General features: G+C 50.6%; 88 protein-coding genes, 1 tRNA gene and 2 pseudogenes (1 of these 91 running past the window's edge). 45 read left to right on the top strand and 46 right to left on the bottom strand.

Going from position 1 to position 115,343, the window contains the following annotated elements; genetic code table 11:
• Window positions 1-1,697, top strand: the 3' portion of a protein-coding gene (gene gcvP, locus C4F37_RS14795; RefSeq protein WP_000195072.1) for an aminomethyl-transferring glycine dehydrogenase. Its footprint begins 1,177 nt before the window's first position; the window shows 1,697 of its 2,874 coding nt (coding positions 1,178-2,874); its start codon lies off the left edge, out of view; it ends in the stop codon at window positions 1,695-1,697.
• A gap of 165 nt (window positions 1,698-1,862) precedes the next feature.
• Here the strand turns inward: gcvP and bglA are convergent, their stop codons facing one another.
• Window positions 1,863-3,296: a 6-phospho-beta-glucosidase BglA gene (bglA, locus tag C4F37_RS14790; protein ID WP_001339296.1), complete on the bottom strand. Its 1,434-nt coding sequence runs from the start codon at window positions 3,294-3,296 to the stop codon at window positions 1,863-1,865.
• Window positions 3,297-3,340: 44 nt separating this feature from the next.
• Between bglA and yqfB the strand changes: the two genes are divergently transcribed.
• Entirely contained in the window at window positions 3,341-3,652 is a 312-nt protein-coding gene (gene yqfB, locus C4F37_RS14785; protein WP_001182959.1) for a N(4)-acetylcytidine aminohydrolase, read from the top strand.
• 163 nt (window positions 3,653-3,815) lie between these two features.
• The gene (trhA, locus tag C4F37_RS14780) at window positions 3,816-4,475 is read left to right on the top strand and encodes a PAQR family membrane homeostasis protein TrhA (protein WP_000250274.1); all 660 of its coding nucleotides are present in this window, start codon (window positions 3,816-3,818) and stop codon (window positions 4,473-4,475) included.
• A 76-nt stretch (window positions 4,476-4,551) separates the two neighbouring features.
• On the opposite strand, the gene ygfZ is transcribed toward trhA, so the two are convergent.
• Window positions 4,552-5,532 (bottom strand): tRNA-modifying protein YgfZ, encoded by a 981-nt coding sequence (gene ygfZ, locus C4F37_RS14775; RefSeq protein WP_000886078.1) that lies wholly within the window; start codon window positions 5,530-5,532, stop codon window positions 4,552-4,554.
• A gap of 242 nt (window positions 5,533-5,774) precedes the next feature.
• On the opposite strand from ygfZ, the gene sdhE reads away from it, so the two are divergent.
• Together sdhE and C4F37_RS14765 are read left to right on the top strand one after the other, a co-directional pair.
• The gene (gene sdhE / locus C4F37_RS14770; RefSeq protein WP_000354046.1) at window positions 5,775-6,041 is read left to right on the top strand and encodes an FAD assembly factor SdhE; all 267 of its coding nucleotides are present in this window, start codon (window positions 5,775-5,777) and stop codon (window positions 6,039-6,041) included.
• Entirely contained in the window at window positions 6,022-6,429 is a 408-nt protein-coding gene (locus C4F37_RS14765) for a protein YgfX (RefSeq protein ID WP_000244781.1), read from the top strand. Before sdhE ends, C4F37_RS14765 begins: the two co-directional genes overlap by 20 nt.
• A 39-nt stretch (window positions 6,430-6,468) precedes the next feature.
• Here C4F37_RS14765 and fldB read toward each other — a convergent pair whose 3' ends face one another.
• Window positions 6,469-6,990: a flavodoxin FldB gene (gene fldB / locus C4F37_RS14760; protein ID WP_001055874.1), complete on the bottom strand. Its 522-nt coding sequence runs from the start codon at window positions 6,988-6,990 to the stop codon at window positions 6,469-6,471.
• A 111-nt stretch (window positions 6,991-7,101) separates the two neighbouring features.
• Between fldB and xerD the strand changes: the two genes are divergently transcribed.
• From xerD to lysS, 5 genes are all read left to right on the top strand, one after another.
• Window positions 7,102-7,998: a site-specific tyrosine recombinase XerD gene (gene xerD / locus C4F37_RS14755; RefSeq protein WP_000806638.1), complete on the top strand. Its 897-nt coding sequence runs from the start codon at window positions 7,102-7,104 to the stop codon at window positions 7,996-7,998.
• A gap of 24 nt (window positions 7,999-8,022) precedes the next feature.
• Window positions 8,023-8,733, top strand: coding sequence for a bifunctional protein-disulfide isomerase/oxidoreductase DsbC (dsbC, locus tag C4F37_RS14750; protein ID WP_000715230.1), 711 nt, complete (start codon window positions 8,023-8,025; stop codon window positions 8,731-8,733).
• A 5-nt stretch (window positions 8,734-8,738) separates the two neighbouring features.
• A complete protein-coding gene (recJ, locus tag C4F37_RS14745) occupies window positions 8,739-10,472 on the top strand; it encodes a single-stranded-DNA-specific exonuclease RecJ (RefSeq protein WP_000813189.1) in 1,734 nt (577 codons plus the stop codon).
• A gap of 90 nt (window positions 10,473-10,562) precedes the next feature.
• A protein-coding gene (prfB, locus tag C4F37_RS14740) for a peptide chain release factor 2 (RefSeq protein WP_001701073.1) occupies window positions 10,563-11,661 on the top strand; the annotation gives its coding sequence in 2 pieces (ribosomal slippage) (window positions 10,563-10,637 and window positions 10,639-11,661; 1,098 coding nt in all).
• 9 nt (window positions 11,662-11,670) lie between these two features.
• Entirely contained in the window at window positions 11,671-13,188 is a 1,518-nt protein-coding gene (lysS, locus tag C4F37_RS14735) for a lysine--tRNA ligase (RefSeq protein WP_000003071.1), read from the top strand.
• A 42-nt stretch (window positions 13,189-13,230) separates the two neighbouring features.
• On the opposite strand, the gene idi is transcribed toward lysS, so the two are convergent.
• Window positions 13,231-13,779 (bottom strand): isopentenyl-diphosphate Delta-isomerase, encoded by a 549-nt coding sequence (gene idi / locus C4F37_RS14730; RefSeq protein WP_001774038.1) that lies wholly within the window; start codon window positions 13,777-13,779, stop codon window positions 13,231-13,233.
• A gap of 54 nt (window positions 13,780-13,833) precedes the next feature.
• On the opposite strand from idi, the gene C4F37_RS27355 reads away from it, so the two are divergent.
• Window positions 13,834-13,905, top strand: coding sequence for a protein YqfH (locus C4F37_RS27355; RefSeq protein WP_120795390.1), 72 nt, complete (start codon window positions 13,834-13,836; stop codon window positions 13,903-13,905).
• Here C4F37_RS27355 and yqfG read toward each other — a convergent pair.
• Together yqfG and uacT are read right to left on the bottom strand one after the other, a co-directional pair.
• Window positions 13,902-14,027 carry a protein YqfG gene (gene yqfG / locus C4F37_RS14725; RefSeq protein WP_001539548.1) on the bottom strand — a complete coding sequence of 42 codons (126 nt, stop codon included), beginning with the start codon at window positions 14,025-14,027 and terminating at the stop codon, window positions 13,902-13,904. The genes C4F37_RS27355 and yqfG overlap by 4 nt on opposite strands.
• Window position 14,028: 1 nt before the next feature.
• Window positions 14,029-15,477, bottom strand: a complete 1,449-nt coding sequence (uacT, locus tag C4F37_RS14720; protein WP_001539546.1) for a urate/proton symporter UacT — start codon at window positions 15,475-15,477, stop codon at window positions 14,029-14,031.
• 435 nt (window positions 15,478-15,912) lie between these two features.
• On the opposite strand from uacT, the gene ygfT reads away from it, so the two are divergent.
• Together ygfT and C4F37_RS14705 are read left to right on the top strand one after the other, a co-directional pair.
• Window positions 15,913-17,832, top strand: a complete 1,920-nt coding sequence (gene ygfT, locus C4F37_RS14710) for a formate-dependent uric acid utilization protein YgfT (RefSeq protein WP_001363023.1) — start codon at window positions 15,913-15,915, stop codon at window positions 17,830-17,832.
• Window positions 17,832-18,093 (top strand): annotated as a pseudogene (locus tag C4F37_RS14705) (4Fe-4S ferredoxin). The gene ygfT and the pseudogene C4F37_RS14705 overlap by 1 nt, the downstream one beginning before the upstream one ends.
• Window positions 18,094-18,128: 35 nt before the next feature.
• Here C4F37_RS14705 and ghxQ read toward each other — a convergent pair.
• From ghxQ to mocA, 8 genes are all read right to left on the bottom strand, one after another.
• Window positions 18,129-19,496: a guanine/hypoxanthine transporter GhxQ gene (gene ghxQ, locus C4F37_RS14700; protein WP_094255751.1), complete on the bottom strand. Its 1,368-nt coding sequence runs from the start codon at window positions 19,494-19,496 to the stop codon at window positions 18,129-18,131.
• Between the two features lie 35 nt (window positions 19,497-19,531).
• A complete protein-coding gene (guaD, locus tag C4F37_RS14695) occupies window positions 19,532-20,848 on the bottom strand; it encodes a guanine deaminase (RefSeq protein WP_001539542.1) in 1,317 nt (438 codons plus the stop codon).
• 17 nt (window positions 20,849-20,865) lie between these two features.
• Entirely contained in the window at window positions 20,866-22,266 is a 1,401-nt protein-coding gene (gene xanQ, locus C4F37_RS14690) for a xanthine/proton symporter XanQ (protein ID WP_001280192.1), read from the bottom strand.
• A gap of 164 nt (window positions 22,267-22,430) precedes the next feature.
• Window positions 22,431-25,301 (bottom strand): molybdopterin-dependent oxidoreductase Mo/Fe-S-binding subunit, encoded by a 2,871-nt coding sequence (locus C4F37_RS14685; RefSeq protein WP_000583653.1) that lies wholly within the window; start codon window positions 25,299-25,301, stop codon window positions 22,431-22,433.
• Window positions 25,298-26,077 (bottom strand): molybdopterin-dependent oxidoreductase FAD-binding subunit, encoded by a 780-nt coding sequence (gene ygfM, locus C4F37_RS14680; RefSeq protein WP_001539540.1) that lies wholly within the window; start codon window positions 26,075-26,077, stop codon window positions 25,298-25,300. Before ygfM ends, C4F37_RS14685 begins: the two co-directional genes overlap by 4 nt.
• A 50-nt stretch (window positions 26,078-26,127) precedes the next feature.
• On the bottom strand, window positions 26,128-27,456 hold the full coding sequence (ssnA, locus tag C4F37_RS14675) for a putative aminohydrolase SsnA (RefSeq protein ID WP_000906282.1): 1,329 nt from the start codon (window positions 27,454-27,456) through the stop codon (window positions 26,128-26,130).
• A 2-nt stretch (window positions 27,457-27,458) separates the two neighbouring features.
• Window positions 27,459-30,557 (bottom strand): putative selenate reductase subunit YgfK, encoded by a 3,099-nt coding sequence (ygfK, locus tag C4F37_RS14670; protein WP_001539537.1) that lies wholly within the window; start codon window positions 30,555-30,557, stop codon window positions 27,459-27,461.
• A 321-nt stretch (window positions 30,558-30,878) separates the two neighbouring features.
• On the bottom strand, window positions 30,879-31,457 hold the full coding sequence (gene mocA / locus C4F37_RS14665) for a molybdenum cofactor cytidylyltransferase (protein WP_001272860.1): 579 nt from the start codon (window positions 31,455-31,457) through the stop codon (window positions 30,879-30,881).
• A 103-nt stretch (window positions 31,458-31,560) separates the two neighbouring features.
• Between mocA and yqeC the strand changes: the two genes are divergently transcribed.
• Window positions 31,561-32,331: a selenium cofactor biosynthesis protein YqeC gene (yqeC, locus tag C4F37_RS14660; protein ID WP_001539534.1), complete on the top strand. Its 771-nt coding sequence runs from the start codon at window positions 31,561-31,563 to the stop codon at window positions 32,329-32,331.
• 47 nt (window positions 32,332-32,378) lie between these two features.
• A complete protein-coding gene (yqeB, locus tag C4F37_RS14655) occupies window positions 32,379-34,004 on the top strand; it encodes a selenium-dependent molybdenum cofactor biosynthesis protein YqeB (RefSeq protein ID WP_001020384.1) in 1,626 nt (541 codons plus the stop codon).
• Window positions 34,005-34,044: 40 nt separating this feature from the next.
• Here the strand turns inward: yqeB and arcC are convergent, their stop codons facing one another.
• The 5 genes from arcC to ygeW are packed head-to-tail and all read right to left on the bottom strand — an operon-like array spanning window position 34,045 to window position 40,173.
• Window positions 34,045-34,977: a carbamate kinase gene (arcC, locus tag C4F37_RS14650; RefSeq protein WP_000037976.1), complete on the bottom strand. Its 933-nt coding sequence runs from the start codon at window positions 34,975-34,977 to the stop codon at window positions 34,045-34,047.
• A 47-nt stretch (window positions 34,978-35,024) separates the two neighbouring features.
• Window positions 35,025-36,410 (bottom strand): D-phenylhydantoinase, encoded by a 1,386-nt coding sequence (hyuA, locus tag C4F37_RS14645; RefSeq protein ID WP_001264434.1) that lies wholly within the window; start codon window positions 36,408-36,410, stop codon window positions 35,025-35,027.
• Between the two features lie 52 nt (window positions 36,411-36,462).
• Window positions 36,463-37,674 carry a YgeY family selenium metabolism-linked hydrolase gene (locus C4F37_RS14640; protein WP_001107125.1) on the bottom strand — a complete coding sequence of 404 codons (1,212 nt, stop codon included), beginning with the start codon at window positions 37,672-37,674 and terminating at the stop codon, window positions 36,463-36,465.
• A 57-nt stretch (window positions 37,675-37,731) separates the two neighbouring features.
• Complete coding sequence (dpaL, locus tag C4F37_RS14635; protein WP_000110478.1) at window positions 37,732-38,928, bottom strand: diaminopropionate ammonia-lyase; 1,197 nt, start codon at window positions 38,926-38,928, stop codon at window positions 37,732-37,734.
• 57 nt (window positions 38,929-38,985) lie between these two features.
• The gene (gene ygeW / locus C4F37_RS14630) at window positions 38,986-40,173 is read right to left on the bottom strand and encodes a knotted carbamoyltransferase YgeW (protein ID WP_000859787.1); all 1,188 of its coding nucleotides are present in this window, start codon (window positions 40,171-40,173) and stop codon (window positions 38,986-38,988) included.
• A 478-nt stretch (window positions 40,174-40,651) separates the two neighbouring features.
• Here ygeW and C4F37_RS14625 point away from each other — a divergent pair, with 478 nt between their 5' ends.
• A complete protein-coding gene (locus C4F37_RS14625; protein ID WP_000417784.1) occupies window positions 40,652-42,430 on the top strand; it encodes a sigma-54 interaction domain-containing protein in 1,779 nt (592 codons plus the stop codon).
• Between the two features lie 39 nt (window positions 42,431-42,469).
• Here C4F37_RS14625 and xdhC read toward each other — a convergent pair whose 3' ends face one another.
• From xdhC to xdhA, 3 genes are read right to left on the bottom strand one after another with little or no spacing between them, the layout of a single operon-like run.
• Entirely contained in the window at window positions 42,470-42,949 is a 480-nt protein-coding gene (gene xdhC / locus C4F37_RS14620) for a xanthine dehydrogenase iron sulfur-binding subunit XdhC (RefSeq protein WP_001016615.1), read from the bottom strand.
• Window positions 42,946-43,824 carry a xanthine dehydrogenase FAD-binding subunit XdhB gene (xdhB, locus tag C4F37_RS14615; RefSeq protein WP_001539532.1) on the bottom strand — a complete coding sequence of 293 codons (879 nt, stop codon included), beginning with the start codon at window positions 43,822-43,824 and terminating at the stop codon, window positions 42,946-42,948. The genes xdhC and xdhB overlap by 4 nt, the downstream gene beginning before the upstream one ends.
• 10 nt (window positions 43,825-43,834) lie before the next feature.
• Complete coding sequence (gene xdhA / locus C4F37_RS14610; RefSeq protein WP_001774036.1) at window positions 43,835-46,132, bottom strand: xanthine dehydrogenase molybdenum-binding subunit XdhA; 2,298 nt, start codon at window positions 46,130-46,132, stop codon at window positions 43,835-43,837.
• A 413-nt stretch (window positions 46,133-46,545) separates the two neighbouring features.
• On the opposite strand from xdhA, the gene actS reads away from it, so the two are divergent.
• Together actS and C4F37_RS14595 are read left to right on the top strand one after the other, a co-directional pair.
• Window positions 46,546-47,301, top strand: a complete 756-nt coding sequence (gene actS / locus C4F37_RS14600; protein ID WP_001272558.1) for an amidase activator ActS — start codon at window positions 46,546-46,548, stop codon at window positions 47,299-47,301.
• A 78-nt stretch (window positions 47,302-47,379) separates the two neighbouring features.
• Window positions 47,380-47,453: transfer RNA gene (locus tag C4F37_RS14595), tRNA-Gly, on the top strand.
• 315 nt (window positions 47,454-47,768) lie between these two features.
• On the opposite strand, the gene C4F37_RS14590 is transcribed toward C4F37_RS14595, so the two are convergent.
• A complete protein-coding gene (locus C4F37_RS14590; RefSeq protein ID WP_000065950.1) occupies window positions 47,769-48,998 on the bottom strand; it encodes an amino acid permease in 1,230 nt (409 codons plus the stop codon).
• 254 nt (window positions 48,999-49,252) lie between these two features.
• On the opposite strand from C4F37_RS14590, the gene C4F37_RS14585 reads away from it, so the two are divergent.
• The 5 genes from C4F37_RS14585 to ygeA all read left to right on the top strand — a co-directional run bounded on the left by C4F37_RS14585 (window position 49,253) and on the right by ygeA (window position 54,902).
• Window positions 49,253-50,434: an acetyl-CoA C-acetyltransferase gene (locus C4F37_RS14585; RefSeq protein WP_000656011.1), complete on the top strand. Its 1,182-nt coding sequence runs from the start codon at window positions 49,253-49,255 to the stop codon at window positions 50,432-50,434.
• Between the two features lie 286 nt (window positions 50,435-50,720).
• Window positions 50,721-51,557 (top strand): 5-dehydro-4-deoxy-D-glucuronate isomerase, encoded by an 837-nt coding sequence (gene kduI, locus C4F37_RS14580; protein WP_001774035.1) that lies wholly within the window; start codon window positions 50,721-50,723, stop codon window positions 51,555-51,557.
• 29 nt (window positions 51,558-51,586) lie between these two features.
• A complete protein-coding gene (gene kduD / locus C4F37_RS14575; RefSeq protein ID WP_000603518.1) occupies window positions 51,587-52,348 on the top strand; it encodes a 2-dehydro-3-deoxy-D-gluconate 5-dehydrogenase KduD in 762 nt (253 codons plus the stop codon).
• A gap of 314 nt (window positions 52,349-52,662) precedes the next feature.
• Entirely contained in the window at window positions 52,663-54,081 is a 1,419-nt protein-coding gene (gene araE, locus C4F37_RS14570) for an arabinose-proton symporter AraE (RefSeq protein WP_001539529.1), read from the top strand.
• A gap of 128 nt (window positions 54,082-54,209) precedes the next feature.
• Entirely contained in the window at window positions 54,210-54,902 is a 693-nt protein-coding gene (ygeA, locus tag C4F37_RS14565) for an amino acid racemase (protein ID WP_001539527.1), read from the top strand.
• Here ygeA and lysR read toward each other — a convergent pair.
• On the bottom strand, window positions 54,889-55,824 hold the full coding sequence (lysR, locus tag C4F37_RS14560; protein WP_000741810.1) for a DNA-binding transcriptional regulator LysR: 936 nt from the start codon (window positions 55,822-55,824) through the stop codon (window positions 54,889-54,891). The two genes, ygeA and lysR, sit on opposite strands and share 14 nt — an antisense overlap.
• A 121-nt stretch (window positions 55,825-55,945) precedes the next feature.
• On the opposite strand from lysR, the gene lysA reads away from it, so the two are divergent.
• Window positions 55,946-57,208, top strand: a complete 1,263-nt coding sequence (lysA, locus tag C4F37_RS14555) for a diaminopimelate decarboxylase (protein WP_001120720.1) — start codon at window positions 55,946-55,948, stop codon at window positions 57,206-57,208.
• A gap of 6 nt (window positions 57,209-57,214) precedes the next feature.
• Here the strand turns inward: lysA and galR are convergent, their stop codons facing one another.
• Window positions 57,215-58,246, bottom strand: a complete 1,032-nt coding sequence (gene galR, locus C4F37_RS14550; RefSeq protein ID WP_000201041.1) for an HTH-type transcriptional regulator GalR — start codon at window positions 58,244-58,246, stop codon at window positions 57,215-57,217.
• 585 nt (window positions 58,247-58,831) lie between these two features.
• Here galR and aas point away from each other — a divergent pair.
• Entirely contained in the window at window positions 58,832-60,991 is a 2,160-nt protein-coding gene (gene aas / locus C4F37_RS14545) for a bifunctional acyl-ACP--phospholipid O-acyltransferase/long-chain-fatty-acid--ACP ligase (protein WP_001774034.1), read from the top strand.
• The gene (gene lplT, locus C4F37_RS14540) at window positions 60,984-62,177 is read left to right on the top strand and encodes a lysophospholipid transporter LplT (RefSeq protein ID WP_000004599.1); all 1,194 of its coding nucleotides are present in this window, start codon (window positions 60,984-60,986) and stop codon (window positions 62,175-62,177) included. The genes aas and lplT overlap by 8 nt, the downstream gene beginning before the upstream one ends.
• 31 nt (window positions 62,178-62,208) lie before the next feature.
• Here the strand turns inward: lplT and C4F37_RS14535 are convergent, their stop codons facing one another.
• The 4 genes from C4F37_RS14535 to mutH all read right to left on the bottom strand — a co-directional run bounded on the left by C4F37_RS14535 (window position 62,209) and on the right by mutH (window position 65,184).
• On the bottom strand, window positions 62,209-63,249 hold the full coding sequence (locus C4F37_RS14535) for an NADP(H)-dependent aldo-keto reductase (RefSeq protein ID WP_001199299.1): 1,041 nt from the start codon (window positions 63,247-63,249) through the stop codon (window positions 62,209-62,211).
• A 107-nt stretch (window positions 63,250-63,356) separates the two neighbouring features.
• Entirely contained in the window at window positions 63,357-63,575 is a 219-nt protein-coding gene (gene ygdR, locus C4F37_RS14530) for a lipoprotein YgdR (protein WP_000758655.1), read from the bottom strand.
• Window positions 63,576-63,712: 137 nt separating this feature from the next.
• Window positions 63,713-64,426, bottom strand: coding sequence for a TerC family protein (locus tag C4F37_RS14525; RefSeq protein WP_001539524.1), 714 nt, complete (start codon window positions 64,424-64,426; stop codon window positions 63,713-63,715).
• Window positions 64,427-64,494: 68 nt separating this feature from the next.
• On the bottom strand, window positions 64,495-65,184 hold the full coding sequence (mutH, locus tag C4F37_RS14520) for a DNA mismatch repair endonuclease MutH (RefSeq protein ID WP_000082183.1): 690 nt from the start codon (window positions 65,182-65,184) through the stop codon (window positions 64,495-64,497).
• Between the two features lie 185 nt (window positions 65,185-65,369).
• Here mutH and ygdT point away from each other — a divergent pair, with 185 nt between their 5' ends.
• From ygdT to recD, 13 genes are all read left to right on the top strand, one after another.
• Window positions 65,370-65,516 (top strand): protein YgdT, encoded by a 147-nt coding sequence (ygdT, locus tag C4F37_RS28265; RefSeq protein WP_000953278.1) that lies wholly within the window; start codon window positions 65,370-65,372, stop codon window positions 65,514-65,516.
• 352 nt (window positions 65,517-65,868) lie between these two features.
• Window positions 65,869-66,399: an RNA pyrophosphohydrolase gene (rppH, locus tag C4F37_RS14515; RefSeq protein ID WP_000564489.1), complete on the top strand. Its 531-nt coding sequence runs from the start codon at window positions 65,869-65,871 to the stop codon at window positions 66,397-66,399.
• Between the two features lie 12 nt (window positions 66,400-66,411).
• A complete protein-coding gene (gene ptsP, locus C4F37_RS14510; protein ID WP_000957911.1) occupies window positions 66,412-68,658 on the top strand; it encodes a phosphoenolpyruvate--protein phosphotransferase in 2,247 nt (748 codons plus the stop codon).
• A gap of 150 nt (window positions 68,659-68,808) precedes the next feature.
• Complete coding sequence (gene lgt / locus C4F37_RS14505) at window positions 68,809-69,684, top strand: prolipoprotein diacylglyceryl transferase (RefSeq protein WP_000204658.1); 876 nt, start codon at window positions 68,809-68,811, stop codon at window positions 69,682-69,684.
• Between the two features lie 6 nt (window positions 69,685-69,690).
• Window positions 69,691-70,485 carry a thymidylate synthase gene (gene thyA / locus C4F37_RS14500; RefSeq protein WP_000816232.1) on the top strand — a complete coding sequence of 265 codons (795 nt, stop codon included), beginning with the start codon at window positions 69,691-69,693 and terminating at the stop codon, window positions 70,483-70,485.
• Window positions 70,486-70,669: 184 nt separating this feature from the next.
• The gene (locus C4F37_RS14490) at window positions 70,670-71,140 is read left to right on the top strand and encodes a prepilin peptidase-dependent protein (protein WP_000857041.1); all 471 of its coding nucleotides are present in this window, start codon (window positions 70,670-70,672) and stop codon (window positions 71,138-71,140) included.
• Entirely contained in the window at window positions 71,131-71,694 is a 564-nt protein-coding gene (locus C4F37_RS14485) for a prepilin peptidase-dependent protein (RefSeq protein WP_001539522.1), read from the top strand. The genes C4F37_RS14490 and C4F37_RS14485 overlap by 10 nt, the downstream gene beginning before the upstream one ends.
• The gene (locus C4F37_RS14480; RefSeq protein ID WP_001078368.1) at window positions 71,691-72,098 is read left to right on the top strand and encodes a DUF2509 family protein; all 408 of its coding nucleotides are present in this window, start codon (window positions 71,691-71,693) and stop codon (window positions 72,096-72,098) included. The genes C4F37_RS14485 and C4F37_RS14480 overlap by 4 nt, the downstream gene beginning before the upstream one ends.
• Window positions 72,083-72,406, top strand: a complete 324-nt coding sequence (locus C4F37_RS14475; RefSeq protein ID WP_001276487.1) for a prepilin-type N-terminal cleavage/methylation domain-containing protein — start codon at window positions 72,083-72,085, stop codon at window positions 72,404-72,406. Before C4F37_RS14480 ends, C4F37_RS14475 begins: the two co-directional genes overlap by 16 nt.
• A 12-nt stretch (window positions 72,407-72,418) precedes the next feature.
• A complete protein-coding gene (recC, locus tag C4F37_RS14470; protein ID WP_001556806.1) occupies window positions 72,419-75,787 on the top strand; it encodes an exodeoxyribonuclease V subunit gamma in 3,369 nt (1,122 codons plus the stop codon).
• 175 nt (window positions 75,788-75,962) lie between these two features.
• Entirely contained in the window at window positions 75,963-78,851 is a 2,889-nt protein-coding gene (gene ptrA, locus C4F37_RS14465; protein WP_001138105.1) for a pitrilysin, read from the top strand.
• A complete protein-coding gene (gene recB, locus C4F37_RS14460; protein ID WP_001539517.1) occupies window positions 78,844-82,386 on the top strand; it encodes an exodeoxyribonuclease V subunit beta in 3,543 nt (1,180 codons plus the stop codon). The genes ptrA and recB overlap by 8 nt, the downstream gene beginning before the upstream one ends.
• On the top strand, window positions 82,386-84,212 hold the full coding sequence (recD, locus tag C4F37_RS14455) for an exodeoxyribonuclease V subunit alpha (protein WP_001539515.1): 1,827 nt from the start codon (window positions 82,386-82,388) through the stop codon (window positions 84,210-84,212). Before recB ends, recD begins: the two co-directional genes overlap by 1 nt.
• Before the next feature lie 61 nt (window positions 84,213-84,273).
• Here the strand turns inward: recD and argA are convergent, their stop codons facing one another.
• Complete coding sequence (gene argA, locus C4F37_RS14450) at window positions 84,274-85,605, bottom strand: amino-acid N-acetyltransferase (protein WP_000237947.1); 1,332 nt, start codon at window positions 85,603-85,605, stop codon at window positions 84,274-84,276.
• A 231-nt stretch (window positions 85,606-85,836) separates the two neighbouring features.
• On the opposite strand from argA, the gene amiC reads away from it, so the two are divergent.
• The 6 genes from amiC (at window position 85,837) to C4F37_RS14420 (ending at window position 92,577) form a co-directional block, all read left to right on the top strand.
• On the top strand, window positions 85,837-87,090 hold the full coding sequence (gene amiC, locus C4F37_RS14445; RefSeq protein WP_000016907.1) for an N-acetylmuramoyl-L-alanine amidase AmiC: 1,254 nt from the start codon (window positions 85,837-85,839) through the stop codon (window positions 87,088-87,090).
• Between the two features lie 257 nt (window positions 87,091-87,347).
• Window positions 87,348-88,172, top strand: a complete 825-nt coding sequence (locus C4F37_RS14440; RefSeq protein ID WP_000582830.1) for a PRD domain-containing protein — start codon at window positions 87,348-87,350, stop codon at window positions 88,170-88,172.
• 31 nt (window positions 88,173-88,203) lie between these two features.
• Window positions 88,204-89,784, top strand: coding sequence for a PTS transporter subunit EIIC (locus C4F37_RS14435; protein WP_000810554.1), 1,581 nt, complete (start codon window positions 88,204-88,206; stop codon window positions 89,782-89,784).
• The gene (locus C4F37_RS14430) at window positions 89,784-90,959 is read left to right on the top strand and encodes a MalY/PatB family protein (protein WP_000382417.1); all 1,176 of its coding nucleotides are present in this window, start codon (window positions 89,784-89,786) and stop codon (window positions 90,957-90,959) included. The genes C4F37_RS14435 and C4F37_RS14430 overlap by 1 nt, the downstream gene beginning before the upstream one ends.
• Window positions 90,960-90,961: 2 nt before the next feature.
• A complete protein-coding gene (locus C4F37_RS14425; RefSeq protein ID WP_001066226.1) occupies window positions 90,962-91,558 on the top strand; it encodes a KpsF/GutQ family sugar-phosphate isomerase in 597 nt (198 codons plus the stop codon).
• A gap of 71 nt (window positions 91,559-91,629) precedes the next feature.
• A complete protein-coding gene (locus C4F37_RS14420; RefSeq protein WP_001350145.1) occupies window positions 91,630-92,577 on the top strand; it encodes a phosphoglycerate dehydrogenase in 948 nt (315 codons plus the stop codon).
• Between the two features lie 299 nt (window positions 92,578-92,876).
• On the opposite strand, the gene C4F37_RS14415 is transcribed toward C4F37_RS14420, so the two are convergent.
• The 16 genes and pseudogenes from C4F37_RS14415 to C4F37_RS14335 all read right to left on the bottom strand — a co-directional run.
• Window positions 92,877-94,253, bottom strand: a complete 1,377-nt coding sequence (locus C4F37_RS14415) for a VasL domain-containing protein (RefSeq protein WP_000157817.1) — start codon at window positions 94,251-94,253, stop codon at window positions 92,877-92,879.
• On the bottom strand, window positions 94,253-94,681 hold the full coding sequence (gene tssE / locus C4F37_RS14410) for a type VI secretion system baseplate subunit TssE (RefSeq protein WP_000106967.1): 429 nt from the start codon (window positions 94,679-94,681) through the stop codon (window positions 94,253-94,255). Before tssE ends, C4F37_RS14415 begins: the two co-directional genes overlap by 1 nt.
• A 3-nt stretch (window positions 94,682-94,684) precedes the next feature.
• Complete coding sequence (tssJ, locus tag C4F37_RS14405) at window positions 94,685-95,221, bottom strand: type VI secretion system lipoprotein TssJ (RefSeq protein ID WP_000484008.1); 537 nt, start codon at window positions 95,219-95,221, stop codon at window positions 94,685-94,687.
• Window positions 95,202-96,281, bottom strand: coding sequence for a type VI secretion system baseplate subunit TssG (tssG, locus tag C4F37_RS14400; RefSeq protein WP_001539510.1), 1,080 nt, complete (start codon window positions 96,279-96,281; stop codon window positions 95,202-95,204). The genes tssJ and tssG overlap by 20 nt, the downstream gene beginning before the upstream one ends.
• Window positions 96,245-98,005, bottom strand: a complete 1,761-nt coding sequence (gene tssF, locus C4F37_RS14395) for a type VI secretion system baseplate subunit TssF (RefSeq protein WP_001539508.1) — start codon at window positions 98,003-98,005, stop codon at window positions 96,245-96,247. The genes tssG and tssF overlap by 37 nt, the downstream gene beginning before the upstream one ends.
• Before the next feature lie 558 nt (window positions 98,006-98,563).
• Entirely contained in the window at window positions 98,564-98,986 is a 423-nt protein-coding gene (locus tag C4F37_RS14385; RefSeq protein WP_001774033.1) for a hypothetical protein, read from the bottom strand.
• Entirely contained in the window at window positions 98,979-100,397 is a 1,419-nt protein-coding gene (locus C4F37_RS14380) for a PAAR domain-containing protein (protein ID WP_001539505.1), read from the bottom strand. The genes C4F37_RS14385 and C4F37_RS14380 overlap by 8 nt, the downstream gene beginning before the upstream one ends.
• A 5-nt stretch (window positions 100,398-100,402) precedes the next feature.
• Window positions 100,403-102,013: a type VI secretion system protein TssA gene (tssA, locus tag C4F37_RS14375; protein ID WP_032141762.1), complete on the bottom strand. Its 1,611-nt coding sequence runs from the start codon at window positions 102,011-102,013 to the stop codon at window positions 100,403-100,405.
• Window positions 102,006-105,334, bottom strand: a pseudogene (locus tag C4F37_RS14370) (ImcF-related family protein). The gene tssA and the pseudogene C4F37_RS14370 overlap by 8 nt, the downstream one beginning before the upstream one ends.
• A gap of 56 nt (window positions 105,335-105,390) precedes the next feature.
• Complete coding sequence (locus C4F37_RS14365) at window positions 105,391-106,605, bottom strand: hypothetical protein (protein ID WP_001539500.1); 1,215 nt, start codon at window positions 106,603-106,605, stop codon at window positions 105,391-105,393.
• A 256-nt stretch (window positions 106,606-106,861) separates the two neighbouring features.
• Window positions 106,862-107,788, bottom strand: a complete 927-nt coding sequence (locus tag C4F37_RS14360) for a hypothetical protein (protein ID WP_001556809.1) — start codon at window positions 107,786-107,788, stop codon at window positions 106,862-106,864.
• A gap of 84 nt (window positions 107,789-107,872) precedes the next feature.
• Window positions 107,873-108,661, bottom strand: a complete 789-nt coding sequence (locus tag C4F37_RS14355) for a hypothetical protein (RefSeq protein WP_001556810.1) — start codon at window positions 108,659-108,661, stop codon at window positions 107,873-107,875.
• Complete coding sequence (locus C4F37_RS14350) at window positions 108,654-111,170, bottom strand: type VI secretion system Vgr family protein (RefSeq protein ID WP_016238851.1); 2,517 nt, start codon at window positions 111,168-111,170, stop codon at window positions 108,654-108,656. The genes C4F37_RS14355 and C4F37_RS14350 overlap by 8 nt, the downstream gene beginning before the upstream one ends.
• A gap of 256 nt (window positions 111,171-111,426) precedes the next feature.
• Entirely contained in the window at window positions 111,427-112,110 is a 684-nt protein-coding gene (locus C4F37_RS14345) for a hypothetical protein (protein ID WP_224155533.1), read from the bottom strand.
• Window positions 112,111-112,276: 166 nt separating this feature from the next.
• Entirely contained in the window at window positions 112,277-113,017 is a 741-nt protein-coding gene (locus C4F37_RS14340) for a hypothetical protein (RefSeq protein ID WP_001539493.1), read from the bottom strand.
• A partial coding sequence (locus tag C4F37_RS14335; protein WP_106106712.1) for a DUF2345 domain-containing protein occupies window positions 113,010-115,343 on the bottom strand: 2,334 nt, incomplete at its 5' end. The genes C4F37_RS14340 and C4F37_RS14335, both read right to left, overlap by 8 nt.

The following is a 115,343-nucleotide window of genomic DNA, read 5'->3' as shown; positions in this document are numbered from 1 at the left end:
TGGAAGTGGTCGACAAAGCGGGCGTGCTGGCGCGTGCCGAAGCAGCTGAAATCAACCTGCGTAGCGATATTCTGAACGCGGTTGGGATCACCCTTGATGAAACAACCACGCGCGAAAACGTGATGCAGCTTTTCAGCGTGCTGTTGGGCGATAACCACGGGCTGGACATCGACACACTGGACAAAGACGTGGCTCACGACAGTCGCTCTATTCAGGCTGCGATGCTGCGCGACGACGAAATCCTCACCCATCCGGTGTTTAATCGCTACCACAGCGAAACCGAAATGATGCGCTATATGCACTCGCTGGAGCGTAAAGATCTGGCGCTGAATCAGGCGATGATCCCGCTGGGTTCCTGCACCATGAAACTGAACGCCGCCGCCGAGATGATCCCGATCACCTGGCCGGAATTTGCCGAACTGCACCCGTTCTGCCCGCCGGAACAGGCTGAAGGTTATCAGCAGATGATCGCGCAGCTGGCTGACTGGCTGGTGAAACTGACCGGTTACGACGCCGTTTGTATGCAGCCGAACTCTGGCGCACAGGGCGAATACGCGGGCCTGCTGGCGATTCGTCATTATCATGAAAGCCGCAACGAAGGGCATCGCGATATCTGCCTGATCCCGGCTTCTGCGCACGGCACTAACCCGGCTTCCGCGCATATGGCAGGAATGCAGGTGGTGGTTGTGGCGTGTGATAAAAACGGCAACATCGATCTGACTGATCTGCGCGCGAAAGCGGAACAGGCGGGCGATAACCTCTCCTGTATCATGGTGACCTATCCTTCTACCCACGGCGTGTATGAAGAAACGATCCGTGAAGTGTGTGAAGTCGTGCATCAGTTCGGCGGTCAGGTTTACCTTGATGGCGCGAACATGAACGCTCAGGTTGGCATCACCTCGCCGGGCTTTATTGGTGCGGACGTTTCCCACCTTAACCTGCATAAAACTTTCTGCATTCCGCATGGCGGTGGTGGTCCGGGTATGGGACCGATCGGTGTGAAAGCGCATCTGGCTCCGTTTGTACCGGGTCATAGCGTGGTGCAAATCGAAGGCATGTTAACCCGTCAGGGCGCGGTTTCTGCGGCACCGTTCGGTAGTGCCTCTATCCTGCCAATCAGCTGGATGTACATCCGCATGATGGGCGCAGAAGGGCTGAAAAAAGCAAGCCAGGTGGCAATTCTTAACGCCAACTATATTGCCAGCCGTCTGCAGGATGCCTTCCCGGTGCTGTATACCGGTCGCGACGGTCGCGTGGCGCACGAATGTATTCTCGATATTCGCCCGCTGAAAGAAGAAACCGGCATCAGCGAGCTGGATATTGCCAAGCGCCTGATCGACTACGGTTTCCACGCGCCGACCATGTCGTTCCCGGTGGCGGGTACGCTGATGGTTGAACCGACTGAATCTGAAAGCAAAGTGGAACTGGATCGCTTTATCGATGCGATGCTGGCTATCCGCGCAGAAATTGATCAGGTGAAAGCCGGTGTCTGGCCGCTGGAAGATAACCCGCTGGTGAACGCGCCGCACATTCAGAGCGAACTGGTCGCCGAGTGGGCGCATCCGTACAGCCGTGAAGTTGCAGTATTCCCGGCAGGTGTGGCAGACAAATACTGGCCGACCGTGAAACGTCTGGATGATGTTTACGGCGACCGTAACCTGTTCTGCTCCTGCGTACCGATTAGCGAATACCAGTAATTTACTGATTCGACTATCTTATAAAGGCGCTTCGGCGCCTTTTTCGCTTGTTAATAAAGTGCGCTTTGTGTGTTTCGGCTGAGGCGTAATATAAAATATTGCGAGCTCAATATATTAAAAGAGTGCCAGGCCTGATGAGCGGAGCACATCAGGCACATCGGCTAATTACAGATTCTCGCCGTTGCTGGCAATCACCTCTTTGTACCAGTCAAAGCTCTTCTTACGTGAACGCGACATATCGCCAGTACCGTCGTCATGTTTATTCACATAGATAAAGCCGTAGCGTTTGCTGTACTGCCCGGTGGTGAACGACACACAGTCGATGCAGCCCCACGGCGTGTAGCCCATCAGGTCCACGCCATCGTAAGTCACCGCTTTTTTCATCTCTTCAATATGGGCGCGCAGGTAGTCAATGCGGTAATCGTCATTGATGCTGCCATCATCTTCCACTTTGTCGTAAGCGCCAAAACCGTTTTCGACAATAAACAGCGGCTTCTGGTAACGCTCATACAGCTCGCAAAGCGCGTAACGCAGACCAACCGGATCAATCTGCCAGCCCCAGTCAGACGCTTTAACATACGGGTTCGGTACGCTGCCTTCAAAACCAGAGATCGCATCGCCGGTGCCGCCTTCGGCCTTCACCGCGTTGGTCATGTAATAGCTGAAGCCGAGATAATCGCAGGTGCCTTCGCGCAGTACATCCAGATCGCCGTCTTCCATTTTGATGTTAAATCCGCGGCGTTCCCACTCGTTCAACACATAGGACGGGTAATAGCCACGCAACTGCACATCGGTAAAGACGTAACGTTCGCGCATCGACTCCTGGGCAAACATCACATCGTCCGGGTTACAGGAGTAAGGATAGAGCGGCACCATCGCCAGCATACAACCGACTTTCATCTCCGGGTTGATGCGATGCGCGGCTTTCACCGCCAGGGCGCTGGCGACAAACTGGTGATGCAGCACCTGATACATCGTCTCTTCCGGGTTTTCATGCTCGGTATACACCACGCCGGAGCAGCAGTAACCGAACAGCGGTGCACGCCAGTTACGCTGGTTGTTAATTTCGTTGAAGGTCATCCAGTATTTGACTTTATGCTTATAGCGTTCAAATACCACTTCCGCGAAACGGACAAAGAAATCAACCACTTTACGGTTGGTCCAGCTACCATATTGCTGCACCAGATGCAGCGGCATTTCAAAGTGGGAGAGGGTGATCACCGGTTCGATGTTGTATTTCAGCAGTTCATCGATCATATCATCGTAGAACTTCAGCCCTTCTTCGTTTGGCTGAGCTTCATCGCCTTTTGGAAAAATGCGCGTCCAGGCGATGGAAGTACGAAAACATTTGAAGCCCATTTCGGCAAATAGCTTGATGTCCTCCTTGTAGTGACCATAAAAATCAACGGCTTCATGGTTTGGATAGTATTTGCCAGGCACAACTTCTTTGGTGATTTCGCGCGGCACGCCGTGTGCGCCACCGGTCAAAACGTCACAAATGCTCGGCCCTTTGCCGCCTTTGTTCCAGCCGCCTTCGACCTGATGAGCGGCAACTGCGCCGCCCCATAAGAAATCTTTCGGTAAGGTGAGTTTTTTCACTATCATAGGCTCCAGATGAGTCAATTCTTACAGGAAATATTACCATGCAGCCAAACGACATCACTTTTTTTCAACGTTTCCAGGATGACATTCTGGCTGGGCGTAAAACCATCACCATCCGCGACGAGTCTGAATCGCACTTCAAAACGGGTGATGTGCTTCGTGTCGGACGGTTTGAAGATGACGGTTATTTTTGCACGATTGAAGTCACCGCAACCTCAACCGTAACGCTGGATACGCTGACGGAAAAACATGCAAAGCAGGAAAATATGACCCTGACTGAACTGAAAAAGGTCATTGCCGACATCTATCCCGACCAGACACAGTTTTATGTGATTGAATTTAAATGCCTTTAAATTGAACTCACGCCTGTTAGTTGAAATTTCGCATTTAATTTCATGATTTTTCGGAGATTAATCTCAAATCAGAATTTATTTTAGCTAACAGGTGTTCACTGGAACTATTCTCAGTTACGCTGGAGAGGTATACATGTGCGTGTACGTTTTTCCGGAGTAAGTTATGGTTCAGAAGCCCCTCATTAAGCAGGGATATTCGCTGGCAGAGGAAATTGCCAACAGCGTCAGTCACGGCATTGGGCTGGTGTTTGGTATCGTTGGGTTGGTGTTGCTACTGGTTCAGGCGGTGGATCTCAATGCCAGCGCCACGGCGATAACCAGTTACAGCCTCTATGGCGGCAGTATGATCCTGCTGTTCCTCGCTTCGACGCTCTATCACGCCATTCCCCATCAACGGGCAAAAATGTGGCTGAAGAAATTTGACCACTGTGCCATTTATCTGTTGATTGCCGGAACCTACACGCCGTTTTTGCTGGTGGGGCTGGATTCTCCGTTAGCGCGCGGGTTGATGATTGTTATCTGGAGCCTGGCATTGCTGGGTATTCTGTTTAAACTGACCATCGCGCACCGATTCAAAATTTTATCTCTGGTGACCTATCTGGCGATGGGCTGGCTGTCGCTGGTGGTAATTTATGAAATGGCAGTTAAGCTCGCGGCGGGCAGCGTTACCTTACTGGCGGTAGGCGGTGTGGTTTATTCGCTCGGGGTGATTTTCTACGTCTGCAAGCGCATTCCATACAATCATGCCATCTGGCACGGCTTTGTGCTCGGCGGTAGTGTGTGCCACTTTCTGGCGATCTATTTGTATATTGGGCAGGCGTAATTGGCGTGCCTTTGTAGGCCTGAAAAGACACACCAGTGTCGCATCAGGCGATAAATGCCTGATGCGATACAGAGATTTACTCTTCCAGCGAATATGGCAGTGGCTCGATACGCAATGTATTCGCATCGTCACGCACGCGGAAGATGCTGTCCGGTTCCATATCGTTATTCATGACAACCTGCACCACAACCTGACCATCTTCCAGTTTGACCGCAGCCAGCACCGTACCGGTACGACGCCAGTTCTCGCCCATTTTCAGCTCTAAGTCTTCACCAGCTTCCGGCAGTCGGCTGGCGCTACCCTTCAGCAACCAGAGCGCGCGTTTGTTGGCACCACGGAATTTTGCTCGCGCCACCATCTCTTGTCCGGTATAGCAGCCTTTCTTAAAGCTGATACCGCCCAGCGCCTGGAGGTTGGTCGCCTGGGGGATAAACTGCCCGCTGTTGGCGGCATCAATCACCGGAAAACCCGCTTCAATGTTTAATGCCAGCCACTGTTGGCTATTGTTCAGTTCCGCTTCACCGCGCAGTTTATCGGTCAGCATATTGGCAGTAGCTTCATCGGTTACGATCAGGAAACGTTCTGCCGGGTGTTCAAACCATAGCAACGTGGTCGCGCCTTCTTTGACTACCTGTTTTTCTCTCGAAGGTAGTTCACTAAAGAGATTTGCCAACGCGGCGCGCGCCTGAAAACCGGCAACACCAAGCAGCACACGCTCGTCGTCTGGCGCGATGGTCACTTTAGAGAACACCGCATATTTTTTCAGTTCAGTCAGCTGCGGTTCACGCACGCTGCGCCGTTCAATCCATGCAAAGCCATCGCCGTCGCGGAACAGACGTAAATTGCTCCACATTTTACCTTTGGCGTCGCAATGGGCGGCGAGCAGGTGCTGATCTTCAGTCATCTGGCTGACATCTGCTGTCACCTGGCCTTGCATATATTTTTCGCTGTCCGCGCCAGTAATAGTGGCAAGCGCCCAGTCATCAAGCGTCATCAGCGTCAGTGGCAAACGGGCAGAAGCCGTAGGCTGACGGGGAGGAAAAGGTGTAAAAGCCATAATAGAGTCCTGAGTTGCTTAACGGCGTATTAATAACTAATGGTAAAAGAGCTATGAGGCAATGCAAGTGCTTTCACTACGCGATCTGTGCCTTCTGCGAGGCGACTTCCAAAAAAATGAAGCCCTTGAATTGTTGTGAATTAATTTCGCGATCGCGATTGTGTTTACTGATATTCCCGTAAAAGAAGTCGAAAAACACGTTACAATAGCCGGGTACTGGATTTTCGTGAGACAGGAAGAAGATGGACATTAACAACAAAGCCCGCATTCATTGGGCATGCCGCCGTGGTATGCGCGAACTCGATATTTCAATCATGCCGTTTTTCGAACATGAGTACGACAGCTTAAGCGATGACGAAAAACGCATCTTTATTCGTCTGCTGGAATGTGACGATCCGGACCTGTTTAACTGGCTGATGAATCACGGTAAACCGGCCGATGCAGAACTGGAAATGATGGTCCGACTCATTCAGACACGGAACCGGGAACGTGGTCCTGTGGCAATCTGATTTGCGCGTCTCCTGGCGCGCACAGTGGCTTTCCTTGCTGATTCATGGGCTGGTTGCCGCTGTTATTTTACTCATGCCCTGGCCGCTCAGTTACACCCCGTTATGGATGGTGTTACTTTCGCTGGTGGTGTTTGATTGCGTTCGCAGCCAGCGGCGCATTAATGCTCGCCAGGGGGAAATTCGCTTGTTGATGGACGGGCGTTTGCGTTGGCAAGGGCAGGAGTGGAGCATCGTCAAAGCGCCGTGGATGATTAAGAGCGGCATGATGCTGCGTTTACGTTCTGACAGCGGAAAACGGCAACATTTATGGCTGGCAGCTGACAGCATGGACGAAGCCGAATGGCGGGATTTACGGCGGATATTGTTACAACAAGAGACGCAAAGATAAAGATGACGGCAAAGCATATGTGCTAAGCCGTCAGTGACATCAGGCGTAATGCTCTGCCATTTCGTTGAGGATTTGCTCGCACCAGCTCTGAATACGCTCGTCGCTAAGGTCATACTGGTTAGTTTCATCCAGCGCCAGACCCACGAACAGTTGCCCGTCAGCAATCACCGGTTTCGGGCTGGTAAATTCATATCCTTCCGTTGGCCAGTAGCCGACGAACTTCACGCCTTTGGTCGAGAGTTTGTCATGCAGCATACCGAGCGCATCGAGGAACCACTCGCCGTATCCCAGTTGATCGCCAAGCCCATACAGCGCAACAATTTTACCTTCGAGGTTCAGGTCGTCGAGCTGATCCCAGACGGCTTCCCAGTCTTCCTGGATTTCGCCAAAATCCCAGGTCGGGATACCCAGAATGAGCACATCGTACTGCTCCATTAATTTCGGGGAGTCGTCCTTGAGGTTATGTAAGGTCACCAGTTCTGGGCCGATAATATCGCGGATTTTTTCTGCCGCCATTTCGGTGTAACAGGTGCTGGAACCGTAAAAAAGACCCATATTCATAACGTAAGCTTCTCGATTCTGCTGTGGCTTTTGCGGCTAGTGTATCAGAATCGCTTTAGTCACGGCACAATAAGGCATAATGGATCAAATGAGTGACCATAAGGGGCGCAAGTGAAACAGGATCTGGCACGCATCGAGCAGTTTCTTGATGCTCTGTGGCTGGAAAAAAATCTGGCTGAAAATACGTTGAACGCTTACCGTCGCGATCTGTCAATGATGGTGGAGTGGTTGCATCACCGCGGGTTGACGCTGGCGACGGCGCAAAGTGACGATTTGCAGGCATTACTGGCAGAACGGCTGGAGGGCGGGTATAAAGCCACCAGCTCAGCGCGTTTGCTGAGTGCAGTGCGCCGATTGTTCCAGTATCTTTATCGCGAAAAGTTTCGTGAAGATGATCCCAGTGCGCATCTCGCTTCACCGAAATTGCCCCAGCGTTTGCCAAAAGATTTAAGCGAAGCGCAGGTCGAACGTTTATTACAGGCACCATTAATTGATCAGCCACTGGAGCTACGCGATAAAGCCATGCTTGAAGTGTTGTATGCTACCGGACTGCGTGTCTCTGAACTGGTCGGGCTGACAATGAGTGATATCAGCCTGCGTCAGGGCGTGGTGCGGGTCATTGGTAAAGGCAACAAAGAGCGCCTGGTGCCGTTAGGTGAAGAGGCGGTTTACTGGCTGGAAACCTATCTGGAACATGGGCGTCCGTGGCTGTTGAATGGTGTGTCAATTGACGTGTTGTTTCCCAGCCAGCGTGCGCAGCAGATGACGCGACAGACCTTCTGGCACCGCATTAAACATTATGCCGTGCTGGCGGGTATCGACAGCGAAAAGCTGTCACCGCATGTGTTGCGTCACGCTTTTGCCACTCACTTATTAAATCATGGTGCGGATTTACGCGTGGTGCAGATGCTACTGGGCCACAGCGATCTCTCCACCACGCAAATTTATACGCATGTCGCTACCGAGCGTCTGCGACAACTTCATCAACAGCATCACCCGCGGGCGTGATGTCTGAAAAGAACAGGAAAATTTATGAAGAAAGGTTTTATGTTATTTACCTTGTTGGCAGCGTTTTCAGGCTTTGTTCAGGCTGATGACGCGGCAATTCAACAAACGTTAGCCAAAATGGGCATCAAAAGCAGCGATATTCAGCCCGCGCCCGTAGCTGGCATGAAGACAGTTCTGACTAACAGCGGTGTGTTGTACATCACCGATGATGGTAAACATATCATTCAGGGGCCAATGTATGACGTTAGTGGCACGGCTCCGGTCAATGTCACCAATAAGATGCTGTTAAAGCAGTTGAATGCGCTTGAAAAAGAGATGATCGTTTATAAAGCGCCGCAGGAAAAACACGTCATCACCGTGTTTACTGATATTACCTGTGGTTACTGCCACAAACTGCATGAGCAAATGGCAGACTATAACGCGCTGGGGATCACCGTGCGTTATCTTGCTTTCCCGCGCCAGGGGCTGGACAGCGATGCAGAGAAAGAAATGAAAGCTATCTGGTGTGCGAAAGATAAAAACAAAGCGTTTGATGATGTGATGGCAGGTAAAAGCGTCGCACCAGCCAGCTGCGACGTGGATATTGCCGACCATTACGCACTTGGCGTCCAGCTTGGCGTTAGCGGTACTCCGGCAGTTGTGCTGAGCAATGGCACACTTGTTCCGGGTTACCAGCCGCCGAAAGACATGAAAGAATTCCTCGACGAACACCAAAAAATGACCAGCGGTAAATAATTCGCGTGAAACAACAGATACAACTTCGTCGCCGAGAAGTCGATGAAACGGCCGACTTGCCCGCTGAATTGCCTCCCTTGCTGCGCCGTTTATATGCCAGCCGGGGTGTGCGTAGCGCGCAGGAACTGGAACGCAGTGTTAAAGGCATGCTGCCCTGGCAGCAACTGAGCGGCGTCGAAAAGGCCGTTGAGATCCTTTACAACGCTTTTCGCGAAGGAACGCGGATTATTGTGGTCGGTGATTTCGACGCCGACGGTGCGACCAGCACGGCTCTAAGCGTGCTGGCGATGCGCTCGCTTGGTTGCAGCAATATCGACTACCTGGTTCCAAACCGTTTCGAAGACGGTTACGGCTTAAGTCCGGAAGTAGTCGATCAGGCTCATGCCCGTGGCGCGCAGTTAATTGTCACGGTGGATAACGGTATTTCCTCCCATGCGGGGGTTGAACACGCTCGTTCGTTGGGCATTCCGGTTATTGTTACCGATCACCATTTGCCAGGCGACACATTACCCGCAGCGGAAGCGATCATTAACCCTAACTTGCGCGACTGTAATTTCCCGTCGAAATCACTGGCGGGCGTTGGCGTGGCGTTTTATCTGATGCTGGCGTTACGCACTTTTTTGCGCGATCAGGGCTGGTTTGATGAACGCGGCATCGCAATTCCTAATCTGGCAGAACTGCTGGATCTGGTAGCGTTGGGGACAGTGGCGGACGTCGTGCCGCTGGACGCTAATAATCGCATTCTGACCTGGCAGGGGATGAGTCGCATCCGTGCCGGAAAGTGCCGTCCGGGGATTAAAGCGCTGCTGGAAGTGGCCAATCGCGATCCACAAAAACTCGCCGCCAGCGATTTAGGTTTTGCGCTGGGGCCACGTCTCAATGCTGCCGGGCGACTGGACGATATGTCCGTTGGCGTGGCGCTGTTGCTGTGCGACAACATCGGCGAAGCGCGCGTGCTGGCAAATGAACTCGATGCGCTAAACCAGACGCGAAAAGAGATCGAACAGGGAATGCAAGTTGAAGCCCTGACCTTGTGCGAGAAACTGGAGCGCAGCCGCGACACGCTACCCGGCGGGCTGGCAATGTATCACCCCGAATGGCATCAGGGCGTTGTTGGCATTCTGGCATCGCGTATCAAAGAGCGTTTTCACCGTCCGGTTATCGCCTTTGCGCCAGCTGGTGATGGTACGCTGAAAGGTTCCGGTCGCTCCATTCAGGGGCTGCATATGCGTGATGCGCTGGAGCGGCTAGACACGCTTTACCCCGGCATGATGCTCAAGTTTGGCGGCCATGCGATGGCGGCAGGATTGTCGCTGGAAGAGGATAAATTCGAACTCTTTCAGCAACGCTTTGGCGAACTGGTTACCGAGTGGTTAGATCCTTCTTTATTGCAAGGGGAAGTGGTATCAGACGGCCCATTAAGTGCGGCAGAGATGACCATGGAAGTGGCGCAGCTGTTGCGTGATGCTGGCCCGTGGGGGCAGATGTTCCCGGAACCGTTGTTTGACGGTCATTTCCGTCTGTTGCAACAGCGGCTGGTGGGCGAGCGTCATTTGAAGGTGATGGTCGAACCGGTCGGCGGCGGTCCACTGCTGGACGGGATTGCTTTTAATGTCGATACCGCCCTCTGGCCGGATAACGGTGTGCGCGAAGTGCAACTGGCTTACAAGCTCGATATCAACGAGTTTCGCGGCAACCGCAGCCTGCAAATTATCATCGACAATATCTGGCCAATTTAGCGTCATCTTCTCTATAAAAAAGAGCGTGGATTGGGTACAATCCCGCTCTTATCACCGCATTTTGACTAGCTCAATAAAAGAAATCAGACCATGTTTGAAATTAATCCGGTAAATAATCGCATTCAGGACCTCACGGAACGCTCCGACGTTCTTAGGGGGTATCTTTGACTACGACGCCAAGAAAGAGCGTCTGGAAGAAGTAAACGCCGAGCTGGAACAGCCGGATGTCTGGAACGAACCCGAACGCGCACAGGCGCTGGGTAAAGAGCGTTCCTCCCTCGAAGCCGTTGTCGACACCCTCGACCAAATGAAACAGGGGCTGGAAGATGTTTCTGGTCTGCTGGAACTGGCTGTAGAAGCTGACGACGAAGAAACCTTTAACGAAGCCGTTGCTGAACTCGACGCCCTGGAAGAAAAACTGGCGCAGCTTGAGTTCCGCCGTATGTTCTCTGGCGAATATGACAGCGCCGACTGCTACCTCGATATTCAGGCGGGGTCTGGCGGTACGGAAGCACAGGACTGGGCGAGCATGCTTGAGCGTATGTATCTGCGCTGGGCTGAATCGCGTGGTTTCAAAACTGAAATCATCGAAGAGTCGGAAGGTGAAGTGGCGGGTATTAAATCCGTGACGATCAAAATCTCCGGCGATTACGCTTATGGCTGGCTGCGTACAGAAACCGGCGTTCACCGCCTGGTGCGTAAGAGCCCGTTTGACTCCGGCGGTCGTCGCCACACGTCGTTCAGCTCCGCGTTTGTTTACCCGGAAGTTGATGATGATATCGATATCGAAATCAATCCGGCGGATCTGCGCATCGACGTTTATCGCGCATCCGGCGCGGGCGGTCAGCACGTTAACCGTACCGAATCTGCGGTGCGTATTACTCACATCCCGACCGGGATCGTGACTCAGTGCCAGAACGACCGTTCCCAGCACAAGAACAAAGACCAGGCCATGAAGCAGATGAAAGCGAAGCTTTATGAACTGGAGATGCAGAAGAAAAATGCCGAGAAACAGGCGATGGAAGATAACAAATCCGACATCGGCTGGGGCAGCCAGATTCGTTCTTATGTCCTTGATGACTCCCGCATTAAAGATCTGCGTACCGGGGTAGAAACCCGCAACACGCAGGCCGTGCTGGACGGCAGCCTGGATCAATTTATCGAAGCAAGTTTGAAAGCAGGGTTATGAGGAACCAACATGTCTGAACAACACGCACAGGGCGCTGACGCGGTAGTCGATCTTAACAATGAACTGAAAACGCGTCGTGAGAAGCTGGCGAACCTGCGTGAGCAGGGGATTGCCTTCCCGAACGATTTCCGTCGCGATCATACCTCTGACCAATTGCACGCAGAATTCGACGGTAAAGAGAACGAAGAACTGGAAGCGCTGAACATCGAAGTCGCCGTTGCTGGCCGCATGATGACCCGTCGTATTATGGGTAAAGCGTCTTTCGTTACCCTGCAGGACGTTGGCGGTCGCATTCAGTTGTACGTTGCCCGTGACGATCTGCCGGAAGGCGTTTACAACGAGCAGTTCAAAAAATGGGACCTCGGCGATATCCTCGGCGCGAAAGGTAAACTGTTCAAAACCAAAACCGGTGAACTGTCTATCCACTGTACCGAGCTGCGTCTGCTGACCAAAGCACTGCGTCCGCTGCCGGATAAATTCCACGGCTTGCAGGATCAGGAAGCGCGCTATCGTCAGCGTTATCTGGATCTCATCTCTAACGATGAATCCCGCAACACCTTTAAAGTGCGCTCGCAGATCCTCTCTGGTATTCGCCAGTTCATGGTGAATCGCGGCTTTATGGAAGTTGAAACGCCGATGATGCAGGTGATCCCTGGCGGTGCCGCTGCGCGTCCGTTTATCACTCACCATAACGCGCTGGATCTCGACATGTACCTGCGTATCGCGCCGGAACTGTACCTCAAGCGTCTGGTGGTCGGTGGCTTCGAGCGTGTATTCGAAATCAACCGTAACTTCCGTAACGAAGGTATTTCCGTACGTCATAACCCAGAGTTCACCATGATGGAACTCTATATGGCTTACGCAGATTACAAAGATCTTATCGAGCTGACCGAATCGCTGTTCCGTACTCTGGCACAGGATATTCTCGGTAAGACGGAAGTGACCTACGGCGACGTAACGCTGGACTTCGGTAAACCGTTCGAAAAACTGACCATGCGTGAAGCGATCAAGAAATATCGCCCGGAAACTGACATGGCGGATCTGGACAACTTCGACTCTGCGAAAGCGATTGCTGAATCTATCGGCATCCACGTTGAGAAGAGCTGGGGTCTGGGCCGTATCGTTACCGAGATCTTCGAAGAAGTGGCAGAAGCACATCTGATTCAGCCGACCTTCATTACTGAATATCCGGCAGAAGTTTCTCCGCTGGCGCGTCGTAACGACGTTAACCCGGAAATCACAGACCGCTTTGAGTTCTTCATTGGTGGTCGTGAAATCGGTAACGGCTTTAGCGAACTGAATGACGCGGAAGATCAGGCGCAGCGCTTCCTGGATCAGGTTGCCGCGAAAGATGCAGGTGACGACGAAGCGATGTTCTACGATGAAGATTACGTCACCGCACTGGAACATGGCTTACCGCCGACAGCAGGTCTGGGAATTGGTATCGACCGTATGGTAATGCTGTTCACCAACAGCCATACCATCCGCGACGTTATTCTGTTCCCGGCGATGCGTCCGGTGAAATAAGCATTACGTTATGCTCACAACCCCGGCAAATGTCGGGGTTTTTTAATTGTGATGCGCGAAAGCAGACAACAATTTTCTTGCTTCACTATTGGCTGCCTGCATCACCATCCACGGACTGAACGCCCACGGCGTGGCATCAATACCGTGTAATACATCTGCTAAATCACACCATTGATAATCCATCACTTCATCATCGTTGATCTGTAACGCACTGGTGGTGCGTGCGGCAAATACCGGACACACTTCATTTTCCACAATGCCATTCGGATCGGTGGCGCGATAGTAGAAGTCAGGATAGATAGATTCAGGAGGCGTAATTTCCACGCCAAGCTCATAACGGCAACGGCGGATCACCGCGTCTTCGTTGCTTTCTCCCAGTTGTGGGTGCCCACAAACCGAGTTAGTCCACACGCCAGGCCACGCTTTTTTGCTAAGGGCGCGGCGGGTAACTAATAATTGCCCTTTGGCATTAAACAGCCAACTGGAGAACGCGAGATGTAAGAGAGTGTCTGCCGTGTGTGCGGCATACTTTTCCAGCGTACCCGTGGGAACTCCCTGTGCATTCAATAAAATGACGTGTTCCGTTTGCATAATTTCTCACATGTAATTCTAATCACTCATCATTATAGATAATTGAAGAGTGAAATGATTAACCAAGTGAGCGTTTATCGACAACCGCCCGTTTTGAGCGGATGTCGACAGGTAAAAACCATTTAAAAAAGCAGCATCATATATTTGAAGCGACTTTCAATGGCCATTACAACACAGTCAGAAATGACAGGAATAGAGAGAGTAAAAAGCAACAGCAGACTGAATATAGCGCGCATTAAAAGATTCATATTATTCTCCATGCTCATTTTTCTTCAGCTTGCGCATCAGAAGCCACATACGTACTGTCCTGACTTTTAAATCTTTATCAGAGACGGATTCCTTCACCAGATCAGCATGATGCTGATAGCCATTAAAGAAGACGTTCAGCACAACGGCGCTAAGGGTTGCGAGCATAATGCCGCTATGCAGCAACGGTTGCAGTACGGCCGGTAACTTAGAAAAGAAATCGTGAGAGAGCGTTGGCGTCATGCCAACACCGAGACTGATCGCCACAATATAGAGGTTGTAACGGTTAGTGGTGTAGTTACAGCGCGACAGAATTCGAATCCCTGTCGCCAGTACCATGCCGAACATCACCAGCCCCGCGCCGCCCAGCACAAATTGCGGAATCGAGGCCACCAGCACCGCCATTTTGGGCACCATGCCGAACAGGATCAAAATGATACCGGAAGCAATGCACACCCAGCGGCTATGAACGCGCGTCACGCTAACCAGGCCAACGTTTTGAGAAAATGACGTGTGGGGGAAGCTGTTAAACGTTCCGCCTATCATTGTCCCTACACCATCGACACGCAGCCCGCGAATAATATCGTGTGAAGAGAGTTTACGACCGACTATTTCACCCAGTGCCAGGAACATCCCCATCGACTCGATAAACACGATGATTAACACGGCAGTCATGGTCAGAATGGAAACGGGATCGAAAATCGGCATACCAAATGACATCGGCGTGACAATCGCAAACCATGAAGCATCATGTAGCCCGGATAAATTGACTTCATTCATCATCCACGAAAGTAAAAAGCCAAATACAATCCCCAGTAATACGGCGACGTTGGACATAAATCCTTTCGCATAGCGAGTAATGAGCAAGATAAAAATTAAGACGGCAAAGGAGATACCTAAATAAACGGGATTACCATATTGCGGATTCCCTTTACCTCCGGCGGCCCAGTCAATACCCACCTGAATGATGCTAAGCCCGATAGAAGTAATCACCACACCGGTAACCAGTGGCGGGAATAAAGGCATCAAGCGACCGATAAGTGGCGCTAATAATGTGGTGATAAAACCCGCGGCGATAGTGGCACCGAATATCCCCAGCAGGCCGATATCCGGGTTCATACCAATGGCTATCATTGGTGTTACAGCGGCGAAGGTCACCGACATAATCACCGGCAGGCGGATCCCCATAAAGCGGCCGATACCGATACATTGCAATAATGTGACGATCCCGCAGCAAAAGAGATCCGAGCTAATGAGCATCGCAATAGCTTCTTTTGAGAGGCCCAGTCGGTCACCAATCATAAGAGGAACAGCGACTGCACCTGCGTACATGACAAGGACGTGTTGCAGACCGAGTATGATCAGCTTTCCTAGTGATAATATGCGGTCAACCTCATCAGTTGGGCGGTCTTGCCCAGAAGATGAGGGAAGTTGGGAATCTATGGCGCTCATCAGTGTTTCTCCTTTCGCCCGCCAGAGTAAAAAGCAACCGTTTACGTTCATGAAACTGTCTAAACACATGCTCGTGGAGTGCCAGTTTTTGCGAGGAAGGGGAGTTAGAGATAGGAATTGCGGAGGCAATCACATAATCGTGGTTAAACCACGAAAATGAGAAGAGAACCTGACAATGGAATTATCTGTAATTTTCTCATATTGATATTTCATTAATCATTCTGGCATGTCGCACTCTCGCATTTAATCGTTTTTATCTGGATAGCATTCTTTTGATCGGCAATGTTGAAATAATGAAAGCGGCATAGATTGAGGGGCAATAATTTGAACTCAGTTGCAAAATTATAATTAAAACGGTCATGCTACCTAATATATGCCCGTTTATTGCATCGCGAAATTTGAGAAGACATAACTCATTAAATGAAAGGGATGCAAATGAATAAGTTTATCGCTGCTGAAGCTGCGGAATGTATAGGCTGCCATGCCTGTGAAATTGCCTGTGCGGTAGCACACAATCAAGAAAACTGGCCGCTGAGTCACAGTGACTTTCGACCGCGTATCCACGTTGTAGGGAAAGGCCAGGCTGCGAATCCGGTGGCCTGCCATCACTGCAACAATGCCCCTTGCGTTACGGCTTGTCCGGTTAATGCTCTGACTTTCCAGTCCGATAGCGTACAACTGGACGAGCAAAAATGTATTGGTTGTAAAAGATGCGCAATCGCTTGCCCCTTTGGCGTCGTTGAGATGGTCGATACGATTGCACAGAAATGCGACCTTTGTAACCAGCGCAGTTCCGGCACGCAAGCCTGTATTGACGTCTGCCCAACACAGGCGTTACGGCTGATGGACGATAAAGGGTTGCAGCAGATAAAGGTGGCCCGCCAGCGCAAAACGGCAGCAGGAAAAGCGTCATCAGACGCTCAGCCATCTCGCAGTGCAGCGTTGCTCCCCGTTAACTCGCGTAAAGGCGCAGATAAAATTTCAGCGAGTGAACGGAAAACCCACTTTGGCGAAATCTATTGCGGGCTGGATCCACAACAAGCGACTTATGAGAGTGACCGCTGTGTTTATTGTGCCGAAAAAGCTAACTGCAACTGGCATTGTCCGCTGCATAACGCTATTCCGGATTACATCCGTCTGGTACAGGAAGGAAAGATTATTGAAGCGGCAGAACTTTGCCACCAGACCAGTTCCTTACCCGAAATCTGCGGCAGGGTATGTCCACAGGACCGTCTTTGTGAAGGTGCATGTACTTTGAAAGATCACTCTGGCGCAGTCTCTATCGGTAATCTGGAACGCTACATCACCGATACTGCGCTGGCGATGGGCTGGCGTCCCGATGTCAGCAAAGTTGTTCCCCGTAGCGAAAAAGTGGCGGTGATTGGCGCTGGACCTGCAGGATTAGGGTGTGCTGATATTCTGGCGCGCGCGGGAGTTCAGGTTGATGTCTTTGATCGCCATCCAGAAATTGGCGGTATGCTGACTTTTGGCATTCCTCCTTTCAAACTCGATAAAACGGTATTAAGCCAGCGGCGAGAGATATTCACCGCAATGGGAATCGACTTTCATCTTAACTGTGAAATTGGCCGCGATATCTCTTTCAACGAATTAACGGCGGAATATGATGCTGTTTTCCTCGGCGTGGGGACTTACGGGATGATGCGAGCAGATCTGCCGCATGAAGATGCGCCTGGTGTCATTCAGGCGTTACCGTTCCTGACCGCCCATACCCGCCAGCTCATGGGATTGCCGGAGTCTGCAGAGTATCCGCTGACGGATGTGGAAGGTAAGCGAGTTGTGGTATTGGGCGGTGGCGATACGACAATGGATTGTTTGCGGACTTCCATCCGCCTTAATGCCGCCAGCGTGACCTGTGCGTATCGTCGTGATGAAGTCAGTATGCCGGGCTCGCGCAAAGAGGTGGTCAATGCCCGCGAGGAAGGTGTTGAGTTTCAGTTCAATGTTCAGCCGCAATATATCGCTTGTGATGAAGATGGACGCTTAACGGCGGTGGGCCTGATTCGTACCGCTATGGGTGAGCCGGGGCCGGATGGTCGCCGTCGTCCTCGTCCGGTTGCGGGTTCAGAGTTTGAATTGCCCGCCGATGTTCTCATTATGGCCTTTGGTTTCCAGGCACATACCATGCCGTGGTTGCAGGGCAGCGGAATTAAACTCGATAAATGGGGCCTGATTCAAACCGGCGACGTCGGGTATTTACCTACCCAGACGCATCTGAAAAAAGTCTTTGCTGGTGGTGATGCAGTTCATGGCGCGGATCTGGTTGTCACTGCAATGGCCGCAGGAAGGCAGGCGGCGCGCGATATGTTAACTCTGTTTGATACGAAGGCATCGTGATGAAATCGTTAATTATCGTTAATCCGGCTGACTGTATTGGCTGCCGTACTTGTGAAGTGGCCTGTGTGGTCGCTCACCCTTCAGTCATTGCCGGGTGATACCCGGCAACAAATCGTGAAATGCGATCTCTGTGAACAGCGGGAAGAGGGGCCAGCCTGCGTTGAATCTTGCCCGACACAGGCGTTGCAGTTGCTGACTGAAAGAGAACTCAGGCGTATCCGCCAGCAGCGTATTGCTGCCAGCGGCGCGAATCCTCTTTGATAAAAAACTCCGCGTTGAAAGGCGCGGAGAATCTATTAGATAGCCCAACCACCCGCGTAAAACGCGACCAGTGCGGCAGTAATGATCACCGTACCAATATTCAGCTTTTGCCATTCGCGCGCAAAGACGCGACCCACCACCAGTGTTACAAAGCCCAGCATAATACCGGTAACGATATTACAAGTCAGAACGATGAACACGGCACACACCAGGCCAGCCATTGCGTCAATAAAATCGTTGAAATCCAGCTTCGAGACGTTGCTTAACATCAGCAAACCTACGTACATCAGTGCGGGAGCTGTGGCATAACCGGGGATCAGAAACGATAACGGTGATAAAAACAGAATCATCAGGAACAACACACCAACCACGGTTGCGGTTAAACCGGTTTTCCCCCCGGCGGCGGTTCCTGCCGCTGATTCGATATAAACCGCCGCGGGCGCTGCGCCCACCAGGCCGGAGAATATTGAACTTACTGAGTCACTGGTCAGGGCTTTGCCGCCGTTGATGATCTGGTTGTCTTTATCCAACAAATTCGCCTGACCGGCGACGGCACGGATGGTGCCAGTGGCGTCGAACACTGCGGTCATCACCAATGCCAGTACACTCGGAAGTACAGTTGGCTGGAGTGCGCCCATAATATCGAGGCTGAAAATCAGAGAATTACCATCTTCGCCAGTCAGGCTTGGCATTGCCACCAGACCGTGGTACTTCACCGCTGGGTCAAAGATTAAGCCGATGATCGAAATTGCAATAATCACCAACAAGATCCCGCCGGGTACGCGGCACTTTTCCAGACCGAAGATGACCGCCAGCCCCAGTAAGCTCATCATCACCGGGAAGGAGGTAAAGGCACCGAGCGCCACTGGCAAGCCTTCAATCGGGTTTTTGATAACCATTCCCACACCGTTAGCAGCAATCAGCAGCAGAAACAGGCCGATACCGATACCTGTACCGTGAGCGATCCCCATCGGCAAATTACGTAAGATCCAGGTACGCACACCGGTTACGGAAATAGCGGTGAAGATGACGCCCATCAGAAAGACTGCGCCCAGTGCGACAGGAACGCTAATTTGTTGCCCGAGTACCAGACTGAATGCGGTAAACGCCGTCAAGGAAATAGCGCAACCAATCGCCATTGGCAAATTGGCCCATAACCCCATCAGCAACGAGCCGAAGCCCGCGACCAGACAGGTGGCAACAAACACAGCTGCGGGAGGAAAACCTGCTTTGCCCAGCATTCCCGGAACGACGATAACGGAATAAACCATGGCCAGAAAGGTCGTTAAGCCAGCCAGTACTTCCTGACGAACGGTACTGCCACGAGCGGTAATTTTAAAATAATTATCCAGCGCGCCCTGTGGCTTTGGTGCGTCCGGTGTTTGTAGGATGTCTCCAGACATAATGATGTCCTCACGAGGATGTTAAAGTTTTATTATTAGTTGCGTTCGTACACCAGACGACCATCAACGTAGGTGCGGTAGATCGAACGGTCATCGCCCAACGTCATCATCACGAACAATTTGTCGACTAAAGAAACAGAGTTGTCATAGCGCAGCTGCTGTAGCGGAGTGGCAGTGGGTTCCATCACCACGAAATCAGCCTCTTTGCCAGGTAAAAAGTTGCCAATCAAATCGTCAAGGCCCAGAGATTTCGCTCCGCCGAGCGTGGCCAGGTAAAACGCTTCATATGCCGAGAGGCGATAGCCTTGTAATTGCAATACCTTGTAGGCTTCGTTCAGCGTTTGCAGCATGTTAAAAGTTGTTCCGGCACCGATATCCGTTCCCATGCCCACTTTGACTTTCTTCTGCCATGCTTTTTTCAAGTTGAATAAGCCGCTGCCGAGGTAAAGGTTGGAGGTCGGACAGAAAGCAATGCTGGATTTGGTTTCGCTGAGACGATCCCACTCTTTTTCTTCGAGATGGACGCAGTGAGCAAAGACACAATTTTTACCGGTCAGGCCGTACTGATGGTAAACATCAAGATAACCATCATGGTCAGGATAAAGCGATTTCACCCAGGCAATTTCATCTTTGTTTTCACAGAGATGGGTATGTACCCATGTATCCGGATATTCTTCTTTCAGGCGTTGCGCCATCGCCATCTGTTCAGGAGATGAGGTAGGGGCGAAGCGTGGCGTAATCGCATACAACAGACGACCATTTTTGTGCCAGCGTTCAATCAGTTCTTTGCTTTGGTGATAGCTGCTTTCGGCAGTGTCGAGCAGATAATCCGGTGCGTTTCGGTCCATCATAACTTTACCGGCAATCATACGCATATTGATATGACTGGCGGCTTCAAACAGCGCATCAACGGATTGTGGATGAACAGTGCCAAACACCAGCGCCGTGGTGGTTCCGTTACGTAAAAGCTGCTTGATGAAGAACGCCGACATTTCGCGGGCGTACTCTAAATCCTCATAACGACGTTCAGTAGGGAAGGTGTGTTTATTCAACCACTCCAGCAATTGTTCACCATAGGCCCCCACCATTTCACTTTGCGGATAATGGATATGTGTATCGACAAAGCCCGGTACTATCAGTTTGCCGCGATAGTCGCGCACGCGAATGGTGTCAGGAATTTGATGCTTTCCGTCTTCCCATTCGCCAAACCATTCCACTTTTCCCTGTTTAATGAGTAATAAACCATCCTCAATAAACCGCAGCGCAGAGGCAATTTCTTCCGGGTTATAGACCGTACGGGTGACATCAATAAAACTGCCTCGTACCGCTTTTAACGTGTGTTCTCCTGACATCATTGACTCCTTTACTGTTAATCCATCTCTTCCGCTGAGGTAATACCAGGCAGAACGTTTTCCTGTCGGTAGCCACCAGGGAGGATAATATTTAATAAAATCGCAGTTAACCCGCCAGCACAAATAGGGTTTTCAACTAATACATAAATAGAGGCTGGCAATATTTTAAAAATTTCGGGATCGTAGGAGACACCAAGCCCTAAACCTAAAGACGTGGCGACAATAAGCGTTTCACGGCGCTTTAAACCGTTGGTGATGATGATGCGAATCCCTGCGATGGCAATCATGGAAAACATCAACGTCATTGCGCCTCCCAGAACTGCTGAGGGAATGGTCGTGAAGAAGCCGCCAATCATCGGAAATAAGCCGAGGATAACCAGCATTACCGCGATGGTTCGCCCGACATAACGTGAAGCGACGCCAGTCATCTGAATAACCCCATTATTTTGCGCAAACGTGGTTAATGGTAATGAACCGACAGCGGAGGCGATAACAGAAACCAGACCATCTGCCAGCACGCCGCCTTTCAGTCGGGACTGATACTCTTCCCCCTGAATGGGGCGGCGGGAAACCATTGCTGTGGCGGTGATATCGCCGACAGCTTCCAGCACGCTAAGCAGATAAATCGTGCCAACCACCAGGAACTGATGGAAGCTAAAACTAAAGCCGTATTTGAACGGATGCGGGATGGTGATTAACGGCAAATTGCGCATACTGCTGAAATCCACCATGCCCAGGCATAACGATGCGATATAGCCGACACATAGCCCAATGGCGATCCCACCCATGCGTAGCAACGGACTGCGGCAGCAGTTAAAGCCGATCACCACAATCAAAACCAATAAGCCAACGCCGAGATGCTCGTAATTGCCGAACGTACCGCTGCTTTTAGCTGCAAAACCACCGCCAAAATCAATAATGCCAACTTTAATCAGACTTAAGCCGATCATCAGCACCACAATGCCGCTGACGGTAGGCGTAATAACCCGACGTAAATAGGGCAGGATAAAAGAAGAGCCGACAACCAGAAATGCGCCAACGAAGGAGACGCCGAGTAGCGACGACATGATTAACTCTTCGTGAAAACCGTCGCTTTTCATGCTGCTACCCAGCGCAATCATGACCGTAACAAATGAAAAATTGACTGACTGAATTGAAAGTAAACCAGAACCGACGATGCCGTAGCGGTTTACTTGTAACCAGGTACCAATACCAGAGGCGATCATCGCCATAGAAACAAGATAGGCAGTTGTTTCAGCGGAAAGCTGTAAGGCCGCACCCACGATTAACGCGGGGGTTACCATCGGAACGAAAATTGCCAACAGATGGGTAATGGCACCTACGAGAGCCTGATGAAAGGGAGGGCGATCCTCCAGTTCAAATATAAGGTCAGAACCTGCATGGTTTATATCAGACATCCCTTCACTCCTTTTAAAGTAAATTTGATCATCTGAATTAGTAAAATAAATTCCCACGAATTTGGGGCGCAGGACGCCTTGAGAACGGCTTATCTCATTTTCGCAGTCACTATTTAGTCATCGTTCAAACAGAGAAACAGGCCGCCGAAGCGGCCATTTATTACTTATATTTTTTCCAGCGCGGTGAGTATTTTCTCCGGTGTGAAATGCCATTCGCGTAACCAGATGCCGCAGGCATCGTGAATTGCGGTAGCAATCGCCGGAGCTGCGCCATTTACACCGATTTCCGAGATCGATTTCGCCCCGAATGGGCCGACTTTATCGTCGCTCGGCACCAGCACAGCGCGGAAATCACGCGGAATGTCACCAATTTTCGGTGCGCCGTAACTGCGTAAATCACGCGTTAACGGGTGACCTTCGGCGTCATAAATGATCTCTTCGCTCATACTGTGGCCGATAGCTCGCAGAGTGGCACCGTAGATTTGTCCCAACGCTAACTCTGGATTGACCGGTGTACCGCAGTCCAGCAAGGCGTAGAATTTATCCAGGCGGATTTCACCCGTACGCGTGTTGACGGCAACTTCAGCGAAGTTTGCGCCATACGGGAAGGCGAAATCAGGTGTGATATAACTGCCAGTTCCCACCAGTGAACCAAAGCCGGTGCCGGTTTCGCCTTTATGGGCTATCTCTCCGAAACTAACTTCGCCTTTCTTGCCGCGAACGACGCCCGGCGTTGCTAGTTGAACATCTGCCACTGGCTCACCCAATATTTGCGCGCCGTGGAACAGGATTTTCTCCCGCAGATTTTCCGCTGCCAAACGCGCAGCGTTACCCGAGAAGCAAGTACCGGACGAGGCATATGCGCCTTTATCAAACAGTGCATGATCGGTATCACCAGAGATAACATGCACGTCCTGCGGGGGGCAGTGCAGCACTTCTGCTGCCAGTTTGGTCACCACAGTATCCAGACCAGTACCAATATCCGCACCACCGGAATGAACGATAAAGGTGCCATCCGATTCCAGTTTGATCATGCAGTTAGCCTGATCGATATCCGGGATACCCGATTTCTGCATGATAATGGCGACGCCGCGACCGATGTGCCAGTCACCATTTTGCGGTTTTGGTGAAGACCATTGGATCATCTCGCGACCCTGACGCAGGATCTCTTCCAGTGCGCAGCTGGCGGCGGAAGGAACGGAGGTCGGCGCTTTACCTTCACCGATTGCACCGAGAATTTTCAGCTCTTGCCCTTCGTGTACCCGGTTACGTTCGATAATTTCCAGTTGGTCGATCTGTAACTGTTCAGCCAGTTCCGCTAATGCCATGGTGATAGCGAAGTTACCTTTCGGTGCGCCATAACCCTGATAAGCACCATTTGGGCAAATGTTGCTGTAGTAGGTGGTGACCTGAAAATCGACGTTATCGCATGGATATAACGGCAGCGACAGCGCCGGTCCGTTACACGGTACGGTGAGTGAGTGGTTACCGTAAGGACCCGTGTTGGCGCGGAAATCCATCTTCACTGCCGTCAGGCGACCATCTTTTTTCGCGCCCAGTTTGACGGTGACTTTCGCGACGTGACGAGAGGTGTTAGCAATAAACTCTTCTTCACGGGTGTAGCGGAAAAGTACCGGACGCCCGGTCACGCAAGTTGCCCAGGCGCACACTTCTTCCAGCAGGATGTCCTGTTTAGAGCCAAAACCGCCGCCTACACGTTCTTTAATGACATGAACTTTATGTTGTTTCATGCCCACGAGGCGCGCGACCTGGCGGCGTAAGTGCCATGGTACCTGGGTGGAGGCGTGGATCACCAGACGATCGCCGTCCATACGGGTAAAGCAGATATGTGTTTCAGTCGGGCACTGCTGCGCCTGCGTTGAGTTATAGGTTCGCTCAATGATCACATCGGCATCGGCAAAGCCTTTGTCCATATCGCCAATATGACCATGAATACTGGCAGCGATATTTTTGCGTGGGCGAGAACCGATCGGGAAGTTGATGATCATATGCTCGCCGCGCTGGGCCGCATGGCTGTTATCATCTTCCAGAGTATCTGGTGCACCAGCAACATACACCACCGGTTCATCGTGCACGACAGGCGCATCTTCCGCCATTGCCTCGTCAATCGACATTACCGGCTTAAGCACTTCATATTCAACGTCGATGAGCTTCAGTGCTTCGAGCGCAATGTCTTCACTTTCGGCTACTACCGCAGCAACGCGATCGCCGACGTGACGCATTTTCTTGCCGAACATTCGGCGGTCAAGCGGTGACGGTTCCGGTGCGCTCTGACCACCCGGGGTATAGTAAATATCCGGGCAATTCAGGTGAGTAATAACGTGAACGACGCCCGGTAAGGCTTCAGCTTTGCTGACATCCAGATGAGTAATCAGTGCGTGAGCGTGTGGGCTACGTAACATTTTTATGACGCAGGCGTCAGCCGTTACGCGATCTTCAACATAGCAGGGTTTCGCCTGCACCATTTTCGCGGCATCAGTTTTAGGATAATGCTTGCCAATGACTTCAAGGTCGTCACGGAAAGTCGGAGCGATATCAATGGTGGCCTGCGGATTATTTTTACGTGCAACCGCCAGTTCAATGACCTGATAGTATTGCTGCCAGCCAGCATCGCGGCTAAACAGACCTGAGAGTGCGTCGTCGATCTCTTCGCGGGTAGGTGCGTCGATGCGATCGAGAAGATCGGTGATAATCAGAGCCGCAGCTGGATCGTTATAACCAGACTGCACCACGCCAACATCAACCATGGCCTGTTGAACCAGACTTAACTCATTCCATTTGCCCAGAGATTCTGCGGTACGAATATCTGCCTTCTCTAACTGTGCGGCGATAAGCAAGGACGCGTTAACGATATTACCGTTAAAGATAATTGCGTCAGAACCGGCAAACCCAAAACCATCATCACTGTTGCGTACAGAGTGCATTCCCATGTTAAACAACAGCTTTTGCACGTTTTCGCCTGGATTAACGGTTAGCTCCTGAGGCGCGCCATTTAAAGTAAAGTGGATGATCATACGGCTTCCTCCCCAGCCTGTTGGCAGTCGGCATACAGGTCGGCTACCAGAACTCCCGTGATATAGCGTTTATAGGCCACGCTGCCCCGCAAATCTTCCTGCGGGAAAATGGCGTTGGCGACAGCCTGTTCAAGTGCATTGCCTTCCAGATTTTGAGTTTCAACATCGTGCAGACGCAGTGCTTTACTGGCGACGCCATCCAGCGCAATTCGCATACCGTCGTGGTCTGTCATTGCAACGGCTGCCGTCACGACGGTTAAACCTGCCTGAGAACGGCTAATTTTGCGAGTCGCACAGGTGCGATACGGATCTTTAATGATAATTTCGGTTAACAGGCGATCGCATGGGCAGGCCAGGTAGTCCTCGATTGACAGCGTTTCGCCGTTGCCAAAAACCAGTTCAGCATCCAGTGCCAGCAGGACGGGAAGCAGCACCGACTCTTCCTGCCGGGCGGCGATTTCACCACCAATGGTCGACTGATTACGAACATGGCGTGAGTAAACAAAACCGAGAGCTTCACGCAGTGCTGCAGGAATAAATCGTGCATCACGCAGTGACTGCAAGCGAGACATTGCGCCAATTCGTAGTGCACCGTTATCCCAGTCAATCCAGTCCAGCTCCAGATTCTGCAAGGAAATGGCAATCTTTTTATCGGTACGGGTTGGTGTAGCGTTGAGTTTGCTGCCCCCGGCGAACCAGACGGCTTCATCCTGGTAGCGGCGCTTCAGTTCCAGCGCTTGTTCGACAGAGTCGGGTCTGAAAAATTGTTCAATCATCGTCTTTCCTTAATTTCCCCTCTTCTCTGAAAGAAGAGGGGAGCTGTTATTTATGCCAGCGCATCCATCCGACGCCACATACTGGCAGCGGCTTTTCTGGCTTGCGCATAAATGGAATCGCAATCGAAGTTAAACTGACGGTCTTCATAGACCATCACACCATTGACCATCACGCTGTGAACGCTGCCTGAGCCCATACCGAAAGCGATATGCCCGGCGATATTGTCTGCCAGCAGCGGCGTTGGCGAGTTGTAATCGCAAATGGTTAAATCGGCTTTGTAACCGGCTTCCAGAAGCCCAAATTTCGCGCCAAAGTTGCGGCTCATCAGTTCGTTGCCGTTAGCCAGTGCTTTGGCAAAACTGTCAGGCCACAGCGGGCCACCCGCATCGCGATGTTTAAAGAAGGCAAATTTCATCTCTTCAAACATGTCCGAACCAATGCCGTCCGTTCCCAACGCCAGATTGCGGATGTCGCTAAGGTGATGGTTGTAGCCGACATGGTTGTTCATGTTTGAACGGGCGTTATGCACCAGGAACGCATCGCGCTGATTGAGTAGGGCGATGTCATCTTTCGACAAGTACAGCCCATGAGCGACCAGCGTTTTGCTGTCGATGAGATCGAATTGCGCCAGTCGTGCCAGCAGGTCTTTGCCGTACCAATGGTGACTGTAGGAAACGTCGTAAAGGTCTTCCGCAGCGTGAATATGCAAACCACGACCTGTGCTTTTCACGGCTTCACGCAGCATCTCCAGACCGGCATCCGGTACGGTAAACGGCGCGTGAGCGCCGATATGTGCTTCCACCAGATACGGCTCGGTTGCTGCTTTCTTCGCCTCATCAATCTGACGGGCGAAGCGGATGTTTTCTTCTACACCTTCCTGCAACTCTTTGATGCCGCTGTTACGGTCAGTAGTTTCAAAACAGGTCATCGCGCGCAGGCCAACTTTTAAAAATGCGTCGCGCAATGTGGAGAGCGACCCGCCGATATAGGCTGGAGAGGCATGGTGATCGATAACCGATGTACATCCGCTCTTAATCGCTTCCAGGGAACAAATCAGTCCGCTGTAATAGAGCGACTCTTCATCAAGGGCGCGATCGAGCCGCCACCAGAGATTTTTCAGCGTTGAGATGAAATCCGGGCAGGGGGCGATGTTTGCCATAATTCCGCGGGAAAGCCCCGAGTAAAAATGGTTATGCGAGCAGACAATTCCCGGCATCACAATCCGACCATGCATCTCTTTGTAGCTGGCATCGGGGTAGCGTTGCGTCAGGGCATCGCCGATAGCGACAATCACATCATTTTCGATGGCGATATCAACGCCTTCCTGCACTTTCGCCGGGTGTAACTGCACTGCGGTGACATTCTTCAGAATCAACATGATTACACCTCCACGCGGCCCAGCAGATAATGATGATGCTGGTGGACATGGCTGATGATACGGCACATATCGTTCAGCTCCGGTGGTACGTTGTTGAACTGACCTTCGCTGTCGATGTTTAACACCCAGCTTTGGTTATTCAGACGTACGCGTACCCGGCAATCTTCCACAAGGAAGCCTGGGTTGCTGCTGTTATCAAAGTCTTGCGACAGGCTGAAGACGGTGATTTTGTCTTTGTACGGTTTACCGTTCCACGGGCAGAATTGGGCGCAGTTGCCACATTCGTTACAGTAAGCGTCGAGGTGCAGCGTCTGGAAACGGTTCTGGAAGCCTGGGACCGTAATGGATACGTTGGCGCGGTTCGGGCAGACATCCACACACTTGCTGCAAACGTAGTTACATTCAAGGCAGCGAGCGGCTTCCTGCGCGACAAACGCATCACGATCGTCACTGTTCACCAGAGTGACAGAGATATCGCCTTTACGTTGATAGATTTCCGCCGGATTGACGTTATTCCAGTATTTATCGTTCTGGTGGGAACGGATATTTTCCCGACTCAGGATGGCATCGGTCGCCCGACGCGCGGTTCCGACAGCAGCGACAATGGAGGATGGTCCGCGCTGTACGTCGCCGATCATAAAGACGTCACTCAGACGCGTTTCGCCATTATGGTCGACGTCTGGCCAGCCGTTTTTGTCCAGCGGCACGCCCATCGCATTCAGGGCTTCAGTATCCTGCTGTTCACCAATGGCGGTGATCAGGCTGTCTACATGCAGTGTTACTGTTTCGTTGGTTTCAACCGGACGGCGACGACCTTTCTCATCAGGTTCGCCAAGCGACATAACGCGCAAGGTTAAGGTGCCATCAGCATCGAAACGTTCCGGATTATTCAGGAAACGGAACTCCACGCCGTCGTGCAACGCTTCTTCATACTCTTCGCGCCATGCTGGCATCTCTTGCAGTGAACGACGGTAAACGACCGTTGCTTTTTCTACGCCTGGAACGCGTAACGCCGCACGAGCGCAGTCCATTGCGGTGTTACCCGCCCCGACAACGACCACATGTTTGCCCAGCTTGAGCGTGGTGCCCTTGTTGTATTCACGCAGGAAGGGGAGTGATTTCCAGACATTTTGGTTGTCGCCCGCCAGTTTCACACCGCTATTTTTATCGGTACCGGTGGCAATCAGAACATAGTGGAAGCCCTGATTTTTTAACTGTTCAACGGTCAAATCGGGTGAGCAACCGTACTCAAATTTCACGCCGTGATCGGCAACAAAATCGATATCGTGCTGAATTAACTCTGCAGGAATACGGAACTGAGGAATGATATTTTTCACCACGCCGCCCGCATTGGCTTCGCGTTCAAACAGCGTAACCGGATGGCCCGCTCTGGCAAGGAAGTAACCTGCGGCCAGACCCGCCGGACCTGCACCAATCACGGCAACCGGATGGCGTGAACCAGAACCGGCTGGTTTGTGCCAGCGTTGCTTATATTCCTCCCAACCTTTTTCCAGCGCGACTTTTTTCAGTTCGCGGATATTCAGCGCACTGTCGTAATCCAGGCGGGTACAGTTGTATTGGCACTGGTGATCGCAAATATGACCGGTAATGGCGGGCAGGGCGTTGCGTTGATAGATGAGTTCCAGCGCGTCGGCATAGCGGTGTTCGCCAAGCAGACGGATGTATTCCGGAATATCTTGCTTGATAGCGCAGGCAGTAACACAGGGGGCAACGTAGCAATCGGTCAGCGGCAGGTCTTCAGCCACTTCAATACGCTCTTCTGGCTTCCAGTGTTTCTGGGTGTATTCCATGGTTAACGCGTCTGCTGCCAGTCTGTTCAGTCGTTCGACGTCAACATGGTCAAGTCCCCAGGCGTCGGAGCCTTCCAGCTCGCGCATGCAGGCACTTAAGCGCAGATAGCCGCCAGGTTTCAGCAGGTCGGTTGCCATAGTAATAGGGCGAATACCAGTATCAAAAATATCGCGGATAGTCAGCTGACTGGCACCACCGGAATAAGAAATGGGCAGTTTGCCGTCAAAGGCGCGAGAGAGAACTGCTGCAACGTTGATGGAGAGCGGGAACAGCGCACGGCCTGACATATACATCTCTTCACCGGGCAATGCGCCTTTATTGTTGATGGTGCCGAGAGTGTTAGTCAGTTTTACGCCAAAGCCGAGTGATTTTTCTTTTGCCAGTGCCATCAGGCGTTCCAGCATTTCCAGTGCTTGCGTCAGCTTGAGGTCGTGATCAAATGACTCTTCTTTTAAGCCGATGTAACCGAAACCGCAGACATCGAGGATCTCACGAACACGCGCGTACCCCAGTAAGGTCGGGTTGAGTTTCACAAAGGTGTTGAGCCCTTTTTCTTCCAGCATGTAGCGGCAAATGGCTTCGATTTCATGCGGAGGACAGCCGTGCATGGTGGAGAGGGTAACCCCTTGTACCATGCTGGTGGGGATGCGAGCGGGTAAGGCTTGCAAGCTTTCGCGTTTTTCCTGCAATCCGTGGCGGGCTAAAAATGCCTCATCCTGGAGTAGCTTATTAAGTGCATCGCGGTATTGAGCGAATTTCGGATGGTCAGATGCGTCCATCATATTGTCGATGAACTGCTGCATCGGCGGTTGCTTAATACCTTCGAGGTTGTAACCGACGCTCATATTAAAGATGAACGATTTACCGGAATCAGAAGGCTGGAACATCGCTTCGAGAAGGTGCAGGGCAAACCAGGCTTTGAGGTATTCATCCCAGGCTTTAAGCAGGGTAAATTCGGTAGACCATTCGGTGTTAAAGCACTCGTCTTCGGCATCGATACAGGGCTTTTCCAGCTCCAGGCGGTCAAGAATTTGGACGGTTTTTAGTTCGATGAAGCGTCCGCCAGTCAGCCAGGAGGTGACGATGTTTTGCGCAAGTTGCGTGTGCGGGCCAGCGGCAGGGCCGACGGGAGTGGCACAGGTTTCACCGAAGACGCTAACAGTTTTACCTTTTACGGGTGAGTAAAACTGTTGCTCGGGAATACCAAAGATTGAGCGTTGTTGTTGGTATTCATCAAATATGCGCGTCAAAAGTTCCTCAAACGGAATGGGACGCATAATATCCCCCATAACCCTCTCCTTAGCTTATACAGATATCATTGAGTGACCGGTGTTGAGAAATCCGGTGGTTTAGGGGGATAGAGCAACAATCACACCACTCTTGCCAGGTTTGGCGGGAAATATAAAAAAATGTGAGGCGGCTCGAAACTTAATGGCTTTTTGTGAATGAACTCACAGGTGCCAAATGAGAATTAAAATCACTCCTGAAAATTATTATTGCCAGCCCATTTATCACTTTTTCTCTTTTCTCAAAATCAGTGATTCCTTATCATTATGATAAAGAGTGCTGGAGGGATTAGATATTTGAACGCAATCGTTTAACTACGTTTTCTAAATTTCAGTATACCTTTTCTTCGCTGTAATAAAGTCGTCCGGAGTATCAATATCTAAAATTATTTCTGCATTTTCTATTTCGACGGAATAATGTTCTCCCATAAGGAGTGCCTGACGCATATTGGTGACATTGGGTCGCTGGATTGCCTGCATCAGGCATGGTTTTGACACTAAAATCGGATGGCCGGGGATGCCATTATGGAGTGGCAGTATTGCGCCATCATTTCGTAACGACCAGATTTTTCTAAAAATATCGATGGTGAGGGTTGGCATATCTCCGTGGGTGAGAAAACAATGTTCTGTTTGCACCGCGGGTACTGCGGCCTTTACTGATGTCAGTAAACCCTGCGCATAATCTGGGTTGTGGATAATAGTGATATTGCTCTGGTTCGCATAACGTTCGTGCAGTTCATTACCACGATAGCCGGTGACTAAAATAATTCGGCTACAAAACTGCAACGCATTTTTGATACTTGTATCAAGAATTGTTCCCTGTTGCCAGGGTAACATCATTTTCCATTGCCCCATTCTTGATGATAATCCTGCGGCGGTAATTATACAGTCGATGGCTGACATAGTGATTCCATTATTTACAGGAGCTAATAACGCCTGATAATTGCGTTACTTCCTGATGGATTACGTTGAGGGTAATTTATCCCAGAGAGGTCCATAAAGACGCGTGAAAAGTATAATTGACCCATCGGCATTATTCATTGATTTAGGCGCGCAGAAACGTCCCACTGTGATTTCTATTGTTGGTGCTGGGGGGAAAACCAGCTTGCTTTTTTGGCTGGCAGAACTGTTCCAGGCGAGTGGCAGGCGTGTATTAATCACTACGACGACACATATGTTTATGCCAACATCTCACTGGCCCGTGGTTTTCTGTCGTGATCCCGCCATGCTTCCTCATGCGTCTTTTATATCCCCCATTTCATTTTGTTTTCACAGCTGGAAAGCGAACCAGGGAAAAGTGCAGGGATTTACGCCAGAAGTGATTGATGCACTGGTACAACGACCAGAGTGTGACGTAATTCTCATTGAGGCAGATGGCTCGCGTGGAATGCCGTTAAAAGCGCCTGATGAGCACGAACCTTGCATACCTAAAAGCAGTTGCTGCGTGATTGCTGTGATGGGAGGACATATTTTGGGTGCGAAAGTGAGCACAGAAAATGTCCATCGCTGGTCGCAGTTTGCTGATATTACTGGGTTAACACCTGATGCACCCTTGCAACTGAGCGATCTCGTTGCGCTGGTTCGCCACCCTCAGGGGGCGTTTAAAAACGTACCGCAAGGTTGTCGGCGAGTCTGGTTCATTAACCGTTTTTCTCAATGTGAGAATGCGATTGCGCAAAGCGAGCTCCTTCAACCGCTGCAACAACACAACGTAGAGGCAATCTGGCTGGGCGATATACAAGAACATCCTGCAATCGCGCGCAGATTTGTGAATTAGCGGCCCGGGTATTCCGGGTTACTGAAAGGATATCCATTGAGGTTGGTATGAATATTTTCACAGAGGCTGCAAAACTCGAAGAGCAAAATTGTCCGTTTGCGATGGCGCAAATTGTTGATAGCCGAGGCTCAACCCCCCGCCATTCTGCACAAATGTTAGTGCGCGCCGATGGTTCTATCGTCGGTACAATTGGTGGCGGAATGGTTGAACGGAAGGTGATTGAAGAGTCGCTTCAGGCATTGCAGGAACGTAAGCCGCGATTATTCCATGGACGTATGGCTCGTAACGGTGCGGATGCTGTCGGGTCAGATTGTGGAGGTGCAATGTCAGTATTTATCAGCGTCCATGGTATGCGTCCACGTCTGGTGTTGATTGGTGCGGGGCATGTCAACCGGGCGATAGCCCAGAGTGCGGCGCTATTAGGATTTGATATCGCCGTTGCTGATATTTATCGCGAAAGCCTCAATCCTGAACTATTCCCACCATCAACCACGCTTCTCCATGCTGAGTCGTTTGGTGCGGCAGTGGAAGCACTGGATATTCGCCCTGATAATTTTGTCCTGATTGCCACGAATAATCAGGATCGTGAAGCCCTCGACAAACTCATTGAACAACCCATTGCATGGCTGGGGTTGCTGGCAAGTCGCCGCAAGGTTCAGCTTTTCCTGCGCCAATTGCGTGAGAAAGGCGTGGCTGAAGAACATATTGCCCGTTTACATGCGCCCGTTGGTTACAACATAGGTGCGGAAACGCCGCAGGAGATCGCCATCAGCGTGCTGGCAGAAATATTACAGGTGAAAAATAACGCGCCGGGTGGGCTGATGATGAAGCCTTCTCATCCTTCCGGACACCAGCTGGTGGTGATTCGCGGTGCGGGGGATATCGCCAGTGGTGTAGCGCTACGTCTGTATCATGCGGGTTTTAAAGTGATCATGTTGGAAGTGGAAAAACCGACAGTGATTCGTTGTACCGTGGCGTTTGCCCAGGCCGTGTTCGATGGCGAAATGACGGTCGAAGGCGTCACCGCCCGCCTGGCAACCAGCTCTGCGGAAGCGATGAAACTTACCGAACGCGGATTTATCCCTGTGATGGTAGATCCCACCTGTTCATTGCTTGATGAACTGAAACCGCTTTGCGTGGTGGACGCTATTCTGGCGAAACAGAATTTGGGAACGCGGGCAGATATGGCACCAGTAACAATCGCGCTTGGGCCGGGCTTTACTGCAGGGAAGGATTGTCATGCGGTAATTGAAACAAATCGCGGGCACTGGCTCGGTCAGGTGATTTACTCTGGTTGTGCGCAGGAGAATACCGGTGTTCCCGGCAATATTATGGGGCATACCACCCGACGGGTGATCCGTGCTCCTGCTGCAGGCATTATGCGATCCAACGTGAAATTAGGCGATCTGGTGAAAGAGGGCGATGTCATTGCCTGGATTGGTGAGCATGAAATTAAAGCACCGTTGACGGGGATGGTGCGTGGCTTGTTGAACGACGGACTGGCCGTGGTCGGTGGTTTTAAAATTGGTGATATCGATCCTCGTGGTGAAACGGCTGATTTCACCAGCGTTTCTGATAAAGCCCGGGCGATTGGCGGCGGCGTACTTGAGGCGTTAATGATGTTGATGCATCAGGGCGTTAAAGCGACAAAAGAAGTGCTGGAAGTGGCTTAAATGAAAATGGCCGGATGGTATTACCCATCCGGCCTTTAAATTACTGACAAATCACCGTTCCGGTTTTGCCTTCAATCCCTTCTTTCGCTTTGCTCAATACGGTAATCAGTGCTTCACGACCTGCGCGAGAGCGAGCAAACGAGGCGGCAGCTTCCACTTTAGGCAGCATAGAACCTTTCGCAAAATGACCTTCTTCGATAAAGCGTTCAGCATCACTTAACGACAGGCGATCGAGCCACTGTTCATTCTCTTTTCCGAAGTTAATGGCCACTTTTTCTACCGCAGTCAGAATGATCAGCATATCGGCATCAATCATTTCTGCTAAACGGGCGCTGGCCCAGTCTTTATCGATAACCGCGCTGGCACCACGCAGATGGTTACCTTCACGAATAACAGGGATACCACCACCGCCAACGGTGATCACCACCTGTCCGGCATCTACCAGAGCTTTAACCGTTTCTTTTTCAATGATATCAACCGGTTTTGGCGAAGCAACGACACGGCGATAGCCGCGACCCGCATCTTCTTTCAGAGTGTAACCCTGTTTTGTCAGTAGCTCTGCTTCTTGCTCGGTAAAGAACGAACCGATCGGCTTGGTCGGGTTGAGGAATGCCGGATCGTTAGCATCGACTTCGACCTGGGTAACCAGCGTTGCTACAGGTTTATTAATGCCACGAGAAAGCAGTTCTTCTCTTAAGGCGTTTTGTAGATCGTAACCAATATAACCCTGGCTTAAGGCAACACAGACAGACATCGGCAGCATTGGCGAGTGCGCTTCAGTTTTTGCTGCAGCTTCAAAGGCATGGTTAATCATGCCCACCTGTGGCCCGTTGCCATGAGTGACGATGACCTCATGTCCCTGGGCAATTAAATCAACAATTGCCTGAGAAGTAATTTTTACCGCTTTCATTTGCCCAGCCAGGTCATCGCCCAGCGCATTCCCGCCCAGGGCGAGAACAATTTTCTTACTCATTTTTCCTCACTCATCATTCTTGATTGTGTATAGATCCCTGGCAGTGGTTAGAGCACGGGAGGGACAAACGGTTTGCGTCGCAGGAAACGACCTCGCCCGGCTTTGCCTGTAAAGGTGCCGTCGCAGAAAATCGTTTCACCACGGGATAAGGTTCTGACAATCGCGCCCTGACAGGTAAACCCCTCCCATGGCGAGTAGTCAGCGTTGTCGTGGAGATGGCGATGCTGAATTTGTTGGCTCTGACGTGGGTCTATAATCACCACGTCGCCATCGGAACCGGGCGCTAATAATCCTTTTTGTGGCCACAGGCCAAACAGCCTGGCGGGCATTGCACTGGTTAACTCAACAAAACGCTCCGGTGAGATACGTCCCGTCATCACGCCACTGGAGAACAGCAGTTGCATGCGGTTCTCCACACCGGGTAAGCCATTTGGGCAGCGGCTGAAATCGCCTTTAGAAATTTGCAGGCGTTGAGCCATCGAGAAGGTGCAGTGATCGGTTGCCACCACGTCAATCGCACCATCGCTGATGCCACACCACAGTTTGTCCTGCTCGCGTACGTTACGCAGCGGTGGGCTAAGAATGAACTTCATGCCATCTTCTGTATCGTAACTGCGTTCGTCCAACAGGAGATATTGTGGGCAGGTTTCAACCCAGACTGGCTGGTGATTCGCACGGGCAAGACGCAGATAATCCAGACCTAAGCCGTTAGACAGGTGCACGATATAGAGCGGGGCGTTACCGGCAATTTGTGCCAGGTTAATCATGCGGGCGATGGCTTCCGCTTCGCATTCCAGAGGTCGACTCAAGGCATGATAACGCGGCGCGGTTAACCCTGCGGCGATAAACTCCGCCCGCTTGCTGGCGATAGCTGCGTCATTTTCCGGGTGTACGGTGGTCAGCGCGCCGGACTCATGCAAGCGGCGTAATGCCTGCAACACTTCATCATCGTTGAGTTTATATTGATAGGTTAAATAGAGTTTAAAACTGCTCAGTCCTTCCTCAACCATCATCGGAATTTCGTCGAGGATAGCGTGATTAATATGTTGAATGACACCGTGAAAGCTGTAGTCGATGACTGCTTTGTGGGCGGCATAACCGCGATAAACTTCCAGTTGATGGCGTAACCGGCAGCCATTTGGGCCAAATCCCATATGGTCAATAATGGTTGTTGTACCGCCACACGCAGCAGCGCGGGTACCGGTAAAAAAATCATCACAACTGCGCGCGATGCCGACATCAATATTGAAATGCGTATGGACATCCACGCCGCCAGGGAAAACGTAACAGCCAGAGGCATCAATTTCTTCGCAAGGGAGTTGCGGCGAAATATCGGTACCCAACTGGCGAACAATCCCGCTTTCAATCAGCAAATCCTGCTTCGCCTGTCCATCTGCATTAACAACAATGCCGTTTTTTATCAATACGCGCATAGCAAACTCCAAAAACCCTCCGGCGAACCGGAGGGGAATAAGTGAAGAGTAATTATTCGGTTGCCAGCCAGCTTAATGGGATTGCAGCGTACATAGCGGCACAGGTTACCAGGTGAGATTTCCAGGTTTTTTCGTTTGGCGCGTGCGCTTCCGGTTCTTTACCAGGGCCAAAACCGATGACCGGAATGCCGTGGCGACCCATGATGGATACGCCATTAGTCGAGAAGGTCCACTTATCAACGACAGGCGCTTTACCAAACAGCCCTTCATAAGCATTCACCAGTGCTTTAACGGTGAAGTGATCTTCTTCCACTTTCCAGGTCGGGAAGTAGCATTCGGTTGGGTAAACCAGGCCAGTCCAGGACGGGCGGTCGTAGTTGTACATAGAAACAACCGCGTTAGCTTTCTGTACTGCAGGTAGAGCGCGGATCTCGTCCAGCGCGCCTTCCCAGGTTTCGCCCCAGGTCAGACGACGGTCGATTGAAACTGCGCAGCTGTCTGCTACAGCGCAACGACTTGGGGAGGTGAAGAAGATTTCAGAAACAGTCAGCGTACCTTTGCCGAGGAATTCGTCATAGCCCAGACGTTGAGACAGTTCCTGTAATTCGCCAAGAATTGGACCCATTTTGAAAATGGCGTTATCACCACGTTCTGGTGCCGAACCGTGGCAGCTAACACCCTGAACATCAATGCGAATTTCCATACGACCGCGTTGACCACGGTATACCTGGCAGTCGGTTGGTTCGGTACTGACCACAAATTCCGGGCGAATGCCGGATTGTTCAATAATGTATTGCCAGCACAGACCGTCGCAGTCTTCTTCCTGCACAGTACCGGTGACCAGCAGGGTATATTCATCTTCCAGACCGAGATCTTTAATGATTTTTCCGGCATATACCATAGACGCCATGCCGCCTTCCTGGTCGGAAGTACCACGACCACCGATCAGCTCGTCGGTTTCCATGCCTTCATACGGATCGAAGTCCCAGTTTTTGATGTTGCCAATGCCGACTGTATCGATATGAGCGTCCATTGCCACCAGACGCGGGCCGTGGCCGATATAACCGAGAACGTTGCCCATTGGGTCGATTTCAACTTTATCGAAGCCGACTTTTTCCATCTCTTCTTTAATACGATGTACTACGCGTTTCTCGTCGCAGCTTTCACTGGGAATAGCAACCATATCGCGTAGGAAGCGAGTCATGTCTGCCTGGTAATCTTTTGCTTTTTCAAGAATCAGTTTGAATGGAATATTCTTAGCCATTATTTTTCTCCAGATTTTTTACTCCCCGTTTTGCAGGGAGCAGTTCCAATAGGGTGATTAAGGTGCTACAGCGTGTTTGCCTTCCCAGACAACTTCGCGGTAGTGCTTCACGTCGGTGTCGCCTTCAGTGCTGATAACCAGCACCACGGCATCTTTGTTCAGCGCCAGTTTTTCCATCAGGCTTTGACGTTGCGGGTGATAATGAACCGCTGCGAGAACGCCCAAACCGACAGCGCCGGATTCACCGGAGATGATGCGCGGGTCGTTGCCATACGGATTACCCAGCACGCGCATACCTAATGCGGCAACGCTGTCCTGGCAGGAGATGAATTGGGTGGCGCAGTTACGTAGGATTTCCCAGCCCAGTGGGTTAGGTTCGCCGCAGGCCAGGCCCGCCATGATGGTGGCCATATCACCGCCAACGTTGACGATGTCGCCTTTGACGCCGGAGCGATAAATACAGTCAGCTTTGTCAGGTTCAACAATAATGCTGTGCAGATTTTGCGGGCTATAGACGTCGACCAGATAACCCAGCACACCACCGGCCATTGCACCGACACCGGCTTGCAGCAGAACGTGTGTCGGGGTGACGCCCATTTCACGCATTTGCTCGACGGCTTCATCCGCCAGTGTTGCGTAGCCTTGCATGATCCAGGTTGGGATTTTGGTGTAACCTTCCCATGCCGTGTCTTGTACCACTTCCCAGCCGTGCTGCTGCGCGTGTTGCATGGTCAGGCGAACGGTATCGTCATAGTTCATATCCGTGACGATGCACTCGGCACCGAGGTTTAGAATGGCGTCAACGCGTTCCTGAGCAGAACCTTTCGGCATGTAAATCACCGCATTCTGTCCGAGTTGCTGTGCTGCCCATGCCACACCGCGCCCGTGGTTGCCGTCGGTGGTAGTCGCGAAAGTCATTTTTTCGCCGATGGCATTTTTCAGGTGCTCAAATGACAGCGTTTCGATATCAAGATGATATTTTTCACACAATAATTGAGCGATGGCGTACGCACCGCCGAGCATTTTGAAGGCGTTCAGACCGAATCGTTTTGATTCGTCTTTGACGAGAATTTTCTTTACACCAAACAGGTTTGCGAGATCGTCCAGCGCACAAAGCGGTGTTGGGTGATAACCAGCAATTTTCTGGTGGAACTGGCGTGCCAGTTTTGCCTGGCTTTGCGAAAAAAGCGGTGATGTTTCGCCGTTGAAAAATTTGTTATCGGCGATATCAATCTTCAATGAGAAAACGGACATATCCTATCCTTTTGGCCTCTGGAAATAGAGGGCCGACCAGCTGATCGGCCCGAGGGGTTATTTCACGCGTTCTTGCGCTTCTTTCAGCAGTTGCTCGAGCAGTGCACCTGGTTTGGCGTATTTACGGGACAGGATCATCGCGGCGATGATATAAGGCTTCCAGCTGGCTTCTTTGTAGGTAGCGATACGGTATTTTTCGAATACGCCTTCAGTCACTTCACCTTCTTTGCAGGATACGCCGCTGATATCAGCTGGCAGGCAGTGCATGTACAGGGCTTCGCCATCACGGGTCAGTTCCATCATCTCTTCAGTACAATGCCAGTCTTTGTGTTGCGCGTTCTGTGCCAGACACTGTTTTTCCAGTGCTTTTAAGCCTTCGTGATCGTTCGCACGCAGCAATTCAGTACGCTCTTCCATCACTTTGTAAGGTGCCCATGACTTCGGATAAACGATGTCTGCGTCTTTGAAGGCTTCTTCCATGCTGGTGACCTGACGGAAGCTACCACCGGAGGCTTTAGCATTGTTTTTAGCAACTTCAACGACATCCGGGATCAGGTCGTAGCCTTCCGGATGGGCCAGGGTGACATCCATACCGAAGCGGGTCATCAGACCTATGATGCCTTGTGGTACAGAGAGCGGTTTGCCATAGCTTGGGGAGTAGGCCCAGGTCATGGCGATTTTTTTGCCTTTCAGGTTTTCCAGCGAACCAAAGTGTTCACGCAACCATGCCAGGTCAGCCATAGACTGAGTCGGGTGGTCAATATCGCATTGCAGGTTCACTAAAGCCGGACGCTGCGGCAGCACACCCTGCTTGTAGCCGTCATCAAGTGCAGCGCCAACTTCACGCATATAGGCGTTGCCTGCGCCCAGATACATATCGTCGCGAATACCGATAGCGTCAGCGCAGAAGGAGATCATATTGGCGGTTTCACGCACGGTTTCGCCGTGAGCGATTTGTGATTTACCTTCGTCAAGATCTTGTTGTGCAAGGCCGAGCAGGTTAAGCGCGGAAGCATAAGAGAAGCGGGTACGGGTGGAATTGTCGCGGAATACGGAAATACCTAATCCACTATTAAAGACTTTGGTTGAGATGTTTTCAGCACGCAGTGCTTTTAACGCGGCGGCAACGTCCAGTACTTGTTTCAGTTCGTCTGGCGTCTGTTCCCACGTTAACAAAAAATCTTTTTCATGCAGGTGAGAGGTCAGCGAATTGATATCCTTAATCAGCTCATTAACAGTTTTCATCATAAAGTCCCGATAGTGGAATGACAGGCAAAGTGGTTTATTTCACTGTGACGTGCCAAAGTGATTGGTGTTTTCACAGCTATACCTGGGACTAACAATAAGTGTGCCAGAATTATCCACGCGGCTGCGAAAGGCTAATTTGACGGATAATGTGTGGGGTTGATCACATATTGATGCCAGTTTCCGGTTGTTTTTAAAATACGAAAACGTTTGGCTTTTTTTATCACGTTATTTATTTGCTGCTAAGTATCAGAAATAAGATAAAGAGGCAGGCTATCTCTCTTCAGTTTGATAAACTTGCCGCTGTAATTCTCATATTGATATAGAAATGTGATATCTCTTCCATAATTTTATTAGAAAGTGATAAAAATCTTATGTTTTTATCAAAGCCAATTTCGCCTGAGTTAATATCATCATGATCTGTGAACCATCAACGTCTTCAATGATCGACTTTTAAGTAAGTCTGGAAGGTAAAGCTATGGAGCTTGCGACTACGCAGTCAGTATTGATGCAAATTCAACCGACAATTCAGCGTTTTGCCAGAATGCTTGCCAGCGTTTTGCAGCTTGAGGTTGAGATCGTTGATGAAAACTTGTGTCGCGTCGCCGGAACGGGCGCGTATGGGAAGTTTCTTGGCCGCCAGTTGAGCGGCAACTCACGCCTGCTCCGCCACGTCCTGGAAACGAAAACTGAAAAAGTTGTGACACAGTCTCGCTTCGATCCCCTTTGTGAAGGTTGCGATAGTAAAGAAAATTGCCGCGAAAAAGCATTTCTGGGTACGCCTGTCATTTTACAGGATCGTTGTGTTGGGGTGATAAGTTTGATTGCCGTTACCCACGAGCAACAAGAACATATCAGTGATAATTTACGCGAATTTTCCGATTACGTTCGCCATATATCCACCATTTTTGTTTCTAAACTTCTGGAGGATCAGGGACCAGGAGATAACATCAGTAAAATATTCGCGACCATGATCGATAATATGGATCAGGGCGTGTTAGTGGTTGATGCTGATAATCGTGTTCAGTTTGTTAATCAGACAGCTTTAAAAACACTCGGTGTTGTACAAAATAATATTATTGGAAAACCTGTTCGTTTCAGACCATTAACATTTGAGAGTAATTTTACCCATGGTCATATGCAACATATTGTTTCGTGGGATGATAAAAGTGAATTAATCATTGGTCAGTTGCATAACATCCAGGGCCGACAACTATTTTTAATGGCGTTTCACCAATCGCATACCAGTTTTTCTGTAGCAAATGCACCTGATGAACCGCATATTGAACAATTGGTTGGCGAGTGCCGTGTTATGCGGCAATTAAAACGACTCATTAGCCGTATTGCACCCAGCCCATCCAGCGTTATGGTGGTTGGTGAAAGCGGCACGGGTAAAGAAGTCGTCGCTCGTGCAATCCATAAGTTGAGCGGAAGACGGAATAAACCCTTTATTGCTATCAACTGTGCCGCGATTCCGGAACAGCTTCTGGAGAGCGAACTGTTCGGTTATGTTAAAGGCGCATTTACTGGCGCTTCTGCCAACGGTAAAACAGGGTTGATTCAGGCGGCGAATACGGGCACGCTGTTTCTCGATGAAATTGGTGATATGCCATTAATGTTGCAGGCTAAATTACTGCGCGCTATTGAGGCGCGTGAAATTCTGCCGATTGGTGCCAGTAGCCCAATACAAGTCGACATCCGCATCATTTCTGCAACTAATCAGAATTTGGCCCAGTTCATTGCCGAAGGTAAATTCCGCGAAGATCTCTTCTACCGACTTAATGTTATCCCGATAACTCTTCCACCGCTGCGTGAACGTCAGGAAGATATTGAATTACTGGTGCATTACTTTTTACATCTGCATACCCGTCGTCTGGGATCGGTTTATCCTGGCATTGCTCCTGATGTCGTCGAAATATTGCGTAAGCATCGTTGGCCCGGAAACCTGCGCGAGTTAAGCAATTTGATGGAATATCTGGTTAACGTTGTTCCTTCAGGTGAAGTTATCGACAGCACGCTATTGCCGCCAAATCTGCTGAATAATGGCACAACGGAGCAAAGTGATGTAACAGAGGTCAGTGAGGCGCACCTGTCACTCGATGATGCGGGCGGCACGGCGCTGGAGGAGATGGAAAAGCAAATGATCCGCGAGGCGCTTTCACGTCATAACAGCAAGAAGGAAGTTGCTGATGAACTGGGCATCGGCATTGCTACGCTCTATCGCAAGATTAAGAAATATGAGTTGTTAAACACATAACCTCTGAGAATCCGGCCTGAATTCAGGCCGGATATCCTTTTACTTCGTTTTCTCGCAATCCAGAACTGTATTTACAATCATCTGATACCCCGTGCAGCGACAAAGATTTCCCGCCAGTCCACGACGAATTTCCGTAATGGTTAATGGTTTTTCGCGTGGTTTTGCCAGCATCGCCGTGGTAGCCATAATCAGGCCCGGCGTACAAAACCCGCATTGCACTGCGCCGGATTTCGCATAAGCCAGTTGGACATGAGAAAGTTTACCGCCTTTCGCTTCACCTTCCAGCGTGCGGATCTCTTTTCCTTCAGCCCAGGCCGCAAGGAATAAGCAACTGTCTATCGCAGTGCCGTCGACCAGCACCGTACAGGCACCGCATTCGCCTACGCAGCAACCTTGTTTGACACTAAGAAGCCCTTGTTCTCGGAGTAGTTCCGAAAGCGGCATTCCTGGCGCGGCGTGAAGCTGAAAAGGCATCCCGTTAATGACGCATTCGATGGTAATTGTTTCGCTGTGATTCATTGCAATTTTCCCCCCGCCGCGGCGACGGCTTCGCTAATCACTTTTTTGGTCATCGTCTGGATGAGATGCAGACGAAACTCTTTACTGGCCCGCCATGAAGAACGCGGGGCGACATCTTGCAGGACTGATTCGCTGATGGCTTCCAGCGTTTGCAGGTTTAATGGCGCATTTTGTGCAGTCTGTTCGGCATGTTGGCAGCGAATCGGCGTTGGCGCGGCAACACCAAATGCCAGGCGTAATTCGCTGAAATTGCCGTTATCCAGTCGGCAATGTGCGGCGCAGCCAATTGTTGAAATATCCATTGCGTCGCGCATGGCATATTTAAAATGCGCGCTGCCCGCGTGTTCTTTCGGCTGTGGCGGAAAATGAAAGGCGACAAGGATTTCGTCATGCTCAAGAGACACTTTGCCCGGCCCGGTGTGAAAGCCATTAATCGGGACGAAACGAACACCGCGCGGGGAGTGGATCTCAAGCTTCGCGTCATAAATTAGCGTTGGCGTGGCAGAATCTGCGCTGGTGGCACCGTTGCAAATATTTCCACCGTAGGTAGCGACGTTACGGATCTGCGGTCCGGCAATGGATGAGGCCGCAGCACATAACGCCGGGAGATGACGTTGAGTTACAGGATCTTCAATGAGCTGAGTAAATGTTGTCGCGGAGCCGATTCGCAGCGCGCCATCTTCCGCCTGTGTTATTCCCTGAAGCTCTGCCAGATTGTGGATATCAACAATATGGCGATAGCGGTCATTGTGATGGTGAAGCTGTATCAGTACGTCAGAGCCACCGGCAAGCAATTTGGCCTGCGGGTTGTCAGCCAGCAGGTTGATGGCATCGGCAAGGGTTGCTGCGCGATGGTAAGAAGCAAAATCAAACATGATGTTATCCTCAAATCAATCCTGCCAGATGGAATTCTTCATATAATCGTTTTGGCGTTAGCGGCAGTGTATTGATTGCAACACCGGTAGCCATCTTCACCGCGTTACGAATAGCAGCGGCTACAGGAATTATGGGTGGCTCACCCAGTGACTTATGTCCGTATGCGGATTGCGGTTCATTGATTTCGACAAACGCGCTTTCCAGTTGTGGCAGATCCGGCATGGTCGGCATTTTGTAATCCAGCAGATTGGGGTTACGGACCACGCCGCTTTTCGCATCGATGATCATCTCTTCAAATAGCGCCCAGCCAATGCCCATCCCCATTCCGCCGTGTACCTGACCTTCTGCTAGCAGCGGATTAAGAATATGGCCCGAATCATGAACGTTGAGGATGCGGTTGATGGTGACTTTACACAGTGCAATATCGACCGTCAGATCAACAAAGGTACAGCCAAACGCCGGTGGGTTAGTGGTGGTTTTGATGGAGCTTTCGGCAGAGAGCTGCCCGCCGCGTTCAGGGTGGTAGAAAGCGTCCATCGCCAAATCTTTTAACGACATTAACGGCTCTTCCGGTCGTTCAACCAGCACGATATGGCCTTTTATCAGGGTCAGATTCATCGCTGACTGATGTAGCATGACTGCGGCGTGAGCGATGATTTTCTCTTTTAATAACAGTGCCGCACTGCGCAGCGCAGGCGCGGCAACATAGCTCTGACGTGAGGCAAATGCGCCGGGGTCGAATGGTGTAACGTCGGTGTCTTGTGTCGAAATTACGCGGACATCGCTGACCGGAACTCCCACGGTTTCTGCCACCATTTGCGAGAACACGGTGTCGGCACCCTGGCCGATTTCCGTCGCGCCGCTTTGCACGTTGATGGTTCCATCCTGATTCATCAACAGGCGCGCGCCTGCTATTTCTACGCCGACAGGCCAGGTGTTAGAGGTGTAGCTAAAACAGGCGACGCCAACGCCACGACGTAAATTGCCTTGCTGGTTCTGGCACTCTGCACGGCGTTTTTCCCATTCAAAGATTTTCCGGCCTTTTTCAAGACACTCCGGCAACCCTGCGCTGTAAATACGTTTTCCCGTGAGCGGATTAGCATCTCCTTCGCGGGCGGCGTTGCGTAAACGAATTTCAACAGGATCAATACCTAACGCTGTCGCGGCATCATCAAGCATAGACTCAACGGTAAATACGACTTGTGGCGCGCCATAACCACGCATCGCACCAGCCGAGGGGAGGTTGGTATAGCAGGTCTTTGAACTGTAAGCGTAGGCACAACGAGGATAAAGGTAAGCGACTTTATTCCCCCCAGCAGAAGCAATGGAGTGCCCGTGAGATGCATAAGCGCCGGTGTTAGACAGAACATCCAGACTATAACCTTTCAATGTTCCGTCGCGGTTCACGCCCATTTGCCCGTCAATAGTAAAAGCGTGGCGGGTACGGGTTGCGAGGAAACACTCTTCACGGCTAAGGGAAACTTTCACCGGAATGCCGCCAAGTTTGCTGGTCAGGAATGCCGCCATTGGCTCTTCCAGTACATCCTGTTTATTACCAAAACCGCCACCGATAAACGGTTTGATGACTCGTACGCATGACCAGGGAATATCCAGCGCCTGACCAACCACGCGGCGAACAATGTGCGGGATCTGGGTGCTGGAAACGATGGTAATTCGCGAGTCATCCTCCATCCATGCCAGCGATGTCACGCTTTCCATATGACAATGTTGAATAACGGGAGTCTGATAGTGCCCCTGTACCTGGTAGTCGGCGGCATCGATTGTTTGTTGGACATTACCCGTCGACATCGTGCTTTGTTTCAGTAAATTGCCACCGTTATGGATTGGTGCAGCGTCTTCTGCCAGCGCCGCTTCTGGCGAGGTGATAACGGGTAATTCTTGCCACTCAATGCTGACCAATTGCGCCGCTTTTTCTGCCGTGAGTTCATCGCGGGCCACGACGATGGCAACGGCGTCGCCATGATGACGAACATGGCGAGTTAGCAGTGCGCGATCGGCGGTATCGCGCTTGTTTTCGTCAAGTGTCCAGGCATGCCCTGCCGTGGCGAATGGGATTTCTGGCACATCTTCCCAGGTAAAAATCGCCAGGACGCCCGGCAAACTCCTGGCTTGTTCATCATTAATACTTACGGCATAACCATGTGCGATAGGACTACGTACATATTTCGCGTAACACATGCCCGCCATAACATAATCGTCAGTATATCGTGCCCGCCCGGTGACCTTAGCAATGGCATCGACGCGCATGCATGATTCACCCGTAGCGGTTGCTTCCCGCGCTTCCATAGAAATCCCCTCGGTTTGAACATTTGGTTCTTATGGCAAAGATTTAGTCTTAGCAGGCAAGAATTACGCCAGAAACGACTATATGCGTGAGGGGAGGAAGGAAGTGTGATGACGTTAAAAAAACACAGATATGATACGAAACAGGACTCTGAATAGGGACAGTGATACGTATCAATATGAGTGGCGATAAAATCAATGTGATAAATTAGGATTATTACGCATCAAGGTGGGAAATAGGGTAAAAGTCAGGAACTTCGATACCACTACAGCAAATATTTTGCTGATGATACTTCCCTTTGCCAAATGAAATTAACCTCTTTCTCTATTACATCGCTTTTCCAGAAGCAAGAGATTGGGTATCCAGAAGCCGGCTGCTATGATATGGCGTCTTGTTTTTTAAGCGAGGAAAGATTTTGAGTGCGGGACGCCTGAATAAAAAATCTCTGGGTATCGTGATGTTGTTATCGGTTGGACTGCTTTTGGCGGGCTGTTCGGGTAGCAAATCATCCGATACAGGAACGTATTCCGGCTCCGTTTACACCGTGAAACGGGGGGATACGCTATATCGTATTTCGCGCACCACGGGAACCAGCGTAAAAGAACTGGCGCGACTGAACGGCATTTCCCCCCCTTACACCATTGAAGTAGGTCAGAAACTAAAACTGGGTGGGGCGAAAAGTAGCAGTAGTACACGTAAATCAACCGCCAAATCAACGACCAAAACCGCATCGGTTACACCGTCATCAGCGGTACCGAAATCTTCCTGGCCGCCAGTAGGGCAACGTTGTTGGTTATGGCCAACGACAGGGAAAGTTATCATGCCGTATTCGACAGCAGATGGCGGCAATAAAGGGATTGATATCTCAGCTCCACGGGGTACACCTATTTACGCCGCGGGTGCAGGAAAGGTGGTGTATGTGGGCAACCAGCTGCGTGGCTACGGTAATCTCATCATGATTAAACACAGTGAAGATTACATTACGGCTTACGCCCATAATGACACGATGCTGGTAAATAATGGGCAAAGCGTGAAGGCTGGGCAAAAAATCGCCACTATGGGGAGCACTGATGCGGCATCTGTTCGCCTGCATTTCCAGATTCGTTACCGTGCAACGGCAATTGATCCGCTACGTTACTTGCCGCCTCAGGGCAGCAAGCCAAAATGCTGATGGCGAATTAATCAGCAGTCAGCAGCGTGGTACTTGCTAAGGAGAGCGTAAGGTTTATAATGCCTTACGCATCTCGAAGCGGGCGTAGTTCAATGGTAGAACGAGAGCTTCCCAAGCTCTATACGAGGGTTCGATTCCCTTCGCCCGCTCCAATTTATCTTCACATCATCTACCTGCCATTTTTGTTGTATCTGATTTTCTATATTATCTTAATTCAAGGCTTCAGACTTTTCGCAATCGCCGTAATACTTCCCCATTTTTTTGTAAATAAAAAGCGTTTACGCAATGCAATCGTCATGTATCTTAAATAGTCTTATTTAAGATGTTCAGAACTCTTTGTGTGTTTAACTATCTGATAATTATATAATATTACGAGAGAAGTGATAGAGCGGAATAATAACAAATGAACATTATGAAAACTGGGATGGTTCAAAATTGACGCAATTTTGAACCATCCACAACGGATATTAGCTAAAGAACATTACCGATACGCACAGAATACCCACGATCAGCGTAATCAGATTTCCGATGGAACGCCAGGGTTTAAGCGCCGGGATGAGATACGTTGACAGCGTAGGCATGATGAAAAGTATCATGGCAATGAGCGGGCCGCTGATCGCGTAAATCATCGAAATCGCGTTCGGGTTAATGCAACAAACAATGAAGGTAATCAGCGATACCAACATAATTGATAGTGCGCGGTTAAATGCACGACTTTTCTTTACACCAACCTGCTGTAATGTTGTTTTGACGACCTCTGTGGCACCTTCAATAACGCCAAAGTACGTACCCAAGAATGATTTCGACATCGCAACTACTGCGACAATAATCCCGGAAATTGACAACCATGCTGGGGCGTTCGGCAGCATAGAAAGCGCCGATAAAATGGTAACCCCTTCTTCTTTAGCCGCTTCAATATACGAAGGTGGAATAGAAAGCAGGCAGCTAAAGACAAAGAACAATACACTTATGCAGATGATGAGATAAGCGACTTTCATAATTTTTTTGCATTTATCCATAGCATGTTCGCCATATTTTTCACGTCTGTCTATGGCAAACGTAGAAATAATGGGCGTATGGCTAAAAGCGAAAACCATCACGGGAATCGATATCCATATCTGGTGAAGGGTATTCTGATTGAACTCTACCTGGGTTGTTAATAGATCAGGTTGCCAACTACCGACCAGGTAAATAGAAAGAAATAAGAAATAGGCAATCAATGGGAATACCAAAAATCCCATTACCCGAATGGTTGCATGGCGTCCCATCAGAAAAATGAGATTCAGGATTAATACAACCCCCAGACTCACCAACATACGGATGCGAAGATCAATAACCATATGCTTTGCCAGTTGTTCCGTAAGTGAGTTGGTAATTGCCACTGCATATATCAACACGACGACAAAAAAGGCGATGAAGTACAGCGTGGTAATCAGATTACCAATCTTCTTGCCATAGTAGTGTGTTACCGCGCCCGTTATCCCTTCACCTGCTGATGTTTTCGATGAGAGGATGAACTGGCATAAGGCTTTATGTGGCCAATATGTTAAAGGCCAGGCGACCAGAGCAGTAATAAACAGGACCACAGCCCCCGCCGAACCTAACTGAATAGGAAGGAAGAGCGTGCCTGCACCAACGGCTGTGCCGTAGAGCGCGAAACTCCACAGAGTTTCTTCTTTTGACCAAATATTAGACATTATCTGAACGTATCATCTACAAATTAAACAAAATGGAGGGCAATTTACCATAAACCAGGTTAAGTATGGGAGATTAACGCCTTATCTACCTCTCTATTGGTGGGTTAGTGGTTGCAAACCTTACGTGCCAGTTATGTCTCTGACTACTACTCAGGCGTATTTCCTTTGTGATAATAGTCACTTTTTTTAAACAATTAAGATAACTGTAATTAACAATCATTTACTATTGCACTGTTAATTGGTGCGAGGTTGTGATGAAAGACGTTGTGATTGTCGGGGCGTTACGGACACCTATCGGCTGCTTTCGTGGTGCGTTAGCGGGTCATTCCGCCGTGGAACTTGGCAGCCTGGTCGTCAAAGCGTTAATAGAACGTACCGGCGTTCCTGCATATGCGGTGGATGAAGTGATTCTTGGTCAGGTGTTGACTGCAGGGGCAGGGCAGAATCCGGCAAGACAATCGGCTATTAAAGGTGGTCTTCCTAATAGCGTTTCTGCAATCACTATTAATGACGTTTGTGGTTCCGGGCTTAAAGCACTGCATCTGGCTACTCAGGCGATACAGTGTGGCGAGGCTGATATTGTCATCGCCGGTGGCCAGGAAAACATGAGCCGCGCACCACATGTTCTGACTGATAGCCGCACCGGCGCACAGCTTGGCAATAGCCAGTTGGTTGATAGTCTTGTGCATGATGGGTTGTGGGATGCCTTCAATGATTATCATATTGGTGTCACCGCCGAAAATCTGGCTCGCGAATATGGCATCAGCCGTCAGTTGCAGGATGCTTACGCACTTAGCTCGCAACAAAAAGCGCGAGCGGCGATTGACGCCGGACGATTTAAAGATGAGATCGTCCCGGTAATAACCCAAAGTAACGGTCAGACGTTGGTTGTTGATACCGATGAACAGCCACGCACTGACACCAGCGCAGAAGCCTTAGCCCGTTTAAATCCTTCATTTGATAGTCTCGGTTCTGTGACAGCGGGTAATGCATCATCCATAAACGATGGGGCAGCTGCAGTAATGATGATGAGCGAAGCCAAAGCACGAGCGTTGAATTTACCCGTGCTGGCCCGCATCCGCGCATTTGCCAGCGTTGGTGTGGATCCGGCATTGATGGGAATTGCGCCGGTGTATGCGACCCGCCGTTGCCTGGAGCGTGTTGGCTGGCAGTTGGCTGATGTCGATCTTATCGAGGCTAATGAAGCGTTTGCTGCACAGGCGCTTTCGGTTGGCAAGATGCTTGAATGGGATGAGCGTCGGGTCAATGTCAATGGTGGTGCGATCGCACTCGGTCACCCGATAGGCGCTTCCGGTTGCCGAATCCTGGTTTCTCTTGTTCATGAAATGGTGAAACGTAATGCCCGCAAAGGACTGGCAACGCTTTGTATCGGCGGAGGCCAGGGTGTGGCATTGACCATTGAACGTGACGAGTAGCTCTGCATTTCCTCCTTACCGATAAATATCTGCTGTCATTAATCTGTTGAATAATGATGGCTGGTGAGTCGACATACCTTTTCAGGGCTCCCTGATTTTTCCATTCTCATGACATATTCGTGATCGACACTGCACTTTTTTTAATCCTTAACTTGAAAATGAAACATTGTTTTATTTTTAATTGAAAACCCTATCCCATGGGCATATCATCCCCTCATAGAGAAAACGAAACAGTGTTTCATTGTTGTTTTCTATTTTCACGCTTCACTGATTATCGGAGGTTGATGTGGACGTAAGACAGAGCATCCACAGTACGCACGCAAAAACGCTGGATACCCAGGGGCTGCGCAATGAATTTTTGGTTGAAAAGGTATTTGTCGCCGATGAGTACACCATGGTTTACAGCCACATTGACCGTATTATTGTTGGCGGCATTATGCCGGTAACTAAAACGGTTTCCGTTGGCGGGGAAGTTGGTAAACAACTCGGCGTAAGCTATTTCCTTGAACGTCGCGAGTTAGGTGTTATCAATATTGGCGGTGCCGGTACGATTACTGTCGATGGTCAATGCTATGAAATCGGTCACCGCGACGCCCTGTATGTTGGTAAAGGTGCAAAAGAAGTTGTCTTTGCCAGTATTGATACCGCCACTCCGGCGAAGTTTTATTACAATTGCGCACCCGCGCATACGACGTATCCCACCAAAAAAGTCACACCGGACGAAGTATCTCCAGTCACGTTAGGCGATAACCTCACCAGTAACGGTCGCACGATTAACAAATATTTTGTCCCGGATGTGCTGGAAACCTGCCAATTGAGTATGGGGCTGACGGAGCTGGCTCCAGGTAACTTGTGGAACACCATGCCGTGTCACACCCACGAGCGCCGGATGGAAGTTTATTTCTATTTCAATATGGATGATGACGCCTGCGTTTTCCACATGATGGGGCAACCGCAAGAAACGCGTCACATTGTGATGCATAACGAGCAGGCGGTGATCTCCCCGAGCTGGTCGATCCATTCCGGCGTCGGAACCAAAGCTTATACCTTTATCTGGGGCATGGTCGGTGAAAACCAGGTTTTTGATGATATGGACCATGTGGCCGTTAAAGATTTGCGCTAGTTGTGGGCATAAACGAATAAGGTATTGTTATGATTTTAAGTGCATTTTCTCTCGAAGGTAAAGTTGCGGTCGTCACTGGTTGTGATACTGGGCTGGGCCAGGGGATGGCGTTGGGGCTGGCGCAAGCGGGCTGTGACATTGTTGGCATTAACATCGTTGAACCGACTGAAACCATCAAGCAGGTCACGGCGCTGGGGCGTCGTTTTTTAAGCCTGACCGCCGATCTGCGAAAGATTGATGGCATTCCAGCACTGCTGGATCGCGCGGTAGCTGAGTTTGGTCATATTGATATCCTGGTGAATAACGCCGGATTGATTCGCCGCGAAGACGCTCTCGAATTCAGCGAAAAAGACTGGGACGATGTCATGAACCTGAATATCAAGAGCGTATTCTTCATGTCTCAGGCAGCGGCGAAACACTTTATCGCGCAAGGCAATGGCGGCAAGATTATCAATATCGCGTCAATGCTCTCCTTCCAGGGCGGGATCCGTGTGCCTTCTTATACCGCATCAAAAAGCGGTGTGATGGGCGTGACGCGATTGATGGCGAACGAATGGGCTAAACACAATATTAATGTTAATGCGATAGCTCCGGGTTACATGGCGACCAACAATACTCAACAACTGCGGGCAGATGAACAACGTAGCGCGGAAATTCTCGACCGCATTCCAGCTGGCCGTTGGGGACTGCCGAGTGACCTGATGGGGCCGGTAGTGTTTCTTGCCTCCAGCGCTTCAGATTATGTAAATGGTTATACCATTGCTGTGGATGGCGGTTGGCTGGCGCGTTAATTCATTCCTCTTACTTTTATGACCCTGCCGCATGGCAGGGTTTTTTATATCTGTAGATCATCATAATCCATATCATGGTTATGAAATAATCCATATCAATTATCAATTAATGAACTTTATGAATTTTATCTGCTTTAAAATTAGGTGGTTAATAATAATCTCAATAATTCAACTTAATTTGAAAATTGGAATATCCATCACATAACGACATGTCGTAGCAATTTAATCCATATTTATGCTATTTCCGACCTGACACCTGTGTGAATTGTTCACGTATTTTTTCACTATGTCTTACTCTCTGCTGGCAGGAAAAAATGGTTACTATCAATACGGAATCTGCTTTAACGCCACGTCCTCTGCGGGATACGCGGCGTATGAATATGTTTGTTTCGGTAGCTGCTGCGGTCGCAGGATTGTTATTTGGTCTTGATATCGGCGTAATCGCCCGAGCGTTGCCGTTCATTACCGATCACTTTGTGCTGACCAGTCGTTTGCAGGAATGGGTGGTCAGTAGCATGATGCTCGGCGCAGCAATTGGTGCGCTGTTTAATGGTTGGCTGTCGTTCCGCCTGGGGCGTAAATACAGCCTGATGGCGGGGGCCATCCTGTTTGTACTCGGTTCGATAGGGTCCGCTTTTGCGACCAGCGTAGAGATGTTAATCGCCGCTCGTGTGGTGTTGGGCATTGCTGTCGGGATCGCGTCTTACACCGCTCCTCTATATCTTTCTGAAATGGCAAGTGAAAACGTTCGCGGTAAGATGATCAGCATGTACCAGTTGATGGTCACTCTCGGCATCGTGCTGGCGTTTTTATCCGATACAGCGTTCAGTTATAGCGGTAACTGGCGCGCAATGTTGGGGGTTCTTGCTTTACCAGCAGTTCTGCTGATTATTCTGGTGGTCTTCCTGCCAAATAGCCCGCGCTGGCTGGCGGAAAAGGGGCGTCATATTGAGGCGGAAGAAGTATTGCGTATGCTGCGCGATACGTCGGAAAAAGCGCGAGAAGAACTCAACGAAATTCGTGAAAGCCTGAAGTTAAAACAGGGCGGTTGGGCATTGTTTAAGATCAACCGTAACGTCCGTCGTGCTGTATTTCTCGGTATGTTGTTGCAGGCGATGCAGCAGTTTACCGGTATGAACATCATCATGTACTACGCGCCACGTATCTTCAAAATGGCGGGCTTTACGACCACAGAACAACAGATGATTGCGACTCTGGTCGTGGGGCTGACCTTTATGTTCGCTACCTTCATTGCGGTCTTTACGGTAGATAAAGCAGGGCGTAAGCCGGCTCTGAAAATGGGTTTCAGCGTGATGGCGTTAGGCACTCTGGTGCTGGGTTACTGCCTGATGCAGTTTGATAACGGTACGGCTTCCAGTGGCTTGTCCTGGCTCTCTGTTGGCATGACGATGATGTGTATTGCCGGTTATGCGATGAGCGCCGCGCCAGTGGTGTGGATCTTGTGCTCTGAAATTCAGCCGCTGAAATGCCGCGATTTTGGCATCACCTGCTCAACGACGACAAACTGGGTGTCGAATATGATTATCGGCGCGACCTTCCTGACACTGCTTGATAGCATTGGCGCTGCCGGTACGTTCTGGCTCTACACTGCGCTGAACATTGCGTTTGTGGGCATCACTTTCTGGCTCATTCCGGAAACCAAAAATGTCACGCTGGAACATATCGAGCGCAAACTGATGGCAGGCGAAAAGTTGAGAAATATCGGCGTCTGATTTCACGGGCCGGATGTGCTGTACATCCGGCCCTTTTTTCGTTAATAGAGATTAGGCACCTGGCCGTTGAGGCGTTTGTCTCGTTCCTTATTCAGCCTTGTTGCGGTAACACACATCAGGAGAGAGGAATGAAAACAATTGGTTTGCTGGGAGGAATGAGCTGGGAATCCACTATTCCTTACTATCGTCTGATAAATGAAGGCATTAAACAGCGGCTTGGTGGGCTTCACTCTGCGCAAGTGCTGCTACATAGCGTCGATTTTCATGAAATAGAAGAGTGCCAGCGTCTCGGTGAGTGGGACAAAACCGGGGATATTCTGGCTGAGGCGGCGCTTGGCTTACAGCGGGCGGGCGCAGAAGGTATTGTGTTATGCACCAATACGATGCACAAAGTGGCGGATGCCATTGAGTCTCGTTGCTCTCTGCCTTTCTTACACATAGCGGATGCCACTGGACGTGCAATTACCGGGGCAGGAATGACTCGTGTGGCGCTGCTGGGTACACGTTACACCATGGAACAGGATTTTTATCGCGGGCGGCTGACGGAACAATTTTCCATCAACTGTCTTATTCCTGAAGCGGATGAACGGGCAAAAATTAATCAGATTATTTTTGAAGAACTGTGTCTGGGGCAATTTACCGAAGCGTCACGCGCTTATTATGCGCAAGTGATTGCTCGCCTTGCAGAACAGGGCGCACAGGGCGTCATTTTTGGCTGCACAGAAATTGGTTTACTGGTGCCAGAAGAGCGCAGTGTTCTGCCTGTGTTTGATACCGCGGCGATCCATGCCGAGGATGCTGTCGCTTTTATGCTGTCGTAGCTGACGACAAAATAGCGTCAAGAGAAGTGACCAGTTTCGGTAATCCCGCTTGTAAATGCTCACTAAACGCCTGCACCAGCGCTGATGACGGGCGGTGCAGGGGGCGGATCAGGCTGACGGTGAATGGAACCGCAATGCTGAACCGCCGCACCACTAAACCGCTTGCCGCATAATCCAGTGCGGTGAGCGGGTTAACCACCGAAACGCCTACCCCCGCCCGTACCATTGCGCAGACTGACGCGGCGCTGTGGGTTTCTACGATCATGCGTCGTTTAACCTGATTCTCAGTAAACAATTGATCCAGCAACTGGCGATAGCTGTCAGTACGGGAAAGGCTGATGTAGTTCTCACCGTGAAAATCATCCGGCGTTAATACCTTTTTTACCGCCAGCGGATGGCCCGGAGGTAACACACACACTTCATCTAAAGAGAGTAATTCGGTACGTTCTGTTCCCGCAGGCGTATGGAGCGTTTCAGTGAGTCCTAAATCATGACGCTGGGCCGAGAGCCACTCTTCAAGTAGCGGTGATTCCTGGGGCACGATGTTTAAGCTGACATCGGGATAACGTGCCAGAAAGGGTTGCAGGAGCTGCGGTAAAAAAGATTGCGAAAAGACCGGCAGGCAGGCAATAGACAGTTCTCCCTGGCGAAACTCGCGCAGACTTTCTGCGGCACTGACAATGCGATCCAGTCCGTACCAGGATCGTTGCACTTCTTCAAACAGACGCAGTCCTTGCACGGTAGGATGTAATCGTCCACGTATGCGCTCAAACAATTTCAGCCCGATCACCTTCTCAAAGCGCGCCAGTTCGCGGCTGACGGTTGGCTGTGAGGTGTGTAGCAGGTGTGCCGCCTCAGTCAGGCTTCCGGCGGTCATTACCGCATGAAAAATTTCAATATGACGTAAGTTAACGGCGGCCATTAGCGCTCTCTCGCAATCCGGTAATCCATATCATTTTTGCATAGACTCGACATAAATCGATATTTTTTATTCTTTTTATGATGTGGCGTAATCATAAAAAAGCACTTATCTGGAGTTTGTTATGCCACATTCACTGTTCAGCACTGATACCGATCTCACCGCCGAAAATCTGCTGCGTTTGCCCGCAGAATTTGGCTGCCCGGTGTGGGTCTACGATGCGCAAATTATTCGTCGGCAGATTGCAGCGCTGAAACAGTTTGATGTGGTGCGCTTTGCACAGAAAGCCTGTTCCAATATTCATATTTTGCGCTTAATGCGTGAGCAGGGCGTAAAAGTGGATTCCGTCTCGTTAGGCGAAATAGAGCGTGCACTGGCGGCGGGTTACAATCCGCAAACGCACCCCGATGATATTGTTTTTACGGCAGATGTTATCGATCAGGCGACGCTTGAACGAGTCAGTGAATTGCAAATTCCGGTGAATGCGGGTTCTGTTGATATGCTCGACCAACTGGGTCAGGTTTCGCCAGGGCATCGGGTATGGCTGCGTGTTAATCCGGGGTTTGGTCACGGGCATAGCCAAAAAACCAATACCGGTGGCGAAAACAGCAAGCACGGTATCTGGTACACCGATCTGCCCGCCGCACTGGACGTGATACAACGTCATCATCTACAGCTGGTCGGCATTCACATGCACATTGGTTCTGGCGTCGATTATGCCCATCTGGAACAGGTATGTGGTGCTATGGTGCGTCAGGTCCTCGAGTTCGGTCAGGATTTACAGGCTATTTCTGCGGGCGGTGGGCTTTCTATTCCTTATCAACAGGGTGAAGAGGCGGTTGATACCGAACATTATTATGGTCTGTGGAATGCCGCGCGTGAGCAAATCGCCCGCCATTTGGGCCATCCTGTGAAACTGGAAATTGAACCGGGTCGCTTTCTGGTAGCGCAGGCTGGCGTATTAATTACTCAAGTGCGGAGCGTCAAACAAATGGGTAGCCGCCACTTTGTGCTGGTTGATGCCGGGTTCAACGATCTGATGCGCCCGGCAATGTACGGTAGTTACCACCATATCAGTGCCCTGGCAGCTGATGGTCGTTCTCTGGAACACGCACCAACGGTGGAAACCGTCGTCGCCGGGCCGTTATGTGAATCGGGCGATGTCTTTACCCAGCAGGAAGGGGGAAATGTCGAAACCCGCGCCTTGCCGGAAGTGAAGGCGGGTGATTATCTGGTACTGCATGATACGGGGGCATATGGCGCATCAATGTCATCCAACTACAACAGCCGTCCGCTGTTACCAGAAGTTCTGTTTGATAATGGTCAGGCGCGGTTGATTCGCCGTCGCCAGACCATTGAAGAATTACTGGCGCTGGAATTGCTTTAACTGCGGTTAGTCGCTGGTTGCATGATGACTTGCCTCCAGCGACGGAGTTGACACTGAATGGCGACGTACCAGCGTCGGACTAAAGACATTAGTGATTTCCGGGAGAGGGCGATTATCCGCCAGCGCCAAAGCCAGTTCGGCAGCCTGCGTCGCCATCGTCACGATTGGGTAACGCACGGTGGTCAGGCGCGGACGCACATAGCGTGACACCAGCACATCATCAAAGCCAATTAACGAAATCTCACCCGGTACATCAATACCATTATCATTGAGCACGCCCATCGCGCCCGCCGCCATTGAATCGTTATAACAGGCTACCGCAGTGAAATTTCTGCCTCGTCCCAAAAGCTCGGTCATTGCCTGTTCGCCGCCGCTTTCGTCTGGTTCGCCAAATGTCACCAGCCGGTCATTGGCCGGAATACCACTTTCAGCAAGGGCATCGTAATACCCTTGCAGACGATCTTCGGCGTCAGAAATAGAGTGGTTAGAGCACAGATAACCAATGCGGGTATGACCTTGCTGAATTAAATGACGCGTTGCCAGCCAGGCACCGTAACGATCGTCCAGAGCAATACAACGGTTTTCAAAGCCAGGCAGGATACGGTTGATCAGCACCATACCGGGCATTTGTTTCATTAACGAGGCTAAATCGGCATCCGGGATCATTTTGGCATGGACAACCAGCGCAGCACAGCGATGGCGGATCAGTTGCTCAATGGCCTGACGCTCTTTTTGTTCGTTGTGGTAACCGTTGCCAATCAATAAAAAATTACCAGTGTGATAAGCCACCTGTTCGACCGCTTTCACCATTGCGCCGAAAAACGGATCGGAAACATCACCAACGACCAGACCGATCGTTTCAGTGGTCTGCTGCGCCAGCGCACGGGCGTTGGCGTTCGGGTGATAGCTAAGAGACTCCATTGCACTATGCACAGCAAGCCGGGAAGCTTCGCTGGCTTTGGGTGAATTATTAATGACACGGGAAACGGTGGCGACTGAAACGCCTGCCAGTCGGGCTACATCCTTTATGGTCGCCATGAAAATACCTTAGTGGGTAAACGCTTACATTATTTCAGTGTTACGGAAAACGCCCGTTGGTTCAAGGGGCGGCGTGTTTTCATTGTGGGAATGTGAGCCAAACGCAAATAAGTAAGACAAAAAAAGAGATTGCAAACCTTTGGTTACACTTTGCGAAACGCTGTTGCGATTGACCGCTGGTGGCGTTTGGCTTCAGGTTGCTAAAGTGGTGATCCCAGAGGTATTGATAGGTGAAGTCAACTTCGGGTTGAGCACATGAATTACACCAGCCTGCGCAGATGCGCAGGTTTTTTTTTGTCGGTCATCAATCTGTAACAGTAACCGACAATTTACACACCTCGTTGCATTTCCCTTCATTCCTTTGCGTTTTCTCGCTGGCGAAGAGTCGTTGTGAAGACCACAATCAAGATCCCAGAGGTATTGATTGGTGAGATTATTCGGTACGCTCTTCGTACCCAGTCTCTTGCACCAACCTGCGCGGATGCGCAGGTTTTTTTTCGCACCTAATTTACTGTCGCTCGCGTTCTTTATCTCGTGTAATCTCCCTCCATTCGCTTTTACTGAATCAGAGCAAAGGGAGTTGGAATGCTTTTTAGCTTTTTTCGAAATTTGTGCCGTGTTTTGTATCGCGTTCGCGTTACGGGTGACACCAAGGCACTGAAGGGCGAGCGCGTTCTAATTACGCCTAATCACGTCTCTTTTATTGATGGCATACTGCTGGCATTGTTTTTACCCGTACGTCCGGTATTTGCCGTTTACACCTCAATAAGCCAACAGTGGTATATGCGTTGGCTGAAATCATTTATCGACTTTGTTCCTCTCGACCCGACGCAACCTATGGCGATTAAACATCTGGTACGTCTGGTGGAACAGGGACGACCAGTGGTGATTTTCCCTGAAGGACGCATCACCACCACTGGCTCGCTGATGAAAATCTACGATGGCGCGGGATTTGTCGCGGCGAAGTCTGGTGCAACGGTTATTCCTGTGCGTATTGAAGGGGCGGAACTTACGCACTTCAGCCGCCTGAAAGGTCTGGTTAAACGTCGCTTGTTCCCGCAAATTACTCTGCATATTTTGCCACCAACGCAGGTGGAGATGCCGGATGCGCCGCGTGCCCGTGACCGTCGCAAAATCGCTGGCGAAATGCTGCATCAAATAATGATGGAAGCGCGTATGGCGGTGCGCCCGCGTGAAACGCTGTACGAATCTTTACTGAGTGCAATGTACCGCTTCGGAGCCGGGAAGAAATGTGTCGAAGACGTCAACTTTACCCCAGACTCCTATCGCAAATTGCTTACGAAAACGCTGTTTGTTGGACGCATCCTTGAAAAATACAGTGTTGAAGGCGAACGCATCGGCTTAATGCTGCCCAATGCAGGCATCAGTGCGGCAGTGATTTTTGGGGCCATCGCCCGTCGCCGCATTCCCGCAATGATGAACTACACCGCCGGGGTAAAAGGGCTGACCAGTGCTATTACGGCGGCTGAAATCAAAACCATCTTCACTTCCCGTCAGTTTCTCGATAAAGGCAAACTCTGGCATCTGCCGGAGCAACTTACTCAGGTGCGCTGGGTCTATCTGGAAGATTTAAAAGCAGATGTCACCACTGCCGACAAAGTGTGGATTTTCGCTCATTTGCTGATGCCGCGTCTGGCACAGGTAAAACAGCAGCCGGAAGAAGAGGCGCTGATCCTTTTTACCTCCGGTTCTGAAGGCCATCCGAAAGGCGTCGTCCATAGCCATAAAAGCATTCTGGTGAACGTCGAGCAGATTAAAACGATTGCCGACTTCACCACCAACGATCGCTTTATGTCGGCGTTACCGCTGTTTCACTCCTTTGGGCTGACGGTAGGCCTGTTTACGCCACTGCTCACAGGTGCAGAAGTGTTCCTTTATCCAAGCCCGCTGCATTACCGCATTGTGCCGGAGTTGGTGTATGACCGCAGTTGCACCGTGTTGTTCGGTACCTCGACTTTCCTCGGTCACTACGCGCGTTTCGCCAACCCGTATGACTTCTATCGTCTACGCTATGTGGTGGCAGGCGCAGAAAAACTACAAGAAAGTACCAAACAGCTTTGGCAGGATAAATTTGGCCTGCGCATCCTTGAAGGCTACGGTGTGACCGAGTGCGCGCCTGTCGTTTCTATCAACGTACCGATGGCGGCGAAACCCGGTACGGTAGGGCGTATTCTACCAGGTATGGACGCGCGCCTGTTGTCGGTTCCTGGTATCGAAGAGGGCGGACGCCTGCAACTGAAAGGGCCGAACATAATGAACGGCTATCTGCGGGTGGAGAAGCCAGGTGTACTGGAAGTGCCCACCGCCGAGAATGTTCGCGGCGAAATGGAGCGCGGCTGGTATGACACTGGCGATATTGTGCGTTTTGACGAGCAGGGCTTTGTGCAGATTCAGGGCCGCGCAAAACGCTTTGCCAAAATTGCAGGTGAAATGGTGTCGCTGGAAATGGTGGAACAACTGGCACTTGGTGTTTCGCCAGATAAAGTCCATGCCACTGCGATTAAGAGCGATGCCAGCAAAGGCGAGGCACTGGTGCTTTTCACCACAGATAACGAACTGACGCGCGATAAGTTACAACAGTATGCCCGCGAGCACGGCGTGCCGGAGCTTGCTGTACCGCGCGATATTCGCTATCTGAAACAGATGCCATTACTTGGCAGCGGCAAACCTGACTTTGTCACTTTGAAAAGCTGGGTAGACGAAGCGGAACAACACGATGAGTGAGTCAGTGCACACTAACACTTCGTTGTGGTCGAAGGGGATGAAAGCGGTTATCGTGGCGCAGTTTCTCTCTGCGTTTGGCGATAATGCGCTACTGTTTGCCACTCTGGCGTTACTGAAAGCGCAGTTCTATCCGGAGTGGAGCCAGCCCATCCTGCAAATGGTGTTTGTAGGTGCTTACATTCTTTTTGCGCCGTTTGTCGGGCAGGTGGCGGATAGCTTCGCCAAAGGCCGGGTGATGATGTTTGCCAACGGCCTGAAGCTACTGGGCGCAGCCAGTATCTGCTTTGGTATCAATCCGTTTCTCGGCTATACGTTGGTGGGTGTTGGTGCTGCAGCCTATTCACCGGCGAAATACGGTATTCTCGGCGAATTAACCACGGGTAGTAAGTTAGTAAAAGCTAACGGTTTAATGGAAGCGTCTACCATAGCGGCGATTTTGCTCGGTTCCGTAGCTGGTGGTGTTCTGGCTGACTGGCATATTCTGGTTGCCCTGGCCGCATGCGCACTGGCCTACGGTGGCGCGGTCGTTGCCAATATCTACATTCCCAAACTGGCGGCGGCGCGTCCGGGGCAGTCCTGGAATCTCATCAGCATGACCCGCAGTTTCCTGAATGCCTGCACCTCGCTATGGCGCAATGGTGAAACGCGTTTTTCGCTGGTGGGCACCAGTTTATTCTGGGGAGCGGGTGTCACGCTGCGTTTCCTGTTGGTGCTGTGGGTACCGGTGGCGCTGGGTATTACCGATAACGCTACGCCGACCTATCTCAACGCGATGGTAGCGATTGGTATCGTGGTTGGTGCAGGTGCGGCAGCGAAGTTAGTTACGCTGGAAACCGTGTCACGCTGTATGCCAGCCGGGATTTTGATTGGCGTAGTGGTACTGATTTTCTCCCTGCAACACGAGCTGCTGCCAGCCTATGCTTTGTTGATGCTGATTGGCGTGCTGGGGGGCTTTTTTGTCGTTCCGCTCAATGCGTTGCTACAGGAGCGGGGTAAAAAAAGCGTCGGGGCGGGGAATGCGATTGCAGTACAAAACCTTGGCGAAAACAGCGCCATGTTGTTGATGCTGGGCATTTACTCGCTGGCAGTAATGGTAGGCATCCCGGTCGTGCCCATTGGCATTGGCTTCGGTGCGCTGTTTGCGCTGGCAATAACGGCGCTGTGGATCTGGCAGCGCCGTCATTAATATTTAACGCCGGTTTTAACCGGCGTTAATCTTATGGTGCAGGATACGTATAAACCTGATGCACCGCTTCAATTTCAGCTAATACGTCTTCGCTCAACTCCAGATGCAAACTTTCGACGTTAGTTTTCAGCTGCTCCATCGTGGTTGCGCCCAGCAGAGTGCTGGCAACAAACGGTTGACGGCGTACAAATGCGAGCGCCATCTGAGCAGGGTCCAGGCCATGACGTCTGGCGATATCAACATACGCCGCGACGGCTTTTTGCGTTTGCTCACCGCTATAGCGGGTGAACCGACTAAAGAGCGTATTACGTGCGCCAGCGGGTTTTGCACCATTGAGATATTTCCCGGTCAGTGTGCCGAAACCCAGGCACGAATAGGCCAGCAGTTCGACCCCTTCATACTGGCTGACTTCTGCCAGACCTACTTCAAAACTGCGGTTTAACAGGCTGTAGGGGTTCTGAATGGTGACAATACGCGGCAGATCGTGTTTGTCCGCCAGATGCAGGTAGCGCATTACGCCAAATGCAGTTTCGTTCGACACGCCGATATAACGAATTTTTCCCGCGCGTTGGTACTCTGCCAGTGCGTCCAGCGTATCCAGCAGCGAAACCGCAGGCGCAGAATCTGTCCAGCTATAACCGAGTTTGCCGAAGCAGTTGGTTGGGCGCTGCGGCCAGTGCACCTGATAGAGATCGAGGTAATCAGTCTGCAGACGCTTGAGGCTGTCATGCAGCGCTTCGCGGATATTCTTCCGATCCAGCGCCTGATCCGGGCGGATGCCTTTGTCATTATTGCGCGACGGTCCGCTCACTTTGGAGGCGATAATTAACTTTTCGCGGCTGCCATGTTTCGCCAGCCAGTTGCCGACGTAGGTTTCGGTTAGCCCTTGAGTTTCGGGGCGCGGAGGTACTGGGTACATTTCGGCAACGTCGATAAGGTTAATGCCCTGAGCGACGGCATAGTCGAGTTGTGCGTGGGCGTCGGCTTCGCTGTTCTGTTCACCAAACGTCATCGTGCCAAGCCCCAGCGTGCTGACTTCCAGCGAACTGTGGGGTATACGGTGATATTGCATAGCCGTTTCCTTTTTATAATCACGACATAAGGAATATAAAAATGGCAGAGGGAAGGGAAAAGGGAAAGAGAAAAATCTTAAGGCCAGCCGGATGCTGACCTTATTTGTTAACGTTCAATAATTTGCGAAACATCATCACGGTTAATTTGCATCGCGTTACCTTGCTGATCGTGATAACTCACCAGCCCGGTATCATCATCAATTTCAGGTTTTCCATCGGTCAAAATCATACGGCCATCTTTGGTCGCCATGACGTAATCACTGGAACACCCGGAAACAGCAAACGCCAGTCCGACTGCAGAAATTATTACTGCCCATTTTTTCATCCGGTTATCCTCATTTGGCCCACCTATGATAATAGTCTGTTTATAAACCGACGTTATATATCTTGAAAGCAGGAAAATCTTAAACTGTGAGGGTAACAGGAGTGAGTACGCCCTCCCGCAGGAGAGCGTACGGAGTATCAGAGCGGATTCTTTTTGTTGCGAATCAGGTTGAGGCTTTCAACCGCAATAGAGAAGAATATCGCGAAGTAGATGTAACCTTTCGGTACGTGGATGTCGAAACTTTCCAGAATCAGGGTAAAGCCCACCAGAATCAGGAAAGAGAGCGCCAGCATTTTTACCGAAGGATGGCGCTCGACAAAATCACCAATCGAGCGCGCGGCGAACATCATCACGCCTACGGCAATCACCACGGCAGCCATCATAATAAACAGGTGATCTGACAGACCCACAGCGGTAATCACCGAGTCGAGGCTGAAGATAATATCCAGCAGCATAATCTGCACGATCGCGCCGAGGAATGATGAAACGCGTGTTTTCAGCCCTTCTTCTTCACCTTCGATGGATTCGTGGATTTCCTTGCTGGCTTTCCAGATAAGGAACAAGCCACCCAGAAGCAGGATCAAATCACGGGCGGAAATTTCCTGACTGAATATTGTAAAAAGCGGATTCGTCAGGCGCGTAACCCAGGCGATGGATGCCAGCAGCGCCAGACGCATAACCATGGCTCCCGCCAACCCCAGACGGCGCGCATGAGCACGTTGTGCTGTGGGAAGCTTTGCCACCACCAGAGAAAGGAAAATAATATTGTCGATCCCAAGAACGATCTCCAGCAGCGTCAGTGTACCGAGCGCAAGCCAGGCGTTAGGATCGGTTATCCATGCAAATAACATCTAAAAAGCCCTGCCAAAAAAATGAAGCGGTAATTATATGCCCGGAAAGCGGCAGGTCAAAGCGATGGCTACTGGATCAGAAAATGACGGGCCAGTAGCGCACTGGTGAAATTCTTCTTCAAATAAAATCCGCGCGGCAGCGTCAGAATCCGTTCGCCCCGGGCACCAATAGCTTCGGTCAGCGCTTTCGCATTCGCTGCTTTCGGTCGTATCTGTAAATATTCCCCGTGACGAGCGGTGATCCGCTCAATTTGACCGAGAACAATCATATCCATTAATTCTTCCCAGTCTTCGCGTAACTGTCGGTCTTCCTCTTCATTCGGGCTCCACAGCAACGGTGATCCTACGCGACGCTTTGCCAGCGGGATGCTGCGCTCGCCTTCAACCGGTATCCACAGCACGCGTTTGAGCTTGTGGCGCACGTGGCTGGTTTCCCAGGTCACCCCGCTATTGCCCGTTAACGGGGCAACACAAACGAATGTTGTTTCCAGTGGACGACCAAGACTATCCACAGGGATAGTTTTAAGTTCCACGCCCAGAGCAGCAAAATCTTGCTCAGGTTTACTCCCTGCGCTGGCACCTAGCCAGATCTCCAGTAACACGCCAATCCAGCCCTTATCGCGTTTTAAATTCTCCGGCGTAACCAGCCCGGCAAGTGCCGCCAGTTCTCCCAATGTATAACCAGAAAGTTGTTGTGCTTGCGCTAACAATTGTTCTTCAGTTTCGGGAGGAGAGAGCAGTGGGCGAGGTTGGGACATGTCATGATACCTTGGTTAAAAAACAAACAGCAATTATGTGCTGAATATTCGCAGTGTAACTTTTTCCACATGCGTTGTTCAATTCTCTGATTTATATTGCTTTTTAGGTTGCCGGTAAACGAGTTGCGCAACACTGCAACGGGTTTTCCAAATCTGGTCACTGAAAATAAACAGGATCTTACACCATGTTATCCACAGAAAGCTGGGATAACTGTGAAAAACCTCCACTACTGTTTCCATTTACAGCCTTGACGTGCGACGAAACTCCAGTTTTTAGTGGTTCAGTGCTTAACTTAGTGGCACATTCTGTGGATAAATACGGCATTGGTTGATCTTTCGCCAACACGTAAATGAGAGGTGTGACCTGGGTCACGAATTACTCTTTTTTATTACTCAAATCACATGTAATGCATTGACTGATAATGAATATTTTAAAATCTCTATATCTGTCTTATTCAGAATGCTCCGGGTTTTCCCGTAGTAATTCCGTAGTTCTTCACAACTCTATCCACAGAAAAGGTGAATAAAAACGGCTATCCACCCCTTCCTCTGTTTATAACTCTGCACATAACTGTGAGTTATTCAATTGTTATTAGTGTGTAATGCCCTGCAGAGAGTGGTTTACCGTCTTACTGGAGTATGAAACAATCATTCGTATATAAAGCTTTATTTTGAGGTAGTCCGGTGATTGATGACGATGGCTACCGCCCAAACGTAGGTATCGTGATTTGTAATCGCCAGGGGCAGGTAATGTGGGCCCGGCGATTTGGTCAGCACTCCTGGCAATTTCCGCAAGGCGGAATCAACCCCGGAGAATCCGCAGAGCAGGCGATGTACCGTGAATTGTTTGAAGAAGTAGGATTAAGCCGCAAAGACGTTCGAATCCTTGCTTCAACGCGTAACTGGTTGCGCTACAAATTACCGAAACGTTTGGTGCGTTGGGACACGAAGCCGGTTTGTATCGGCCAAAAACAAAAATGGTTTCTCTTGCAGCTGGTGAGCGGCGATGCAGAAATCAATATGCAAACCAGCAGTACACCAGAGTTTGACGGCTGGCGATGGGTAAGTTACTGGTATCCAGTCAGACAGGTGGTGTCATTTAAACGTGATGTCTACCGTAGGGTAATGAAAGAGTTCGCGAGTGTGGTGATGTCACTGCAGGAAAATACGCCAAAACCACAAAACGCATCTGCTTATCGACGTAAAAGAGGTTAAGTCACGCCAATTATGCTCACTCGCCTGCGCGAAATAGTCGAAAAGGTAGCCAGCGCACCACGCCTGAATGAGGCGTTAAATATTCTGGTTACCGACATCTGTCTTGCGATGGATACCGAGGTCTGTTCGGTCTACCTGGCCGATCATGATCGACGTTGTTACTACCTGATGGCGACCCGGGGACTGAAAAAACCACGTGGTCGCACTGTAACGCTCGCGTTTGATGAAGGGATCGTCGGCCTGGTTGGCAGGCTGGCGGAACCGATAAACCTTGCAGATGCGCAAAAGCACCCCAGCTTCAAATACATCCCCTCCGTAAAAGAAGAACGTTTCCGCGCGTTTTTAGGCGTACCAATTATTCAACGTCGCCAGTTGCTTGGTGTACTGGTGGTACAGCAACGAGAGTTGCGCCAGTATGACGAAAGTGAAGAATCCTTCCTGGTGACGCTTGCCACCCAGATGGCAGCTATTCTTTCTCAGTCGCAGTTGACTGCCTTGTTTGGGCAATATCGCCAGACGCGAATCCGTGCATTACCGGCAGCACCTGGTGTGGCGATTGCCGAAGGCTGGCAGGATGCCACGTTACCTTTAATGGAACAGGTGTATCAGGCATCAACGCTGGATCCGGCTCTGGAACGCGAACGACTGACCGGGGCGTTGGAAGAGGCGGCTAACGAGTTTCGCCGCTATAGCAAACGCTTTGCTGCCGGTGCACAAAAAGAAACGGCGGCTATTTTCGATCTTTACTCACACCTGCTTTCGGATACCCGGCTGCGTCGCGAATTGTTTGCCGAGGTTGATAAAGGCTCGGTGGCAGAGTGGGCGGTAAAAACGGTCATTGAAAAATTTGCCGAACAGTTTGCCGCGCTAAGCGATAACTATCTCAAAGAGCGGGCTGGCGATTTACGTGCGCTGGGTCAGCGATTGCTGTTTCATCTTGATGACGCTAATCAAGGGCCGAACGCCTGGCCGGAACGTTTCATTCTGGTGGCAGATGAACTGTCAGCGACAACGCTTGCTGAGCTGCCCCAGGATCGCTTAGTCGGTGTTGTCGTGCGCGATGGCGCTGCCAACTCCCATGCTGCGATCATGGTACGTGCGCTGGGGATACCTACCGTGATGGGCGCGGATATTCAGCCTTCGGTACTGCATCGTCGGACGCTGATCGTCGATGGTTATCGCGGTGAATTGCTGGTCGATCCGGAGCCGGTACTGCTGCAAGAATATCAGCGGCTAATTAGTGAAGAGATCGAGCTTAGCCGTCTGGCGGAAGATGACGTCAATTTACCCGCCCAGTTAAAAAGCGGCGAACGCATTAAAGTCATGCTCAATGCCGGTTTAAGCCCGGAACATGAAGAAAAACTGGGCAGCCGTATTGATGGCATAGGACTTTATCGCACTGAAATCCCATTCATGCTGCAAAGTGGTTTTCCGTCGGAAGAAGAACAGGTGGCGCAGTATCAGGGGATGCTGCAAATGTTTAATGATAAACCCGTCACCTTGCGTACGCTGGATGTCGGAGCAGATAAGCAGCTGCCTTACATGCCGATCAGCGAAGAGAATCCATGCCTGGGTTGGCGTGGGATTCGCATTACGCTCGATCAGCCGGAGATCTTCTTGATCCAGGTGCGGGCGATGCTGCGTGCTAATGCCGCTACGGGCAACCTGAATATTCTGTTGCCGATGGTCACAAGCCTCGATGAAGTTGACGAAGCACGCCGCCTGATTGAACGTGCCGGACGTGAAGTCGAGGAGATGATCGGTTACGAAATTCCCAAACCACGTATCGGCATCATGCTGGAAGTGCCGTCAATGGTATTTATGCTGCCGCATCTGGCAAAGCGGGTCGATTTCATCTCTGTTGGCACCAACGATCTGACGCAATACATCCTGGCCGTTGATCGCAACAATACCCGGGTGGCGAACATTTATGACAGTCTTCATCCTGCAATGTTACGAGCTCTGGCGATGATCGCCCGGGAAGCGGAAATACATGGAATCGATCTCCGTTTGTGCGGTGAAATGGCGGGCGATCCCATGTGCGTGGCAATCCTCATTGGGCTTGGGTATCGCCATCTGTCTATGAACGGACGTTCTGTAGCGCGCGTAAAATACCTGCTGCGGCGCATTGATTTTGCTGAAGCAGAAAATCTTGCGCAGCGTAGTCTGGAAGCGCAACTGGCGACCGAAGTTCGCCATCAGGTTGCTGCCTTTATGGAGCGTCGCGGCATGGGCGGGCTGATTCGCGGGGGGTTATAGCGCGGATCATATACATATCTTTTAACGGTATCCGGCAACCAGCCAGGTCCCCTTGTGCTATTATTCGCACCTTTGGAGCGCCTGAAACCTGCGGCGCGCATTTCAATCGCTGTTCTCTTTCAGCGAAATAACAAGAACTTGTGGTGACAGATGACCAGTAGCTATCTGCATTTTCCGGAGTTTGATCCGGTCATTTTCTCAATAGGACCCGTGGCGCTTCACTGGTACGGCCTGATGTATCTGGTGGGTTTCATTTTTGCAATGTGGCTGGCAACACGACGGGCGAATCGTCCGGGCAGTGGCTGGACCAAAAATGAAGTTGAAAACTTACTCTATGCGGGCTTCCTCGGCGTCTTCCTCGGTGGACGTATTGGTTATGTTCTGTTCTACAATTTCCCGCAGTTTATGGCCGATCCGCTGTATCTTTTCCGTGTCTGGGACGGCGGCATGTCCTTCCACGGCGGCCTGATTGGCGTTATCGTGGTGATGATTATCTTCGCCCGCCGTACTAAACGTTCCTTCTTCCAGGTCTCTGATTTTATTGCCCCACTCATTCCGTTTGGTCTTGGTGCCGGGCGTCTGGGCAACTTTATTAACGGTGAATTGTGGGGCCGCGTTGACCCGAACTTCCCGTTTGCCATGCTGTTCCCTGGCTCCCGTACAGAAGATATTTTGCTGCTGCAAACCAACCCGCAGTGGCAATCCATTTTCGACACTTACGGTGTGCTGCCGCGCCACCCATCACAGCTTTACGAGCTGCTGCTGGAAGGTGTGGTGCTGTTTATTATCCTCAACCTGTATATTCGTAAACCGCGCCCAATGGGAGCTGTCTCAGGCTTGTTCCTGATTGGTTACGGCGCGTTTCGCATCATTGTTGAGTTTTTCCGCCAGCCCGACGCGCAGTTTACTGGTGCCTGGGTGCAGTACATCAGCATGGGGCAAATTCTTTCCATCCCGATGATTGTCGCGGGTGTGATCATGATGGTCTGGGCATATCGTCGCAGCCCACAGCAACACGTTTCCTGAGGAACCATGAAACAGTATTTAGAACTGATGCAAAAAGTGCTCGACGAAGGCACACAGAAAAACGACCGTACCGGAACCGGAACGCTTTCCATTTTTGGTCATCAGATGCGTTTTAACCTGCAGGATGGATTCCCGCTGGTGACAACTAAACGTTGCCACCTGCGTTCCATCATCCACGAACTGCTGTGGTTCCTGCAGGGCGACACTAACATTGCTTATCTACACGAAAACAATGTCACCATCTGGGACGAATGGGCCGATGAAAACGGCGACCTCGGGCCAGTGTATGGTAAACAGTGGCGCGCCTGGCCAACGCCGGATGGTCGTCATATTGACCAGATCACTACGGTACTGAACCAGCTGAAAAACGACCCGGATTCCCGTCGCATTATTGTTTCAGCGTGGAACGTAGGCGAACTGGATAAAATGGCGCTGGCACCGTGCCATGCATTCTTCCAGTTCTATGTGGCAGACGGCAAACTCTCTTGCCAGCTTTATCAGCGCTCCTGTGACGTCTTCCTCGGCCTGCCGTTCAACATTGCCAGCTACGCGTTACTGGTGCATATGATGGCGCAGCAGTGCGATCTGGAAGTGGGTGATTTTGTCTGGACCGGTGGCGACACGCATCTCTACAGCAACCATATGGATCAAACTCATCTGCAATTAAGCCGCGAACCGCGTCCGCTGCCGAAGTTGATTATCAAACGTAAACCCGAATCCATCTTCGACTACCGTTTCGAAGACTTTGAGATTGAAGGATACGATCCACATCCGGGCATTAAAGCGCCGGTGGCTATCTAATTACGAAACATCCTGCCAGAGCCGACGCCAGTGTGCGTCGGTTTTTTTTGCCCTCCGTTAAATTCTTCGAGACACCTTCCCGAAATTTTGCAACGTCCTGCAACGGCGTAAATAGTCCGGAAGATGCGCCGAAGAAATAGAAACTGGCCCTCGTCTTTTTTTCTCCTCGCTCCATACTGCCGGCATGAAAACACAACGTGGTTATACGCTGATTGAAACGCTGGTCGCGATGCTGATTCTGGTCATGCTAAGCGCAAGTGGGCTCTATGGCTGGCAATACTGGCAGCAGTCGCAACGGCTTTGGCAAACTGCCAGCCAGGCGCGGGACTATTTGCTCTATTTACGTGAAGATGCCAACTGGCATAACCGCGACCACAGTATCAGTCTTATCAGGGAGGGGACGTTATGGTGCCTTGTGAGTTCCGTTGCTGGGGCGAATACCTGTCATGGCAGTTCACCATTGGTCTTTGTGCCGCGCTGGCCCGAAGTCGAAATGAGCGACCTGACACCTTCGCTTGCTTTCTTTGGCCTGCGCAATACCGCATGGGCCGGGCATATTCGCTTCAAAAACTCAACGGGCGAGTGGTGGCTGGTGGTTTCGCCGTGGGGAAGACTCCGGCTTTGTCAGCAAGGAGAAACAGAAGGATGTCTGTAAAAGAGCAAGGTTTTTCTCTGCTGGAAGTGTTGATTGCTATGGCGATCAGTAGCGTATTGTTGCTGGGGGCTGCACGCTTTCTGCCTGCGTTACAGCGTGAAAGTTTAACGAACACCCGTAAGCTGGCGCTGGAAGATGAAATCTGGCTGCGGGTATTTACCGTCGCGAAGCATCTCCAGAGGGCGGGTTATTGCCATGGCAGCTGTACGGGCGAAGGGCTGGAAATTGTCGGACAGGGTGACTGTGTCATTGTGCAGTGGGATGCGAACAGTAATGGTATCTGGGATCGCGAACCGGTAAAAGAGTCCGACCAGATTGGATTTCGTCTGAAGGAGCATGTGCTGGAAACGCTACGCGGTGCGACATCCTGTGAAGGTAAGGGCTGGGATAAAGTCACTAATCCGGATGCCATCATTATCGACACTTTTCAGGTCGTACGTCAGGATGTCAGCGGCTTCTCGCCGGTGTTGACGGTTAATATGCACGCTGCCAGCAAGGCTGATCCGCAAACCGTGGTGGATGCCAGCTATAGCGTGACAGGATCCAACCTGTGAACCGCGAAAAGGGTGTTTCGTCACTGGCTCTGGTCCTGATGCTGCTGATTTTGGGTAGCTTGCTATTGCAAGGAATGAGTCAGCAGGATCGCAGTTTTGCTTCTCGCGTGAGCATGGAAAGTCAGTCATTGCGCCGCCAGGCCATCGTTCAGTCGGCGCTGGAGTGGGGAAAAATGCACTCCTGGCAGATGCAGCCCGCAGTTCAGTGCTTACTGTATGCTGCCACCGGTGCCCGGGTTTGTCTGCGTTTACTGGCAGATAATGAAGCCTTATTGATTGCCGGTTATGAAGGCGTTTCGTTGTGGCGAACAGGCGAAGTCATCGATGGAAACATTGTTTTTTCGCCACGCGGCTGGAGCGATTTTTGTCCGCTGAAAGAGAGGGCGTTATGTCAGCTTCCCTGAGGAATCAACAAGGCTTTAGTCTGCCGGAGGTAATGTTGGCGATGGTGTTGATGGTGATGATTGTCACTGCGTTATCGGGTTTCCAGCGAACATTAATGAACAGTCTTGCCAGCAGAAACCAGTACCAACAGCTCTGGCGGCATAGCTGGCAGCAAACGCAACTGCGCGCGATTTCGCCACCTGCTAACTGGCAGGTCAACCGAATGCAGACATCGCAGGCGGGATGTGTCAGCATCAGCGTTACGCTAGTTTCACCCGGGGGCAGAGAAGGCGAGATGACCCGCCTGCATTGCCCGAATCGTCAGTAGTCAGGAGCCGCTATGTTAAGGGTCTACCATTCCAATCGTCTGGACGTGCTGGAAGCGTTGATGGAGTTTATTGTCGAACGCGAACGGCTGGACGATCCTTTCGAACCAGAGATGATTCTGGTGCAAAGTACCGGTATGGCACAGTGGCTGCAAATGACCCTGTCGCAAAAGTTTGGTATTGCGGCAAACATTGATTTTCCGCTGCCAGCGAGCTTTATCTGGGATATGTTCGTCCGGGTGTTACCGGAGATCCCCAAAGAGAGCGCTTTTAACAAACAGAGCATGAGCTGGAAACTGATGACTCTGCTGCCGCAACTGTTGGAGCGCGAAGACTTTACCCTGTTGCGGCATTATCTGACTGACGATAGTGACAAGCGAAAACTGTTCCAGCTTTCTTCAAAAGCGGCGGACCTGTTTGACCAGTATCTGGTCTATCGTCCGGACTGGCTGGCACAGTGGGAAACAGGACATCTGGTAGAAGGGTTGGGAGAAGCACAGGCCTGGCAAGCGCCGTTGTGGAAGGCGTTGGTGGAATATACCGACGAACTTGGGCAACCGCGCTGGCACCGCGCCAATCTCTATCAGCGCTTTATCGAAACGCTGGAGTCCGCGACGACCTGCCCGCCGGGGTTACCTTCGCGCGTCTTTATATGCGGTATTTCCGCGTTACCGCCTGTTTATCTCCAGGCGCTACAGGCGCTGGGTAAACATATTGAAATCCATCTCCTGTTTACCAACCCCTGCCGTTATTACTGGGGCGACATTAAAGATCCCGCTTATCTGGCGAAACTACTGACTCGCCAGCGCCGACACAGTTTTGAAGATCGCGAATTACCGCTATTTCGCGACAGCGAAAATGCCGGGCAGCTCTTTAACAGCGATGGTGAACAGGATGTCGGCAACCCGCTGCTGGCTTCATGGGGCAAGCTTGGGCGCGACTACATTTATCTCCTTTCTGACCTGGAGAGCAGCCAGGAGCTGGACGCTTTTGTCGATGTGACGCCAGATAACCTGCTGCATAATATTCAGTCTGACATTCTGGAACTGGAAAACCGCGCCGTTGCTGGTGTGAACATCGAAGAGTTTTCCCGTAGCGATAACAAACGCCCGCTTGATCCACTGGATAGCAGTATCACCTTCCACGTTTGCCATAGCCCGCAGCGTGAAGTTGAAGTTTTACACGATCGCCTGCTGGCGATGCTGGAGGAAGACCCGACACTTACTCCGCGCGACATCATCGTGATGGTGGCTGATATCGACAGCTACAGTCCGTTTATTCAGGCTGTGTTTGGTAGCGCACCTGCGGATCGTTACCTGCCTTACGCCATTTCCGACCGTCGGGCGCGGCAGTCGCATCCTGTACTTGAAGCGTTTATCAGCCTGTTATCGCTGCCAGACAGCCGCTTTGTGTCGGAAGACGTGCTGGCATTACTGGATGTGCCGGTGCTGGCAGCGCGGTTTGACATCACCGAAGAAGGGCTGCGTTATTTACGCCAGTGGGTCAACGAGTCCGGCATTCGTTGGGGGATAGATGACGACAACGTTCGCGAGCTGGAACTTCCCGCTACCGGTCAACACACCTGGCGGTTTGGCCTGACGCGCATGTTGCTGGGCTACGCGATGGAGAGCGCGCAGGGCGAGTGGCAATCGGTTCTACCTTATGATGAATCGAGCGGCTTAATTGCAGAACTGGTGGGGCATCTGTCTTCACTGCTAATGCAGCTAAACATCTGGCGTCGCGGGCTGGCGCAGGAGCGTCCGCTGGAAGAGTGGTTGCCGGTTTGTCGCGATATGCTCAACGCCTTCTTCCTGCCGGATGCGGAAACCGAAGCAGCGATGACGCTGATCGAACAACAATGGCAGGCGATTATCGCCGAAGGTTTAGGTGCGCAGTATGGCGACGCGGTGCCGCTGTCACTATTGCGTGATGAACTGGCACAGCGCCTGGATCAAGAACGTATCAGCCAGCGTTTTCTCGCCGGACCGGTTAACATTTGTACTCTGATGCCAATGCGTTCAATTCCGTTCAAAGTGGTTTGCCTGCTGGGAATGAACGACGGCGTTTATCCACGTCAGCTTGCGCCATTGGGCTTTGATCTGATGAGCCAGAAACCGAAGCGTGGCGACCGTAGCCGTCGCGATGACGACCGCTATCTGTTCCTGGAAGCGTTAATTTCCGCGCAGCAAAAACTCTATATCAGCTATATCGGGCGTTCCATTCAGGATAACAGTGAACGTTTCCCGTCGGTACTGGTGCAGGAACTGATCGACTACATCGGGCAAAGCCATTATCTACCGGGCGATGAAGCGCTCAACTGTGATGAAAGCGAGGCAAGGGTAAAAGCGCATCTTACTTGCCTCCATACCCGAATGCCGTTTGATCCACAAAACTACCAGCCAGGCGAACGACAAAGCTATGCTCGTGAATGGCTACCTGCGGCCAGCCAGGCTGGTAAAGCACATTCTGAATTTGTTCAGCCGCTGCCATTTACCTTACCGGAAACCGTGCCGCTGGAAACGCTACAACGATTCTGGGCACATCCGGTACGGGCGTTTTTCCAGATGCGTTTGCAGGTGAACTTCCGTACCGAAGACAGCGAAATTCCCGACACTGAACCTTTTATTCTTGAAGGGCTTAGTCGTTATCAAATCAACCAGCAGTTATTAAATGTACTGGTTGAGCAGGATGATGCCGAACGCTTGTTCCGCCGATTCCGGGCGGCAGGTGATTTGCCGTATGGTGCCTTTGGTGAAATTTTCTGGGAAACGCAGTGTCAGGAGATGCAGCAACTTGCCGACAGAGTCATTGCCTGTCGCCAGCCAGGGCAGAGTATGGAGATTGATCTCGCCTGCAACGGTGTGCAGATAACTGGCTGGTTGCCGCAGGTGCAGCCGGATGGCCTGTTGCGCTGGCGTCCCTCTTTATTAAGTGTGGCGCAGGGAATGCAACTTTGGCTGGAACACCTTGTCTACTGTGCCAGCGGTGGTAATGGTGAAAGTCGCCTTTTTCTACGCAAAGACGGCGAGTGGCGTTTTCCGCCGCTTGCAGCCGAACAGGCTTTGCATTACCTCTCACAACTGATTGAGGGGTATCGTGAAGGAATGTCCGCGCCATTGCTGGTGTTACCTGAAAGTGGCGGCGCGTGGCTAAAAACCTGTTATGACGCGCAAAACGATGCCATGCTGGATGACGATTCCACGTTGCAAAAAGCCCGTACGAAATTCCTTCAGGCTTACGAAGGCAACATGATGGTGCGTGGCGAAGGTGATGATATCTGGTATCAACGGCTCTGGCGGCAATTAACACCAGAGACAATGGAGGCTATCGTTGAACAGTCGCAACGTTTCCTGTTACCGCTGTTTCGCTTTAATCAGTCATGAGTATTGTATAAAAATTGCGCAATCCATCCGCTTACTTTATGATGCGCACCAGTCACGGACTGATGGTTATATAGACATAGGCTGACTCGTGCAGCACAAGATTAAATTCTGGCAGATGATTTGCGTTAACGTGTTGAATCTGGCCAGAAAATAAAGTTGATTATGAGGTCCGTGAATGCCCCGCAGCATCTGGTTCAAAGCATTATTGTTGTTTGTTGCCCTTTGGGCACCCTTAAGTCAGGCAGAAACGGGATGGCAGCCCATTCAGGAAACCATCCGTAAAAGTGATAAAGATAACCGCCAGTATCAGGCTATACGTCTGGATAACGGTATGGTGGTCTTACTGGTTTCTGATCCGCAGGCAGTTAAATCGCTCTCGGCGCTGGTGGTGCCCGTTGGGTCGCTGGAAGATCCTGAGGCGTACCAAGGGCTGGCACATTACCTTGAACATATGAGTCTGATGGGGTCGAAAAAGTACCCGCAGGCTGACAGTCTGGCCGAATATCTCAAAATGCACGGCGGCAGTCACAATGCCAGCACGGCACCGTATCGCACGGCTTTCTATCTGGAAGTTGAGAACGACGCCTTGCCCGGTGCGGTAGACCGCCTGGCGGACGCTATTGCAGAACCCTTGCTCGACAAGAAATACGCCGAACGTGAACGTAATGCAGTGAATGCCGAATTAACCATGGCGCGTACGCGTGACGGGATGCGCATGGCACAGGTCAGCGCAGAAACCATTAACCCGGCACACCCCGGTTCAAAGTTTTCTGGTGGTAACCTCGAAACTTTAAGCGACAAACCAGGCAATCCGGTACAGCAGGCGCTGAAAGATTTCCACGAGAAGTACTATTCCGCCAATCTGATGAAGGCGGTTATTTACAGCAATAAACCGTTGCCGGAGTTGGCGAAAATGGCGGCGGACACCTTTGGTCGCGTGCCGAACAAAGAGAGCAAAAAACCGGAAATCACCGTGCCGGTAGTCACCGACGCGCAAAAGGGCATTATCATTCATTACGTCCCGGCGTTGCCGCGTAAAGTTCTGCGCGTTGAGTTTCGCATCGATAACAATTCAGCGAAGTTCCGTAGTAAAACGGATGAATTGATTACCTATCTGATTGGTAATCGCAGCCCAGGTACACTTTCTGACTGGTTGCAAAAGCAGGGATTAGTTGAGGGTATTAGCGCCAATTCCGATCCTATCGTCAACGGCAACAGCGGCGTATTAGCGATCTCTGCGTCTTTAACCGATAAAGGTCTGGCGAATCGCGATCAGGTTGTGGCGGCCATTTTTAGCTACCTCAATCTGTTACGTGAAAAAGGGATCGATAAACAATACTTCGATGAACTGGCGAATGTGCTGGATATCGACTTCCGTTATCCGTCAATCACCCGTGATATGGATTACGTCGAATGGCTGGCTGATACCATGATTCGCGTTCCTGTTGAGCATACACTGGATGCAGTCAATATTGCCGATCGGTACGATGCTAAAGCAGTAAAAGAACGTCTGGCGATGATGACGCCGCAGAATGCGCGTATCTGGTATATCAGCCCGAAAGAGCCGCACAACAAAACGGCTTACTTTGTCGATGCGCCGTATCAGGTCGATAAAATTAGCGCACAAACTTTCGCGGACTGGCAGAAAAAAGCCGCCAATATTGCGCTCTCCTTACCGGAGCTTAACCCCTATATTCCTGACGATTTCTCGCTGATTAAGTCAGAGAAGAAATACGACCATCCAGAGTTGATTGTTGATGAGTCGAATCTGCGCGTGGTGTATGCGCCAAGCCGTTATTTTGCCAGCGAGCCCAAAGCTGATGTCAGCCTGATTTTGCGTAATCCGAAAGCCATGGACAGCGCCCGCAATCAGGTGATGTTTGCGCTCAATGATTATCTCGCAGGGCTGGCGCTTGATCAGTTAAGCAACCAGGCGTCGGTTGGTGGCATAAGTTTTTCCACCAATGCTAACAACGGCCTTATGGTTAATGCCAATGGTTACACTCAGCGCCTGCCGCAGCTGTTCCAGGCTCTGCTGGAGGGCTACTTTAGCTATACCGCTACGGAAGATCAGCTTGAGCAGGCGAAGTCCTGGTATAACCAGATGATGGATTCCGCAGAAAAGGGCAAAGCGTTTGAGCAGGCGATTATGCCCGCGCAGATGCTCTCGCAAGTGCCGTACTTCTCGCGAGATGAACGGCGCAAAATTTTGCCCTCCATTACGTTGAAAGAGGTGCTGGCCTATCGCGACACCTTAAAATCAGGGGCTAGACCAGAGTTTATGGTTATCGGCAACATGACTGAAGCCCAGGCAACAACGCTGGCACGCCATGTGCAAAAACAGTTGGGCGCTGATGGTTCAGAGTGGTGTCGTAACAAAGATGTCGTGGTCGATAAAAAACAATCCGTCATCTTTGAAAAAGCTGGTAACAGCACCGACTCCGCACTGGCAGCGGTATTTGTACCGACTGGCTACGATGAATACACCAGCTCAGCGTATAGTTCTCTGTTGGGGCAGATCGTACAGCCGTGGTTCTACAATCAGTTGCGTACCGAAGAACAGTTGGGCTATGCCGTGTTTGCGTTCCCAATGAGCGTAGGGCGTCAGTGGGGCATGGGCTTCCTTTTGCAAAGCAATGATAAACAGCCTTCATTCTTGTGGGAGCGTTACAAGGCGTTTTTCCCAACCGCAGAGGCAAAATTGCGGGCGATGAAGCCAGAGGAGTTTGCGCAAATCCAGCAGGCGGTAATTACTCAGATGCTGCAGGCACCGCAAACGCTCGGCGAAGAAGCATCGAAGTTAAGTAAAGATTTCGATCGCGGCAATATGCGCTTCGATTCGCGTGATAAAATCGTGGCCCAGATAAAACTGCTGACGCCGCAAAAACTTGCTGATTTCTTCCATCAGGCGGTGGTCGAGCCGCAAGGTATGGCTATTCTGTCGCAGATTTCCGGCAGCCAGAACGGGAAAGCCGAATATGTGCATCCTGAAGGCTGGAAAGTGTGGGAGAACGTCAGCGCGTTGCAGCAAACAATGCCCCTGATGAGTGAAAAGAATGAGTGATGTCGCCGAGACACTAGATCCTTTGCGCTTGCCCTTACAGGGCGAGCGCCTGATTGAAGCCTCTGCCGGCACAGGCAAAACCTTTACGATTGCGGCGCTCTATTTGCGCCTGTTACTTGGACTAGGCGGTTCTGCCGCCTTTCCCCGCCCGCTGACCGTTGAAGAACTGCTGGTGGTGACCTTTACCGAGGCTGCTACGGCAGAATTGCGTGGTCGTATCCGTAGCAATATCCACGAGTTGCGCATCGCCTGTCTGCGTGAAACCACCGACAATCCACTGTACAAACGCCTGCTGGAAGAGATCGACGATAAAGCGCAAGCCGCGCAGTGGTTGTTGTTAGCCGAGCGGCAGATGGATGAAGCGGCAGTCTTTACTATTCACGGCTTTTGCCAGCGCATGCTCAACCTGAATGCCTTTGAATCCGGCATGCTGTTTGAGCAGCAGCTGATTGAAGATGAGTCTCTGCTACGCTACCAGGCCTGCGCCGATTTCTGGCGTCGCCACTGCTACCCGCTGCCGCGTGAAATTGCCCAGGTCGTCTTTGAAACCTGGAAAGGGCCGCAGGCGTTGCTGCGCGATATTAATCGTTATCTGCAAGGCGAAGCGCCGGTTATCAAAGCACCGCCCCCCGATGATGAAACGCTGGCTTCCCGCCACGCGCAAATTGTGGCGCGTATTGATGCCGTAAAACAGCAGTGGCGCGACGCAGTGGGTGAACTGGATGCGCTGATCGAATCTTCTGGTATTGATCGACGCAAGTTTAACCGTAGCAATCAGGCTAAATGGATCGAGAAGATCAGCGCCTGGGCAGAAGAAGAGACCAACAGCTATCAGTTGCCGGAGTCGCTGGAAAAATTCTCTCAGCGTTTCTTAGAAGATCGCACGAAAGCCGGGGGGGAAACCCCGCGACATCCACTGTTTGAGGCGATCGAACAACTGCTTGCAGAACCATTGTCGATCCGCGATCTGGTGATCACTCGCGCATTGGCTGAGATCCGCGAAACAGTAGCGCGTGAAAAACGCCGCCGTGGCGAATTGGGTTTTGATGACATGTTAAGTCGGCTCGATTCCGCGCTGCGTAGTGAAAGCGGCGAGGTATTGGCAGCGGCGATCCGTACGCGATTCCCGGTGGCAATGATCGATGAATTTCAGGATACCGACCCCCAGCAGTACCGAATTTTTCGCCGTATCTGGCACCATCAGCCGGAAACCGCATTGTTGCTGATTGGCGACCCGAAACAGGCCATTTATGCATTCCGGGGTGCGGATATCTTCACTTATATGAAGGCGCGTAGCGAAGTTCATGCTCACTACACCTTAGATACCAACTGGCGTTCCGCACCGGGAATGGTGAACAGCGTTAACAAACTTTTCAGCCAGACTGATGACGCGTTCATGTTTCGTGAAATACCGTTTATTCCTGTGAAATCAGCCGGGAAAAATCAGGCGTTACGTTTTGTGTTTAAAGGTGAAACGCAGCCTGCGATGAAAATGTGGCTGATGAAAGGCGAAAGCTGCGGCGTTGGCGACTATCAAAGTACCATGGCGCAGGTATGTGCTGCGCAAATCCGCGACTGGTTACAAGCCGGGCAACGCGGCGAAGCGTTGCTGATGAACGGCGACGATGCGCGTCCGGTGCGTGCTTCGGACATCAGTGTGCTGGTGCGCAGCCGCCAGGAGGCCGCTCAGGTGCGCGATGCCTTAACGCTGCTGGAAATCCCTTCCGTTTACCTTTCGAACCGCGACAGTGTTTTTGAAACTCTGGAAGCACAGGAGATGCTTTGGCTGTTGCAGGCGGTGATGACGCCCGAACGTGAGAACACCCTGCGCAGTGCGCTGGCAACGTCAATGATGGGGCTGAATGCGCTGGATATTGAAACGCTGAATAATGACGAACATGCGTGGGATGCGGTAGTCGAAGAGTTCGATGGTTATCGGCAAATCTGGCGCAAACGTGGCGTTATGCCGATGCTGCGGGCGCTGATGTCGGCGCGTAACATTGCAGAAAACTTGCTGGCAACGGCAGGCGGTGAGCGGCGTCTTACCGATATCTTGCATATCAGCGAACTGCTACAAGAAGCCGGAACGCAGCTGGAAAGTGAACATGCGCTGGTACGCTGGTTATCGCAACATATCCTCGAGCCAGACAGTAATGCCTCCAGCCAACAAATGCGCCTCGAAAGTGATAAACATCTGGTGCAGATTGTCACGATACACAAATCAAAAGGGCTGGAATATCCGCTGGTCTGGTTGCCATTTATTACCAATTTCCGCGTCCAGGATCAGGCGTTTTATCACGATCGCCACTTGTTTGAGGCCGTTCTGGATCTTAATGCTGCGCCAGAAAGCGTCGACCTCGCGGAGGCCGAACGTCTGGCGGAAGATCTGCGTTTACTTTACGTGGCGCTGACGCGTTCGGTTTGGCATTGCAGTCTCGGCGTTGCACCGCTGGTGCGCCGTCGTGGCGATAAAAAAGGTGATACCGACGTCCACCAAAGTGCGCTCGGGCGTTTGCTGCAAAAAGGAGAACCGCAAGATGCGGCAGGGCTTCGTACCTGTATTGAAGCGTTGTGCAATGATGATATTGTCTGGCAAACGGCACAAATTGGTGATAACCAGCCCTGGCAGGTTAATGATGCATTAACTGCAGAACTGAATGCGAGGACGCTACAACGATTGCCCGGCGATAACTGGCGTGTCACCAGCTACTCCGGTTTGCAGCAGCGTGGTCACGGTATCGCTCAGGATCTGATACCACGGCTGGATGTTGATGCCGCAGGCGTGGTCAGCGTCGTTGAAGAACCGACGTTAACACCGCATCAGTTCCCGCGCGGTGCGTCACCGGGGACATTCTTGCACAGTTTGTTTGAAGACCTCGATTTTACCCAGCCGGTTGACCCGAACTGGGTACAGGAAAAACTGGAGCTCGGTGGCTTTGAACCGCAGTGGGAACCGGTGTTGACTGAGTGGATCACGGCTGTCCTCCAGGCACCTCTCAATGAAACGGGTGTTAGCCTGAATCAGCTTTCCGATCGCGATAAACAGGTGGAGATGGAGTTTTACCTGCCAATTAGCGAACCGCTCATCGCCAGCCAGCTTGATGCACTAATTCGCCAGTTTGACCCGCTATCCGCTGGCTGCCCGCCGCTGGAGTTCATGCAGGTACGTGGCATGTTAAAAGGCTTTATCGATCTGGTGTTCCGCCACGAAGGGCGTTATTACCTGCTCGACTATAAATCCAACTGGTTGGGTGAAGACAGTTCGGCTTACACCCAACAGGCTATGGCAGCGGCAATGCAGGCACACCGCTATGATCTGCAATATCAGCTTTATACCCTGGCGCTGCACCGTTATCTGCGCCATCGTATTGCTGATTACGACTATGAGCGCCACTTTGGCGGCGTTATTTATCTGTTCCTGCGTGGCGTTGATAAAGAACATCCGCAACAAGGGATCTACGCGACCCGACCCAACGCCGGGTTGATTGACCTGATGGATGAGATGTTTGCCGGTATGACCCTGGAGGAGGCGTAATGAAATTGCAAAAGCAATTACTGGAAGCTGTGGAGCACAAACAGCTACGCCCACTGGACGTGCAGTTTGCCCTGACCGTGGCGGGAGATGAACATCCTGCCGTCACCCTCGCGGCGGCACTATTAAGTCATGATGCCGGAGAGGGACACGTTTGTTTGCCGCTTTCACGACTGGAAAATAACGAGGCATCGCATCCGCTGTTGGCGACCTGTGTCAGTGAAATCGGTGAGCTACAAAATTGGGAAGAATGCTTGCTGGCTTCACAAGCGGTCAGCCGGGGAGATGAACCAACGCCGATGATCCTCTGTGGCGATCGTCTTTATTTGAATCGCATGTGGTGTAACGAGCGCACAGTGGCACGCTTTTTCAACGAAGTGAATCATGCCATTGAGGTTGATGAAGCTCTACTGGCGCAAACCCTGGACAAACTTTTTCCAGTAAGCGATGAAATTAACTGGCAAAAAGTTGCGGCGGCAGTGGCGCTGACACGGCGGATCTCGGTGATTTCCGGTGGTCCTGGCACCGGTAAAACGACCACCGTAGCGAAGTTACTGGCAGCGTTAATTCAAATGGCCGACGGCGAACGCTGCCGTATCCGTCTGGCTGCACCAACGGGTAAAGCTGCCGCGCGCTTAACCGAATCTCTCGGCAAGGCTTTGCGACAATTACCGCTGACCGATGAACAAAAGAAACGCATTCCGGAAGATGCCAGCACTTTGCACCGATTGCTGGGTGCGCAGCCGGGTAGCCAGCGTTTACGTCATCATGCCGGTAACCCGCTGCATCTTGATGTGCTGGTGGTAGATGAAGCGTCAATGATCGATCTTCCTATGATGTCGAGACTGATCGACGCCTTGCCCGATCATGCGCGAGTGATCTTTCTCGGCGATCGTGATCAACTGGCCTCGGTTGAGGCTGGGGCTGTGCTGGGCGATATCTGCGCTTATGCCAATGCCGGCTTTACCGCCGAGCGTGCCGGGCAGCTAAGCCGCCTGACGGGAACTCACGTTCCGGCAGGAACTGGCACAGACGCGGCATCTTTGCGCGACAGTCTCTGCCTGCTGCAAAAAAGCTATCGTTTCGGCAGCGATTCTGGCATTGGTCAGTTAGCTGCGGCGATCAACCGTGGTGATAAAACGGCAGTGAAAACCGTTTTTCAGCAGGATTTTACTGATATCGAAAAACGGCTTTTACAGAGTGGCGAAGATTATATTGCGATGCTTGAGGAAGCTCTTGCGGGTTACGGACGTTATCTGGATCTGCTGCAAGCGCGTGCCGAGCCGGATTTAATCATTCAGGCGTTCAATGAGTACCAGCTTTTGTGCGCCCTGCGGGAAGGGCCGTTTGGCGTGGCTGGACTGAATGAGCGAATTGAGCAGTTTATGCAACAGAAGCGCAAAATTCATCGTCATCCGCACTCTCGTTGGTACGAAGGCCGACCAGTGATGATTGCCCGTAATGACAGCGCGCTTGGGTTGTTTAATGGCGATATTGGTATTGCGCTGGATCGCGGGCAGGGGACGCGCGTCTGGTTTGCGATGCCGGACGGCAATATTAAGTCTGTGCAACCGAGTCGCCTGCCAGAGCACGAAACGACGTGGGCGATGACGGTACATAAATCGCAGGGATCGGAGTTCGACCATGCGGCGTTGATTTTACCGAGTCAACGCACGCCGGTAGTAACGCGAGAGCTGGTTTACACCGCAGTGACCCGCGCGCGTCGCCGTCTGTCGCTGTATGCCGATGAGCGCATTTTAAGTGCGGCAATTGCCACGCGCACCGAGCGGCGCAGTGGTCTGGCGGCGTTGTTTAGTTCGCGGGAATAAACGTAATTGCCGGATGCGACGCACGAGTGTTACGCATGTCGCATCCGACGATTTTCATCGCTTACCCCAAATCCGCCATCAACACTTTGGATTTACGCTGGTAGTTGTACAACTGCTTTTTGCTCTCGGGCAGTAAATCAATATCCACTGGGGTAAATCCACGTTCCTGGAACCAGTGAATACTGCGCGTGGTCAGCACAAACAATTTGCTTAAGCCGCTCTGCTTCGCCTGAGCGGCAATGCGTTCCAGCAGAACCTCGCCCCGTGATGAACTGCGGTAATCCGGGTGAACTGCCACACAGGCCATTTCCCCAATCTTCTCTTCCGGGAACGGATAGAGCGCTGCGCAGGCAATAGTCGTATTATCGCGCTGAATAATGGTGAATTTGTCGATTTCCATCTCCAGCTGCTCGCGAGAACGGCGCACCAGAATACCTTGCTGCTCCAGCGGGCGAATCAACTCCAGAATACCGCCGATATCGTTGATTGTTGCGCGACGAATCTGCTCGGCGCTTTCCATCACAATCTGCGTACCGATACCGTCGCGTGAGAACAACTCTTGCAACAGCGCGCCATCTTCCTGATAACTGATTAAATGACAGCGACGCACGCCGCTGCGGCAGGCTTTCACTGCGCCACGCAAAAAGCGCACCGTACCGGAGTTGTAATCGCCTTTCTCTTCCTGGGCTTCTACCCGTGCTTGCGCTTCGTTAGGGAAAAGTTCGGAGACAATATCACCGTCGTCATTAGTGACGCCCTGGGAAGAGCAAAAACCAATCATTTTTTCAGCTTTCAGTTTGATGGCCAGTTGAGTGGCAATCTCTTCCGAGGTCAGATTAAAGCTCTCGCCAGTGACCGAAACAGCGACCGGCCCCATTAGCACTATTGCACCGCTGTCCAGTTGACGATGGATCGCGTCTTCATCAATCCGCCGGATACGCCCGCTATGACAGTAATCCACGCCGTCATCGACGCCCAGCGGCTGGGCAATAATAAAATTACCACTGACGACGTTGATATGCGCGCCCTGCAGCGGTGTGTTATTGAGACTCATCGACAGGCGAGCAGTAATATCCAGTTGCAATGTTCCCGCTGCCTGCTTCACCAGTTCCAGTGTTTTGGCGTCGGTCACACGTATATTCTTGTGATACAGCGGTTCGTGGTGATGTGCAGCCAGATTTGCGTCGATCTGCGGACGTGCGCCATAGACCACCACCAGACGGATGCCGAGGCTGTGCAACAACCCGATATCATTAACGATACTGGAGAAATTCTCATGCTCAATGGCTTCACCGCCGAGCATGATGACAAACGTTTTTCCCCGGTGGGTATTGATATAGGGAACCGAATGGCGGAATCCCTCGACCAGCTCGGTTTTACGTTCCTTTACCACGGTATACCTCTTTGCATGATTATTCGAAATTATTGTATTTTTATTCTGTTTTTTCGCAGGGTGCAAGTGTAAATTTTATGCGGGAACGAGTTTTTTATCAGTAATACCGTGAATATAAAAAGAATGTTTACCGTTTTATAGATGACAGATTATGCGTCTTTCGCTAAAGTTTCCGGTCAAATTGGTCGTTTACTTGTTACACAGCTTAGATTTCTTTTGCTCGGGAGAGGCATGTCAGGATCCAACACTGCAATCAGCCGTCGTCGTTTACTGCAAGGCGCGGGTGCCATGTGGCTATTGAGCGTAAGTCAGGTCAGCCTGGCTGCGGTCAGCCAGGTCGTGGCGGTGCGCGTCTGGCCTGCGTCCAGCTACACCCGCGTGACGGTAGAATCAAATCGTCAGCTGAAATATAAGCAGTTCGCGTTGAGTAATCCTGAACGCGTGGTGGTGGATATCGAAGATGTAAACCTGAACTCGGTGCTCAAGGGGATGGCTGCGCAAATCCGCGCTGACGACCCGTTCATCAAGTCGGCGCGCGTCGGGCAATTTGACCCGCAAACCGTACGTATGGTTTTTGAATTAAAGCAAAACGTAAAACCGCAGCTGTTTGCCCTTGCGCCGGTCGCCGGGTTTAAAGAGCGTCTGGTGATGGACCTCTATCCGGCCAATGCACAGGATATGCAGGACCCGCTGCTGGCGCTGCTGGAGGATTACAACAAAGGCGACCTCGAAAAGCAGGTGCCGCCAGCACAAAGTGGTCCACAACCGGGTAAAGCTGGGCGGGATCGTCCGATTGTCATTATGCTTGACCCTGGCCACGGTGGCGAAGACTCCGGTGCGGTGGGGAAATACAAAACGCGCGAAAAAGACGTGGTATTGCAAATAGCTCGCCGTCTGCGCTCTCTGATCGAGAAAGAGGGCAATATGAAGGTGTACATGACGCGCAATGAAGACATCTTCATTCCGTTGCAAGTGCGCGTAGCAAAAGCCCAGAAACAGCGCGCTGACTTGTTTGTTTCTATCCATGCCGACGCCTTTACCAGTCGCCAGCCGAGCGGTTCATCGGTGTTTGCGCTCTCAACCAAAGGCGCAACCAGTACTGCGGCAAAATATCTGGCACAAACCCAGAACGCCTCGGACTTGATTGGTGGCGTAAGCAAAAGCGGTGACCGCTATGTCGACCACACCATGTTCGATATGGTGCAGTCGCTGACCATTGCCGACAGCCTTAAGTTTGGTAAAGCGGTGCTGAATAAGCTCGGTAAAATCAACAAGCTGCATAAAAATCAAGTTGAACAGGCCGGGTTTGCCGTACTAAAGGCACCAGATATTCCCTCCATTCTGGTCGAAACGGCGTTTATCAGTAACGTTGAGGAAGAGCGTAAACTGAAAACGGCGACTTTCCAGCAGGAAGTTGCGGAGTCTATTCTTGCGGGAATTAAAGCGTATTTTGCCGATGGGGCGACGCTGGCGAGAAGGGGATAATGTTTTTATTTATTCAATGAATTTATATTTCGTTGAATAAATAACATTTACCTGAATATTAGACGCTGGTTTTGTGACTGATGTCGGATATTTGAATGTCGGCTTGAAAAATAAGCCGACCATCTCTTTAATTAAGCACAATTCCGTGTAATGTATACGCATTAGTTAATCATCTTGTAACTGTTAAATCAGGCAAGGCAATGTTTGAAGTAGTTATTACTTCTGACGTGCCTTGCCTTTTTTTTTGGAGCCATGGAATGATCATCGAAAAAGTCATGAACAATAATTGTGTACAGGCATCGATGAATGGACAGGAGGTTATCATTTCTGGGCCTGGCGTCGGTTACAACAAAAAATATGGAATGTCGGTCCCTGAGCATCCGGCTAACCGGATTTTTTATGTCAGAAATGAACAAAAAAACAAACTTTATAAATTGATTGAACATGTAGATATTGAGTATGTGTTTGTTGCCGAAAAAATAGTGCAATATGCGGAGAAAAATCTCGAAAAAAATCTCAATCCATCGCTACTATTGATTCTTGCGGATCACATTTCGAATGCAATATCCCGAGTCGTTTCAGGTATACAAATTAATAATGTTTTCCTTGATGAAATCAAAGCGTTGTACAAAGCAGAGTATGCGATAAGTCGCGATGCATTAACTATCATTAATGAGCAATTCAGCGTTCAACTTCCTGATGATGAGATTGGTTTTATAGCATTGCATATTTTAAATAATTATGAAAATTCAGTTGATTATGAATCAGTACGGATTATTGAGTTGTCGCAAATAATCACGGGGCTTATTGAAGTTGTTTATAACAGAAAGGTGGACAGAAGTTCATTTAACTATTCCAGATTTATGATGCACCTTAAATATTTTTCAAGTCGCGTGTTATGCAATGAAAAAATAAAACAGAAAGATATTGGTGATATCTATGAACAGTTTCTTGAAAAGGACATCCTGTTACAGCGCGCAATTCATGAAATTGAACGGTATCTGTATGCCACTTTTAAATATGAATTAATTTTAGAAGAAAAACTATATCTCTCTATTCGTACCAAAGTATTAATGGACTAATTATATATAACATTTATATGAGATAACCCACATGAAACAAAAGAAAGCCTGGAGTTTTTTTCAGAGCCTGGGGAAGGCATTTATGTATCCCATTGCTCTGCTAAGTGTATGTGGCATGATGCTAGGGCTGGGAAGTGGTTTAGCCAGTGATGATATGGCAAAGTTAATTCCATTTCTGGCTATTCCAATAATTAAAACCATACTTGATTTCATTGTTAGTCTTGGTTTGTTTGCCTTTGTTAATTTACCTGTATTGTTTGCGATAGCGATTCCCTTAGGATTATTAAAAGATAAAGAGGATAAAGCCTATGGTGCTTTTTCTGGCTTAATTGGTTTTATGGCGATGCATCTGGGAACGAACTTTTATCTTAAACAGCACGACTTATTGGTCGTTGCTGACCAAATGTCGACACATGGGCAAACCATCATTCTGGGGATCCAGTCCTACAATACCAGCGTGTTGGGGGGAATTGTTGCTGGGTTATTAGTCGCCAGCATGTATAAAAAGATCGTTAATTTACGCATTCCAGAATCATTAGGTTTTTATAGCGGCCCACGTCTGGTGCCTATCATTACACTGATTGTGATGAGTGGATTTGGTCTGATCATTCCTTTTATCTGGCCGCCATTTTTCAATCTCTTCATGCTCATTGGCCACTGGATATCAACTTCCGGTCCTGTTGGTTATTTCTTCTATGCAGTTGCCGAACGTGTGACGATTCCTTTTGGCTTAAACCATCTGGTGACGTCAGTGTTCCGCTTTACGCCAATCGGCGGTTCGGCTGTGATTGGCGGTGAAGAATATTACGGCACCCTGAACATGTTTATGGCATACGTCAAAGAGAATGCGGTCATTCCGCTGGATTTGGCGGGGAAAATGGAGCAGGGCAAACTGATGATTCAGTATGGTCTGGCTGGTGCCGCGCTGGCGATGTATCGCACTGCTCATGCTCAAAACAGAAAGGCTATCAAAGCATTGCTTATTTCCGGGGTGCTTACGGTGATTATTGGCGGCGTCAGCGAACCGATTGAGTTTCTGTTCTTATTTGTCAGTCCACTGCTGTTTGTCTTCCATGCCTTTATGAATGGATTCGCTAACATGGTTCTGCCATATATGGGCGTGAAGATGGGATTTACTGGTGATCTGATTCAATTTATTAGCTTTGGCGTATTGCGTGGCACAAGAACAGGTTGGCCGATCGCGGTATGTGTCGAAGTGGCCTATTTCTTCATTTATTACTTTGTGTTCCGTTGGACCATTCTTAAATTTAACCTGATGACCGTAGGCCGTGAAGAGTCCAGTCCTGTCACGCTGAACGCTCACGAAGATACGGCTATAGCGGATATCCCAACTCCTGATAAATCAGAGCTGCAAGCGGCGGAGCAGATGGTTAAGGCACTTGGTGGTAAAGAGAATATTAAGTCACTGGATAATTGCGTAACTCGTTTACGTTTAACAATCGCAGATATGGGATTGATTGACGAGGCTGCAATAAAAAGAGCTGGCGGGATTGCGGTTGTTAAACTTGATCAAAATACCCTACAAGTCATTATCGGCACTAAAGTCATCGCCCTGCGTCGGGATATGGATAACTATATGGGGATATACTGATGGATGTTTTTAATACTCCTGTTTCCCGCAAAGGAACATATTGTACCCAATGGGACTTTTGCGAGGACAGATTTGGTGTAAAAGATGTACTACCATTCTCTATTTCAGATATGGATCTTCCGATACCAGACGCTATCACCAGAGCATTAAAAAAACGCCTGGAACACCCGATTTTAGGGTACAGTCGTTGGCAACATGGTGAATATCTGAATGCGATAGTAAACTGGTATTATCAACAATATCAAACAGATATTAAACCTGAATGGATAACCTATAGCCCCAGTGTGATGTACTCTATTGCAAAAGCAATAGAGTTATTGACATCGCATGGTGATAATATTCTCGTTTTTACACCTGTCTATAATTCATTTTTTGATGTAATTAAACATAGCGAGCGAAATATTCTGACAGCCTCTTTGATTATAAAAAATGAGGGGGGCTACGCTATCAACTGGCAAGATTTTGATCTTAAGATTAAAAGCGCAAAGATGATGTTATTATGTAATCCTCATAACCCGACAGGAACAGTCTGGTCGGAAGAAGAACTGCATAAAATCGCTGCAAGCTGTACAAGGCATAATGTCTGGTTATGTTCAGATGAAATCCATAGTGATTTTGTTTTTAATCGTAGCTTTACATCCGCGCTTAAAATAAAAAAAGAAAAAGTAGTAGTATTTAACTCGATATCGAAAACATTTAATGTTCCTGCACTAACAGGATCGTATATGATTTCAACTGACGATAATTTTAATCATAAGTTCAGAACGATATCGAGGTATCGCGATTTTGTAAACTCCCCATCAGTACTGAATATAATTGCAACTATTATTGCCTACAACGAATGTGAGGGATGGTTAAAGTCATTAAAGGCACATATAGCCTCTAACATTCAATTCACCCAGCAGTATCTGAATGAAAATATTCCAGAATTGATCGTAAGGCCAGCTGATGGTTGCTATTTTTCCTGGATAGATTGTTCTGCTATTGGTTATCCTTTTGATGAATTCTACAGTCGATTAATTCATGAAGGCAAAGTGGGCATTATGGCGGGGCATGTCTATGGAACGGAGGGGGAGGGCTACCTTCGTCTGAACCTGGCCTGCGGTCGAGAAAAATTATATATGGGGCTTACGCGTCTTGTGAGTGTAATTAAAAATATTAATCAGGGAGAATAAAAATGAATAACACGGATCTTATCCATCTCATTAAACATTTTATGCGTAACGAACATAAAGCAGTTGAAGAAGTTATTGATTCCCCTCTTTCGGAGGTCGCAAATTTAATTAAAGTATTACAATCTTGTCAGGGAAAAGTTGTTTTTATTGGTGTTGGTAAGTCCGGTATTATTGCCAGGAAACTCGCCGCAACATTTGCCAGCACCGGAACTCCCTCGTTTTTTGTTCACGGTACGGAAGCTGTACACGGCGACCTTGGAATGGTGGCGAAAGACGATGTTGTTATTCTTATTTCAAACAGTGGTGAGACGGCGGAAATCCTGGCGACACTGCCTAGTCTGAAAAAAATGGGTAATTATTTGATCTCTTTTACCCGCAGTCATCACTCATCGCTTGCGATAAGTTGTGATTTATCTGTTGAAATCCCCGTCAAAAGTGAGGCGGATAATTTAGGTTTAGCACCGTCATGCTCGTCGACTGTTGTTCTGGTTGTTGGTGATGCGGTGGCGCTTGCACTCTCTGAATTGAAAAAATTTACTCGTGCTGATTTCGGCTTATATCATCCAGGAGGTGCACTCGGCATTAAAGCAAATTCATAATTTCAAAATATAAATACAGTAACCGGTCACGCCATCTTTTGGGGTGGCGTTCTTTGAAGTGAGTGTCCGCTATGAAAAATGTTCTGGTCACCGTCCCCAGCTTTTCAGCACGCTGTGTTTCCGCCAGCAAGTTGCTAAGAGAGAATAATTTTAATCTTATTATTAAGAATAATGTGGAGCATCTGCTTAAATCAGAATCCACTGCATTACGAGAATCTATTTGCGCGGTCATCGCCGGAAAAGATGGTTATCAGGCGGACACGCTATCATTGCTGCCTGGTGTGAGAATAATATCGAGATTCGGGACGGGGATAGACAATATTGATCTTCGTGCGGCACAGCAATCCGGTATTGTTGTCAATAATGCGGTTGGGATTAATTCAAATGCGGTTGCGGAATTTATCATTGGACTTATCTTCGCGAGCATGAGAAATATCCCTGGCAGCTATCATGCGATGCAAAATGGCTACTGGGGTGAGTCGCATGGCTGTGAATTACAAGGGAAACGGATTGGCCTGGTTGGCTACGGTAATATAGGTAAAACTCTGGCGAAAAGGTTATCCGGTTTTGATGTTGAGCTTTTAGCTTTTGACAAACAACCCGACTATCAGGTTGCTGACAAAGCTGGAGTTCAGTTTGTATCAATTGAAGATATCTTTATGCAGTCGCATGTCATCATTGTTCTTTTGCCTTTTTCTTCTGAGCTGGAGAACTTCATTAGTCATAAATATTTGTCGATGATGCGCAATGGTGCTCTGATCATCAATGCCGCAAGGGGAAAGTTGCTGGATGAGGGCGCTTTACTTCAGGTGATTGAAGAACGAAATGTGTTTGCGGCGCTGGATGTGTTTAGCTCTGAACCGTTGGCGCAATTTAGCCCACTGCTACATGCCAAAAATATCATTACAACGCCGCATATCGCGGCCGCCACCGTTGAGTCATACCAGCAAACCGGGATACACGTTGCCCAGTCGATAATTGATTACTTCGCAGGAAGGGAGATAAAAAACGTGTTGTGAGTTCAGCGAACAAAGATTTTAAATACAAAAAAACCGCAATTTGTAGAACACATTGCGGTTTGTCAGCATTCTAATAAATTGGTTGCGGGGGCCACAGTCAAGAGGTTAATCCAATCTTTTGAAACTTAAGGTATTCACTGTTCCCGAACCCAAGCTATCTACCGAAATATACACTCATTATCTGATGTGAATCAACGAGTAGATCGAATGGCCTGTTCCTCTCTTTTTTTGTACACAGAGACTCCTTTAAAAAATGGCAAGGTCACATATCCCTTATTGGTACATAAATCCCCCGATGTTTACTGACTTTGTTCCACCTTCGTATCCAGTAAAATGACATAGCGATTCAACAACTGATTTAACCGGGTATCAATTTGCGTCAACAGCGTTGGCGAAACCTCTCCGGTCTGTTTTTGCTCTTCCAGTTGCCGAAGCAGTTCTTCCAGCGGCGGCTCCTTTAACGACTGCCGGATGCCGTACACCGCCGTTTTTAGTTCCGAACCGGTCAGATATCTCCCCTTACGTTCATCCAGTGCATCCAGCTGCGCCGACAGGCGCTGTAGCTGGCTCTGCGCCTGAGCATAGCCATTCAGTGCCTCAGCAGACAGGGCGCTCAGCTCCCGCTGTTTGCGCCACTGCGCGTTCAGCGCCCTGACCTGAGGATTATCCGGCCACAGGGCATCAAGCTGGCGTAGCTGGCGATATCCCTGCTCCAGTGGCCAGCGGGCAGGCAATTTGTTTAACTGCTCCAGTTGCATCTGACTTGCCGCAATTGTTCTGTCCTGAGCCAGCAGCGCCTTATCCTTTACATCCAGCTTTGCCAGTTCGCCGCTCTCCAGCGACAGCGGCAACGGCATGACAGACAGTTGTATTCGCTGGATTAGCGCGTCCGGCTGATTAAGCTGCGACCAGCCCCATAATCCTGTTCCGCCGAGACCGGCCATCACAACCATTCCGGCCATAAATATCGGCCATGTCCGCTGCCGGGAGATTTCAGGGGATGGAACGGGTGGACTGGCATCCTTATCGTTTTGCTGAACGGATCTGGTTGCAAAAACCGGCTGTGGACTTTCCTCTGACTTTTTCGGTTGATTCATTTCCCGGCGGGGTAATTCAGGGGGAGTGATAGTGGTTTCCGCTCCCTGAGGCGCCAGCCGTTCCAGACGCAATGCGGTATTGCGAAACTGCCCGGCCAGTAGATCCAGTTTCGTCATATGCCACAGTTCACACTGTTGCAGCGTGGTTTCGATGGCGGAAAGATGCTGTACACAACGGTAGATCTGCGGCAGATCCTGATACTGAATATCCAGCGTTCTCAGTGCCTGCTGCATTTTTTCTGTGACCCAGCTGAGCAGTGATATTCTGGAATGTACCTGTACCGGCCAGAAGTCAGCCCAGCGCTGGAGCAGTATATCCAGTGAACCGAGTCCGTCTGCCATCCCTGCCAGCCCCTGCCGTCTGGTTATCGCCAGTACGTAACAGACCAGCGTCTGTAGTTCCACGCCATTTTGCCGGAACAGCGCGAGGCAGAGTTTTTCCACCTGACGCCAGTCCACATCCGGTCGGGCCGGGTGAGTCAGTTTACTCATTTCAGCCTGCAGTTCACCGGATTCCTTATAAGTACAGGGATCGCCGCCCATGACGAACTGGCTGATAAAATTCGCGTTACTTGCCATCAGTACGCCCGCTCCTGTTGTTTGAGATGACGCAGAACAATTCGTCCTTCCGGAGAAAATACGCCATCAAAGCGTATCCAGCCGGTATCGGGAAGCTGCGCGTGGATCAGGTAATTAAGATGCCCCGGACGGGGCTGGGGGAGTAATTCCACCTGTATCTGACTCAGGCGTGGTTCATAACGCAGCAGTGTTTCTTCAATCTGACGCATCAGGCCATGAATACCCGCAGCCATCCCCTGATGGATCAGACTGAGATCCGGCAGACCGTAATCCGGCAAATGCGCCAGCGTGCCTGCCCGGCAGTTGATAATGCGTTGCATATTGTCCATCACGGAAAGGATAAGCTGATCCCGCTCGCTGATCTGTTCCAGCGGTAACTCGCCGCTGAAACTGAACGTCAGCATTTCATATAAGGAAGGTGTCGACATCGGTTATTTATCCTTGAGAGGCAGCAGTCGCAGGTCGCTTCTCATCAGTTCAATCGAGCGCGGCTTGTCGGCCTCCAGTTCGTCCCTTTTGATCACCAGACGCCAGCTGTCGCTTTTTTCATCAGGGTGATAAAACTGCCCAATAATGGCGACAAACTGCGTCTCTTTATCCAGCGGCACATTCAGGGATGCCGTGCCTTCCGGTTTTACCCAGACGGTGTGTTTTGCCAGTACGTCCTTCTCCAGCGTCTTCTCTTCCTGCATAAACAGGGTGTCGTAATCCGCCTTGTCAAAATCTTCGCGGGTTTTCAGTTGCCAGACATGCACCATCGTGGAAAGCGGCGTATCTTCCGCATCCGTATTCAGGGCGCTGCGGGAGAAGAAATCGAGATGCAGTATTTTGATTTGTTTGTAGAAAACGGCTGAGGCCACGCTTTTCGATTCATCCACCACTTTCTGAATCAGCCCGCAGCCACTCAGAACAACCGTCAGCATCGCCATACAGAGCAACGCCGGACGTTTAAAACGAATAGGAAACATGAGTCATACTCTCCCTGTTACGAATGGAAAAAGCGGGTATTAATCCCTGATAACGCCCCAGACTGACCGTCACTGTTCCGGTCGCGGGCGCGGCAAAGGAGGCGCGAAGGATGCCGGTACGGCTAATCTGTACACGCTGTTTTCCCAGCCGGGCAGCAGGCAACAGGCTGACGGGCAGCGTCAGTTGCAGACGGGCCTGACAGCGCCAGCCCAGATAAACGCGCAGCAGCACCAGCAAATCGCTGTGCAGTTGCCCGTCGGGCAGCCAGCCACGTGCTTCTGCGGCATCTTCGGTATACAGTTTCAGCAGCAACTGGCTGTTGACGTCGGTACCGGTACGCCCCAGCAGCGTTCGCGTTTTCAGGCTGATGCGTGAATTTTTTGACAGACCCGCAGGGGCCGGGAGAATTACAGGCTGCGGATCGTGAGGCACCACCGTCGCTTTGGTCAGCGGGGCAAGCAGCCCTACCAGTGCCGTGACGCCTTCCGCCGTGCGCGTCGGCAGGCGCATCACGCTGAGCAGGGCCAGAAAACGGGATACCGGCGTGGCGATATGGTTCTCGCTGCCGGGAATACCCAGCCCGATGAGTCCCAGCAGACAACGGGAAATGTCATCCACGGCACCTGCTTCAAACGACGCCGGGTAGTTATATTTGCGCCAGATGCGGTAGTACTGAGTAATAAAGCGATGGTTAAAAATATCGAGAAACGCCATCACTGCGTCATGTCCGTCATGACGCTGGGTAATGTAGTCCAGATAGGCGGTTGGCAGCGGCGAATCCACGCCGTACAGGCCGAGAAAAGTGGTGCGCACCGTGGGGGGCGCGTCGGGATTGCCCACGTCACGTTCAACGTTTTTTAACTCGCTGACCGGAAAGCCCATACCTGGATGAGGACGAAAGCGCACCGCATCGGTGGCGGGGCTGTCGGTACTGCCCAGCGGCGCGTTCTGCTGGCTCTGTTCCAGCAACTGGCAAAAACGGTAAAAATTGATTCGCGCAATATCCGGGGCCAGCCGGTCGGTCAGCCCGGTACGCGCTGGCTGTGATGCTCTGTCCATTGCAGGCACTTTCCTGTGGGTTGCAGAATTAAGGTCAGTTGAGTGAATAAGTGGATATCGGCATACAGTGCGAAAAAGCGGTGCAGCAGTTCACCAAACAGCGTGATATCACCTTCTCCGGCAAAGCCGTTACTGTCCAGCGTCACCTGAATATCCACGCCACGCAGCAGAAAGCCTCTTTCAAAACGCTGTATCAGGCTGTGCTGAACGTCGACAATCGCCTCCAGACGACGGCGGTTCATCTCGCTTTCGGTCCAGTCGTACAGTGCCAGCGTGCCGCGCAGAATTTCGGCGTTATCCATCATCGATAAAAAGTTAGAACCAAGGTGACTGAGCACCCGCCAGTGGAAGCGGTCACGCGCAGGGGGATAGCAGGGCTGCGTCGGAGCGCACAGGTTGCGCACCCGCAGGACGTTCTGTGAGGCATGAACTGGCGTATCGAGCAGCGTGCTCTGTAAAGCCTTACGGGGAAGCTGCCCGTTAGTACCGGTCAGGTTTAAAGAGAGCGTTTCATCCTCCAGCATCCGGTCAGTATCAAACGCATCGCCGCCCAGAATCAGCCAGGTGTCATGCAGGCCGGAAGGGCCGCGCTTTACCCGCGTGTGGTAATAGCGTTCCGGCGCATCGTGGCGCAGCATCCCGCCCCGGTGACGAAAGCTGGAGAAGGGGACATACGCCTGACTGCCGGTATGGCGCGAAGAAATAATGTTGTCGACGGAATAAATCTCGGTATGCCCGTCCTGAATGCGCATCGGGCGCAGCAGAAATTCGTTTTCCAGCGGCGAAAGGTGTAACGGATCGGCTTCGAGCGGGAACAGGTTGATGACCGGCACGCAGTGCAGGCGGAGATTGTCGGTATTAAACGGCAAATCATGAGGCCAGTTTTCCGCCAGCACCACGTCAATCTCAAAGCCGGTTATCCTTTCCGGCCAGATGACGTTCTCCAGCCCGTTCAGCGCCACAAACATAAACTTCTCACGGAAGGTGAAATATTCCAGCAACAACTGGTAGCCGCTGAACGCCGACTCGCCTTTCGGCCACAGTCGGTCATCGTCATCAAAACCCATCGGGGAAAAGTGGGCGTCCAGCACACGGCGTTCCTGCCCCGGCAGACGCAGCCAGAACTGCTGGATGCCAAGCGTTAAAGCCCGGTGCAGCGCACAGGCCACCGGGCTGTCGGCATTGAGATAGAGCGGCAGGCGGGATAAATCGATCTGTGACCAGTCACCAACCAGCGGGCCGCATTCAAAGCGCAGACGGATAACCGAGCGTCCGTCCGGTTCATATTGCAATGACACGTCCGGCAACGCCAGCGGATGCAGCGTGATATCACGCGTGGCGCTGTAGACGCAGCGTGTTCTGCGTTCGCCGATGGGACGGGATAGCACCTGAAACTCTTTCAGCGTATCACTTTGCTTCATTTGCTGGTGATCCGTGGTCAGTTCGACCACGGAAAGCGACGGAATGGTGCGCAGGTAGTGCGGCCACAGCAGGCTGACCAGCCCCTCGGTCAGTTCGGGCAGGTCGTCGTCCAGCTTTTCGCGCAGTCGCCCCATTAAAAAAGCGAAGCCTTCGAACAGGCGCTCCACATAGGGATCGCGTGCGCCGGGTTTATCAAGATTGAGCATCGCGGCGCGGTCGGGGTAAGCCTGCGCAAATTCTTTCCCCGCTTCACGCAGGTAGCGCATTTCGGCTTCGTAGTAGCGTTGGGTCAGGTCGTCCATCGGAGGATTTATCTTCCTTTTATTGAAATTAATACCAACGAGTAGTGAGATTAGAATTTTTTATTTTAAGAATCCTAAGGACATATAGATGGATCATTTATTTCAAAAGAAAAATCGGACTCCATACTAGATGAGGATTTCTTCAATAAAGAGGAGATATGATATCCAGATAAAGTTTTAGAATTATTACCATCAGATATCAAAATGCTAAGTTCAGACACAATATTCACAGGGTTTTTATTAAAAACATCTGACTCTCTACCTGTGTAAATAAAGTATACAATTGGCTTTCGCTCTCCGACATCAAGATGGAAATTCTCTCTTACTTTACCATCATAATGTGTTGAATTATTAACTTTCGAAATACTAATAGATACTTTGCATGTATTTATCATGACAATGGAACAAGAATGGAATGGTTGAGATAAACATCCAGCACACAGTGTGCATAATAAAAAAGAGAATGTTAATCTAATCATCAAATTTCACTTGATAGTATCAAAAAATCACAAATGATTAATAATGTCAATTTTTCAGTTGATTATGATATGAATCATACTATGGGCAAATATCCTGACTATCTATCATGTACTTTACAACCCCATGCTTCTTATCGTCTTTTGTTGAAATGTCCCTGGATAATTCAATTAGATCGTTTTTCCCAAATTTTTTTTCACGTCCTGATGATAAGATAACAAACGGATAATCAAAATTACCCGAGCTATCTTTATTTGCGGTGAATGCTTCTTCATATTGGAAACCATCATTGATGTTTTCAGTATAAAAATAAGACAAAACATCAATCCCATTAACAGGTAAGTAAATATGATGTTGCTTAATAACATTACCTCCAAAAACATACTCAGGAATAAACACATTAATATCTGAGGAACATACATTCCTAATCCTGACGACATTGGAATACTTCATTTGCGAAGTACATCCGGCAAGAAATATTAAAGCAATAACTACTCTAGTCATCAAATTTTATCCTGCTTAACCAGATCAATCCCTGAACATCTTCATCTGCTGCAACCAATCGAGTATACATGTCAGGACGATATTTTCCATATTTCATCACATCAATCTCTCCCTGAGCGGGCATAACATTCCCTGGTATTGTTTTTTGCATAAGAGTAGATGTTCCTTTATGAGTCCACGAATAATCAGGGCTAGAACCCTCTCCATATTCATCCAGTACTTTATGCCCCATTTCATGAGCACTATCCCATTTATATCTGTTATTAGCGTCAAGAAGCGCCTGTAATTCATCTTGAATATCCTTATAACTATCACCGTAGTTATAATATATTTTTTCAAATCCTGATAGACTAACGGATGCCTGAAAGTCAGGATCTAATGATGATATCAAAGAAAAAGTTCGCATGGATGGAGTAATATTTATCTCAGCCTTTACATTTACTTTAAAAACACCAATCGCTGTAACAATATTTTCACCAATCCCCCCGCCGCGACTTCCATTTCGAGACCAATAAAATTCAACTCCATTTTTGGTCAGGTTAACCAAGTCGTTATAAGGAACTGGGGATAACTTAGGATTACTTCCTTTTATCCCTCCATCACTAACTGCCAGTCGCCATATTATATCTACTGTTTTTTGTTTTCTGTCTACCTTTACATCGACCCATTTTTGTTCCTCTGGTGAATTATGAAGTGGATAATCAACTTTTATCATCATATCACCACATAAAGCAATCAGTCTTACAAGTAGTGATTTGCTTTTTAGCTTAGTTGTATCCAGTATGCCTTGATTACTGTAGCCATCCCATTGCCAGGCATGCTCTCCCTTATCACAATATTTACCGGTCTGCCGTTCACTATAAATCACTTCATTACCATCAAGCACTTCCAGAGAAAGCGCTTCAGCCTCATCGCCTTTATTTGTGATGGTAAAATCTATTTTTTCTGTATTCTTCGTACTACCACCGCTAATCATTTCTTTATAATCAGGTATATTCAGTGGCGTCAGTATCTTATTACCTGATAATTTAATTCTGTAATCCAGTTTTACATCATCAGAGGATGAATCAGAACCAGAAGTCAGATCCTTTTTCGCCGACTGCGCATGTTGTTCCGCTTCACTTTCCCCGTCATCCGTCTCATACGTATCATCCATCATTGACGCAATAAACCGTGCTTTACACGGGCAACTGCTCTGACTGTCCAGCGTCCCCGCCATCAGCCTGCCGTGAATATCTGTTTCAGGAACGCCGCCCACAATAATAAACATTCCCGGATATCTGCCGCAGGTGACCCGGTCCATATCCCGCGCCTGCGGGATACCCATGATCGTATGGTCGTCCGCCCCTTCAATAATTTTGCCGCCGCAGGTGGTCTTATCGCCCCTGACCAGAAAATAACCTCTTCCCATCGTCATCACTCCTTATGCTGCGTATCACACAGTACCGCCGCCCGCACCGGATTGATTGCCACCAGTGTACCCAGCAGGGCATCCATTTTTCGGTTCAGCAGGGCTTTATCCGCATAGCGGTGCGCCCGCAGACGCAGCAGTTTCAGTTGTCGGGCTTTTACCTCAAACAGCAGTTCCGGCTCCCACTGCGTCAGCGTTATTCCCTGTGCGGCAGTATCCAGTTCTTCCAGCAGCAGGAGCGCCATCTCGTTTTTACCGTACTGTTCCGCCACCCGTGCCATCAGCAGCCGCAATAACAGGCGCTGTCGTGCCGTGGTGATGCCTGGACGGGTCTGTATCCAGCCCAGTGCCGCTTCCACGCCCTGACTGTCTGCCATCTCCAGCGCTTCCGGCTCCAGCGCCAGTACGTCGTTTGTGGCGTCGTCTGTCGGCACAGCAGCTTTCCCCGCAAGCCATGCGCCGTCTTCCCGCATCATGACCTGCTGCGCTATCCAGTTGCGCGTCACCTCGTCGGCGAACGGTGTGCCGTCGTTCCATGCCAGATTTTCCAGCCCTGGCAGGCGTTCCAGCAGCAGCGCCAGATCCTGACGGATAACCGCAGTCCATCTGTCCCACGGAGCACCCGCCTTCGCCAGCGCCTGATGCAGATACCACTGGATATCCAGCCAGAAATGGCTGACACCGGTGCTGAACATCAGGTCGGCCTGCTCCAGCAGTTCCGTCCAGTTCTGCTGGGCATACAGCCGCTTAAGCTGGTTGCGTGATTCGGTGCGCGGCGGGGCCAGCCGGGTTTTGCCATCCACATCCGGCGGCAGTTCATGCACAGTGTCCCAGCGCAGGGTTTTCATCAGCCGGTGTGCTGAAAGCCAGCCCTGCGGCTGTTCGTTCAGATAACGGGCCAGCACTTTCGCCTGGTCGAGCAGGTCGCGCCCGGAAGTGATGGTCTGTACCTGTGGCGCATCCACCGGGGAAGACGGTGCAGGAACGCTGCTGCTGTTTTGTGGCACCACCGCGTTCATCCCACCCGACTGCGCCAGACGTGATTCCAGCGCGTTAATCAGCGGCATCAGGGAGGGGGAATGCTGGTCTTCGGGCCATGCAGTGAAGGAAACCGTCAGTTGATTAAGAGCGGCAACAATGTTCGCAAAATCCTCTTTTGCCACTTCCGGGTAGCGGGCAAGGCTGTCGAGCATTTTTTCACCTGCCAGCCACTCCAGCGCCATTTTTCGGCTTGCCGGACGCGAGGGCAGCAGTTGCGTACCGAAGCGTTCCACCAGCCCGGCTAACAGCGCCAGCCCCTCAGCCAGTCCGCGCTCACCGTCGCGGTGCAGTCGCGCCCAGATGTAGTAAGTGGCGATGCGCACGTCTTTTGCCTGCGTCAGCAGCAGGGATTCGGCAAGCTGGCAGATGAGGCCGGTATCCGCGCCGGAAAGTTTGTTCATTTCGTCGCGGATACGCAGGAAATCGTCGTGGTAGCCGGGGTCTTCCCCGACCGGCGTATCTGCCGTCACCGGCAGCAGCCACGTCTGCCACAGTGCCGCCTGTGTTCGCGCCACATCCAGTGCGTCCCGGTTGGCAAAACAGCTACGGGTCAGCTTTTGCAACAGTTCACTCATCGGCGTCTTCCCCATATTCTTCCGCATCCGTCATACTCCTGCCGGTCAGAAATACCTGCCCCGGCAAGCGGAAGTTTTTCAGTTCCAGCAGCGCCAGCGGCCCTTTGCCCTGTTCAACCCGCAGCAGGTAATTCAGCGGCAGGCCGTCCTGCGCTTTCCACACCACCTTAAAGGTGCTGCTGTCCACCGGCGTCACCTGCGCCTGTTCCAGCAGGCGAATAAGGCTCCAGCTTCCCCGGTAATCCGCCAGTATGCGTTCCATCGCCTGTGTGCTGGTCCAGCTCAGCGATACGCCGGGTTGCCACTGTTCGTCCGGCCAGTTAAAACGCTGCCAGCGTTCTTTCTGGTTGAAATATTCCAGTTCCTGCCCGTCAATCACCAGATGTGTTTTCATCACGTCACGGGCCGGTTTTGCCCGCAGTTCAAAATGTATTCCGGCATCGCCGCTGGCAAAGGCGGTATCGGCCACGTCGCGCAGGCGGTTCAGGGCGCGGATAAAGTCCGGGTTAACCGTCAGCCCCTGCGTGTTCATGGCGTCAGCCACCCAGTAGCGGCCTTCACGTTTCAGTACGCCGGAAAGGTTGTTGGCAATAAACTGGTTGATGCGCCCGTCATCGCGCAGGTACTGCGCCAGCAGGGGGAGGGATGCATCGTTTTGTGAGGCTTTGAACGGGTAGCGACCGGCGAAGTCCTGATCCCAGAGTCTGACAATCGCCCGCTGCCACTGGCGGTTCAGGCTGTCCGCCGCAGGCGTCAGCACCTGCCGCCACGACTGCTCTACCGGGCGAACGAACAGCGCCTGACCGAAGCCACTCCATTCCTCGCCCAGACTGGCGGCGATTAACCGTCCGTAGTCGCGGGTGTCTGTGAGGTCAACGGTTTTACCCTGTAAGACCGTCTGCGCCAGCTGTTGGGTCATCTCCTGCGGGTCGGGGGCGTTGGTCACCTGTTGCAGTTTGAGACGCACGCGGGTGACGCGGGTGAGGTAGGTCTGTAGACTCAGCTGGCTGTCGCCGCCTCCGGCCTTATCGCCCAGCAACCGCAGCAGCGGCGCGAAGGTTTTATCCAGCGGCCCGACAGGCACGTCGTCACCTTCACGGGATTGCTGCGGCGTTTTCTCCTTGCCGTTAAACAGTTCCTGTGCCGATTTCGCCAGCGAGTCTGACAGACCACGGTTTTCCCTGCCTGCCGCCGCCTGCCACGCGAGGGTGTCCGTCAGCGCAATCAGCGGCGACTGACGGGCATCGGCCATCAGTGTCAGCTGGTCGAGAATGCCGGAGAGTGAGTCTTCCTTTTTCCAGCGAATGCTGTTGAGAAACGCCAGCCAGCTTCCGGCGAAGTCGGTAAAGTAGCGAGAGGTGAGACGGTTACGCAGCGTATCCGGCGAGATATCCGCAGAGGTATCCTGCTGGCGGTCGCTGAGTACCCAGTCGATTTCCTCGCGCCGCGCCGTCACCACCTGCTCGATGGCTTCCCTGACCTGTCCTTCCCACGCCTGACGGGTGAACATCCCCGGCACCGTCTGTTCTGTACTGAAAAGAGATTCGGTGAGGGTATCCCCGGTCATGTCCGCCAGCGTCATATCGGCGTAGTTGCGGGACACCTGTTGCAGCACGTTCTGGTAGAGGGTGTTTTCGGCATTACGCACACCAATCTGGCGCAGCAGGATTTTACGTACCGCGCCGGTCAGTTCCGGCGGCGGCGCGGTTTTCCACTGCGGGTGTTCCGGCAGGTTCGCCATCCAGAAGGTCAGCAGCGACGGCAACACGCTCTGCCGCACGCCTTCCGGGATATTCTCGTAGCGCAGGCCGTCTGCCATCAGCGTGGTACTGAAAAAGGCAGCGTCGGCCTTTTCCGGGCGGGAAGTCATCAGCAATGCCTTAAGCTGCTTATAGCGTTGTTCACCGGTGGCGGTACGCTGAGGACTGTTGGGCGGCAGCGCGACAAAGGCGTTCAGTTGCTGTTGCAGATGGTCAACGGCCACGTCGCGCACCAGCCGGTTTGCCGCCTGCGCATAGCCGGGAAAGGCGGCAGCGAGCAGTTGCTGGTTACGTTCAAGGCCAAAACGCTGATACCACGGCGCACCCTCACGGATACGGTATTGCAGGCGCTCCAGTTCGCCCTGCAGGGTATGCAGTGCCACCAGTTGTTCTGCCAGCGGCAGGCGGGTATCGAGCGCACGCGCCGTCTGGATGCTGGTTTCCTGAACAAGCGCGCGGTTGGCGAAGAACGAGGTCGTCATTCCGGCCCCCATATCACCAGCACGCAGACAGCGGACATCAGTGCGGTACGCAGCCACGGAAAACCCACCGTGCGCCCGCGCGCGTTATCACCCGTCACGCCCGCCCAGACCGGTGACGGCAGCCACGCATGAGGTGCGGCCTCCGGCACGGCGGCAAGCGGCGGGCTGAACATCAGGCCACGCAGGCGCAGGGAAGAAAATGCGCCGCCTGCCAGCAGCGGTTTCAGAACGCTTTGCCAGTGAGCGATACCCCGCTCTGCAAGGGTATGGGCCAGACGCAGCAGGAAATCATGGCGGTTATTGGTCAGCAGTTGCGACATGCCCTGTTCCGTCAGCGGCAGGGTTTGTGCTTCCAGCATTACAGCCAGTTGTTCCGGGGTACAGCGTTCCGGCAGCAGGCAGCCGACGCTTTGCAGGGGGCGTCCGGTCTGATAATCACCGTCGTCACAGACCTGCCACAAATAGAGTGGAGCCTGAAAACCGAGTCGCTTACCGCCGTTTATCAGTCCGCGCCAGCCTTTGTCGAGTTGTGCGGTCTGGCGGCTCTGTTCTTCTGTCAGCGGCCAGATGATGCCGTCCAGCGGACGGCTGCGGCGCAGTTTTTTTAAGGCGGTCAGTAGCGCGACATCAGGCTCCGCTGATGGCCTGCCGCCGTATATCAGCACCGTGTGGTCGCCCTCCAGCCAGTGTTGCCCGGTCAGCCCCGGCGCGATGGCCTCTGCCTCTTCAGGCTCGCCGGTCACCAGCAGCAGGCGGACTTTACGCCGCCAGAATGGGCCGTAGCGGTCGCGCAGGAAGGCGGCGAGTTCCACCATTGCCGGATGACGGCTGTCGGCTTTCTTTGTCGTCACCGCACGATAGTCATCTCCGGCGGCAAGCTGTCTGCGGAGTTCAAAGTTCTGCACGGCAGCGTGGCGGTTCAGCAGATGATAAACCCCCATGATAATCAGAAAGACCACGCCTGCGGCAATCACGCCAGCCATCCAGTACATTTGCTGTGGGCTACCCGGTTCAACGCCCAGCAATGCCGGTTTACGGTGAATAAACGTGCAAAGCGCAACCACAACAGCCACGGTCATGACGATGGCAGGCCCTGAAACCGAACGGGGCCGGAGACGGTTTAATCCCGGAACCACTATGATGCCTCCTGAGGGGAAACGAATGGCGACACCACGGTCGCCCATGAATAATGCCCGCCCTGAACGCCGCTGAGCGTCAGTTGGGGGTGTTGTGATTGTATTGCCGCCAGCGTTGCCACAGCGACGGACAGCCACGGCGCAGCCGGTCCGGAGCGCCCCAGAAAGGCATCCAGCTCGTACATCAGGGCTTCCTGAGCAAACGGCTGGTTCAGGCTTAACAACGCGGCACGCTGTTCCCTGTCCAGTTCGGCAGTCCACATACCGGATATGGCATCTGGCTGCACCGGCATCCAGTCCAGCGCCTGTGCAATGCCTGACGCCATCATCTCTGTATCTGTGATACGTTCAGGACGATGCAGCAGGGCCAGCGGCGTCAGCGCGGTTTGCGTCAGTCGGTTTGCCAGCAACAGCGCGGTGGCGGATTCTGCCGTCCGTTCCGGGTTCTTCGGTTCAAGTCGTACGGAAATCACCAGCAGTACGGCCTTTTCCTGAACAAAGTTGTCCAGCCAGTCGTCCACGGCGGCCAGCCCCGGTTCCGGGGCAGAAAACAGACGGGCTTCCGGGAGTCCGGCTTTTTGCCATTCGTCCTGCCAGATAGTTCTCACGGAGGCCCCTGAAAGCGGCGCATCAATTTCCAGTAGTACGTTGATATGAAAATCAGGGGGCAGCAGAAACAATTGCGGTCTGATATCAATAAAAAGACGGGAAATAATTTCGGATAAACGCCCGGTAACCGGTTTATTGGTTAATACAGGAATGACACTGCGACGCACGGTATCTTCTCCGCGCAAATCAGCGTAAGTATTCAACACCTGCTGACGCGCCAGAAATGCTGTTGTAGTTTCTGCAACGGAATCACCATTCAGCGCGGTTTGTACGGAAAAACTAAGTATCTGCAACGCCCGTCGTCCCCGTCGCGTTTCATGCAAAATCACCTCTTCCCGGCGCTTATTCCAGGCATCAGCCCGAATGTACTGCGTGATAAAAAACAGCCAGCGAACTGAAGCAACCAGCGACCAGATAAAGGCAGGCAAACCGCAGGCCAGCCCCCAGAAATGCGGGCCGTTTTTTGCCAGTTCATCGCTGGCGAATAATGAAGTCAGGAGCACGCCCACAGACAGCATCAGTAATAAGGCTGACAACCATTTAATGTGGGCTGGCGGTGCGGGATAGGGTTCAGCATCAGGAATAGTGTTAAGTCGGACAGGCATTGTAATAATCCATTATTCTGAAATATAAATGTAATGAATATCAGGATGTTTAAACTATGTAAGTAATTCACTACCAACTTAGGTACGCACTAATTAAAATACATCTTGCTTTTTATACAGAAATATCATTTAAAGCTTAATTTAAAACCATGTGAATTCTTAAATTCTTTCAGTATTGTTATTAATGTTTTTGAGAGGAATGTGTTTTATATTCCGTGCATACGTGTTTAATAAATATACCCACAAAAAATTAAGCTCACTGCATCGATGAATAAAGAGATTTAATTTTATCTCCATTAATGTTTATATTTACTTGATTTGTTCTTATTTGAAATATATTTTCACCCCCTCCTTCATAATGAAATCGATTCATGAGTTCCTGTAAAGGGCTCCACCTCCCACGATAAGTCTCACATAACTGCCACGACTTATAGATATACTTCCTAACAATGCCAGAAGTGTTTTTACACTGCTTATAGTGTCTTTCATCCACAATAGCAAAAAAAAGATCATAAATATGCTGCTCTAAGAACCAATTACTATTTACCAATGTGAACTCTACAGTTCCTATATCATATTGATGCTTCGCAGGGAGAAAAGCATAATAGTCATTTAAATTTACTGTGTATGAGAGTTTTTCTCCGGGTGATATTTCTATCCAGTCAGATTTTTTCATCCACAAATCAAATCGGCATGTAATTTTTCTTATATAATCTAACCGTATGTTATTTGTTACGATTAAAAAAGAACCACTGCACAAAGGAGAGTAAGGTGATTCATGGATGTTTGCTGGTAAATTCATCCGATGAACATAATATGAACTATTACTTTTATTATGTAACGTTACATTTGCTGTAATTAATGATTTATTATGTTTTAATTGAAGGTGTGCGTAAATGTCCTTTTGTTCTTGAATTCGCTTACTCTCATTTAAGCTAATTTTATAGTATTGCCCCACATAATAAATCGTTTCAAATGGGTCGAATTCGTTATAATAAGTATAATCAGATAAGGATGCCAATGGGTATATGACTGGTTTTTTATCATGCCATAATAGCTTACCATAACCATAATGTACATCCGCATTGAATGAGAAATTATCATATGCATATAATTTATTCTTGTACATAAGAAATAAAAATAAAAATAAAAATAAAAAACGCGATGTATTTGTTAAGAACATAGATGCACTCACTTATGTCAAGCTTAACGATAAATTTATAATTACATATAATAAACGATAAGATTAGCAAATGGATATGAGTAATTAATCTATTTCAAAATAACGTTCAATATTATATGCATTTTCAAAGAGTGTCATATCCTTATTTTTTATTAATTTATCAGCAAAGATGTCATACTCTTTCGCATTCTGGAGCTCTTTATCAACAGGCATATCCTCTGATTGCATACCGCCATACATACCTTTGGGGCCATATCTGACTAAATGTGTTAATTCATGGCAAAGTGATGAAACTTTAGAATCCTTTCCTGTCATTGGTTTACATACAAACCGCTGGCCTATTCTTATTGTCACTACATCTACATATTTGTCTGGAGAAACACCTATAATATGATCAGGGGTGACGTTAGCAGTATAAGCATCATTGTCCGTAGAATTTACAAAATTGCCACACTTCCACTTAGTAACATCTTTATCATAGTAATTATCATTGCTATCAAGATATTTATCTATAAAAGTAACTTCTTTGCACTCCCCTTTATCAGCAGATAATTTATCACATATAAATTTCATTCTGTCCACGGCTTCTTGAATAACTGCTCGCGCACTTTTTGTTTCTTTTGTTACTTCTCCGTTCAGTTTAAATTTTATGGTTATTATTTTTTCAGATGGCACGCCAAATATTCTCCTGAATTCATCTTCTGCTTCATCACTCCAGTGCGTTAATGTTTTTACCCTTTTATCAATTACCTTTTTTTGTTCCTCTAGAGACTCCTTCATCATTTTCTTGAATTGATTCGTAACTTGAAATTCCTGTATGCATTGTTCAGTTTTCTGATTTTCACCACTTGAACTACCTCTATCATTACTCATGCACGCCTCCCAATATCATGTCTATATTTTGATTCAATAATCTGACATCAATTGTTTGTTTGGAATCAGTATTAAAATTTTCTGTATACCCATTCTCATCAGTAATACCTTCTTTTTGAGTGCCATCAGAAAAACATGCAATATATTTTGTGTTGGCATAAGGTAGACCATCATCATCAGTAAAAAGGAACTTAGCATTAAATTCCCCGCTCTCAATCACTGGAAACGCCATCAACTCCGGTGTCAGCTTCGCCTTCGGCTTACGCCCATAATATCCCGCCTTAACGTTATATTCTCCCGGCGTTCCCGCTTCTATTCCGCAGGCATCCAGCCGGATGTAGCTGCCACCGCCGTTAAGGGTGATTTTCTTCTTCGCGGTGATCTTGATCTCATCTTCCGTACTGGTGATCACTATCGATTTCTGTGCCAACAGTTCCATCAGGTCGTTCTGTGCCTGTACCGAGATCGCCCCCTTGTTGGCAAACAGTTTGATGCCCGCTTTACGCACAAACACGCTCAGCGCCTGACCCACACCGATAAACATATTCTTCACAACACCGATATCAGCGTGATTTCCTGCGTTCGCGATCAGGTTTTTCGATGCGGCCAGTTGCAGGTGCTCTCCGCTGGCGATCGCCACGCCTTTGGGTGCGCTTAGCAGGATCGCCGCCTGCGTCAGATCTTTTACACTCTGCTGCAACAGCGCTATTTGTGATGACAGATCTGCCGGATCGGCATTCGCCGTCTGCGCATCAGTGGACAGCGACTTCATCTGTGACTGTGCGCCATCCAGTATTGCCATCGCCGGAGCCATTTCGCGCACCTGACCCTGCGCCTTGTCCTGCGTATCGGCGCTGATAAAAATCCCTTTCTTCGCCCGTACTGCCCCCCACATATCGGTACGCAGTTCAAAGCCTTCGCCGCGCTGCTGTTTCCCGGCATCCACCAGATGACCGAGGTTGAGCTGGCTCTTGCCGCCGTACTCGGTACTGACCTTGATATGCTCTTTGCCGCGCTCATCGTCGAGGCGGATTTTGTTGTTCGCCGGGGTTCGCAGCACGTTGCGCTTGTAGTTCTGGATGGTCACATGGTCGGTGTGCGCCGAGTCGTGCTTTACCCCGGCGATATACGGCCTGTCCGGGTTGCCTTCCTCAAAGGCGATGCTGACTTCCGTTCCTGCCAGCAGCGGCAGGTGCAGGCCGTAGGTATCCCCGGCATAGGGCCTCGACTGGCGTACCCACAGGCTCTCATAGCCCGGTTTCCACGTATCGCGGTCAAAGTCGAGGTTGACCCGGTAGCGCCCGTCCTTGTCGATATGGGCGTAGATGTCGTTCTTCACCGTGCTGGTGACCCGCGCCGGGAGCGTGCCGGCCATCACCGGGCGGGGGATAAGCGCCGGGCGGTAGCCGTAGCGCTCTGAGTACGGTATCGCCGTGAACGTCAGTTCATAGCTGCGGTCACGCGCCGCGCTGGCCGTCACGCCGGTAATCAGCACGCCCTTGCGGAACACCGCAGGCGCGTCGTCGCCCTGAACCCTGATTTCCAGCCCCGGCATCAGCAGTGAACTGGTGCTCTGGCCTTTAAGAATGGCCTGTTCATTCAGGTAACGTTCGTGACGGATACGGGCGTAAAACGCGCCGCTTTCCGCTACCTCTTTATCGCCTTTTTGCAGGAAGTTGTCGGCATAGTGATAGGCTTCGCCGTAGGTGGTTTTATCGCCCCCGGTGGCGTCATGCTGGCCTGTGGTCATTTCCGCCGTGGCTTCACGGTAGTTGTAGTCCCGCGTGGTGACGCTTTTTTCCACCACGCTGTATGCGGTGTTCAGCCCCCATACGGCTTCCGTGGCGCTGTCGTGCAGCCCTGAAGGATGGCGAAGCGGCAGCGTCAGTCCGCGCTCATAGCCGCTCTGGTCGTCGAAAAACTCGATAACCTCAATTTTCAGCCGCGCGTCAGTGGCGAAGCGGAACCAGATACCCACTTCCGACAGCAGGCGTGAAATAAATGTCAGGTCGTCCTCGCCATACTGCATCACCTGTTCGCGGGCCGGGTATTCGCTTTTGAGGTTAAACACGAAGTCCTGACCGCGCATCTGGTGCCGCTCGCGCAGGATTTTTTCGACGATTTGCGGCACCGTCAGATTCTGGTAAATGGCGTTCTGACGGCTGCGGGCCAGCAGCACCATACGGGGTTCAAGGCGCACTTCGTAACGGGCTTCGTCCTGTGACGATGAGAGATGTTTAAAGCCGGTAATGACGCCGTGCAGGGTGCGCAGGGCAGTCTGTACCGGCATTCCCTGTACCGGCGGTGCCGTCAGGCTGAATGCGCCGTCCTGCATCAGCACCGACTCCGGCGTTATTGCTTTATCGCGGCTGGTAAACTGAATGTCGTAGCGGAAGGGGGAGCTGAGCTGTTCGTGGCCTGTAAAAGTCAGCACGTCCACCGGACTTTGCAGGCCACGGATTTTGAGTTTGTGGTGTGAGTGGTCAAAGTTTAGGGCAGGAATATTCATCGTTATTTTCCTGTATAGATAGAAATACTCTCATCATTCAAAATAAATCAACAATGAAACTCAATGAACTCTCGCCATTGTGGTGTCACATTATTTCTCACTAAGAAATCGTTTCTTTCATCAGACGATAGACTGTGCCAGAACGGAGACCAGATATCGCCGTGAACGTCAGTTCATAGCTGCGGTCACGCGCCGCGCTGGCCGTCACGCCGGTAATCAGTACGCCCTTGCGGAACACCGCTGGTGCGTTGTTGATTTAGTTATCGTACAATGAGTGAACATCACTCCCATCAATATCAATCACAACTTGATTAGTTCTAATGTTAAAATACATTTTCTCAATCCCTCCATTCAAACCAAATCGCCACAAAAAATATTCAATATTAATTGAATCCTCATCTTCAGACGCACAATAACCATTATCTTTTTGAAAAAGATAATCTCCGCCTAGTCGACTACTGCATATGCCAACCCGAAACTTCATTATATCAAACAACGATCTATATATTTTTTTCTTCCTAATCCATCTGACATCAGTAAAATAATACTCCAAAGAACCAATATCATAACGATGCTCTCCTGGTAAAAAAACATACGCATCATTAAGAATGAAACTAAAGACGCGTGATTGTCTTGCCGGAATTTCAATCCAATCATGATCGAAATTATATTCATCGAACTCACATTTACTGGACAGATAATCAAGAAGTACATTATTTGTAGTAATAGCAAATGTTTTTCCACACATCGAAGAAATAATACCGACCTCTGCATCGTCATTATCCAATGTAATTCTATTTCTATGAACAAAATAAGATTCTTTACTTAAATTGTTAAATGTCACTTTTGCTAATACCTGATATTTCTTCTTTTCCACTGATAAATAGGCAAAAATTTTATGCAAATTTTGTTCTTTATTATTATCGAACGAACTAAGCACGTAATAGCTTTTCTTATTCTCTAACGACAAGGAATAAATATGTGGATAATCTACCCCATTGAGTTTGCCATAACCATATATTATAGAAAAATAGCTTTCATCAGCGAAGGAAAAAAAGAGCACAACAAAAGAATAAAATAAAAAACATTATTCATCAGATTCTATCTCAAGGTTCTATCTCAAAATACCTTTCGATATTATATGCATTTTTGAATACCATAAGATCATGCGCCTTTACTAAATCTCGAGCGTATCCTGTATATCTGAAGTTTGGATCAAATTCTTCTGTTGGAACATCATCAGTTCCCATTCCGCCACAATGTTTACCATCGATAAAATATCTACAAAAATGAGATAACTCATGGCATAGAGTAGACACATGAGATTCACGACCAGAAAAAGGCTTTTTCTTAAAATTTTGAAGTATCTCAATTCGTAGCGTCTCTTTATATTGATCAGGAGACAGCCCTATAGTTATCCCATTATTAACGCGAGCCGAACCAGGAAAAATATGTGTATTGTTGATAAAGTTACCATATAAGTTCACCCCATTTTGGCATGAGCGTGATTCTACAGAGATACTATCACATATCATAATCATTCGATTAACACCGTCTATCATAAAGGTTCGAGCATCAACGTTTTCTGATAATTTATCTGCTACTCTCTTCGCAAAATATGTACTGGTAATAATTACATCACCAGAAACACCAAATATTTGACTAAATTCCTGTTTATCGTTTTCAGTCCAATCCTTCAGATTCTTAGCCCTTTTCTTTAACACACTTTTAGTTGCATTAAAGGCATCGTCCATCATTTTTTTAAACTTATCGGAAACAATAAACTCTTTAACACATTCTTCTTTCTTTTCTGCCGTACCTGTTGAACTACCACGATCATCACTCATTTACACCACCCTCAACCATATCAATGCTCTGATGTAGTAACCTGACCTCTATTTCCTGCTCTTTATCACAGTTAAAATTATCAGTCTTTCCATTCTCATCGGTAATACCTTCTTTCCTTGTTCCATCGGCCATAAACGCAATATATCTCGTATTTGCATAAGGTATCCCATCATCATCCTTGAAATTGAACTGAATATTATATTCCCCGCTCTCAATCACCGGAAACGCCATCAGCTCCGGCGTCAGCTTCGCCTTTGGTTTACGCCCGTAATATCCGGCCTTAACGTTATATTCTCCCGGCGTTCCCGCTTCTATCCCGCAGGCATCCAGCCGGATGTAGCTGCCACCGCCGTTAAGGGTGATTTTCTTCTTCGCGGTGATCTTGATCTCATCTTCCGTACTGGTGATCTCTATCGATTTCTGTGCCAACAGTTCCATCAGATCGTTCTGTGCCTGTACCGAGACAGCCCCTTTATTGGCAAACAGTTTGATACCCGCCTTGCGCACAAACACGCTCAGCGCCCGCCCCACGCCAATAAACATATTCTTCACCACGCCGATATCGGCGTTGTTTCCCGCATTTATCTGGAGGTTTTTCACTGCGGCCAGTTGCAGGTGCTCGCCGCTGGCGACCGCCACGCCTTTCGGTGCGTGCATCAAAATCACCGGGGCGGTCAGGTCATTTATCCGGCTGGTTATCAATGCTATCTGCGCGGCCATATCCGCCGGGTCGGCGTTCGCCGTCGTCGCGTCATCGGACAGTTTCTGGATTTTATCGCTCAGACCGTTCAGTTCGCTGATAATGTCGGCCATCTCTCTGACCTGACCCTGCGCCTTGTCCTGCGCATCGGCGCTGATAAAAATGCCTTTCTTCGCCCGCACCGCGCCCCACAGATCGGTACGCAGTTCAAAACCTTCCCCGCGCTGCTGTTTCCCGGCATCCACCAGATGGCCGAGGTTTAACTGGCTCTTGCCGCCATATTCGGTGCTGACCTTGATATGCTCTTTCCCGCGCTCATCGTCGAGGCGGATTTTGTTGTTCGCCGGGGTACGCAGTACGTTGCGCTTGTAGTTCTGAATGGTCACATGGTCAGTGTGTGCCGAGTCGTGTTTTACGCCTGCAATATAAGGTCGGTCCGGGTTGCCTTCCTCAAAGGCGATACTGACTTCCGTTCCTGCCAGCAGCGGCAGGTGCAGGCCGTAGGTGTCTCCCGCATACGGGCGCGACTGGCGCACCCACAGGCTCTCATAGCCCGGTTTCCACGTATCGCGGTCAAAGTCGAGGTTGACCCGGTAGCGCCCGTCCTTGTCGATATGGGCGTAGATGTCGTTCTTCACCGTACTGGTGACCCGCGCCGGGAGCGTTCCGGCCATTACGGGGCGGGGGATAAGCGCCGGACGGTAGCCGTAGCGCTCTGAGTACGGTATCGCCGTGAACGTCAGCTCATAGCTGCGGTCACGCGCCGCGCTGGTCGTCACGCCGGTAATCAGCACGCCCTTGCGGAACACCGCTGGCGCGTCGTCGCCCTGAACCCTGATTTCCAGCCCCGGCATCAGCAGTGAACTGGTGCTCTGGCCTTTGAGAATGGCCTGTTCATTCAGGTAGCGTTCGTGACGGATACGGGCATAAAACGCGCCGCTTTCCGCTGCCTCTTTATCGCCTTGTTGCAGGAAGTTGTCGGCATAGTGGTAGGCTTCGCCGTAAGTGGTGTTATCGCCCCCGGTGGCGTCATGCTGGCCTGTGGTCATTTCCGCCGTGGCTTCACGGTAGTTGTAGTCCCGCGTGGAGACACTTTTTTCCACCACGCTGTACGCGGTGTTCAGCCCCCATACGGCTTCCGTTTCACCATCAAACAGCCCAGAAGGATGGCGAAGCGGCAGCGTCAGCCCGCGCTCGTAGCCGCTCTGGTCGTCGTAAAATTCGATAACTTCGATTTTCAACCGGGCGTCGGTGGCAAAGCGGAACCAGATACCCACCTCTGACAGCAGGCGTGAAACAAACGTCAGGTCGTCCTCACCGTACTGCATCACCTGTTCGCGGGCCGGGTATTCGCTTTTGAGGTTAAACACGAAGTCCTGACCGCGCATCTGGTGCCGCTCGCGCAGGATTTTTTCGACGATTTGCGGCACCGTCTGGTTCTGGTAGATGGCGTTCTGGCGGCTGCGGGTAAGCAGCGCCATACGGGGTTCAAGGCGCACTTCGTAACGGGCTTCGTCCTGTGACGATGAGAGATGTTTAAAGCCGGTAATGACGCCGTGCAGGGTGCGCAGGGCAGTCTGTACCGGCATTCCCTGTACCGGCGGTGCCGTCAGGCTGAATGCGCC

Source organism: Escherichia sp. R1 (genome assembly GCF_003000935.1).
Classification (GTDB): Bacteria; Pseudomonadota; Gammaproteobacteria; order Enterobacterales; family Enterobacteriaceae; genus Escherichia; species Escherichia coli.
Note: the sequence above shows the minus strand (reverse complement) of the source record. Positions and strands in the feature narration are given on the sequence as shown.

What these genes read in the sequence shown, in the direction of transcription:
- C4F37_RS14380 (WP_001539505.1), bottom strand. Translation starts at nt 100,397, where the DNA reads ATGGGAAGAGGTTATTTTCTGGTCAGGGGCGATAAGACCACCTGCGGC.
- tssJ (WP_000484008.1), bottom strand. Translation starts at nt 95,221, where the DNA reads ATGTTTCCTATTCGTTTTAAACGTCCGGCGTTGCTCTGTATGGCGATG.
- ygfK (WP_001539537.1), bottom strand. Translation starts at nt 30,557, where the DNA reads ATGGGGGATATTATGCGTCCCATTCCGTTTGAGGAACTTTTGACGCGC.
- ygeW (WP_000859787.1), bottom strand. Translation starts at nt 40,173, where the DNA reads ATGAAAACTGTTAATGAGCTGATTAAGGATATCAATTCGCTGACCTCT.
- C4F37_RS14525 (WP_001539524.1), bottom strand. Translation starts at nt 64,426, where the DNA reads ATGTTATTTGCATGGATAACCGATCCTAACGCCTGGCTTGCGCTCGGT.
- amiC (WP_000016907.1), top strand. Translation starts at nt 85,837, where the DNA reads ATGTCAGGATCCAACACTGCAATCAGCCGTCGTCGTTTACTGCAAGGC.
- C4F37_RS14490 (WP_000857041.1), top strand. Translation starts at nt 70,670, where the DNA reads ATGAAAACACAACGTGGTTATACGCTGATTGAAACGCTGGTCGCGATG.
- ygfZ (WP_000886078.1), bottom strand. Translation starts at nt 5,532, where the DNA reads ATGGCTTTTACACCTTTTCCTCCCCGTCAGCCTACGGCTTCTGCCCGT.
- idi (WP_001774038.1), bottom strand. Translation starts at nt 13,779, where the DNA reads ATGCAAACGGAACACGTCATTTTATTGAATGCACAGGGAGTTCCCACG.
- tssF (WP_001539508.1), bottom strand. Translation starts at nt 98,005, where the DNA reads ATGGACGACCTGACCCAACGCTACTACGAAGCCGAAATGCGCTACCTG.
- recD (WP_001539515.1), top strand. Translation starts at nt 82,386, where the DNA reads ATGAAATTGCAAAAGCAATTACTGGAAGCTGTGGAGCACAAACAGCTA.
- hyuA (WP_001264434.1), bottom strand. Translation starts at nt 36,410, where the DNA reads ATGCGCGTATTGATAAAAAACGGCATTGTTGTTAATGCAGATGGACAG.
- mutH (WP_000082183.1), bottom strand. Translation starts at nt 65,184, where the DNA reads ATGTCCCAACCTCGCCCACTGCTCTCTCCTCCCGAAACTGAAGAACAA.
- tssE (WP_000106967.1), bottom strand. Translation starts at nt 94,681, where the DNA reads ATGTCGACACCTTCCTTATATGAAATGCTGACGTTCAGTTTCAGCGGC.
- ygfM (WP_001539540.1), bottom strand. Translation starts at nt 26,077, where the DNA reads ATGATTGAACAATTTTTCAGACCCGACTCTGTCGAACAAGCGCTGGAA.
- guaD (WP_001539542.1), bottom strand. Translation starts at nt 20,848, where the DNA reads ATGTCAGGAGAACACACGTTAAAAGCGGTACGAGGCAGTTTTATTGAT.
- C4F37_RS14355 (WP_001556810.1), bottom strand. Translation starts at nt 108,661, where the DNA reads ATGAGTAATGATAGAGGTAGTTCAAGTGGTGAAAATCAGAAAACTGAA.
- dsbC (WP_000715230.1), top strand. Translation starts at nt 8,023, where the DNA reads ATGAAGAAAGGTTTTATGTTATTTACCTTGTTGGCAGCGTTTTCAGGC.
- arcC (WP_000037976.1), bottom strand. Translation starts at nt 34,977, where the DNA reads ATGAGTAAGAAAATTGTTCTCGCCCTGGGCGGGAATGCGCTGGGCGAT.
- C4F37_RS14435 (WP_000810554.1), top strand. Translation starts at nt 88,204, where the DNA reads ATGAAACAAAAGAAAGCCTGGAGTTTTTTTCAGAGCCTGGGGAAGGCA.
- mocA (WP_001272860.1), bottom strand. Translation starts at nt 31,457, where the DNA reads ATGTCAGCCATCGACTGTATAATTACCGCCGCAGGATTATCATCAAGA.
- kduD (WP_000603518.1), top strand. Translation starts at nt 51,587, where the DNA reads ATGATTTTAAGTGCATTTTCTCTCGAAGGTAAAGTTGCGGTCGTCACT.
- tssA (WP_032141762.1), bottom strand. Translation starts at nt 102,013, where the DNA reads ATGAGTGAACTGTTGCAAAAGCTGACCCGTAGCTGTTTTGCCAACCGG.
- C4F37_RS14685 (WP_000583653.1), bottom strand. Translation starts at nt 25,301, where the DNA reads ATGATCATCCACTTTACTTTAAATGGCGCGCCTCAGGAGCTAACCGTT.
- ptsP (WP_000957911.1), top strand. Translation starts at nt 66,412, where the DNA reads ATGCTCACTCGCCTGCGCGAAATAGTCGAAAAGGTAGCCAGCGCACCA.
- sdhE (WP_000354046.1), top strand. Translation starts at nt 5,775, where the DNA reads ATGGACATTAACAACAAAGCCCGCATTCATTGGGCATGCCGCCGTGGT.
- uacT (WP_001539546.1), bottom strand. Translation starts at nt 15,477, where the DNA reads ATGAGCGCCATAGATTCCCAACTTCCCTCATCTTCTGGGCAAGACCGC.
- C4F37_RS14475 (WP_001276487.1), top strand. Translation starts at nt 72,083, where the DNA reads ATGTCAGCTTCCCTGAGGAATCAACAAGGCTTTAGTCTGCCGGAGGTA.
- xanQ (WP_001280192.1), bottom strand. Translation starts at nt 22,266, where the DNA reads ATGTCTGATATAAACCATGCAGGTTCTGACCTTATATTTGAACTGGAG.
- ygfT (WP_001363023.1), top strand. Translation starts at nt 15,913, where the DNA reads ATGAATAAGTTTATCGCTGCTGAAGCTGCGGAATGTATAGGCTGCCAT.
- xdhA (WP_001774036.1), bottom strand. Translation starts at nt 46,132, where the DNA reads ATGGAAGCGCGGGAAGCAACCGCTACGGGTGAATCATGCATGCGCGTC.
- lgt (WP_000204658.1), top strand. Translation starts at nt 68,809, where the DNA reads ATGACCAGTAGCTATCTGCATTTTCCGGAGTTTGATCCGGTCATTTTC.
- C4F37_RS14415 (WP_000157817.1), bottom strand. Translation starts at nt 94,253, where the DNA reads ATGGCAAGTAACGCGAATTTTATCAGCCAGTTCGTCATGGGCGGCGAT.
- dpaL (WP_000110478.1), bottom strand. Translation starts at nt 38,928, where the DNA reads ATGTCCGTTTTCTCATTGAAGATTGATATCGCCGATAACAAATTTTTC.
- C4F37_RS14585 (WP_000656011.1), top strand. Translation starts at nt 49,253, where the DNA reads ATGAAAGACGTTGTGATTGTCGGGGCGTTACGGACACCTATCGGCTGC.
- xdhC (WP_001016615.1), bottom strand. Translation starts at nt 42,949, where the DNA reads ATGAATCACAGCGAAACAATTACCATCGAATGCGTCATTAACGGGATG.
- C4F37_RS14420 (WP_001350145.1), top strand. Translation starts at nt 91,630, where the DNA reads ATGAAAAATGTTCTGGTCACCGTCCCCAGCTTTTCAGCACGCTGTGTT.
- lysS (WP_000003071.1), top strand. Translation starts at nt 11,671, where the DNA reads ATGTCTGAACAACACGCACAGGGCGCTGACGCGGTAGTCGATCTTAAC.
- tssG (WP_001539510.1), bottom strand. Translation starts at nt 96,281, where the DNA reads ATGGACAGAGCATCACAGCCAGCGCGTACCGGGCTGACCGACCGGCTG.
- ygdT (WP_000953278.1), top strand. Translation starts at nt 65,370, where the DNA reads ATGTTATCCACAGAAAGCTGGGATAACTGTGAAAAACCTCCACTACTG.
- recB (WP_001539517.1), top strand. Translation starts at nt 78,844, where the DNA reads ATGAGTGATGTCGCCGAGACACTAGATCCTTTGCGCTTGCCCTTACAG.
- C4F37_RS14430 (WP_000382417.1), top strand. Translation starts at nt 89,784, where the DNA reads ATGGATGTTTTTAATACTCCTGTTTCCCGCAAAGGAACATATTGTACC.
- ghxQ (WP_094255751.1), bottom strand. Translation starts at nt 19,496, where the DNA reads ATGTCTGGAGACATCCTACAAACACCGGACGCACCAAAGCCACAGGGC.
- C4F37_RS14590 (WP_000065950.1), bottom strand. Translation starts at nt 48,998, where the DNA reads ATGTCTAATATTTGGTCAAAAGAAGAAACTCTGTGGAGTTTCGCGCTC.
- C4F37_RS14440 (WP_000582830.1), top strand. Translation starts at nt 87,348, where the DNA reads ATGATCATCGAAAAAGTCATGAACAATAATTGTGTACAGGCATCGATG.
- ygeA (WP_001539527.1), top strand. Translation starts at nt 54,210, where the DNA reads ATGAAAACAATTGGTTTGCTGGGAGGAATGAGCTGGGAATCCACTATT.
- lysA (WP_001120720.1), top strand. Translation starts at nt 55,946, where the DNA reads ATGCCACATTCACTGTTCAGCACTGATACCGATCTCACCGCCGAAAAT.
- galR (WP_000201041.1), bottom strand. Translation starts at nt 58,246, where the DNA reads ATGGCGACCATAAAGGATGTAGCCCGACTGGCAGGCGTTTCAGTCGCC.
- thyA (WP_000816232.1), top strand. Translation starts at nt 69,691, where the DNA reads ATGAAACAGTATTTAGAACTGATGCAAAAAGTGCTCGACGAAGGCACA.
- ygdR (WP_000758655.1), bottom strand. Translation starts at nt 63,575, where the DNA reads ATGAAAAAATGGGCAGTAATAATTTCTGCAGTCGGACTGGCGTTTGCT.
- C4F37_RS14385 (WP_001774033.1), bottom strand. Translation starts at nt 98,986, where the DNA reads ATGACTAGAGTAGTTATTGCTTTAATATTTCTTGCCGGATGTACTTCG.
- C4F37_RS14485 (WP_001539522.1), top strand. Translation starts at nt 71,131, where the DNA reads ATGTCTGTAAAAGAGCAAGGTTTTTCTCTGCTGGAAGTGTTGATTGCT.
- yqfB (WP_001182959.1), top strand. Translation starts at nt 3,341, where the DNA reads ATGCAGCCAAACGACATCACTTTTTTTCAACGTTTCCAGGATGACATT.
- yqeB (WP_001020384.1), top strand. Translation starts at nt 32,379, where the DNA reads ATGAATATTTTCACAGAGGCTGCAAAACTCGAAGAGCAAAATTGTCCG.
- araE (WP_001539529.1), top strand. Translation starts at nt 52,663, where the DNA reads ATGGTTACTATCAATACGGAATCTGCTTTAACGCCACGTCCTCTGCGG.
- fldB (WP_001055874.1), bottom strand. Translation starts at nt 6,990, where the DNA reads ATGAATATGGGTCTTTTTTACGGTTCCAGCACCTGTTACACCGAAATG.
- C4F37_RS14340 (WP_001539493.1), bottom strand. Translation starts at nt 113,017, where the DNA reads ATGAGTGATGATCGTGGTAGTTCAACAGGTACGGCAGAAAAGAAAGAA.
- C4F37_RS14425 (WP_001066226.1), top strand. Translation starts at nt 90,962, where the DNA reads ATGAATAACACGGATCTTATCCATCTCATTAAACATTTTATGCGTAAC.
- C4F37_RS14350 (WP_016238851.1), bottom strand. Translation starts at nt 111,170, where the DNA reads ATGAATATTCCTGCCCTAAACTTTGACCACTCACACCACAAACTCAAA.
- C4F37_RS14640 (WP_001107125.1), bottom strand. Translation starts at nt 37,674, where the DNA reads ATGGCTAAGAATATTCCATTCAAACTGATTCTTGAAAAAGCAAAAGAT.
- recC (WP_001556806.1), top strand. Translation starts at nt 72,419, where the DNA reads ATGTTAAGGGTCTACCATTCCAATCGTCTGGACGTGCTGGAAGCGTTG.
- yqfG (WP_001539548.1), bottom strand. Translation starts at nt 14,027, where the DNA reads ATGAATCTTTTAATGCGCGCTATATTCAGTCTGCTGTTGCTTTTTACT.
- trhA (WP_000250274.1), top strand. Translation starts at nt 3,816, where the DNA reads ATGGTTCAGAAGCCCCTCATTAAGCAGGGATATTCGCTGGCAGAGGAA.
- ptrA (WP_001138105.1), top strand. Translation starts at nt 75,963, where the DNA reads ATGCCCCGCAGCATCTGGTTCAAAGCATTATTGTTGTTTGTTGCCCTT.
- C4F37_RS14625 (WP_000417784.1), top strand. Translation starts at nt 40,652, where the DNA reads ATGGAGCTTGCGACTACGCAGTCAGTATTGATGCAAATTCAACCGACA.
- aas (WP_001774034.1), top strand. Translation starts at nt 58,832, where the DNA reads ATGCTTTTTAGCTTTTTTCGAAATTTGTGCCGTGTTTTGTATCGCGTT.
- C4F37_RS14365 (WP_001539500.1), bottom strand. Translation starts at nt 106,605, where the DNA reads ATGCCTGTCCGACTTAACACTATTCCTGATGCTGAACCCTATCCCGCA.
- xdhB (WP_001539532.1), bottom strand. Translation starts at nt 43,824, where the DNA reads ATGTTTGATTTTGCTTCTTACCATCGCGCAGCAACCCTTGCCGATGCC.
- lplT (WP_000004599.1), top strand. Translation starts at nt 60,984, where the DNA reads ATGAGTGAGTCAGTGCACACTAACACTTCGTTGTGGTCGAAGGGGATG.
- lysR (WP_000741810.1), bottom strand. Translation starts at nt 55,824, where the DNA reads ATGGCCGCCGTTAACTTACGTCATATTGAAATTTTTCATGCGGTAATG.
- ssnA (WP_000906282.1), bottom strand. Translation starts at nt 27,456, where the DNA reads ATGTTGATTCTGAAGAATGTCACCGCAGTGCAGTTACACCCGGCGAAA.
- C4F37_RS14360 (WP_001556809.1), bottom strand. Translation starts at nt 107,788, where the DNA reads ATGTTCTTAACAAATACATCGCGTTTTTTATTTTTATTTTTATTTTTA.
- C4F37_RS14535 (WP_001199299.1), bottom strand. Translation starts at nt 63,249, where the DNA reads ATGCAATATCACCGTATACCCCACAGTTCGCTGGAAGTCAGCACGCTG.